Origin of the sequence: Afifella sp. JA880 (assembly GCF_025379905.1) — a bacterium.
In the GTDB taxonomy this organism is placed as follows: Bacteria; Pseudomonadota; Alphaproteobacteria; order Rhizobiales; family Afifellaceae; genus Afifella; species Afifella aestuarii.
This window is the reverse complement of the sequence record NZ_JAOANH010000001.1, coordinates 1-111,076: the sequence shown is the minus strand read 5'-3', so window position 1 is coordinate 111,076 and position 111,076 is coordinate 1. Positions and strand designations below refer to the sequence as shown.

At 62.5% G+C, this 111,076-nt stretch carries 117 protein-coding genes, 5 tRNA genes, 1 pseudogene and 2 riboswitches (1 of these 125 cut by a window edge); of the genes and pseudogenes, 29 read left to right on the top strand and 94 right to left on the bottom strand.

The features are described 5' to 3' along the window. A protein-coding gene (locus NYQ83_RS00610) for a deoxyguanosinetriphosphate triphosphohydrolase (RefSeq protein WP_261211364.1) crosses the window boundary here: on the bottom strand, positions 1–332 show its 5' end (the start). Its footprint begins 868 nt before the window's first position; 332 of the gene's 1,200 nt are visible here — the first part of the coding sequence; it begins with the start codon at positions 330–332; its stop codon lies beyond the left edge, outside the window. A 72-nt stretch (positions 333–404) separates the two neighbouring features. Between NYQ83_RS00610 and erpA the strand changes: the two genes are divergently transcribed. After that, positions 405–782 carry an iron-sulfur cluster insertion protein ErpA gene (gene erpA / locus NYQ83_RS00605; protein ID WP_261213876.1) on the top strand — a complete coding sequence of 126 codons (378 nt, stop codon included), beginning with the start codon at positions 405–407 and terminating at the stop codon, positions 780–782. A 49-nt stretch (positions 783–831) separates the two neighbouring features. After that, positions 832–1,614: an exodeoxyribonuclease III gene (gene xth, locus NYQ83_RS00600; protein ID WP_261211362.1), complete on the top strand. Its 783-nt coding sequence runs from the start codon at positions 832–834 to the stop codon at positions 1,612–1,614. Positions 1,615–1,628: 14 nt separating this feature from the next. On the opposite strand, the gene NYQ83_RS00595 is transcribed toward xth, so the two are convergent. The 10 genes from NYQ83_RS00595 to NYQ83_RS00550 form a co-directional block, all read right to left on the bottom strand. Further along, on the bottom strand, positions 1,629–2,225 hold the full coding sequence (locus NYQ83_RS00595; RefSeq protein ID WP_314733269.1) for an SCO family protein: 597 nt from the start codon (positions 2,223–2,225) through the stop codon (positions 1,629–1,631). A gap of 5 nt (positions 2,226–2,230) precedes the next feature. Next, positions 2,231–2,752 carry a copper chaperone PCu(A)C gene (locus tag NYQ83_RS00590; RefSeq protein ID WP_261211358.1) on the bottom strand — a complete coding sequence of 174 codons (522 nt, stop codon included), beginning with the start codon at positions 2,750–2,752 and terminating at the stop codon, positions 2,231–2,233. A 58-nt stretch (positions 2,753–2,810) separates the two neighbouring features. Further along, positions 2,811–3,185 carry a hypothetical protein gene (locus tag NYQ83_RS00585; protein ID WP_261211356.1) on the bottom strand — a complete coding sequence of 125 codons (375 nt, stop codon included), beginning with the start codon at positions 3,183–3,185 and terminating at the stop codon, positions 2,811–2,813. 239 nt (positions 3,186–3,424) lie between these two features. Then, entirely contained in the window at positions 3,425–4,198 is a 774-nt protein-coding gene (locus NYQ83_RS00580) for a tetratricopeptide repeat protein (RefSeq protein ID WP_128294161.1), read from the bottom strand. Beyond that, positions 4,185–5,909: a dihydroxy-acid dehydratase gene (ilvD, locus tag NYQ83_RS00575; protein WP_234628147.1), complete on the bottom strand. Its 1,725-nt coding sequence runs from the start codon at positions 5,907–5,909 to the stop codon at positions 4,185–4,187. Before ilvD ends, NYQ83_RS00580 begins: the two co-directional genes overlap by 14 nt. 294 nt (positions 5,910–6,203) lie before the next feature. Further along, a complete protein-coding gene (locus tag NYQ83_RS00570) occupies positions 6,204–8,909 on the bottom strand; it encodes a valine--tRNA ligase (protein WP_261211352.1) in 2,706 nt (901 codons plus the stop codon). A gap of 151 nt (positions 8,910–9,060) precedes the next feature. Continuing rightward, positions 9,061–9,810 (bottom strand): PopZ family protein, encoded by a 750-nt coding sequence (locus NYQ83_RS00565; RefSeq protein ID WP_261211343.1) that lies wholly within the window; start codon positions 9,808–9,810, stop codon positions 9,061–9,063. A gap of 327 nt (positions 9,811–10,137) precedes the next feature. Continuing rightward, positions 10,138–11,520, bottom strand: a complete 1,383-nt coding sequence (locus NYQ83_RS00560; protein WP_128294165.1) for a TolC family outer membrane protein — start codon at positions 11,518–11,520, stop codon at positions 10,138–10,140. A 149-nt stretch (positions 11,521–11,669) separates the two neighbouring features. Next, entirely contained in the window at positions 11,670–12,326 is a 657-nt protein-coding gene (locus NYQ83_RS00555) for a protein-L-isoaspartate O-methyltransferase family protein (protein ID WP_128294166.1), read from the bottom strand. A gap of 235 nt (positions 12,327–12,561) precedes the next feature. Continuing rightward, positions 12,562–12,635, bottom strand: a tRNA-Cys gene (locus NYQ83_RS00550). Positions 12,636–12,795: 160 nt separating this feature from the next. On the opposite strand from NYQ83_RS00550, the gene NYQ83_RS00545 reads away from it, so the two are divergent. Then, entirely contained in the window at positions 12,796–13,785 is a 990-nt protein-coding gene (locus NYQ83_RS00545; protein ID WP_261211334.1) for an aminotransferase class I/II-fold pyridoxal phosphate-dependent enzyme, read from the top strand. After that, positions 13,779–14,747 (top strand): adenosylcobinamide-phosphate synthase CbiB, encoded by a 969-nt coding sequence (cbiB, locus tag NYQ83_RS00540; protein WP_409976967.1) that lies wholly within the window; start codon positions 13,779–13,781, stop codon positions 14,745–14,747. Before NYQ83_RS00545 ends, cbiB begins: the two co-directional genes overlap by 7 nt. 72 nt (positions 14,748–14,819) lie before the next feature. Here the strand turns inward: cbiB and NYQ83_RS00535 are convergent, their stop codons facing one another. The 6 genes from NYQ83_RS00535 to NYQ83_RS17810 form a co-directional block, all read right to left on the bottom strand. Continuing rightward, positions 14,820–16,295 carry a cobyric acid synthase gene (locus tag NYQ83_RS00535; RefSeq protein WP_261213874.1) on the bottom strand — a complete coding sequence of 492 codons (1,476 nt, stop codon included), beginning with the start codon at positions 16,293–16,295 and terminating at the stop codon, positions 14,820–14,822. 49 nt (positions 16,296–16,344) lie between these two features. Next, positions 16,345–16,968 carry a cob(I)yrinic acid a,c-diamide adenosyltransferase gene (gene cobO / locus NYQ83_RS00530; protein WP_128294169.1) on the bottom strand — a complete coding sequence of 208 codons (624 nt, stop codon included), beginning with the start codon at positions 16,966–16,968 and terminating at the stop codon, positions 16,345–16,347. Beyond that, entirely contained in the window at positions 16,965–20,849 is a 3,885-nt protein-coding gene (gene cobN / locus NYQ83_RS00525; RefSeq protein ID WP_261211330.1) for a cobaltochelatase subunit CobN, read from the bottom strand. The genes cobO and cobN overlap by 4 nt, the downstream gene beginning before the upstream one ends. A 1-nt stretch (position 20,850) precedes the next feature. Further along, entirely contained in the window at positions 20,851–21,885 is a 1,035-nt protein-coding gene (gene cobW, locus NYQ83_RS00520) for a cobalamin biosynthesis protein CobW (RefSeq protein WP_261211324.1), read from the bottom strand. After that, positions 21,882–22,412, bottom strand: coding sequence for a bifunctional adenosylcobinamide kinase/adenosylcobinamide-phosphate guanylyltransferase (gene cobU / locus NYQ83_RS00515; RefSeq protein WP_261211321.1), 531 nt, complete (start codon positions 22,410–22,412; stop codon positions 21,882–21,884). The genes cobW and cobU overlap by 4 nt, the downstream gene beginning before the upstream one ends. A gap of 336 nt (positions 22,413–22,748) precedes the next feature. Continuing rightward, positions 22,749–22,960: riboswitch (cobalamin riboswitch) on the bottom strand. Continuing rightward, the gene (locus tag NYQ83_RS17810) at positions 22,959–23,378 is read right to left on the bottom strand and encodes a hypothetical protein (RefSeq protein ID WP_409976935.1); all 420 of its coding nucleotides are present in this window, start codon (positions 23,376–23,378) and stop codon (positions 22,959–22,961) included. (Overlaps the previous riboswitch by 2 nt.) Before the next feature lie 90 nt (positions 23,379–23,468). Here NYQ83_RS17810 and NYQ83_RS00505 point away from each other — a divergent pair. The 3 genes from NYQ83_RS00505 (at position 23,469) to NYQ83_RS00495 (ending at position 25,091) form a co-directional block, all read left to right on the top strand. Next, a tRNA-Asn gene (locus NYQ83_RS00505) sits at positions 23,469–23,544 on the top strand. 460 nt (positions 23,545–24,004) lie between these two features. Further along, complete coding sequence (locus tag NYQ83_RS00500) at positions 24,005–24,748, top strand: AzlC family ABC transporter permease (RefSeq protein ID WP_261211320.1); 744 nt, start codon at positions 24,005–24,007, stop codon at positions 24,746–24,748. Continuing rightward, complete coding sequence (locus NYQ83_RS00495; RefSeq protein WP_261211318.1) at positions 24,741–25,091, top strand: AzlD domain-containing protein; 351 nt, start codon at positions 24,741–24,743, stop codon at positions 25,089–25,091. The genes NYQ83_RS00500 and NYQ83_RS00495 overlap by 8 nt, the downstream gene beginning before the upstream one ends. 26 nt (positions 25,092–25,117) lie before the next feature. On the opposite strand, the gene NYQ83_RS00490 is transcribed toward NYQ83_RS00495, so the two are convergent. The 16 genes from NYQ83_RS00490 to NYQ83_RS00415 form a co-directional block, all read right to left on the bottom strand. Then, complete coding sequence (locus NYQ83_RS00490; RefSeq protein ID WP_261211317.1) at positions 25,118–25,621, bottom strand: biotin transporter BioY; 504 nt, start codon at positions 25,619–25,621, stop codon at positions 25,118–25,120. 26 nt (positions 25,622–25,647) lie between these two features. After that, positions 25,648–26,346 carry an energy-coupling factor transporter transmembrane component T family protein gene (locus NYQ83_RS00485; RefSeq protein WP_261211316.1) on the bottom strand — a complete coding sequence of 233 codons (699 nt, stop codon included), beginning with the start codon at positions 26,344–26,346 and terminating at the stop codon, positions 25,648–25,650. After that, a complete protein-coding gene (locus NYQ83_RS00480) occupies positions 26,343–27,023 on the bottom strand; it encodes an energy-coupling factor ABC transporter ATP-binding protein (protein ID WP_128294176.1) in 681 nt (226 codons plus the stop codon). Before NYQ83_RS00480 ends, NYQ83_RS00485 begins: the two co-directional genes overlap by 4 nt. Positions 27,024–27,229: 206 nt before the next feature. Beyond that, positions 27,230–27,991 carry a malonate transporter subunit MadM gene (gene madM / locus NYQ83_RS00475; RefSeq protein WP_409976966.1) on the bottom strand — a complete coding sequence of 254 codons (762 nt, stop codon included), beginning with the start codon at positions 27,989–27,991 and terminating at the stop codon, positions 27,230–27,232. After that, a complete protein-coding gene (gene madL, locus NYQ83_RS00470) occupies positions 27,991–28,431 on the bottom strand; it encodes a malonate transporter subunit MadL (protein ID WP_092816082.1) in 441 nt (146 codons plus the stop codon). The genes madM and madL overlap by 1 nt, the downstream gene beginning before the upstream one ends. A gap of 70 nt (positions 28,432–28,501) precedes the next feature. Beyond that, positions 28,502–28,711, bottom strand: coding sequence for a biotin/lipoyl-containing protein (locus tag NYQ83_RS00465; protein WP_261211306.1), 210 nt, complete (start codon positions 28,709–28,711; stop codon positions 28,502–28,504). Continuing rightward, a complete protein-coding gene (mdcG, locus tag NYQ83_RS00460; protein ID WP_261211304.1) occupies positions 28,711–29,487 on the bottom strand; it encodes a malonate decarboxylase holo-[acyl-carrier-protein] synthase in 777 nt (258 codons plus the stop codon). Before mdcG ends, NYQ83_RS00465 begins: the two co-directional genes overlap by 1 nt. A 2-nt stretch (positions 29,488–29,489) precedes the next feature. Further along, positions 29,490–30,590 (bottom strand): acyl carrier protein, encoded by a 1,101-nt coding sequence (locus tag NYQ83_RS00455; RefSeq protein WP_261211302.1) that lies wholly within the window; start codon positions 30,588–30,590, stop codon positions 29,490–29,492. A 22-nt stretch (positions 30,591–30,612) separates the two neighbouring features. After that, positions 30,613–31,506: a biotin-independent malonate decarboxylase subunit gamma gene (gene mdcE / locus NYQ83_RS00450; protein ID WP_261211300.1), complete on the bottom strand. Its 894-nt coding sequence runs from the start codon at positions 31,504–31,506 to the stop codon at positions 30,613–30,615. Positions 31,507–31,540: 34 nt separating this feature from the next. Further along, positions 31,541–32,497, bottom strand: coding sequence for a biotin-independent malonate decarboxylase subunit beta (locus tag NYQ83_RS00445; protein WP_261211299.1), 957 nt, complete (start codon positions 32,495–32,497; stop codon positions 31,541–31,543). A gap of 11 nt (positions 32,498–32,508) precedes the next feature. After that, positions 32,509–32,826, bottom strand: a complete 318-nt coding sequence (mdcC, locus tag NYQ83_RS00440) for a malonate decarboxylase acyl carrier protein (RefSeq protein WP_128294183.1) — start codon at positions 32,824–32,826, stop codon at positions 32,509–32,511. 17 nt (positions 32,827–32,843) lie between these two features. Further along, positions 32,844–34,517 carry a malonate decarboxylase subunit alpha gene (mdcA, locus tag NYQ83_RS00435; RefSeq protein ID WP_128294184.1) on the bottom strand — a complete coding sequence of 558 codons (1,674 nt, stop codon included), beginning with the start codon at positions 34,515–34,517 and terminating at the stop codon, positions 32,844–32,846. A 23-nt stretch (positions 34,518–34,540) separates the two neighbouring features. Then, positions 34,541–35,380: a biotin--[acetyl-CoA-carboxylase] ligase gene (locus NYQ83_RS00430; RefSeq protein ID WP_261211297.1), complete on the bottom strand. Its 840-nt coding sequence runs from the start codon at positions 35,378–35,380 to the stop codon at positions 34,541–34,543. Positions 35,381–35,469: 89 nt separating this feature from the next. After that, entirely contained in the window at positions 35,470–36,678 is a 1,209-nt protein-coding gene (madB, locus tag NYQ83_RS00425) for a Na+-transporting malonate decarboxylase, carboxybiotin decarboxylase subunit (protein WP_261211295.1), read from the bottom strand. Between the two features lie 122 nt (positions 36,679–36,800). Continuing rightward, on the bottom strand, positions 36,801–37,727 hold the full coding sequence (mdcB, locus tag NYQ83_RS00420; RefSeq protein WP_261211294.1) for a triphosphoribosyl-dephospho-CoA synthase MdcB: 927 nt from the start codon (positions 37,725–37,727) through the stop codon (positions 36,801–36,803). A gap of 1,189 nt (positions 37,728–38,916) precedes the next feature. Continuing rightward, a complete protein-coding gene (locus NYQ83_RS00415) occupies positions 38,917–39,333 on the bottom strand; it encodes a HutP family protein (protein ID WP_092816060.1) in 417 nt (138 codons plus the stop codon). Positions 39,334–39,650: 317 nt separating this feature from the next. Between NYQ83_RS00415 and NYQ83_RS00410 the strand changes: the two genes are divergently transcribed. The 5 genes from NYQ83_RS00410 to NYQ83_RS00390 all read left to right on the top strand — a co-directional run bounded on the left by NYQ83_RS00410 (position 39,651) and on the right by NYQ83_RS00390 (position 44,650). Continuing rightward, entirely contained in the window at positions 39,651–40,700 is a 1,050-nt protein-coding gene (locus NYQ83_RS00410; protein WP_261211290.1) for a cysteine synthase A, read from the top strand. Beyond that, positions 40,697–41,428, top strand: a complete 732-nt coding sequence (locus NYQ83_RS00405; RefSeq protein WP_261211289.1) for an alanyl-tRNA editing protein — start codon at positions 40,697–40,699, stop codon at positions 41,426–41,428. Before NYQ83_RS00410 ends, NYQ83_RS00405 begins: the two co-directional genes overlap by 4 nt. A 2-nt stretch (positions 41,429–41,430) precedes the next feature. Next, positions 41,431–42,279 (top strand): 3-mercaptopyruvate sulfurtransferase, encoded by an 849-nt coding sequence (sseA, locus tag NYQ83_RS00400; protein ID WP_409976934.1) that lies wholly within the window; start codon positions 41,431–41,433, stop codon positions 42,277–42,279. Then, a complete protein-coding gene (locus NYQ83_RS00395; RefSeq protein ID WP_261211285.1) occupies positions 42,276–42,836 on the top strand; it encodes a GNAT family N-acetyltransferase in 561 nt (186 codons plus the stop codon). Before sseA ends, NYQ83_RS00395 begins: the two co-directional genes overlap by 4 nt. Before the next feature lie 680 nt (positions 42,837–43,516). Next, complete coding sequence (locus NYQ83_RS00390) at positions 43,517–44,650, top strand: OmpA family protein (RefSeq protein ID WP_261211283.1); 1,134 nt, start codon at positions 43,517–43,519, stop codon at positions 44,648–44,650. Positions 44,651–44,726: 76 nt separating this feature from the next. Here the strand turns inward: NYQ83_RS00390 and NYQ83_RS00385 are convergent, their stop codons facing one another. Continuing rightward, on the bottom strand, positions 44,727–46,361 hold the full coding sequence (locus NYQ83_RS00385) for an MFS transporter (protein ID WP_261213873.1): 1,635 nt from the start codon (positions 46,359–46,361) through the stop codon (positions 44,727–44,729). A gap of 134 nt (positions 46,362–46,495) precedes the next feature. Here NYQ83_RS00385 and NYQ83_RS00380 point away from each other — a divergent pair, with 134 nt between their 5' ends. Beyond that, positions 46,496–47,041 (top strand): MarR family winged helix-turn-helix transcriptional regulator, encoded by a 546-nt coding sequence (locus NYQ83_RS00380; protein WP_261211281.1) that lies wholly within the window; start codon positions 46,496–46,498, stop codon positions 47,039–47,041. Here the strand turns inward: NYQ83_RS00380 and NYQ83_RS00375 are convergent, their stop codons facing one another. From NYQ83_RS00375 to NYQ83_RS00355, 5 genes are all read right to left on the bottom strand, one after another. After that, a complete protein-coding gene (locus tag NYQ83_RS00375) occupies positions 47,042–48,232 on the bottom strand; it encodes an AI-2E family transporter (protein WP_261211278.1) in 1,191 nt (396 codons plus the stop codon). Between the two features lie 242 nt (positions 48,233–48,474). Then, positions 48,475–49,224 carry an amino acid ABC transporter ATP-binding protein gene (locus tag NYQ83_RS00370; RefSeq protein ID WP_314733292.1) on the bottom strand — a complete coding sequence of 250 codons (750 nt, stop codon included), beginning with the start codon at positions 49,222–49,224 and terminating at the stop codon, positions 48,475–48,477. 69 nt (positions 49,225–49,293) lie between these two features. After that, positions 49,294–50,679 (bottom strand): amino acid ABC transporter permease, encoded by a 1,386-nt coding sequence (locus NYQ83_RS00365; RefSeq protein ID WP_261211272.1) that lies wholly within the window; start codon positions 50,677–50,679, stop codon positions 49,294–49,296. Positions 50,680–50,682: 3 nt separating this feature from the next. Continuing rightward, positions 50,683–51,894, bottom strand: a complete 1,212-nt coding sequence (locus tag NYQ83_RS00360) for an amino acid ABC transporter permease (protein ID WP_261211271.1) — start codon at positions 51,892–51,894, stop codon at positions 50,683–50,685. A gap of 99 nt (positions 51,895–51,993) precedes the next feature. Then, positions 51,994–53,010, bottom strand: a complete 1,017-nt coding sequence (locus tag NYQ83_RS00355; RefSeq protein WP_128294196.1) for an amino acid ABC transporter substrate-binding protein — start codon at positions 53,008–53,010, stop codon at positions 51,994–51,996. 228 nt (positions 53,011–53,238) lie between these two features. Here NYQ83_RS00355 and metC point away from each other — a divergent pair, with 228 nt between their 5' ends. Continuing rightward, positions 53,239–54,426 carry a cystathionine beta-lyase gene (metC, locus tag NYQ83_RS00350; protein ID WP_261211268.1) on the top strand — a complete coding sequence of 396 codons (1,188 nt, stop codon included), beginning with the start codon at positions 53,239–53,241 and terminating at the stop codon, positions 54,424–54,426. A gap of 45 nt (positions 54,427–54,471) precedes the next feature. On the opposite strand, the gene NYQ83_RS00345 is transcribed toward metC, so the two are convergent. The 4 genes from NYQ83_RS00345 to NYQ83_RS00330 are packed head-to-tail and all read right to left on the bottom strand — an operon-like array spanning position 54,472 to position 58,067. After that, positions 54,472–54,792, bottom strand: a complete 321-nt coding sequence (locus NYQ83_RS00345; protein ID WP_128294198.1) for a lipid-A-disaccharide synthase N-terminal domain-containing protein — start codon at positions 54,790–54,792, stop codon at positions 54,472–54,474. Continuing rightward, positions 54,785–55,528: a glycosyltransferase family 2 protein gene (locus NYQ83_RS00340; RefSeq protein WP_261211266.1), complete on the bottom strand. Its 744-nt coding sequence runs from the start codon at positions 55,526–55,528 to the stop codon at positions 54,785–54,787. The genes NYQ83_RS00345 and NYQ83_RS00340 overlap by 8 nt, the downstream gene beginning before the upstream one ends. Continuing rightward, the gene (locus NYQ83_RS00335) at positions 55,525–56,346 is read right to left on the bottom strand and encodes a phosphatase PAP2 family protein (RefSeq protein WP_261211265.1); all 822 of its coding nucleotides are present in this window, start codon (positions 56,344–56,346) and stop codon (positions 55,525–55,527) included. The genes NYQ83_RS00340 and NYQ83_RS00335 overlap by 4 nt, the downstream gene beginning before the upstream one ends. Continuing rightward, a complete protein-coding gene (locus NYQ83_RS00330; protein WP_261211263.1) occupies positions 56,343–58,067 on the bottom strand; it encodes an ArnT family glycosyltransferase in 1,725 nt (574 codons plus the stop codon). The genes NYQ83_RS00335 and NYQ83_RS00330 overlap by 4 nt, the downstream gene beginning before the upstream one ends. A 156-nt stretch (positions 58,068–58,223) precedes the next feature. Here NYQ83_RS00330 and NYQ83_RS00325 point away from each other — a divergent pair, with 156 nt between their 5' ends. Beyond that, positions 58,224–59,453 (top strand): glycerate kinase, encoded by a 1,230-nt coding sequence (locus tag NYQ83_RS00325; RefSeq protein ID WP_261211261.1) that lies wholly within the window; start codon positions 58,224–58,226, stop codon positions 59,451–59,453. A gap of 71 nt (positions 59,454–59,524) precedes the next feature. Here NYQ83_RS00325 and NYQ83_RS00320 read toward each other — a convergent pair. Beyond that, positions 59,525–59,600, bottom strand: a tRNA-Arg gene (locus NYQ83_RS00320). A gap of 19 nt (positions 59,601–59,619) precedes the next feature. Further along, the gene (locus NYQ83_RS00315) at positions 59,620–59,925 is read right to left on the bottom strand and encodes an ETC complex I subunit (protein ID WP_128294203.1); all 306 of its coding nucleotides are present in this window, start codon (positions 59,923–59,925) and stop codon (positions 59,620–59,622) included. Between the two features lie 377 nt (positions 59,926–60,302). Here NYQ83_RS00315 and NYQ83_RS00310 point away from each other — a divergent pair, with 377 nt between their 5' ends. Beyond that, positions 60,303–61,844 carry a gamma-glutamyltransferase family protein gene (locus NYQ83_RS00310; protein WP_261211256.1) on the top strand — a complete coding sequence of 514 codons (1,542 nt, stop codon included), beginning with the start codon at positions 60,303–60,305 and terminating at the stop codon, positions 61,842–61,844. 55 nt (positions 61,845–61,899) lie between these two features. Here the strand turns inward: NYQ83_RS00310 and NYQ83_RS00305 are convergent, their stop codons facing one another. The 6 genes from NYQ83_RS00305 to NYQ83_RS00280 form a co-directional block, all read right to left on the bottom strand. After that, positions 61,900–62,331: an OsmC family protein gene (locus NYQ83_RS00305; RefSeq protein WP_128294205.1), complete on the bottom strand. Its 432-nt coding sequence runs from the start codon at positions 62,329–62,331 to the stop codon at positions 61,900–61,902. Between the two features lie 144 nt (positions 62,332–62,475). Further along, positions 62,476–63,225: a hypothetical protein gene (locus tag NYQ83_RS00300; RefSeq protein WP_261211250.1), complete on the bottom strand. Its 750-nt coding sequence runs from the start codon at positions 63,223–63,225 to the stop codon at positions 62,476–62,478. Between the two features lie 120 nt (positions 63,226–63,345). After that, positions 63,346–63,774 (bottom strand): pseudoazurin, encoded by a 429-nt coding sequence (locus tag NYQ83_RS00295; protein WP_261211248.1) that lies wholly within the window; start codon positions 63,772–63,774, stop codon positions 63,346–63,348. Between the two features lie 2 nt (positions 63,775–63,776). Continuing rightward, positions 63,777–64,562 (bottom strand): ABC transporter ATP-binding protein, encoded by a 786-nt coding sequence (locus NYQ83_RS00290; RefSeq protein ID WP_261211247.1) that lies wholly within the window; start codon positions 64,560–64,562, stop codon positions 63,777–63,779. Beyond that, positions 64,559–65,608, bottom strand: a complete 1,050-nt coding sequence (locus NYQ83_RS00285; protein ID WP_261211246.1) for a FecCD family ABC transporter permease — start codon at positions 65,606–65,608, stop codon at positions 64,559–64,561. The genes NYQ83_RS00290 and NYQ83_RS00285 overlap by 4 nt, the downstream gene beginning before the upstream one ends. Before the next feature lie 12 nt (positions 65,609–65,620). Then, positions 65,621–66,628, bottom strand: a complete 1,008-nt coding sequence (locus tag NYQ83_RS00280) for an ABC transporter substrate-binding protein (RefSeq protein WP_261211245.1) — start codon at positions 66,626–66,628, stop codon at positions 65,621–65,623. Positions 66,629–66,757: 129 nt separating this feature from the next. After that, positions 66,758–66,991, bottom strand: a riboswitch (cobalamin riboswitch). Positions 66,992–67,241: 250 nt separating this feature from the next. On the opposite strand from NYQ83_RS00280, the gene NYQ83_RS00275 reads away from it, so the two are divergent. From NYQ83_RS00275 to NYQ83_RS17805, 3 genes are all read left to right on the top strand, one after another. Beyond that, positions 67,242–68,549, top strand: coding sequence for a glycosyl hydrolase family 28-related protein (locus NYQ83_RS00275; RefSeq protein ID WP_261211242.1), 1,308 nt, complete (start codon positions 67,242–67,244; stop codon positions 68,547–68,549). Between the two features lie 72 nt (positions 68,550–68,621). Next, positions 68,622–69,008 carry a pyridoxal-phosphate dependent enzyme gene (locus tag NYQ83_RS00270; protein WP_261211240.1) on the top strand — a complete coding sequence of 129 codons (387 nt, stop codon included), beginning with the start codon at positions 68,622–68,624 and terminating at the stop codon, positions 69,006–69,008. Further along, positions 68,894–69,148 carry a pyridoxal-phosphate dependent enzyme gene (locus NYQ83_RS17805; protein WP_409976965.1) on the top strand — a complete coding sequence of 85 codons (255 nt, stop codon included), beginning with the start codon at positions 68,894–68,896 and terminating at the stop codon, positions 69,146–69,148. Before NYQ83_RS00270 ends, NYQ83_RS17805 begins: the two co-directional genes overlap by 115 nt. A gap of 147 nt (positions 69,149–69,295) precedes the next feature. Here NYQ83_RS17805 and NYQ83_RS00265 read toward each other — a convergent pair. Continuing rightward, positions 69,296–69,372 (bottom strand) — tRNA-Pro (locus NYQ83_RS00265). Positions 69,373–69,628: 256 nt separating this feature from the next. Here NYQ83_RS00265 and NYQ83_RS00260 point away from each other — a divergent pair. Then, positions 69,629–69,991 (top strand): hypothetical protein, encoded by a 363-nt coding sequence (locus tag NYQ83_RS00260; protein ID WP_261211238.1) that lies wholly within the window; start codon positions 69,629–69,631, stop codon positions 69,989–69,991. A 72-nt stretch (positions 69,992–70,063) separates the two neighbouring features. Here the strand turns inward: NYQ83_RS00260 and NYQ83_RS00255 are convergent, their stop codons facing one another. From NYQ83_RS00255 to NYQ83_RS00245, 3 genes are all read right to left on the bottom strand, one after another. Continuing rightward, positions 70,064–70,513, bottom strand: coding sequence for a DUF192 domain-containing protein (locus NYQ83_RS00255; RefSeq protein WP_261211236.1), 450 nt, complete (start codon positions 70,511–70,513; stop codon positions 70,064–70,066). 112 nt (positions 70,514–70,625) lie between these two features. Next, positions 70,626–71,201 (bottom strand): cold-shock protein, encoded by a 576-nt coding sequence (locus NYQ83_RS00250; protein ID WP_128294349.1) that lies wholly within the window; start codon positions 71,199–71,201, stop codon positions 70,626–70,628. A gap of 137 nt (positions 71,202–71,338) precedes the next feature. Beyond that, complete coding sequence (locus tag NYQ83_RS00245) at positions 71,339–72,130, bottom strand: SIR2 family NAD-dependent protein deacylase (RefSeq protein ID WP_261211235.1); 792 nt, start codon at positions 72,128–72,130, stop codon at positions 71,339–71,341. A gap of 35 nt (positions 72,131–72,165) precedes the next feature. Here NYQ83_RS00245 and gloA point away from each other — a divergent pair, with 35 nt between their 5' ends. Both gloA and NYQ83_RS00235 read left to right on the top strand, forming a co-directional pair. Then, positions 72,166–72,606: a lactoylglutathione lyase gene (gloA, locus tag NYQ83_RS00240; RefSeq protein ID WP_128294239.1), complete on the top strand. Its 441-nt coding sequence runs from the start codon at positions 72,166–72,168 to the stop codon at positions 72,604–72,606. 135 nt (positions 72,607–72,741) lie between these two features. Next, positions 72,742–72,817 (top strand) — tRNA-Glu (locus NYQ83_RS00235). Between the two features lie 192 nt (positions 72,818–73,009). Here the strand turns inward: NYQ83_RS00235 and NYQ83_RS00230 are convergent. Both NYQ83_RS00230 and fabF read right to left on the bottom strand, forming a co-directional pair. Beyond that, the gene (locus tag NYQ83_RS00230) at positions 73,010–74,548 is read right to left on the bottom strand and encodes an acetolactate synthase large subunit (RefSeq protein ID WP_261211232.1); all 1,539 of its coding nucleotides are present in this window, start codon (positions 74,546–74,548) and stop codon (positions 73,010–73,012) included. 324 nt (positions 74,549–74,872) lie between these two features. Then, positions 74,873–76,144 carry a beta-ketoacyl-ACP synthase II gene (gene fabF, locus NYQ83_RS00225; RefSeq protein WP_261211230.1) on the bottom strand — a complete coding sequence of 424 codons (1,272 nt, stop codon included), beginning with the start codon at positions 76,142–76,144 and terminating at the stop codon, positions 74,873–74,875. A 422-nt stretch (positions 76,145–76,566) separates the two neighbouring features. Here fabF and NYQ83_RS00220 point away from each other — a divergent pair, with 422 nt between their 5' ends. From NYQ83_RS00220 to hxlB, 3 genes are read left to right on the top strand one after another with little or no spacing between them, the layout of a single operon-like run. Next, on the top strand, positions 76,567–77,649 hold the full coding sequence (locus NYQ83_RS00220) for an ABC transporter permease (protein WP_261211228.1): 1,083 nt from the start codon (positions 76,567–76,569) through the stop codon (positions 77,647–77,649). A gap of 8 nt (positions 77,650–77,657) precedes the next feature. Then, positions 77,658–78,716: an ABC transporter permease gene (locus NYQ83_RS00215; protein ID WP_261211226.1), complete on the top strand. Its 1,059-nt coding sequence runs from the start codon at positions 77,658–77,660 to the stop codon at positions 78,714–78,716. A gap of 13 nt (positions 78,717–78,729) precedes the next feature. After that, a complete protein-coding gene (gene hxlB / locus NYQ83_RS00210; protein ID WP_261211224.1) occupies positions 78,730–79,290 on the top strand; it encodes a 6-phospho-3-hexuloisomerase in 561 nt (186 codons plus the stop codon). 57 nt (positions 79,291–79,347) lie between these two features. Here the strand turns inward: hxlB and NYQ83_RS00205 are convergent, their stop codons facing one another. From NYQ83_RS00205 to NYQ83_RS00195, 3 genes are all read right to left on the bottom strand, one after another. Further along, complete coding sequence (locus tag NYQ83_RS00205; protein ID WP_261211216.1) at positions 79,348–80,838, bottom strand: sugar ABC transporter ATP-binding protein; 1,491 nt, start codon at positions 80,836–80,838, stop codon at positions 79,348–79,350. Positions 80,839–80,859: 21 nt separating this feature from the next. After that, positions 80,860–81,861 (bottom strand): autoinducer 2 ABC transporter substrate-binding protein, encoded by a 1,002-nt coding sequence (locus NYQ83_RS00200; RefSeq protein WP_261211214.1) that lies wholly within the window; start codon positions 81,859–81,861, stop codon positions 80,860–80,862. Between the two features lie 171 nt (positions 81,862–82,032). After that, a complete protein-coding gene (locus tag NYQ83_RS00195) occupies positions 82,033–83,436 on the bottom strand; it encodes a PLP-dependent aminotransferase family protein (RefSeq protein WP_261211212.1) in 1,404 nt (467 codons plus the stop codon). Positions 83,437–83,514: 78 nt separating this feature from the next. On the opposite strand from NYQ83_RS00195, the gene NYQ83_RS00190 reads away from it, so the two are divergent. Then, complete coding sequence (locus NYQ83_RS00190; RefSeq protein ID WP_261211210.1) at positions 83,515–84,450, top strand: DMT family transporter; 936 nt, start codon at positions 83,515–83,517, stop codon at positions 84,448–84,450. 115 nt (positions 84,451–84,565) lie between these two features. Beyond that, on the top strand, positions 84,566–85,519 hold the full coding sequence (locus NYQ83_RS00185) for a DMT family transporter (RefSeq protein WP_261211207.1): 954 nt from the start codon (positions 84,566–84,568) through the stop codon (positions 85,517–85,519). Positions 85,520–85,557: 38 nt separating this feature from the next. Here NYQ83_RS00185 and NYQ83_RS00180 read toward each other — a convergent pair whose 3' ends face one another. Continuing rightward, positions 85,558–87,090, bottom strand: a complete 1,533-nt coding sequence (locus NYQ83_RS00180; RefSeq protein ID WP_128294249.1) for an acyl-CoA carboxylase subunit beta — start codon at positions 87,088–87,090, stop codon at positions 85,558–85,560. A 208-nt stretch (positions 87,091–87,298) separates the two neighbouring features. Between NYQ83_RS00180 and NYQ83_RS00175 the strand changes: the two genes are divergently transcribed. Further along, on the top strand, positions 87,299–88,129 hold the full coding sequence (locus NYQ83_RS00175; protein WP_261211203.1) for a cytochrome b/b6 domain-containing protein: 831 nt from the start codon (positions 87,299–87,301) through the stop codon (positions 88,127–88,129). Next, positions 88,126–88,886: pseudogene (locus tag NYQ83_RS00170) on the top strand (molybdopterin-binding protein). The gene NYQ83_RS00175 and the pseudogene NYQ83_RS00170 overlap by 4 nt, the downstream one beginning before the upstream one ends. Positions 88,887–88,918: 32 nt before the next feature. Here the strand turns inward: NYQ83_RS00170 and NYQ83_RS00165 are convergent. The 33 genes from NYQ83_RS00165 to rpsJ all read right to left on the bottom strand — a co-directional run bounded on the left by NYQ83_RS00165 (position 88,919) and on the right by rpsJ (position 111,029). Further along, positions 88,919–89,677, bottom strand: a complete 759-nt coding sequence (locus tag NYQ83_RS00165) for an ATP12 family chaperone protein (RefSeq protein ID WP_261211202.1) — start codon at positions 89,675–89,677, stop codon at positions 88,919–88,921. Between the two features lie 63 nt (positions 89,678–89,740). Beyond that, the gene (locus NYQ83_RS00160; RefSeq protein WP_261211190.1) at positions 89,741–90,649 is read right to left on the bottom strand and encodes a DMT family transporter; all 909 of its coding nucleotides are present in this window, start codon (positions 90,647–90,649) and stop codon (positions 89,741–89,743) included. 5 nt (positions 90,650–90,654) lie between these two features. Continuing rightward, positions 90,655–91,650 (bottom strand): RluA family pseudouridine synthase, encoded by a 996-nt coding sequence (locus tag NYQ83_RS00155; protein ID WP_234628235.1) that lies wholly within the window; start codon positions 91,648–91,650, stop codon positions 90,655–90,657. A 242-nt stretch (positions 91,651–91,892) separates the two neighbouring features. Next, entirely contained in the window at positions 91,893–93,527 is a 1,635-nt protein-coding gene (locus NYQ83_RS00150; RefSeq protein WP_128294253.1) for a BCCT family transporter, read from the bottom strand. A 394-nt stretch (positions 93,528–93,921) separates the two neighbouring features. Next, entirely contained in the window at positions 93,922–95,247 is a 1,326-nt protein-coding gene (locus NYQ83_RS00145; protein ID WP_261211179.1) for a replication-associated recombination protein A, read from the bottom strand. Positions 95,248–95,254: 7 nt separating this feature from the next. Then, positions 95,255–96,700 carry a DegQ family serine endoprotease gene (locus tag NYQ83_RS00140; protein ID WP_261211177.1) on the bottom strand — a complete coding sequence of 482 codons (1,446 nt, stop codon included), beginning with the start codon at positions 96,698–96,700 and terminating at the stop codon, positions 95,255–95,257. Positions 96,701–96,903: 203 nt separating this feature from the next. Then, the gene (gene rplQ / locus NYQ83_RS00135; protein WP_092816606.1) at positions 96,904–97,329 is read right to left on the bottom strand and encodes a 50S ribosomal protein L17; all 426 of its coding nucleotides are present in this window, start codon (positions 97,327–97,329) and stop codon (positions 96,904–96,906) included. A 50-nt stretch (positions 97,330–97,379) separates the two neighbouring features. Beyond that, a complete protein-coding gene (locus tag NYQ83_RS00130; RefSeq protein WP_261213869.1) occupies positions 97,380–98,396 on the bottom strand; it encodes a DNA-directed RNA polymerase subunit alpha in 1,017 nt (338 codons plus the stop codon). Between the two features lie 82 nt (positions 98,397–98,478). Continuing rightward, the gene (rpsK, locus tag NYQ83_RS00125; protein WP_092816604.1) at positions 98,479–98,868 is read right to left on the bottom strand and encodes a 30S ribosomal protein S11; all 390 of its coding nucleotides are present in this window, start codon (positions 98,866–98,868) and stop codon (positions 98,479–98,481) included. Positions 98,869–98,890: 22 nt separating this feature from the next. Next, complete coding sequence (gene rpsM, locus NYQ83_RS00120) at positions 98,891–99,259, bottom strand: 30S ribosomal protein S13 (RefSeq protein ID WP_234628239.1); 369 nt, start codon at positions 99,257–99,259, stop codon at positions 98,891–98,893. A 184-nt stretch (positions 99,260–99,443) separates the two neighbouring features. Next, positions 99,444–100,100: an adenylate kinase gene (locus tag NYQ83_RS00115; RefSeq protein ID WP_261211162.1), complete on the bottom strand. Its 657-nt coding sequence runs from the start codon at positions 100,098–100,100 to the stop codon at positions 99,444–99,446. Beyond that, positions 100,097–101,434, bottom strand: coding sequence for a preprotein translocase subunit SecY (gene secY / locus NYQ83_RS00110; RefSeq protein ID WP_234628241.1), 1,338 nt, complete (start codon positions 101,432–101,434; stop codon positions 100,097–100,099). The genes NYQ83_RS00115 and secY overlap by 4 nt, the downstream gene beginning before the upstream one ends. A gap of 40 nt (positions 101,435–101,474) precedes the next feature. Beyond that, positions 101,475–101,981 (bottom strand): 50S ribosomal protein L15, encoded by a 507-nt coding sequence (gene rplO / locus NYQ83_RS00105; protein ID WP_261211159.1) that lies wholly within the window; start codon positions 101,979–101,981, stop codon positions 101,475–101,477. Between the two features lie 31 nt (positions 101,982–102,012). After that, the gene (rpmD, locus tag NYQ83_RS00100; RefSeq protein ID WP_128294257.1) at positions 102,013–102,201 is read right to left on the bottom strand and encodes a 50S ribosomal protein L30; all 189 of its coding nucleotides are present in this window, start codon (positions 102,199–102,201) and stop codon (positions 102,013–102,015) included. 2 nt (positions 102,202–102,203) lie between these two features. Next, positions 102,204–102,788 carry a 30S ribosomal protein S5 gene (rpsE, locus tag NYQ83_RS00095; RefSeq protein ID WP_092816594.1) on the bottom strand — a complete coding sequence of 195 codons (585 nt, stop codon included), beginning with the start codon at positions 102,786–102,788 and terminating at the stop codon, positions 102,204–102,206. A gap of 62 nt (positions 102,789–102,850) precedes the next feature. Next, positions 102,851–103,198: a 50S ribosomal protein L18 gene (gene rplR / locus NYQ83_RS00090; RefSeq protein ID WP_128294258.1), complete on the bottom strand. Its 348-nt coding sequence runs from the start codon at positions 103,196–103,198 to the stop codon at positions 102,851–102,853. Between the two features lie 39 nt (positions 103,199–103,237). Continuing rightward, on the bottom strand, positions 103,238–103,771 hold the full coding sequence (gene rplF, locus NYQ83_RS00085; protein WP_092816590.1) for a 50S ribosomal protein L6: 534 nt from the start codon (positions 103,769–103,771) through the stop codon (positions 103,238–103,240). 27 nt (positions 103,772–103,798) lie between these two features. Next, positions 103,799–104,197 carry a 30S ribosomal protein S8 gene (gene rpsH, locus NYQ83_RS00080; RefSeq protein ID WP_092816588.1) on the bottom strand — a complete coding sequence of 133 codons (399 nt, stop codon included), beginning with the start codon at positions 104,195–104,197 and terminating at the stop codon, positions 103,799–103,801. 10 nt (positions 104,198–104,207) lie between these two features. After that, entirely contained in the window at positions 104,208–104,513 is a 306-nt protein-coding gene (gene rpsN / locus NYQ83_RS00075) for a 30S ribosomal protein S14 (protein ID WP_092816586.1), read from the bottom strand. 44 nt (positions 104,514–104,557) lie between these two features. Then, a complete protein-coding gene (gene rplE / locus NYQ83_RS00070; protein ID WP_128294259.1) occupies positions 104,558–105,130 on the bottom strand; it encodes a 50S ribosomal protein L5 in 573 nt (190 codons plus the stop codon). Then, the gene (gene rplX, locus NYQ83_RS00065) at positions 105,123–105,440 is read right to left on the bottom strand and encodes a 50S ribosomal protein L24 (RefSeq protein WP_092816583.1); all 318 of its coding nucleotides are present in this window, start codon (positions 105,438–105,440) and stop codon (positions 105,123–105,125) included. The genes rplE and rplX overlap by 8 nt, the downstream gene beginning before the upstream one ends. A 13-nt stretch (positions 105,441–105,453) precedes the next feature. Beyond that, the gene (gene rplN / locus NYQ83_RS00060) at positions 105,454–105,822 is read right to left on the bottom strand and encodes a 50S ribosomal protein L14 (protein WP_092816581.1); all 369 of its coding nucleotides are present in this window, start codon (positions 105,820–105,822) and stop codon (positions 105,454–105,456) included. Between the two features lie 60 nt (positions 105,823–105,882). Continuing rightward, on the bottom strand, positions 105,883–106,128 hold the full coding sequence (gene rpsQ / locus NYQ83_RS00055) for a 30S ribosomal protein S17 (RefSeq protein ID WP_092816579.1): 246 nt from the start codon (positions 106,126–106,128) through the stop codon (positions 105,883–105,885). A 10-nt stretch (positions 106,129–106,138) separates the two neighbouring features. Then, complete coding sequence (rpmC, locus tag NYQ83_RS00050) at positions 106,139–106,342, bottom strand: 50S ribosomal protein L29 (RefSeq protein ID WP_092816577.1); 204 nt, start codon at positions 106,340–106,342, stop codon at positions 106,139–106,141. A 10-nt stretch (positions 106,343–106,352) separates the two neighbouring features. Next, positions 106,353–106,766 (bottom strand): 50S ribosomal protein L16, encoded by a 414-nt coding sequence (gene rplP / locus NYQ83_RS00045; protein ID WP_092816575.1) that lies wholly within the window; start codon positions 106,764–106,766, stop codon positions 106,353–106,355. A 40-nt stretch (positions 106,767–106,806) separates the two neighbouring features. Further along, positions 106,807–107,505: a 30S ribosomal protein S3 gene (rpsC, locus tag NYQ83_RS00040; RefSeq protein WP_261211118.1), complete on the bottom strand. Its 699-nt coding sequence runs from the start codon at positions 107,503–107,505 to the stop codon at positions 106,807–106,809. 17 nt (positions 107,506–107,522) lie between these two features. Beyond that, positions 107,523–107,903 carry a 50S ribosomal protein L22 gene (gene rplV / locus NYQ83_RS00035; protein WP_092816571.1) on the bottom strand — a complete coding sequence of 127 codons (381 nt, stop codon included), beginning with the start codon at positions 107,901–107,903 and terminating at the stop codon, positions 107,523–107,525. Positions 107,904–107,905: 2 nt separating this feature from the next. After that, positions 107,906–108,184 carry a 30S ribosomal protein S19 gene (gene rpsS, locus NYQ83_RS00030; protein ID WP_092816569.1) on the bottom strand — a complete coding sequence of 93 codons (279 nt, stop codon included), beginning with the start codon at positions 108,182–108,184 and terminating at the stop codon, positions 107,906–107,908. Positions 108,185–108,220: 36 nt separating this feature from the next. After that, positions 108,221–109,057 carry a 50S ribosomal protein L2 gene (gene rplB / locus NYQ83_RS00025; protein WP_261211113.1) on the bottom strand — a complete coding sequence of 279 codons (837 nt, stop codon included), beginning with the start codon at positions 109,055–109,057 and terminating at the stop codon, positions 108,221–108,223. Positions 109,058–109,060: 3 nt separating this feature from the next. Next, complete coding sequence (locus NYQ83_RS00020; protein ID WP_092816565.1) at positions 109,061–109,354, bottom strand: 50S ribosomal protein L23; 294 nt, start codon at positions 109,352–109,354, stop codon at positions 109,061–109,063. Further along, positions 109,351–109,971, bottom strand: a complete 621-nt coding sequence (gene rplD, locus NYQ83_RS00015; RefSeq protein WP_128294262.1) for a 50S ribosomal protein L4 — start codon at positions 109,969–109,971, stop codon at positions 109,351–109,353. Before rplD ends, NYQ83_RS00020 begins: the two co-directional genes overlap by 4 nt. Then, positions 109,971–110,693: a 50S ribosomal protein L3 gene (gene rplC, locus NYQ83_RS00010; protein ID WP_128294263.1), complete on the bottom strand. Its 723-nt coding sequence runs from the start codon at positions 110,691–110,693 to the stop codon at positions 109,971–109,973. The genes rplD and rplC overlap by 1 nt, the downstream gene beginning before the upstream one ends. Before the next feature lie 27 nt (positions 110,694–110,720). Beyond that, positions 110,721–111,029: a 30S ribosomal protein S10 gene (gene rpsJ, locus NYQ83_RS00005; RefSeq protein WP_092816559.1), complete on the bottom strand. Its 309-nt coding sequence runs from the start codon at positions 111,027–111,029 to the stop codon at positions 110,721–110,723. Positions 111,030–111,076: the final 47 nt, after the last annotated feature.

Here is a 111,076-nt window from a genome sequence, read left to right as displayed (position 1 = left end):
AGATCGTGTGCAAGCGCGATCGCCTCCGTCAAATCTTCGTCGAGACCCAAGGGACGCGCAATCGAGCGCGCAACCTGCGCAACCTCCAGGGAATGCGTCAGCCGCGTTCGGAAATGATCGCCTTCCGGCCGGATGAAGACCTGCGTCTTGTGCTTCAGTCTCCGGAACGCAGTGCAATGCACGATCCGGTCCCGGTCACGCTGGAACGGCGAACGCAGAGGATCCTCCGTCTCCTCATGCACACGGGCACCTCCCTCTTCCGGGCCTGTGGCGTAAGGCGCTTTCCAGCGGGCGCCGTGCTTGAGGAGATGACGAGGAAGGCTCGCACTCATGATCTGGCTACGATTGACTTGCGGGGCGGTGCTTCTTAGCTACGATGGATTGAGATGAGCAAGGTGGCCACCATGACCGAGGCCTCGACGATCAGCGCCCCGACGACCGAACAAGCCTCAGAGACGGCGGTTGTTTTGACGGATCGTGCGGCAAAGCGCATCGCCAAAATTCTCTCCGGCGAGCCTGAGGAGACGGCCCTGCGGATTTCCGTCGAAGGCGGCGGCTGTTCCGGCTTTCAGTACCGTTACGATCTCGTCCAGGATCCGCATGACGACGACGATCTCGTGCTCGCGCGCGACGGGGCGACGGTGCTGATCGATTCCATGTCGCTTCCCTTTATGGAGGGCGCTGTGATCGACTTCGTCGACGATTTGATGGGTCAGTCCTTCCAGATCAAAAACCCGCATGCCACCGCCTCGTGCGGCTGCGGCACCAGCTTCTCAATCTGACACACAGAACGCGCCGACCGACAAAGGCGCGCAGAGATCGGACAGGCCGTTGAAGATTGCCACCTGGAACATCAACGGCGTGAAAGCGCGTCTTGATGGCCTTGTTACCTGGCTCGGAGAAGCGAGCCCCGACGTCGTCTGCCTGCAGGAAATCAAATCGGTCGACGAAGCATTCCCCCGCGGACCGATCGAGGCGCTCGGCTACAATGTCGCCACGCATGGTCAGAAAGGCTTCAACGGCGTCGCGATCCTGTCGAAGCGACCGCTGGAAGACGTGACGCCGCGCCTTTCCGGCGACGAGGACGACGTCCAGGCCCGCTTCCTGGAGGCGATCGTGCCGGACGACAACGGCGGTATCGTCCGTGTCATCTCCGCGTACATGCCGAATGGCAATCCGATCGGGACGGAGAAATTCTCCTACAAGCTCGCCTGGATGGAACGCCTGGAGACTTGGGTGGACGAGCGGCTGGCGCTCGAAGAGCCCTTCGTTCTGGCCGGCGATTTCAACATCATCCCGGAGCCGATCGACGCCCGTCACCCGGAAAGGTGGACGGACGATGCCCTCTTCCAGCCCGAAACGCGCAATGCCTACAGGAAGCTTACCGCACGGGGCCTGACAGACGCCCTGCGCGCGGTGACCGATGCGGGCGACATCTACACTTTCTGGGACTACCAGGCCGGCGCCTGGCAGAAGAACAACGGCATCCGCATCGACCATCTTCTCCTGTCGCCCGAAGCCGCCGACCGTCTGGCAGGCGTGGGCATCGACAAGCATGTGCGTGCCTGGGAAAAGCCCTCAGATCATGTCCCGGTGTGGATCGCACTCAACTGAGGCCGACGTGAAGGTCAGGCGTTTTCGGCAAGCCGCTTCAGCTTTGCGAACATCGAATCGCTGTCCTCACCGTAATTGAGGGCTCCGACGAATTTTCCGTCCTGATCCATCAGATAGACGGACGCAGTGTGGTCGATCGTGTAGTCGCCATCATCGGTCGGAACCTTCTTGTAATAGATCTTATAGGCCTTCGCGATTTCCTCGATCTGCGCTTCGTTGCCGGAGAGCCCGCGGATATGCGGATCGAAGGCGGAGACGTAATCCTTCATCTTCTCCGGCCCATCGCGCTCCCAGTCGACCGAGACGAAGAGGAAATTGAGCTTCTCGGCATCGTCCCCCAGCCGCTTGATCAGACCCGAGAGCTCGTAAAGCGTCGTGGGGCAGACATCGGGGCAGAAGGTGAAACCGAAATAGATCACAGTCGGCTTGCCGCGGAAATCCTCCTCGCTGACGGTCCTGCCGTCCTCATCGACGAGCGTGAAGGGGCCGCCAATGGCGGCCACCCCAACGCTTTGCTGCAACCGTTCAGGAGGCGTCAGCAGACCGGCGAAGACCGCCGAAACTGCGAGAATCGCTACCGCTCCCGCAACGAACAGCCAAATTTTGCGCATCGACATCACTGAGCTTTGCCGTTTTCCGGCCTATCCATCGTGTGCCCGTCCATCTTCATCGCATCGCCGTTCGGGCCAGGAGCCCCCACAGCCGAAGCGGGCATTTCCACGTCGACCGAGCCAGCCTTCTCGAAAGTGAGCGTAACCGTGACGTTCGCCCCTTCTTCGATGGGAGCTGTCAAATCGATGAACATGACATGCAGGCTGCCGGGCTTCAGTTCGACCGTCGCTCCGGCCGGAACCGGGATGCCATCTTCGAGCTGGCGCATCTTCATCACGCCACCCGACATATCCATGGTGTGAAGTTCCACCCGGCGGGAAATCGGCGATGACGCGGAGACGAGACGGTCGTCCTCATCGCCGGTATTCGTGATCTTCAAAAACCCGCCGCCGGCGGTGGCCGAAGGCGGCGTCGCTCGTGTCCAGGGATGCTCGATCTCGAGATTGCCGAGCTTGTATTCGTGAGCGAGAGCGGGTGTGGCGACAAAAACGAGAGCAGCCGCAATGAGGTGTGCAACAAGGCGCATCGATTTCTCCATCTGCGCATAAAGAGAACCATCGGCAGAGGCCGGACGGGAAAAGGCGTCAGCTGGAGAGAACGGGTGGCGCTCGGGCTTCGGCTGCAAGACGCAGCTCGGACGGATGCGAGGCACTGCCCGTAACGTCGCGGCCAACCACAAGAAATGGCCCGTAACCCGCAAGGAGAATAGCGCCATCTTGCGGCACCGCAGGTAGCATGAGGCCTGAGGAATGACAGAGCGCAGAACAACAGGGGCATGACCCGTTGTCGTGGTTCTTGCCTTCCCCCTTGTGGTCAGGCGATGCGAGCGGATTGCACAGGGCGGTCGAGTTGCCCCCGGCCATGAAGCCGATGGCATAAGCGCCTGAAACGCCCTGCAAAAGAAGCATATAGGCGACGACGATGGCGATCAGGCCACCGACGAATCTGTCACCGAGCACGTGCCTCATAAAGCGCATGACGAAGTCATGCCCGATCGCCGGGCGGAAGCCAATGGCAAAAAGCGGAAACTCAGTGGAAGGAATTAGCGTCGCGCAGCAATGCCGGCCCGGATGGCTCGGTCTGAAGAACGCTGGCTACACGAGACGGCTTGGACGACAGCGATCCACCGGATGACGGCAGCCTTCGTCGATAAGCGATTGCGAGGAGATGAAGCCCGCAGGCAGAGGAGAGACGAAAGCTATTTCGTCTTGCTCTTGGCGAGGTAATCCTCCGCCAGAGCCATAGCCGTGCGGCGATCGTTCTCGCTCGCAGCCGCAAAGGCCTCCTCATGGAGCGATTGGATGGCGTCGTCGCCACGGTAGGAATTGCGCGCGATTGAGAGCCACATCAGCCCTTTCACCGCATTGCGCCGGATGCCGATGCCGTCGAACAGGAGCCGCCCAAATTCCGCCTGGGCCTGCGCATGGCCCTTGTCGGCCGCGAGTTTCAGCCAGCGCGCCGCCTGACGATCGTTCTTTTCGCCGCCGCGGCCGTTCAGATACATCATGCCGAGCTGAAACTGGGCCTCCGGATCTGCGAAGTAGGACGCGGCATAGGAATAAAACCGCCGGGCCTTCCCCTCGTCGGCGACGACCGTTCCCGCGATCCCGTCACGAAAATAGCCTGCAAGCGCGACGAAGGCATCGGAGACAAAGCGGGCATCCGAGCCGCGCGGGTTGCCGTCGGCATAGTCGTTGGCGATCTTGGCGAAGATCCGAAAGGCGTGCGCGTCATCCTCGCTGACACCGTCGCCGGTGGCATAGATGCGCCCGAGCTTCCACAACGCGGCAGTGTGACCCTTGTCCGCGGCATAGGACAGCGCTTCCAGAGCCTCGGCCGTGTGGCCCTGTTTGTAGGCGATATATCCTTCACGAAACGCCTCGCGGGCCGACGTATCGGGATCGAAGGCGAAGGCAGGCGTCGCCATCGCCACCGCCAGACACGCGACCGGCAGAACACTACTGATCCGCATAGCACACCGTTTCCGCCGCGCCGCCCGGATGCGTCACGGCACCTTTTCGCGCCGCTCCGACGGTCTGCGCGTATTTCCACAAAGCGCCGGAGCGATAATCCGTCTCGCGCGGCGTCCATCTTTGACGCCGACGATCCAATTCCGTGTCGTCGAGCTCGACCGAGATCGTCCCGGCCTCAGCATCGATCTCGATGATGTCGCCATCCTGAAGGAGAGCGATCGGTCCGCCCACGGCCGCTTCAGGCCCGACATGGCCGATGCAGAACCCGCGCGTCGCGCCGGAGAAGCGTCCATCCGTGATCAACGCCACTTTGCTGCCCATGCCCTGCCCATAGAGAGCGGAAGTCGTGGACAGCATTTCGCGCATGCCAGGCCCACCTTTCGGGCCTTCATAGCGGATCACCAGAACGTCTCCCTCCTGGTACTGGCGGCTCCGCACGGCCTCAAAACATTCCTCTTCCGTATCGAAGCAGCGCGCCGGACCTTTGAAACGCAGATTGGTCATGCCCGCGACTTTCACGATCGCGCCATCAGGGGCGAGATTTCCGGAAAGACCGACCACGCCGCCTGTCGGGCTAATCGGTTTGTTCGCGGGATGAACCACGTCCTGCTCATCGTTCCACTGAACATGTTCCAGATTTTCGGCAATTGTGCGGCCGGTGACTGTCATGCAGTCTCCGTGCAAGAATCCGTTATCGAGAAGCGTTTTCATCAACAACGGGATGCCGCCTGCCTCGAACATATCCTTGGCGATATACTTTCCGCCTGGCTTGAGATCGGCAATGTAGGGCGTACGTTTAAAAATTTTCGCAACTTCGAAGAGATCGAAGTCGATGCCGCATTCATGCGCGATCGCCGGCAGATGCAGCCCAGCATTCGTGGATCCACCCGAGGCTGCAACCACCGTTGCGGCGTTCTCCAACGCCTTGCGCGTCACGATATCTCGCGGACGGATCTGCTGCGCGAGAAGCTCCATGATCTGCTCGCCGGCCGCATAGCAGAAACGGTCACGGAACTCATAGGGCGCCGGCGCGCCGGCCGAATACGGCAGAGCGAGACCGATCGCCTCGGAAACCGTCGCCATGGTGTTGGCCGTGAACTGTGCCCCGCAGGCGCCGGCTGAAGGACAGGCAACCGCTTCCAGCTCGGCAAGATCCTCGTCGGTGAACTCGCCGCTCAGATGCTTCCCGACGCCTTCGAAGACGTCGAGGACGGTGACCTCCTTACCGCGAAAACTGCCGGGAAGGATCGTCCCGCCATAGATGAAGATCGACGGCACGTTGAGGCGCACCATCGCCATCATCATTCCGGGCAGGGATTTGTCGCAGCCGGCAAGACCGATCAGAGCGTCGTAGCAATGGCCCCGCATGGTCAGCTCGACGGAATCGGCGATCACCTCGCGCGACGCGAGCGAGGCCTTCATCCCGGCGTGCCCCATGGCGATCCCATCGGTCACGGTAATGGTGGTGAATTCACGCGGCGTACCTTTGGCCGCTGCAACGCCCTTCTTGACGACCTGCGCCTGTCGCGACAGCGCAATGTTGCACGGCGCGGCCTCGTTCCAGCAGGTCGCCACACCCACGAACGGCTGATGGATTTCCTCAGTCCCGAGACCCATCGCATAGTAATAGGAGCGATGCGGTGCACGCGACGGCCCCTCCGTCACATGGCGGCTTGGCAGACGTGACTTATCAAAACTTTTCGCGTCCATGCCCCTAAGCCCCATGAACTCTTGCCCCAGGTGGAGCCTTCGCCATAAAGCTCCGCCTGCGCTTCGTTTATGACTGAAACGTGGCGCTTGTTAATGGGTCTAAGGGGGTGAGCTTCTCGCGCTAAGCGGCTGTTGCGCAATGGCCACAGCGACTCTCCGCACGGAGCCGTTTCACACGACAAAACGCGACAAATGTGAGGCGACGCTTCTGCAAGGCGACGCTTCGGCCGAAGCACCCTGCGTAGGAATAGACACGCGACGGGGCCGTAGCGATGGCCCCGTCAAATGCTCCGATCAGCGCGTATCGCTCAGCCGTCCGAGCGCGGCGGCCAAACGTTCGCGATCGGCGACGTATTCAGCGCGTTTCTCACGCTCTGCCGCAACGACCTCTTCAGGGGCCCGGGCCACAAATTTCTCGTTGCTGAGCTTTTTGTCGAGGCGTGAGATCTCGCCGTCGACCTTGCCGATCTCTTTCTCAAGGCGCGAGCGTTCGGCATCGAAGTCGATCACGCCTTCAAGCGGCAAGGCACAGGTCGCCTCGCCCACGAGAAACTGTGCCGCGTTCTTCGGCACATCCGGGGCGGTCGAGATGGCGTCCACCCGCGCGAGCCGTTCGATCGCCGCCTGATGGCGGGCAAGCCGCTCCTGCGTCAGCTCGGAGGCCGCGCACACCACGAGCGGCGTACGGGCACCGGCCGGCACGTTCATCTCCGCACGAACCGATCGGATCGACGAGACGAGCAGAACCAGCCAGTTGATGTCGTCCGCTGAAGCCTCGTCGCCAAACGCACTTTCCGGCCAGGACGCGAGTGCCAGAAGCCCGGCCCCCTCTCCGCCGAGTTCATCCCAAAGCGCCTCGGTGATGAACGGGCTGAAGGGATGCAGAAGTTTCAGGATATCGACGAGAGCCCGGCCGGCAACCGCCCGCGTCTCGACCGCGGCCGCTTCATCGTCTCCGTCGAGCACCGGCTTGATGAGCTCCAAATACCAGTCGCAGAACGTGTCCCAGACGAAGTGATAGATGGCATCGGCCGCCTCGTTGAAGCGGTACGCCGTGATGCCTTCGGTGACTGCGGCAACCGTGCGGGCAGCTTCCGTCAGGATCCAGCGATTGACCGGCAGTTTCGCCTCGGCCGGATCGAAAGTCGTATCCAGCCGGCAGCCCTTCATCTGACAGAAGCGCGCGGCATTCCACAGTTTGGTTCCGAAATTGCGATATCCGGCAACACGTTGCGGAGAAAGCTTAATGTCGCGTCCCTGCGCCGCCATGGCGGCCAGCGTGAACCGCAGCGCATCCGCGCCGAACTCCTCGATGAGCTCCAGCGGATCGATGACGTTGCCTTTCGACTTCGACATCTTCGCGCCGTGCTCGTCGCGCACGAGGGCGTGGATGTAGACGTCCGCAAAGGGCTCCTGCTTCATGAAATGCAGTCCGAACATCATCATCCGGGCGACCCAGAAGAAGATGATGTCGAAGCCCGTCACGAGCACGTTCGTCGGATAATAACGGGCGAGCTCCGCCGTCTCGTCGGGCCAGCCGAGCGTGGAAAACGGCCAGAGCGCCGAGGAGAACCAAGTGTCGAGCACATCCTCGTCGCGGTCGAGTTTCACCCGGCTGCCGTAATGGCGGTAAGCGGCGGCTTCCGCCTCTTCCTCGGAGGCCTCGACAAAGACCTCGCCATCCGGCCCGTACCAAGCGGGAATCCGATGTCCCCACCACAGCTGGCGCGAAATGCACCAGGGCTGGATGTTCTCCATCCACTCGAAATAGGTCTTTTCCCAATTCTTCGGGACGAAAGTCGTGCGCCCCTCGCGAACGGAAGCGATCGCAGGCTTCGCCAGGGTGACGGCGTCCACGTACCACTGGTCCGTCAGGAACGGCTCGATCGGCACGCCGCCGCGATCGCCGTGCGGCACGACATGGACGTGCTCTTCGATCTTCTCCAGAAGACCTCGCTCATCCATCATCGCGACGACCTTGTCGCGCGCCGTGAAGCGGTCCTGCCCATGAAGAGCCGCGATAGTTTCGGCGAGTTCTGCACTCTCCGAAACGTCGCGCAGAAAGTCTTCGTTGCCGTCGAGGACGAGATTGGCCTCCACGTCCATGACGTTGACCATGGCGAGATCATTCCGCCGGCCGACCTCGAAGTCGTTGAAGTCGTGAGCCGGGGTGATCTTCACAGCGCCCGAGCCGGCTTCGGGATCGGCATACTCATCCGCAACGATCGGAATACGGCGGCCGACGAGCGGCAGGATCACATGCTTGCCGATGAGATCGCGGTAGCGCTCGTCTTCCGGATGCACGGCCACGCCCGTATCGCCCAGCATGGTCTCGGGCCGGGTGGTGGCGACGGTGATGTATCGGCCTTCCTCTCCCTCGATCGGGTATTTGAAGTGCCACAGATGCCCCTTCATCTCGACCTGTTGCACTTCGAGGTCGGAGATCGCCGTCAGGAGCTTCGGATCCCAATTGACGAGCCGCTTGTCCTTGTAGATCAGCCCTTCCTTGTAGAGCTGAACGAACACCTTGATGACGGCAGCTGACAGCCCCTCATCCATGGTGAAGCGCTCACGCGACCAGTCGCAGGAAGCCCCGAGGCGTTTCAGCTGATTGAGGATCATGCCGCCCGACTCGGCCTTCCAGGTCCAGACCTTCTCCACGAAGGCCTCGCGGCCGATATCGCGGCGGCCCGGCTCCTGACGCTGCATCATCTGCCGCTCGACAACCATCTGCGTGGCGATGCCGGCATGGTCCATGCCCGGCTGCCACAGGACGTCCCTGCCCTGCATGCGGTTGTAGCGCACGAGCACATCTTGCAGCGTGTTGTTGAGTGCGTGCCCCATATGCAAGGAGCCGGTCACGTTCGGCGGCGGGATGACCACTGCGAACGTGTCTGCGCCGGGTTCCGCACCGGAACCGGCACGGAAGGCATCGGCATCAAGCCATTTCTGGGAAATACGGGGTTCGACGTTCTTTGCGTCGAAGGTCTTTTCTAACATGAGGGAAACGCACCATGGGCCCGGAAGCGGGCGCTGAAACCGCCGCGGTTAAACTGGTGCGCCCGCCGCCTGTCAACAAGCGGTCTGGATCAGCAGCCTGAACGGCTGCGAAGAAAGGGGTCGCCGCGACCGAGGGCCGCGACGGGCTTGATCAGCGACGTCCGCGGGAAACGCGCTCGATCTCTTCTCTGACGAGCCGCTCCACGAGCGGGGGCAGATTGTCGTCGAGCCATTCTTTCAGCATCGGCCGCAGCATCTCGGAGACGAGATCCTCCAAGGTGCGGGCATTCTGAGACAGAATGGTATGCGCCAAAGAATTGAAAGCGCCGGATACCGCCTCATCCGCATCATCGGACAAGAGCCGGTCCTCGGAGCGCGCATGCGCTTCATAAGTCGTCATAGAGCTGGGCTCCTTCGCCGCCGACCTCGCCGGCTCGACCGTCTCTGGCCCTGCGCGATGGCCAAAGGAAGGCTGCACGGCCTCCGGTACCGCCGTCTCGGCAGCCTTTGGTTCCTCAACCGGCTCAGGCTCCGGCGACGGAGCCTCAACACCGACGGCAGTCTCAAACGGGGCGGAGAAATCCGGAAAATCATCCTCCCCGTCGTCGGCCATGTCCTCGACGACAGACGGCTCTGCGACGGCGTCCGGCGCCGGGTCAGCAGGCTCATCGCCAGGCTGAGGGGTCACATGTTGAGGGGCAACAGACTGAGGAGCATCAGACTGAACGGCATCAGGCCGGGCGGAAGACACCGTCGGTTCGGCTTCGTCATCCTCGATGGCGACGCGGAGAGACCTCGAAGCACGCGCCTCCGACTTGTCGCCGTCCTCGGAAATGATCTGGCGGATCGACGCCAGGATCTCCTCCATGGTCGGTTCCTGTGCCGCGCTCGGATTAGCCATAAAATGCTCCCTGGGCAGAGGCCTCAGCCTCCACACATCGAATCGCTTTGGTTGTACATGCGCATTTGAAGGTTAAAGAAAGCCCATCACCAGGGGCTTAAACGCATAATCCCCAGGCCGGGCACGCGAGATGCGTGCACCGTCTGAGAGAGCAAACTCTGCGCAATGGCCGCGGCGCGTGGGACGGGACGCCTGTGCGCTGGGCGGCACCGGCATCGATAAAAGGCGCAAGAGCGCGTGGCACTGGCGGAAATGGAGCTATCCGCGGCCCCAGCGATTCTGAAGCCGAGGAGACCAGCCGAAACAAAAGAAACCGTTTCGTTCGCCTCAGCGACCGTCCGGCGTTCTCAGACCGAACCACTTGTCCTTCACGGCCTCGTAATGGGCTTCCGCGTGATAGCGCTCCACCGGGAGGTTCAGAGCATCTGCATTTAGCCGGCCCACCGCAGCGAGCAGCGAGAAAGCCGCCACGATGCGGTCACGCTGGCTCACCACGCGATTGACGTTGGCGTCGAGAAGCGTGCTGCGGGCGTCCAAGACGTCGAGCTGTGTGCGCTGACCGACCCGCTGTTCCTCGATCACGCCCTGCAGGGCGATATCCGAAGCGGCGACCTGCGCCGTGGCAGCGAGAATCGAGGCGTTGGTCGCCTCGAGAGTGCCCCAGGCCGCAACGGTCGAGGCACGCACCTGCTCGCGCGCCACATCCACCTCGATACGCCGCTGGCCAAGAAGCTCCTTCGCCTGCCGCACCCGGGCCGAAACCGAGCCGCCCTGATAGATCGGAATCGAAACACGGCCGATGATCTGCGCCGTCTCGGTGTTGTCAGGCCGCCCGACGCCGATCTCTTTCTGCAGATTGCCGGTGACGCTGACGGTAGGCAAAAGCTCGCCCTCGATCCGCTTCGCATCATAGGCAGCCGCATCCATGGCGTATTGCGCCGCAATGATGGACGGATGCCGGTCGAGACTGAGCGAAAGCGCCTGCTGAAGCGAGCTCGGCAATTTGTTCCGGAACGGGAACGTCAGCTGAAGATTGTTGGCCTCGTGACCGACGACCTGGCGATAGATCGCCTTGCTGGCAACGAGATTGGCTTCAGCCAGGCTGAGGTTCGACTGCGCAAGGCTCAACTCGGCGCGCGTCTGCGCCACGTCTGTGCGGGTATTCTCGCCAACGTCGAAGCGGTCTTGCGCGGCTCGCAATTGCTCATCGAGAAAGTCGATATTCTGGCGTCGCAACCGCAACAGCGCCTCGTCACGAAGCACATCCATATAGGCTTGGGCTGCATCGAGAAGGACGTCCTGAACCGTACTTTCCAGCGCAAAGCGACTGGCATAGACGTTGGAGGTCGCGCCGCTCACCGCATTACGGGTCTGAAACCCGTTGAACAGGTTCTGCTGAACCTGAACACCGACTGCGAGGTCCGAGGTGTTACGGCTGAAATCGGCTCCTACGCGCCCAGAACGTGCATAGCCGCCAGTATGCGTACCGTCGATTTCTCCGTAAGCGGATACCTGAGGCCGGTTTCCGGCCTTGGCGATCGGCACGTTCTCGTCGACAGCGCGCGTTTCGGCACGCTGAGAATTGATCGTCGGGTTGTTCCAATAGGCTGAGGCGAGCGCCTCGGTGATGCTCTCTGCTCCGGCGGGAGAAGCCAGAAGCGTAGCGGCGAGAACAACGCCCAGGGAGTATCTACATGGGGTCAGGAGCACGACGTCTACCGGAAGCTGCGACCGCCGCTCGCGGTCATATGGGTTTTAACATCAGATGCACGAAACTCGCCGCCTTTGCTACGACCTCCGGCATTTCTATTATCGGCTGCGGCCCTTCTGCAACACCCCGCAATCCGGCATCGAAAGCCTCAAAAAACGAACTCGCGCTTGCGCTCAAAGCCCGGAATGACTGGTGCCGTCGCATCGAGAACCGGCCTGCCGCTGGTATGGGTACCGACGCGCGAATAGAGCATCACACGCCCCGCCTCACCGTTCATCTCGATCGTGGCAAGCCGGCCGTATTCGCTCAGCTGCTCGAAAATCGCCGGCGGAATCACCTGGATTCCCCCTGCGATGAGAATCGCATCGTACGGCCCCTCTGAGGGATACCCCTCGGTCAGAGACCCTTCGACGATCGCAACGTTATCGATTTTCAAAGAAACCATATTGGCCTCTGCGGCGTGACGCAGCTCCTCGTCCGGCTCGACAGCGACGACCGCTTCGGCAAGACGCGCCATGAGTGCCGAGGCGTAGCCCCGCCCGCAACCGAGATCGAGCACCACCTCCTTAGGTGTAATCTCCATCGCCTGGATGATCCGGCCGAGAAGTGCGGGACTGAGAAGCACGCGTCCTGGCGATTCGAGCGGCAAGTCCAGGTCGGAATAAGCGAAAGGTTGCTGCACTCCGGACACGAAGCGCTCGCGGGGCACATTCAGAAATGCCTGAATGAGTTCACGATCGGTGACGTCCCGGGTGCGGATCTGGTTGTCGACCATCCGCTGACGCAGGGTTTCATTGTCTGTCATGGCTCGTTCCTGACCGTTGCGTCGTCTTTCCTAGCGGGGGTCGAGCGGTGCGACAAGCAAGGCCGCCGGCAAACATGGAAAAGCCCGCAGAAAGAGCTGCAGATCGTAGCTCAAGACCGTCTAGGACAATCTCAACAGGAGGACGCGAACTCATCTTCGGAGGTGTGAGTCGTCTCTGCGAGGTGTGAGTCGTCTCTGCGAGGTGGGAGTCGTCTCTGCGAGGATGGGAGAGCTCTGGAGGCCTCGCCCGGAATCGAACCGGGGTATACGGATTTGCAGTCCGCTGCGTCACCACTCCGCCACGAGGCCAGAGGCGCTCCCGTAGCAAAGCTTTGCCGGTCCGACAAGCACAAGCAGCCCCCGCGGCAAAAAGATGCTGCGGGGGGCTGCATCCCGCTTTTTGGGAAGCCCAGGCCTCGTCGCAGGGGCTTGAGTTGCGCTATGAGGCCCGCGGGCAAAGGAAAACGAAATGTATCATGGCGGCGACCCGGCGGCGGCGGGGGCTCTCTACGGCATTTTCCGCGACGACTGGCTCGATTTGTCGACGGGAATCAATCCCCATGCATGGCCATGGCGGGAACGCGTCAATCTCGACGACGTCGCCCTGGAGCGACTGCCGTCCCGGGGTGACCTCGACTCAGTGATGGCCGCAGCAAGAGACGCTTACCGGGTTCCGGAAGGCGCCGAGATCCTGCCCGTGGCCGGCATCGAGCCGGTCATACGCCAACTCCCCTCTCTCATGAGGAAGGCGGTTCTTCTCGACACCTCGTATGCGTCCTATCGCACGGCTTTCGATAACCAGATCCCTGTCATCCGGGCGCCGAGCGAGATTCCGGCGCGCACAAGCGTCATTCTGGTCAATCCCAACAATCCCGACGGGAGAGTTCTGTCGCCGGAGACGATTCTGTCGCTCGCAGAGAGCCGGCAGGACGCTGATCTCGTCGTGGTGGACGAAGCTTATGAGGACGCGCTGACTGAACGCACGTCGGTGATCCCGTTCATGAGCCGGATGCAGAATCTCGTCGTCCTACGTTCGTTCGGAAAATTCTACGGCCTGCCCGGACTGCGCCTCGGCTTCATCATCGCGCACCCGCAGCTCCTTGCGCCGCTGCGCGAGCGCCTCGGAGACTGGCCCATCTCGCAGCTGGCGATCACCATCGGCCGTCAGGCGCTCGCCGACAGAGAATGGCGGGAAAAGACGCGCCTCAACCTCGACACGCGGGCACGAGAACTCCGAGCGCTCCTCGTCGCCCATGGCCTGCAGTTCGAAAGCCAGTCCCCACTTCTGACCCTCATTCGCGACGACCGCGTGGGCGAGATGCACCGCGGTCTTGCCGCGCACGGCATTTGGACCCGCATCTTCACCGACCGACCCGACTCGCTCCGCCTCGGGCTTCCGGGCGACGAGAGCGAATTTCGTCGGCTCGAGGTCGCTTTCAACGAGATTTTGCCATCATGAGCCGTCTTGTCGTTCTTGCCCTCGGCCTTCTGATCGACCGCCTCGTCGGAGACCCGGATGAATTGTGGAAGAAGATCGGCCATCCGGTCGCCTGGATCGGACGCTTGATCGAGGGGCTCGATCAAGGCCTCAACGATGAACGAAAAACCGGTGACGAACGCCGCAAGCGTGGCATGCTCGCCGTCGCCGTCCTTATCGGGCTCGCGGTCTTCGCGGGTGTCGTGCTGAACCGGATCGCAGCAGCACTGCCCCTCTCTCTGATCGTTGAAGCGCTGCTCGTCTCAGTCTTCCTCGCTCAGAAGAGCCTTTTGGAGCATGTCCAGGCCGTCGGCGACGCCATGGCAGAGGGCGGCATCGGCCCGGCGCGGAAAGCCCTCTCCTGGATCGTCGGCCGCGACGTCACCCAACTCGACGAAGCCGGCGTCAACCGCGCAGCCCTCGAATCGCTGGCGGAGAACTTTTCTGATGGGCTGGTGGCGCCGGCCTTCTGGTATCTCGTCGGCGGACTCCCCGGTCTCCTCGCCTACAAGGCGCTCAACACGGCCGATTCCATGATCGGACATAAGAACGAGCGCTATCAGGATTTCGGCTACGCCGCGGCGCGTCTCGACGATTTTGCGAATTATGTCCCCGCTCGGCTTTCCGCACCCCTCATCGCGGCTGCCGCGGCGTTCGCCGAAGCCTCCCCGAGACAGGCCCTGAAGGCCGCGCGGCGCGACGCGCCACTGCATCGCTCCCCGAATGCCGGCTGGCCCGAGGCGGCACTCGCCGGGGCGCTTGGCCTCGCTTTCGGAGGACCACGAAGATACGGGAACGACGCCGTCGAAGGCGCCTGGCTGAACGCAGAAGGCCGCCGCGAGGCGACGCTCAAGGATCTCCGCCGCGGATTGAGGCTCGCCGACGCGACATGGCTGCTTGGCCTGGCGCTGGTGGCCATCAGCGCGCTCCTGATCTGGGGATAACAGGCGCGCTTCCTGCACCCTCGGCGAAGCGTCACAGGAGTGAAGTCTTCGCCGCTCTGGGCTGGCGTGATCTCAGGCGCTCTTGCGCTCGTGCGAACCGCGAGAGGCCGCGATCTCAAAAATCCGGTCGAGCGACAGATGCTCTTCGAGATGCTGCGCCAGGGCATCGAGGACCTCTTCGACGCCCTCGTCGTAGCGCGTGCTGCTTGTCGCACCGAGATTGGCGAGGAAAGCCCCTCTGAAAGCGTCGGAGCCGAAGAGGCCGTGCGCATAGGTGCCCATGACGCGCCCATCATACGCGACAGCCCCATCCGGGTGCCCTTCGAGCATTGCGAACGGTTCGGAGCGGCCGGGCCCCACGGTCTCGCCGACATGGATCTCGTAGCCCGAGAACTCCGCGCCCGTGGCCACATGCACGCCCCGCACTGGCACCGTCGTCTTGTCGGCGGTGAGGTTCGTGGTGACGTCGAGAAGCCCGAGACCACGCACATTCTGAGGGGCGCCTTCGATGCCGTCCTTGTCCGCGATCAGGCGGCCAAGCATCTGAAACCCTCCGCAAATCCCGAGAACGTGGCCCCCCCGGCGCACATGCGCGGCGATATCGATATCCCAGCCGGCCTCGCGCAGCGCCGCCAGATCGGCGATCGTCGACTTCGAACCCGGAAGAAGCACGAGATCGGTGTCGCCCGGCAGCGCCTCGCCCGGCTCGAGGATGACGAGTTCGACGGACGGCTCCTGCCGCAACGGGTCGAGGTCGTCGAAATTGGCGATGCGGCCGAGACGCGGCACCACCACCTTCACGATGGCAGCACCTTTTTTCGGTGTCTCCGCGGGTTCTTCGAGCCCGAGCACATCCTCTGCCGGCAGCTTCGCGGCGCCCGGAAAATGCGGCACGACGCCGAGGCCGGCCCATCCGGTGCGCTCTTCGATGATCCGCATACCTTCGTCAAAAAGTGTAACATCGCCACGGAAGCGATTGACGATAAATGCTTTAATTAGAGAGCGATCAGCCTCATCAAGGATCGCATGGGAGCCGACGAGGCTCGCGATCACACCGCCGCGTTCGATATCTCCGGCGAGAATGACCGGCACATCTGCCGCCAACGCAAAGCCCATATTGGCGATATCGCCCTCACGCAGATTGACCTCTGCCGGAGAGCCAGCCCCCTCGACGACAACGATATCGGCAGCCTCGAGCTGCCGGTTGAAGCTGTCCATCACGGCGGACAGGAACTCCGGCTTGCGCACCGTGTAATCACGCGCCTTCAGCGTCGCTACGCGCCGTCCCTGCACGATCACCTGTGCGCCGATATCGCTTTCAGGCTTCAGCAGAACCGGGTTCATATGCACGGACGGCGGGACGCGGGCGGCCAGCGCCTGCGTCATCTGGGCTCGTCCGATCTCGCCACCGTCCGCCGTCACGCCGGCATTGTTCGACATGTTCTGCGGCTTGAAGGGTCTCACCTTGAGACCCCGATTGCTGAAAGCCCGGCAGAGGCCGGCAACCAGAAGCGACTTGCCGACATGCGAGCCGGTGCCCTGGATCATAATGGCGGGGGTACGAGACACGGTAACTCCGAAGGGTTGGCGAAAGAGCCTAGAATTCGATCCCGACCTGCGCCTTCACGCCGGACCGGAACGGGTGCTTTATCTGCGTCATCTCGGTGACGAGGTCGGCGGCCTCGATGAGCTCGTCCTTGGCGTTGCGGCCTGTCACGACGACATGCTTCATCGTCGGACGCGCCTCGATCACCTCGAGCACTTCCTCAAGCGGCAGATAATCGTAGCGCAGGACGATGTTGAGCTCGTCGAGGAGAACGAGATCGTGTTCTCCATCTTCGATCATCGCCTTGGCCTTTTCCCAGACCTCGCGCGCAGCGGCGATGTCATGCTCGCGATCCTGCGTCTCCCACGTGAAGCCCTCGCCGGTCGAGACCACGGTGATCTGATCGGAAAACTTCTCCAAAGCGTGGCGTTCGCCCGTTTCGCGCTTGCCCTTCACGAACTGCGCGATACCGACTTTCATGCCATTGCCGAGGGCGCGAAAAACGAGACCGAAGCCAGCCGTCGTCTTGCCCTTGCCCTTGCCCGTATGAACGACGAGAAGCCCCTTCTCGATCGTCTTTGTGGCAATGATCTTGTCTCGCGCCTCTTTCTTCCGGCGCATCTTTTCGGCGTGCTTCTGGTTGAGCTCGTCCTCGCTCAGCTCTGCCTTGCTCATAAACTTCCTCCGTTCGCGAGCTCGTGAAGTTCGTTGTGGATCGAGTTGCGCCGCGGCGCCCACAGGCCGCGCTCGATCGCTTCGTTGAAACGCGCCGCGATCTCTTTCAACGCCGGCGCATTATTGTCTGCCAGAAAGGCGCGCACATCCTCGTCTTCGAGGTAGGCGGCATAGAGCTGGTCGAAATGGTGGTGTTTGACCGCTGACGTCGTGGCCGCGAAGGCGAAGAGATAATCCACCGTCGCCGCGATTTCGAAGGCGCCCTTGTAACCGTGGCGCATGACGCCCTCGATCCATTTCGGATTGGCGGCACGCCCACGCACGACGCGCGCGAGTTCTTCATCGAGACCACGGATCACCGGCCGCTCCGGACGCGAATGATCGTTGTGATAGGCTCTCGGCGCCGACCCTTTCAGCGTTTCGACGGCAGACGAGAGACCACCCTCGAACTGATAATAATCGTCGGAATCGAGAAGATCGTGCTCGCGGCTGTCCTGGTTCTGCACGATGGCGTCGGTCGTCTTAAGACGCCGCTCAAAGAGCTTTCGTGTGCGCTCGCCACCTTCACCCTCCGAACCGCCGCCATAAGCATAGGACGACCATTCAAGGAACGCTGTGGCGAGATCTCCCCGCTCCTGCCAGATGCCTTCGTCGATCAGCGCCTGAAGGCCGGCACCATAGGCCCCGGGCTTGGAACCGAAGACCCGGAAGGAGGCTGCCCGGCGCGCATCGTCCACCCCCATCCCCGCCTCACCCAAACGGGCGCTGTCCTGGCGGATACGCGCGGCGATCGGATTGGCGTCCTCGGGTTCCTCGCGCTCCGAAACGGCGAGCACCGCCTGATGGAAGAGATCGATCTGATGCGGAAAGGCGTCGCGGAAGAGGCCGGAGATCCGCAGCGTCACATCGATGCGCGGGCGACCGAGCTCCGAGAGCGGCACGACGTCGATGCCCGTCACACGCCCCGAGGCCTGCTCCCATACCGGGCGCGTGCCAAGAAGCGCGAGCGCCTGGGCAATGTCGTCGCCGCCCGTGCGCATGTTCGACGTGCCCCAAACGGTGAGCGCCATCGCGGTCGGCCATTCGCCCTCGTCGGAGAAATAGCGCTCTGCCAGCAGCTGCGCCGAACGCCAGCCGAGATCGAAGGCGGCGCGCGACGGCACGCCCCGAACATCGACGGAATAGAAATTGCGTCCCGTCGGCAGGCAATCGGCGCGTCCGCGCGTCGGCGCGCCGGAAGGCCCGGGCGCCACGAAACGGCCCGACAGCGCAGCAAGCGTCGCGGCGATCTCGGCCCGGCCGGACCCATCGAGCGTCGGCGCGATCGCCTCGCGCAGTCGGGTCAACACCGCCTCGGTTTTTGGGCCCGGTGCATCGCGAGGCAGAGACAGGTTGGCTCCGTCGCCCGAAAGCGGAACATGGAGCGTGTCATCGGACGTCAGCGCGCCGGCCACAGGTGTTACCGCAGGACCTCCGTCGACCACTTCCAGCACCTTTTCAGGTTCCGCTGAAGGCCCGCCCGCCTCAGCTGCGGGAACGAGCGCCTCCACGAGCGCCGCCGCAAAGATCTCCAGCCGCTCCACCGTGTCGCCGTTGGTACGCCAGGCTGCGTCAGTGAGATCCGCCAGGAGCTTTGGCCGTTTTCCTTCCCATCGCTCATGGAGCACGCAATCGAGCGGGTCGAAGCGCAATTCGAAATCATCGGCGAGTGCGCGCAAAAGCGAGGCATCCCCGGCCTCGCCTCCGCCGCGGGGCACACGGGAGAGTGCGGCGAGCGTGTCGGTCCTCAGCCGCCCGGCCGGAGACTGACCCAGAATGTGCAACCCGTCGCGAATCTGCAGCTCTTTCAGATCGCAGATCTGCTCGTCGAGCTTGAGAATGATTTCCTCGCGCGATTCCCTGCCCGACGCGATCCCGAGATCGGCCAGAAAACCTTCGCTTTCCGCTCGCTCCACGATCGCTTCAGCGACCTTTTTCGAGCGCCGCGGATCGACGAGGTCGGCGGCCGCATACTCGTCGATCAGATATTCAAGCTCGGCCGCCGCGCCGTGGCTTTCGGCGCGCGTCATCGGCGGCATCAGATGGTCGATGACGACCGCGGCCGCGCGCCGCTTCGCCTGCGCCCCTTCGCCCGGATCGTTGACGATGAAGGGATAGACGAGCGGCACGGGCCCGAGGGTGGCCTCGGGAAAGCAATCCTGTGACAGCGCAAGCGCCTTGCCCGGCAGCCATTCCTGGTTGCCATGCTTGCCCATATGAACGAGCGCATCGGCCGCGAATGAGCGCCGCAGAAAGGCATAAAAGGCGAAATAGCCATGCGGCGGCACCAGGGCCGGGTCATGATAGCTCGTCTTCGGATCGACGTTGTAGCCGCGCGCAGGCTGCACGCCGATGACGACATGACCGAAGCGATGCAGCGCGAGCGCAAAGGCACCTTCGTCAGCGTCGAAGAAAGGATCGTCTTCAGCCCGCCCCCAGGCGGCCTCGACCTCGCTCTGAACCGTCTCCGGCAGCGCGCGGAAGAATTTTCGATAATCCTCGAGCGAAAGCCGCTCGCCGCCCGTGCGCTCGACCCGTCCGTCGATCGCGTTCGTGGGCCCGGCGAGGATCGTCTGCATCAAGGCCTCGCCCGTCTCGGGCGCGCCCTCGGTGTCATAGCCAGCCTCGGCCATCGCCGTCAGGAGCCGCACCGTCGATTCGGGTGCATCGAGACCGACACCGTTTGCGAGCCGGCCATCCTTGTTCGGATAGTTCGACAGAACGATGCCGATATGTTTCGACGCGTTCGGCTTCGTCGAAAGCTGCGCCCAGGCCGCCGCGAGATCGGCAACGAAGGCGACGCGGTCGGCAAGCGGGCGATGCGCCATCGGCCGGCACTGCGTGCGCGGCTCGAACGCTCCCTCTTCCTTGAACGAAATGGCACGGGTGATGAGACGTCCGTCAACCTCCGGGAGCACCACGTTCATGGTAAGATCGGAGGGTGAGAGACCGCGCGGATGTTCACGCCAGATCGCCTCGGACACACCTGCGAACGTCACCTGAAGAACCGGCCGCCGTCCGCCATCGAGAACGGTCTCGGCAGACGGATCGCCGGTCTTGCCGAGTGCGAAGGCGGTGGCGTTCAGGATGAGCGCAGGATCGTGTTCCTGAAACAGCCCCGTTACGAACTCTTTGTCCGCCGCCGCCTTGAGGCTTGAGACGAAAACCGGAAGCGGCCGCAGCCCCCGTTCGGCAAGAGCCGCAGAAAGCGCTTCCACCGGCGCCGTCTGACCCGATTGCACGAGGGCGCGGTAGAAGACGATTGCCGCAGTCGGCCCCTCGCCCTCAAGCTTCCGTCCGCCCTCGTAGACGCCGAAAGCCGGCACGTTCTTCGGTGGCGAAGGCGCCTCGTCATACCCGAGAAGATGGCCCGAGAACCGCAACGCGTTTTCGAAATTCTCCGCCCCGCCCTCGACCAGATAGGACCAGAGAAGCCGCGTTTCGTCGGCGCCGAGCGTGCCCTCGGCCGCAAGGTCGCCGTCCCATTTGGTATCGCCCGGCATCAGCGCCACTTTGGCGCCTGAGCCGCGCGCGATCCGTAGCGTCTCCTCGACGCCGTAGCGCCAATAGCCGACGCCGCCGAGAAGCCGAACGACGATCAGCTTCGCCTCGGCCAGCACCTTCTCGACATAGAGATCGACCGAATAGGGATGCGCGAGCGACATCCAGTTGGCGAGCCGAATGGCCGGAAAATCATCCGCCAGCCGGTTCGCCGCCGCAGCCAACCCGGCAATCTCGGTGTCGGCTGCGGAAAGGATGACGATGTCGCCCGGGCTCTGATCGAGGTCGACCGCTTCGGAAGCCGCGTCGAGCCCCCGACTCTGGCCCTTGAAGATATGCAATTCAGCCTCCGAGGGCCTCCGTGACGGCCGCTCGATCGACATCGGACAGGCCGATCACCACGAGCTTCGGCTCGCCCGACGATTCACCGTTGCCGCGGTCGAACCAGCTCTCCAGCCTCTGACCCACGGCCTGGACGACCAGCGGCACCTTTTTGCCGTCGATCGCAAGGCGACCCTTGATGCGCAGAACGCCGGGCATGGCGAGCGCCTTGGTGATACGTGCTTCGGCCTCGGCCTTATCCGGCGCGGTCACGGCGATGCTGAAGGAATCGAAATCGTCGTGCTCGTGCTCCTCGCCTTCCATCTCATGGTGCGAAAGCCGGGTCTCGCTGTCGTCCTCCGCCCCGGCCCCAACACCCAGGAGGACCTCCGGCGGCACGATGCCGTGTGTGGCACGGATGAGCGACGCAGCGACGCGCTTGTCCTCTCCGACGCGCTTTTCCACGCGCAGCATGCCCGCTTCATCAACGAGATCGCTCTTTGACAGGATGATGAGATCGGCACAGCGCAGCTGATCCTCGAACAATTCCTCGATCGGATCGTCATGGTCGAGCGACTGGTCGGCTTCGCGTTGCGCGACGAGCTTCGCTTCGTCGCTCGCCATACGACCGGCCGCGACGGCCTCGGCATCGACGACGGTCACCACCCCATCGACGGTCACCCGGTCGCGGACAGCAGGCCAGGCAAAGGCTTTGACGAGCGGCTGCGGCAGAGCGAGGCCCGACGTCTCGATGACGATGTGGTCAGGCGCCTGGCCGCGTGCGAGGAGACCTTCCATCGCAGGCAGGAAATCATCGGCAACCGTGCAACAGATGCAGCCGTTGGACAACTCGACGATATCCTCCTCGCCGCAGGCAGGACTGCCGCAATCGGAAAGAATGCCGCCGTCGAAGCCGGTGTCTCCAAATTCATTGACGATGAGCGCGATCTTTCTGCCGTTCGCGTTATCGAGGATGTGACGGATGATCGTCGTCTTTCCGGCTCCAAGGAAGCCGGTGATGATCGTCGCGGGAATGCGTTCCGAAGCGTTTGTCATAAAGGAAGCTGTCCTTTCAGTGCCAGAGGCAGTCCGGCCGCCATGAAGACGACCAGCTCCGCCGAGCGGGCGATTTCCTGGTTGAGACGGCCCTGCGCATCGCGGAAGCGACGAGCCAGGGCGTTATCGGGTACGATGCCGAGGCCGACCTCGTTGGAGACAAGGACGACGGGGCCTTTCGCCGCGGCAAGGGCTGCGCAGAGGTCGCGCGTACGCACGGCGATGTCCTCTTCGGCGAACAAAATGTTGGAAAGCCAGAGCGTGAGGCAGTCGACGAGCAGGGCCCGATCCGGCGCGGCCTCCCCGGCGAGGACGTCCGCAAGCGCGACCGGCTCCTCGACGGTGCGCCATGCCGGTCCGCGCCGGGCCTGATGTGCGGCGATACGCTCACCCATCTCCGCATCGTCGTCGGCGGGAGGGCACGTCGCGACGTAGACGGGGTTGAGCCCGCTTCCCTCCACGAGGCGTTCCGCATAGGCGCTTTTTCCCGAGCGGGCGCCGCCCAAAACGAGTGCCGTGGTTATCATGCGGATTTCGCGGAGCGTTTCCGCGCCAGGGGCAAGGCAGACGACGCGAGCGGTCGGATGCTTACCGTCCAGCCGGTCGCAACAAAGGCCGCATGACCCTCGGCCATGCCTTGAACGTGAGGAAACATGACTGCCTCAATGGCAGCGCGGCAAAGATGCGTTTTCTGAAAGATCAGGCGGCAGACACCGCCCGCGTATGGAAGCGAAACCGCTTTGCACGGTGCGCAGATCGTTGGCGATCAATGCGGCGCAGCCGGCTCGAACCCTGGATGGAATCGCAGACGGAAATGTTCCGGAACTTTGCATGCTATCCCCTTTGCCGTCCCTCCGACGGCGTTCGAGTTGCCCTGGTCCGGCAGGTCTCCTGGCTTGCGGGTCTCCGCCCTTCTGCGCCTTCCCGTTGCCGGTGGCTTGTGCAGGGGGCTCGCCGCGTACAGTTGCGGGGGCAGCTGCGGATGAGGGATCCCGATCTGGGTCATCCCTGTCGCATTCCCTTTTGATCCCCAGGTGCTGTGCACCATTCGGGAACCGGAACCATTTCAAAGACTAAACGGAATCGGAAGACTGTCGCAAGCGCGATTCCGCCGATCGCTCCGTTTCGCTCATGCGTGTATCGCCCGGCGAAACGAACGGTGTCTGCGAATCGATTTTGCTGGCAACAGCCGCCTTCCCATTGCCATTTCCCGCGGGCGCGGCCACGTCGAATCGCCGCGCCACGCCCGGATAACGCGTGTAGATCCACACAGTGAACCGCCGCCGCCAACGCCGCACCGCGGGAATATCGATCGACAACACGATCAGCCCGAGCGGCAGCATCCACAGGCCGAGCACCGGCAGGAAGGCGAAGAGACCGCCGAGAACCAGCAGAATCCCGATACCAACACGCAGAAGCGGGCTGTGCGGCAGAGGCATCTGCCGGCCAAAAAGATGGAGGCGCGAGCGCCGCTTCCTGTCGTTCTTTACCACTTCAGCTTCCTGCCTGTTTTGCATGCGTCAAAAATGGGCTGCGAAAGGATGCTTGCAATGCCCGATGAGTTTGGTATATCGCGCCTCAATTCCCCGGTAGCTCAGTTGGTAGAGCAAGCGGCTGTTAACCGCTGGGTCGCTGGTTCGAGTCCGGCCCGGGGAGCCACCTTCCTTCTCTTCTCATCCCACGATCCAGTCGAAACCGTGTCTTCACGGTGGGTGCCAAAAACTGTGAGCACCCGGAACGGTCTGGCCGAGGCAACGTCGCCTGGCCATTCACACGCCGCTCCCGCTTCTATCGACAGAATCGAAAACGATCGCCGTTCGACCTCGAAGGCGGGGTTCACGAAGAGATTCGCAGCGCGCCCAGCTCCGCGCTGAATCAGGCGTCTCCAGGCCGCAGCGGATGTGCAGAACGTGATCGAGCGCAGAAATATTCGCGACGACACCTCACGCGCCATCAACGTCGATACGAAAACAACCTCATAGTTATGATATGTGCCGGCACAGGATATCGCGCCGAAATGAAGTATATTCATTTCGATTAGTTTTTCTGGACACAATATATAAGCTGGAATAAAGGGATGGCTGATATTCTACATTGAGATACGCCCTCCCCCGATGCAATGACAGACTCCCCAGACCTCTCCAGCGACGAAGAGGCGTCCGCAGGACACGTTTTCCGTATCGCCGTCGGTGACGCTCTCGTCGTGATTCTCACTTTCCTCGTGATGTTCATGGGCGTCGGCCAGCTCAGCGCTGAAGCTGGCCTTAACGCCGTGCAGACCGCATTGATGACCAGCCTCACGGTCGCCGCGCCCGCTCAGGCTGCCGCCATGCAGATCCTGACGAGCGAGGGCGCAACCGCCGGCGCCTGGGCCGCGGCCGTTGTCGCCGTCATCATCGTCAATCTCCGCTTCATCGTCATGGTCGCCTCGGTCCTGGCGCGCTTGCCGGAGACGACATTCTGGCGCGCTTTGGGCGGCGTCGGGCTGATTTCGGCAAGCTCCTTCGCCGTCATCCTCCCCCGCCTCATGGAAGAGCCGCCTCCACGGCCGATTCTCTATTGCGGCATGGTCGGAGGCATGTGCTCGCTCTCCGCCGTCATCGGCGCCGTGGCCGGCCATCAGCTCGCAGCCTCCGTGCCGGTCATCGTCGGCGCGACTTTGGGCGCCATGATCCCGATCTATTTCGCCACGCTGATCGCCCGCCAGAAGAAGCTGCGCCCTTTGATGGTGAACGCGTTCTTCGGCGCACTTCTCGTGCCGCTCGGCGTGCCCTTCATGGGCGCATCCGCGCTCCTCGTCCTGCCTCTCATCGTGGCAGGCCTCAGCATGCTGGTCGATCAAGGAAAACAAGGAAATGCCTGACGTTCTCTCTCAATGGCAGCTTTGGGCGGTGGCGGCCGGCGCCGGCCTTGGGACGCTTATGTTGCGGCTCGTGCCGCTGTTTGCCCGAGAGGCGATTGGTGGCGAACGCATCCGCGAATTCTTCGACCGGGCAGGCTACGGCATTCTAGGCGGCATCGTCGCGACATCGGCTTTGCGCTCAGGCCAGGGCCTGTTTCACGGCGCGCCCCTCGTCGGATCCGTGGTCGCAATCGTCTGCGTGGTCATCGCCTTCACGATCGCCGTGTGGAAGGGCGGCACGATCGTGCCGACCCTCATCGGCCTTGCGGGTTTCGTGGCGGCCGGCCTCCTCTATCTCGGCTGACCGCCCCATTCGCGCAAACGCGCCGTCTATGCCGTCCGCTGAATGATCGGATAAGACCGCTTCACGGACACCGCGATAATGGCGGCGAGACCGGCTTTGACGAGATCCCCCGGAATGAAGGCCGCCGAGGCGATCGCAGTCTTCGTCAGCGGCAGGCCGACATTGACCGCGGTCCACGGGATACCGATCGCATAAAGAACCACGATGCCGCCGAGCGCGCAAAAGACGAACGACGTGATGACATTGAGTCGGTTCCAGCCCCATTCGTGCAAAGCGCCGACGGCGAAGGCGGCCGCGACCCACCCGAAAAGGTAACCGGCGGTCGGACCGAAGAAGACGCCGAGCCCGCCGCGACCGGCGGCAAGGAGCGGCAATCCGACGGCAACGAGCGCGAGGAAGAGCAGGATCGACAGCGCGCCCCGACGCGCCCCGAGGATGGCACCAGCCAGCATCGGCCCCATCGACTGAGCCGTGACAGGCACGCCGATCAGCGGCAGCATCACCGGCGGGAAAATTCCGAGCGCAGCCATGAAGGCCGCGAAAAGAGCGATATAGACTATGTCTTTAGTTGTGGTTCCGCGTCGTTGCATGACATCCTCGCATTGGACGTATTCGGCTCCAGGACGAAGCGCGGGGGCAACTCGCCTTCGTCGCCGGAGTGATCACTGTAGGGCGAGCGCGCATCGATCGCATCGGCAACATCGCTGGCCATTCGAAGGGTCCGGACGATAAGCGGCAAGGCGAGCGCGAGGGGATTGGCTCCAAGCCCCCTCGCCCGCTGCGCGTCGCGAATATCGTTTGCCTGTTGGGCAATGACCGGGATGAACCGGAGCGCCAGAGAAAACGCGAGCCCGACCTTGGCGGGATTGACGCCGAAACGCCGAAACGGCGTCAGCGCCTTTTCGACAGCCGCGATCAGCGCATCGGTGCGCGTCGTCAGGGTCACGAACGCGGCCAGAAGGATGAGCGTTGAGATCCGCAAGACGACGAGAGCGGCGAGCTCCCATGACTGCCAGACGCCCTGGACGATGAAGAGGAGCACCAGCAGCCACAACAGCGGACGCAATTGCTGGAACGCCTGCCGCTGCGAAATGCCTGCAAGCCAATAAAGCAGGAGCGTCGCGAGAAATGCGCCGGCGAGAACCGGAAGATTGCCGACGAGGACGAGCCCTGTGCCGGCCGCCGCCAGAACCAGGAGCTTGGCAGCCGCCGGCAGCTCATGCAGGAACGAGGATATCTCTCCGCGCGATCTCATTGCATACGCTCCACATAGCGCGCGAGGGCGGAATTCGGCGCGTCGTCGGCAATCACCCTGCCCTGGTCGAAGACGATGACGCGGTCGAATGATTCCAGTAGCGGCAAGTCGTGCGTGACGACGATGACGGTCTCTTCCATCTCGTCGATGACCTTCGCAACTCGCCTGGCGTTGCGCAAATCGAGGAGCGTCGTCGGCTCATCAAAAACGACGCAATCAGGCCGCGTGATGAGGACGCCCGCCAGGGCCAGAAGCTGCTTCTGTCCGCCGGACAGCGTATGCGAGGGATGCGAACGAAAAGGTCCGAGCCCGTAGCGGTCGAGCACCTCTTCGACGAGGGCGCCACGCTGGGCTGCGGGAAGCTTCAGCCCTTTGAGGCCGAAGGCAACATCTTCTTCCACGATCGGGAAGACGATCTGATTGTCTGGATTTTGGAAGACAAAACCCACCTTGCGACGAACCGCCTTGCCCGACTTGGCCGTATCGAGGCCGTCGACGAGAACCTGTCCGGAGGTGGGGATGAGAAGTCCGTTCAAGAGCCGGGCAAACGTGCTCTTGCCCGAACCATTGGAGCCGACGATCCCGATACGCTTCTCGTCCAGCGTCAGGTCGATGCCCTTCAAGGCCTCGAAGGTCTCGAAGCGCTGATGAACCGCGCGGATCTCGATCGTCGTCATAATCTGCCCCTTGGAGCGTTGGCGCCGCCGGCATCTCTCGTAAAAGAGACAGGCCGGCGGCTGCAGGTTCGGAATACGAACGTCATTCACATGTTCGTGCGCCGGAACCCTATTCGTAGCACCATCGCTTGAAACACTGTCTCAGGTGTTTCATTCTCAGGCGTGTTGCGCAGGATGAAACCCTGACTGGTCCTTCGGCAAAAGGTTCAACCAACCAGGGCGACGATCGCCGCGTAACCGAGTGAGGGGACGACCAGGCAGCCAAAGCCTGTGTAGAACGTCGCCGTCATCGCACCATAAGGAACCAGCCGCGGATCGGTAGCAGCCAATCCGGCGGCTGTTCCGCTGGTCGTTCCCATGAGACCACCATACACAGCCGCTGCGGCCGGGTTGTTGAGGCCTGCCATCTTGGCAAGGAACGGGGTCAGGATCATCACGGAGATCGACTTCACCACGCCGGCGGCAACCGACAGGGCGATGACTTCCGAAGATGCGCCGAGAGCCGCACCGGTCACCGGGCCGACGATGAAGGTCGCCGCGCCGCCGCCGATCGTGGCCATGTCGACCGGGTTCGTATAGCCGAACGCGTAAGCCGTCGCCGCACCGATCGCCGTCGACAGGATCATCGAGACGACAAGAGCGACCACACCGGGCACGCCGGCCTTCTTCAGCTCTTCAAGCTTCACGCCAAAGGCCGTGGCAACGATGGCGAAGTCACGGAAGACGCTGCCGCCCATCAGGCCGATACCTGCGAACAGGCCGACATCGGAAATGCCGTGCTTGCCGCCGGTGTATTTGCCTCCGATGAAGGCCAGGATCAGACCAATGACAATGGCGATCGCGGAAGCGTGGATGCGGTTGTTGAAGATTTTGCCGATATAGGTCGACACCCACATGATGAGGCCGACGACGACGAAGGCAGTAACCAGCGGATATTTGGAGACTGCTTGTACCAGGATGTCCATGATTATTTGACCTCCTTCGCGGATTCAGGCACCGCGACGGTGGCGGCAGGAGCAGCATTGTCCGCGTCGAGGGGCGGAAGTGGATCACTCTTCGGGCTGAGAGCCGCGATCGGCCGGATCAGCAGGAAGCCGGCGAACACCGCGCCAAGTCCGGCGACAAAGGCGAGAGCGCCGGCGTCGAAAGCCGCGACGACGTTCTGGCGGGCGCACATCGCGACCACGATCGGGATGTACATTGCACTCCAGAACATGATGCCGTCCTGGGCCAGCTTGGAGAGCTGTTCTTTGTCCATAAGCTGGCGCGAGATGATGACGAGCAACAGCATCGCAATGCCGACGCCGCCCACATTCGCGTCAATGCCAACAAGATGACCGATCAGGTAACCGAGGCCGGTACCTACGATCATGCACCCGCCCATCAGGGCTAGTCCGTAAATCACCATTTCACTTACTCCAGAGTATCGGAGCCTTCGTTTGAGAGGGCGGCGCGACGCGCCGCCCCACGTCACTCAATCACTCGACGACCATCAGAACGGCGCCCGGCTTCAGGCGCTCGCCAACGGAAGCCGAAATCGATTTGACCGTGCCGTCGACCGGCGAAGGCGTGTTGTTTTTCATCTTCATCGCCTCAACCACTGCGAGGCTCTGACCCTTCGTCACCGTGTCTCCGACGGCGACCTCGATCGACACGACGGTCGACGGCATTTTCACTTTGATATCCATCATTCACTCCATTGGTTTTCGATGGTTTCGGTTGCGGGGACCTTGCAATTTTCCCCGGAACGCCCGGCAACAGAGGCGCTAATATTCACCTCATCAGACGAGCAACTCTGCAATTCAATTCGATCTATGAGCTCCACATCATTAATCGTTTTCGCAAGAAGAACTTCTCTTCCTGAAATATATTCGGAAAGCTTGACGCCGACGGAACGATTAAATTCCAATTCGACATCAACTTTGACGCCGATCTCCCGCGAGATTGCCGCAAGCGACGCGTGAAAAGCTTGGAAATCCCCCCCGCGATCAGCATCGATCAGGAGATCGAGATCCGATTGAGGCCGCACATATGGAAGGCCCGTCACCGCAGCGAGCGCTGCCGATCCGATGAGACCGAGCCGGATCTCGAAACGGCGGGCGAGCGACAGCGCGACGCGCAAAGCCGCGTGCGGCGGAGGAAAACGCAGAGCCGCTCGCTCCATCACCTCGTAGGGTGACAGGAAAGACGCGACCTGTTCTGGCTCGACCAGGACCGAGCTTCTCACCCGTTCTTCGCCGATGCGCAGCGGGAAAGAGAAGCCAAGTTGACCCTGCCCGTCCGTGCAAGCCCTGGTCGGACGGCAGACGATGCCGGGAATCCGATCCGTCAGGAACCCATGCAGGACCGCCGCTTCGGTGGTGTGATCGCGCATCGTGTGCGGCAGACCTTCTACAAGGGCGGGCGCGAGCACCTGACGGGCGTCAGGATGGAGGTAAGCGAGGAAATGGCGCCGGTTCAGCATGGTCAGCGCCTCTTGATCCAGGCAGGATCCGCCTTCGCGGTCTTCTGCAAATTGGCCTGGGCCTCAACCAGTACGTCGAAGAGGCGCGTCTTCTCGGATCCGACGATCTCGACGCCGGCCTGTGTGGCAGCATCGCCGAGCGGAAGACCGGGGATGAGTTTGAGACGGGTCGCCGGAGCGCCGACCACGACGTCCGGCGCCACTTTCACGACGCGGCCTTTGATCCGCAAAATCGTGCGCGCCGCCTTCTCGATGGTCTCCGCGGCCATCGCCGTCGTGTGGGTGACGATGACTTCATATTCCGGATAGGTGCGTTCGCGGCGATAGGTGATGATTTCACCCGCGCGGTCGCACACATGCCCGGACTGCGAGACGATGAAGCTGTCGCCCATCGGCAGACCGCCGACGACAAGTTCGCGGTACGAAGGCCCGCGGGGCGATGCGACGAGACTGATGTCATCGCGCAGCGGCACGCCATCGAGGGTCAGCCAGCCGAATTCCTGGCAGCCATAAAGGTCGTGGACGGTGTAACCGAAACGTTCCGCAACCGGCAGCAGGCCTTCGTCGAGCGGCGTGCCGGCCGTGAGGAGGATAGCCCCCTCGGGCAATTCGTCCTTCAGTCCAAGCGGACCGGCCTGTTCCAGGCTTGCCCGCAGGAAAGAAGATTCTCCAAGAATAATCGAAGGCTTTTCCCGGCAGGCAGCAACAAGAAAGGCGTCGCGGCTCGAGCGCTTCAGGAAACTCCATTCCACCCCGCATTGGCGCAGCGCCTCTGCGGAGAAGACATTGACGAGAGGCGGATAGCTGACGAGCATCCGCGCTCCAGGCCCGGACCCAAGTCTTTCGAACAGGGTCCGGGCCACCGCGCAGCGGCCGGAAATCTCGCCATGGACCACGCCGACGATATTCTGGAACGCCGAAGAGCCTGTCGTGAAGGTGAGATACGCCAGATTTAAAGGCGTATGCACCTCCTCGATGACATGGGCGGCGGTAGGACCGTCGATACCCTTGTCCGCCAATGTCCGCCGCGGCATCTCCGCCAAAGTCGGAGCTGTGCCGAAAGCGTCCAGGGCTGCTTCGAGAACCGTCAAATCGTCAGACATGGTCGTCGTCCCTTTTGGGTCGTCAGCGAGATGGAGCGTATTTCTCGGCGACTGCTGCGAACTCTTGGTTCATCAGCTTGATCACTTCAGGCCGGACTTTGCGGCCTTCACGCTCTGCACCGAGCTGTCCCCGGCCCCACGGGCCGAGCTTGTCGGCTTCACCGGCCGCCTTGGCGGCACGGATCGCCTTGATGTGCTCGATGATCGTCGGACGCATGCCGTCGATCGTTCCGACCAGTTCCTCGACGCCACCAAGGGCGTAGAAGAAGCGGGGGCCGGCGGCGAAGACGGGATTGCCCTTCGACAATTCCTGCAGCGTCTCGAGGTCCTTGCGGATGATGCGCGACACCGAGGTGAGCGGCATCACGTGGATCATCGTGCCGAAATTGGCATCGAGCGACACGATGTGGTCCGCCTGCAGCCCGTGGCACAGGAAGGCGCCCGAGATCGCCCGGCCGATGACCATGGCAACGATCGGATGACCCGCGAGCCGAGCCTCGGCGAGCGCCAGCTGATAGGCCCCGGTCGCCTTGTTCATGCCGAAGATCTCTTCGACCTTGCCCGGACCGTTTCCTGGGGTGTCGACGATAAGGACGAGCGGACGCTTCTCGGCGACCGGCCTGGCCTTGTCGGCTTCGAGGGAGGCATAGACGGCCTGCGCCATCTTGTAGCCCTCCTCCATGCCGATGATGCCGGCATAGACGACAGGGAACTTCTCGTTGAAGGCGTTGGCGTCTGAGGCGATGATCGTCACCGCCTCGCCGTTGAGGGCTGCTGTTCCGACAACGGCACCCGGACCGAATTCGGGATCGTCGAAGGTTTTGGCACCGATGGTGCCCTCGTTGAAGCTGTCGGCATCGACGATCATGTCGATCGCGTCCCGACCTCTTCCCATCATGGTCTCAGTGGCTTCCATGATTGTCTCCTGATTAAGGGATTTGTGACCGGGCTCAGACCGACAGCCGCTTCACGTCGGCGAGAAACTCGTCGAGCGGAATGTCGGTGAGAGCGACGGGATCGGGATTGCCGGCTTTCGCCCAGACGTCACGGGCATCCTGCGGCTGCATCTCGGCAGCGAGCGCGACGGCACGCAGCTGGCGTTCGACGGCCTCGGGCGAGCCGATGCGGCGCATCTTCTCAAATTCCGAAACCGGAAGAACGGCGAGCTTGGCAACCGCATCGCGGAAGGCGCCGATCGTGTTCTGCACGAGGACGTTGCAATCGCCCATGATGTATTTGTGGCGACCGCCCGTGGTGCGGAAGACGAGCGCACGATCGGAAGAATCGAATTCTTCCTTGCCCATCTCCTGTTCGATGACCTCAGGACCGGTCAGGCCAAGGCGTCCGAACTCGCTCATTACGATGGCGTCCGTCGCAGCCGCGACAAAGCCCATGCCACCGAAGCAGCCGACCTTCGAGCCGATGAGCGTGATGACCGGCACCTTGTGGCGTGCCTTCTGCAACTGGTCCATCACCTCGGCATGGGCGAGAAGGCCCGCATTCGATTCATGCAGGCGCACGCCGCCGGTTTCGAAAGAGATGACGACGACCGGCTTCTCCTCGTCGGAGATGTTCGGATAGTCCGCCACCAGCTTGTCGTGGAATTCGATGGCAAGACGGATGGTGTTGACCATCTTCGCGCCACCGACCTCGCCGACGGAACCGCCGATGAAGCGGCCTTCCTGCGAGATGACGAAAACCGGGGTCTTGCCGATCTTGCCAACAGCGGTGACGATCCCGTCGTCGAATTCGACGGCTTCGCCCAAGACTTCCAGGTGCGGGCTGTAGAACCTGTCGAACGGACCCGCGAGTTCTGTGTAGGTGCCCTCGTCGACCAGGCCGACGGCCCGGGCGCGCGCATCAGATTCCAGGAAGCTCTGCTCCTGAAGATCATTCCATTTCGGCATCAGATCTCTCCTTACTCGCCGGTCGCTTCCGCAAAGCCCTGGCGCAGGCGCAGCAGGACCACGGCAGGCGTGGCGTTGTTGTCGTTGATCTCGAGGTGGACATCGCCGAGGAGCGTTTCGGAGACGAACTTCTCCACCACGCGCTTCCACAGGTCGTCGAAGCCAGCGACGGGGGTGACGATGCGGACCGAGACGGCGCCCTTCAGATCCTTGGGCTCCATCAGGACTTCCATGTCGCCCGAACCGACGACGCCGAGATGGATCGGCGTGTCGATCGAATGCGTCACCTCATCGAGCTTGAGGTCGAATTCCAAGGTATTCAAAGCCATGATTCAAAGGTCCTTCGTCACCAGTTGCGGAACCGGGCCGGCGGGTTGTAGAGGCCGCCCGACCAGCTCACGAGGTCGCGGATGTTGCGGGCTGCGAGCAGCGAGCGGTTGGCACGGGAGCGATCGACACCCAGGTCTTCCGGCGTCTTGACGATGCCGGCTTCACGCAGCTGCCGGGTTTCGTCCGGATTGGCCTTGAGGCCGATCTCGGTGTAGCCGGCGACCGCGCGGATGGCGGCCATGCGCGCTTCGATGTCCGCGCAGCGGTTGAGGTAGGCGATGCCTTCCTCGGTCACGACATGGGTCAGGTCGTCGCCGTAGATCATCACCGGCGGCAGATCGAGCTTGGCGTTTTCAGCCAGCTTCCAGGCGTCGAGCTCTTCCACGAACACAGGCGCCCTGCCCTCGCCGAACGTTTCGACACCCTGCACCACCAGGCGCTTGCCGCGCGGCATGTTGCCGATCTGGCGATCGAGCGTCGGCATTTCCTTGCCAACCTTCAGCCAGCTGTCGGTCACGTGACGACGGCCCTTGGCATCGCAACCCATGTTCGGTGCGCCACCGAAGCCCGCCACGCGCGACGCGGTCGCAGTGGAGGAATTGCCGTATTTGTCGATCTGCAGCGTGCCGCCGATGAACATGTCGAGGGCGTAGTGGCCGGCGGTCTGTGCGTAAGCGCGGTTGGAGCGCAGCGTGCCGTCCGGACCCGTGAAGAAGACGTCCGGCCGCGCCGCAACGTATTTCTCCATGCCGAGCTCACCGCCGAAGCAGTGGATCGTATCGACCCAGCCCGATTCGATGGCCGGGATCATCGTCGGATGCGGGTTGAGGATCATATGCGTGCAGGCTTTGCCCTTGAGGCCGAGCTCTTCGCCGTAAGTCGGCAGAAGCAGTTCGATGGCCGACGTCAGGAAGCCGATGCCATGGTTGATCCGCTTGACCTCGTATTCGGCGTAGATGCCTTTGAGGCACAGCATCGCGAGGAGGATCTGGCTTTCCGTGACGAGAGCCGGATCACGGGTGAACAACGGTTCGATGAAGAACGGCTTCGGCGACTGCACGACGCCGTCGATCCAGTCGGCCGGGATGTCGACGCGCGGCAGCGTATCGACGATTTCGTTCACCTGGGCGATCACGATGCCCTGACGGAACTTCGTCGCCTCGACGATGGTCGGCGTGTCTTCGGTGTTGAAGCCGGTGTAGAGGTTGCCCTGCCGGTCCGCCTTGTAGGCGCAGATCAGAGACACTTTCGGCGTCAGGTCGAGGAAGTAGCGGCCGAAGAGCTCGAGATACGTATGGATGGCACCAAGCTCGAGCTTGCCTTCGCTGATGAACTTGGCGACGCGGCCGGCCTGCGGTCCACCGAATGCGAAGTCGAGCTTCTTGGCGATGCCGTTCTCGAAGAGGTCGAGATGGACCGGGAGCGGCACGGCCGACTGCACCATGTGCAGATCGTGGATCCTCGATTTGTCCACCTTGTTGAGGCATTCGGCCAGGAAGTCGGCCTGCTTCTGATTGTTGCCTTCGATGTTGACGCGGTCGCCGGCGCGGATCACCGCTTCAAGCAGCGCGACCGTATCCTCCGGCTTGAACTGCTTTCCCGGACCAATGTACCGGGAGGCAGCCTCCAACCTCTCTGCAGTATCTGCAGAGCGGCGGTCCCACTTCTTTTCTGTAGAGTTAGTGGACATGGAACAACCTCTATTTCCTTTTATTAGCGCGCAATCCTCGCGATAGCGGGAGAATGACACGCTTCTCCGTAGTAGAAGCGGTGTAGAGAGCCGCTTCCGTCTCGAATACTTAAGCTGCCGTCAGCGCCGAGGTCGGTAGCGACGCCTCGGCAGCGCGCATCGCCGGCGTCGAAGGAGATCTCCCGCCCGATGGTGCAGGAGCGTGCGATCCAGGCGCGGCGAATGGGGTCGAAGCCTTCGTCTTCCCAGCGTTTCATCCAGCGCTCGACCGAGGCGAGAACCGCCGAGAGCACCGCCTCGGAATCGATCGTCCGACCGGCTTCGATCGCGAGAGATGTGGCGATATTTTCAAGGACCGGCGGGAAGTCGGTGGCCGCGATGTTCACGTTGAGGCCGATACCGGCAATCACGTGAGCCATGTCCCCTTCCGGGGTCAGGACGAGTTCGCACAGGATGCCGCAAAGCTTGCGACCGTCGACGAGGATATCGTTTGGCCATTTGAGCTCGGCCGCGACACCGGTCGCCTGCACGATGGCCTCAGCGACGGCCACACCCAGCACGAGGGTCAGCTGGGAGACTTCTTCAACCGGCCGTGTCGGCCGCAACAGCAGTGACAGAGCGAAACCCTTGCCCGGCTCGGAAAACCAGAAACGCTTGCCCTTCCCCCGGCCCGCCGTCTGATGCGCCGCCACCACCGCGAGACCTGGCGCCACCCCTTCGGCAGCGAGATCCCGGATAAGCCGGTTCGTCGAATCGACGGCAGAGATCCGGTAGACAGGGTCGATCCCGCCGCTCCGACGCTCGACACCGCAATGACTTGCGAGGTCGGCGGGCGTGGCAGCGAGGGCGAAGAACGTGGACATGGTTTCGTCCGGAGCAAGGGTTTCGATGCTTTGAAAGGTGGCGTCCGGTGTCTGCAGGGTTGGGGGGCGCGCAGACACCGGACGCTCCGTCATCCGACCAGGCCGATCGTCGAAGCGAAGACGCCGACGGCGATGGCGGAGACGATGACGCCGCAGATCGAAGCGCCCATGGCCAGAGGCATAATCATGGCGTAGGGGCTTGCTTCGAAGGCGCAGCGTTGGGCGATTTTGGCTGTGGACGGCATGCAGGAGACACCTGCGATACCTGTGGCCGGGTTGTACTTGCCCTTGCTCACGAGCCAGACCAGCCAGCCGCCACCGATGCCGCCGAGGGCGGAGACGGCGAGCGCCGTGATGCCGAGGACGAGCAGGATGGCCACCCGCGGATCAAGCAGGGTCGAAGCCTCGCAAAGCACGCCGAGCACAAGGCCGAGGAACAAGGTCGACCCGTAGGTGATCGTGTTCTCAAGAAGCTTCTGATACGGCTCGATCTCGGCTTCCTTGATCGCAACGCCCATGAAGAAGGACAGGATCAGCGGAGCGGCGACCGGCAGAAGCAGGCAGAGAAGGCCAGCGGCAACCACGGTGAAGACGAACTTCGCCTGCGGAGACACATCCGGGAAGTCGATCTCGACCTCGAGGCCGCGATACTTCTCAGGCACGAGCCAGCGCACGAGGTACGGATAGCCAGCATAGCACAGCGACAGGTAGAGATAGGCGATGATGGAGATCGGGACGAACAGGTCCTTCGCCATGATCAGAGAGGCGAAAAGAACCATCGGGCCATCAGCACCACCGATCGAGCCGACCGCGGCCGCCTGCCCCGGGGTCAAGCCGAAGTAGTAGCCGATCACCAGCGTGACGAACGTGCCGAGCTCGGCGCAGATCGCAACCGTGATCGAAGCCCAGGGCCGCGCCAGGATGAAGGAGATGTCGGCCATTGTGCCGATGCCCATGAAGAGCAGGCAGGCGACAAGCGAGTTCACGAAGGTGAAGTTGTAGATCGGCTGCAGAAAGTTGATCTGCATGATGTCGACCAGCGGTCCCGTATCGGCGACCATCGGCGCGATGATGAGCGTACCGATCTTGCCGGCCTCGAGGAACATCACGCCGGCGTTGACCGCCATCATGCCGATGCCCATCGGAACCATGATGAGTGGCTCGAGCGTGCGCTTGAAACCGAGATAGGCGAGCGTGAAGCCGAGGATGATCAGGCCGATGCGCGAAAACGCGATAACCGGGTCCTGGATAAAGAGCGTCCCGATACCCGGGAAAATGCTAAGAAGTTGATGTAACATGGTTTTGCCGGTTCATTCGGAAGGCTGGGAGAGGAATTTGGAGATGCCGACGATGACGCCGATCACGCCAAAAGCGATGACGGCAGTGAGGAGGTAGGCCATCCCGGCATAGACAATGATGTTCATGAGATCCTCGGGGGTTTGGGGGAATGACCCGCCGTGAGGGGCTGGTCGGTGAAAGCGGCTCCGGGGGCAGGATGGCCGCTCAAGAGCGCATCGACGCCGAAGGTGATGGCGAGAAGATCGGCCGAACCTCCGGGGCTGATATTTCGGGTGATGCATGCCGCATCGAGACGGCGGATCGCGGCCATGCCGGCCTCGCTCAGCGCCCCGCCGAGACGAAGCACCTCGCGGGCCTCCGCACGGACGAAGTCGAGCGCCGCAAAGCCGCCGCGCCACAGAAGCGTCGTGTCTTCGGCGACAGCCATCAAAGAAATGAGCGTGTGAATGAGAGCCGTTTGGACCGACGCTCCCTTTTCGCGCGCCGCCTGGAAAGCCGGCAGCCCGGCCTCGGCGACAGTCGGAAAGCCTGCTTCCACTTCGCCGCGGATGCCTTGGACGCCATAGCGCTGATAAAGCCACTCGCCGGCAGTCGCAGGTTCGCGATCGGCAAGACTGCAGAGTTCGCGGGCGCAAAGCCCGTCGACCATCAAAGCGGCAGTCGCGAAGAGAGCATCGGCGCTCATGGCCGCCGGCTCGCGCGCCAGCAGTCCAGCCGCAGCGCTCAAGATACCAGCGGAGAAGAGAAAACCGCGTTGTGTGTTGATGCCGCCTGTCGCGGCGAGAAGCAGGCCTTCATAATGTGAACCGATGGCGCGCACGACCGGCAGAAGGCTGACCACCTGCCCTTCATGACGTTGGCCTGCATCGGCACATTGGAAGAAGCAGGGAGCGATCGCGGCCGAGGACACCATGAAGGTCGAGATGTCCATGTCCCGGTGCGCGCCGTTGGAGCGGGCCGTTACGAGGCCCGGCTTCGGATGCGTCGCGACTTCGAGCAATGCGCCGGCGAGGAATGCCGAACCGATGCGCCAGGCAACGGCGCTCACTCCGGCTTCGAAAGCGGGCGTCTGCTCCGGATTGTTCGCTGTAACTTGCTGAGGGGCTTGCATAATCTCGTACTCATTTCGCCTCCCCAGGCTGCGCTTCGATGACGGTCGTAGCGTGCGCAAAGCCTGCATCGGCGAGTTCGCCGCGTCCGAACGTCGCTCGTAGCGGGCGGCGCGAGGGCGCAATTCCCCGTTGACCTCAAGCGCCTGTAAGCGCCGAAAGCCGCAAGGAGATTCAGGAGTTCACCGGCACGGAGAACACTGAGTCACTGGTGAGGAATGGGTTTGAGCAAAGGATGGAACGAACTCCCCGAAGGGGCGCCCAAGCTGCTCCAGTCACGAGATCACACGCCCCAGAGGGGCTCTGAAGATAGGTGCTCACCTCCGCAAAGCGGTTGGCGTCACCCCTGATCACTGTATCACTAGCTCTCAAAAGAGCAGTACATCTCCGCCAGGCGGAGCATCACATGGCCCGAGGGCCCGTCGAGTTCCCGTATCGGTACCCCCGACTTAAGTCGTATATCTCACTATGGAGCCGAAGAGTCCAGACCTCTGTCTGGCCAACGGTTGCGGCAAAATGGCATCATTATAAGCGAGACGTACAAAGTCGGATTGTTTTGTCTTTTCAGATAATTAAGTCGCCTCGACAAAAATTCTCGGCGGATTCTCCGCACTTCGGTCAGGTTGCGCAGGCAATGAAATGCGACTTCCAAGACGCATCCTAAGAGTTTGAAAACGCGACGTTTTCGCGGCTCGTCAGCCGCAAATTGAACATGATTGAGATCGTCGTTTATAATTTTGCACGTACAATTACGTGAACAGAAAACGCCGCGCTCCCTCGCGCCCGCATGCCGACGGGCGCCTCGCTTCGACAGAACGAAGCGGCTCAATCTACGCAATGGACCGGGGTGGCGCAGCAAATGGCCCGCACCTTATCGAAGCAGCATCCGCTCCGAGCCGGCGCACGTCCGCCCACAAAAGGTGGGCCGAGAGAATACCTCTTCCCATCGAGATGGACGGAGGCGAGTTCAACCGACGATCAAGTCAGTCACGCGTCGGTACGGGATCTCCAGCGAAACGAGGCCGCTGAAGACGGAGGGATTTCCAAACTGGGACCGTGAAGCGGACTAGCAGAGCGCGGCCTCCCCCGCCCGCGCCACGCGAATCCGGAAACCGTCAGGCTCCGCCTCTAGAGATGCATCACCCCAAAGCCCATGCGCTCATGGTTCGTTTCGGGGTGGAACGCCGATTCGCCGTGCGCGGCGATGGCAAGCCATCTTCCGTCGGAAACGATAGCCACCTTGAGCTTCAGGCTTGATTCTGCCGCGACGTCCGAGCTGACGCCCTTCAGGCATTCGAGACCCGCGTGGATGACGGCGTGGATTTCGTTGTGATGGTGGTGAATGATGTGGCTCTGAAGCGCGCAGGCGACAAGCGACTTCACGAATGTCTTCGTCACATCCGTGCGGATACCGCTGACAAAGGTGATGCCGAGCTTCAAGCGCGTGCTCGCAGCGATATACTGCTTGAAGACCTCTTCCTCCTCGCGCGAGCTGATCGCAGCAATGATCGCGACCTTACCCAGACGGTCAGGATTGATGTCCATTGGGGGAGTTCCTTGTGCGAGAACATGTCCGGCCCGCGATAACCCAAGGTTATCCCGTGAAACCCTTCCGCTATGCTGCCCCCCAAGGCGTGCAGTCGGGCAGGTGCCGGGAGGCATCTCGATAGGGCGTCACTTGGTTCCAGTAAACCCTAAAGATCGCTCCAGGCTTGCAAGCGAGATTGTCCTTTACGACGGGTGCGCGGGGCATAAATGTGAGCACAGACACCCCGGGGGAAGGCGCATTTGCCTGCGCTACCCCCATAACTCTGCGGCGCCGCCCCCTGTTCCGCCGAGAGTGCAAGACGCGAGGAGAATCTATGCCCGCTGCCATCACACCGTCCGTGCTGGAAACGATCGGCAACACACCGCTTTTGCGGCTGCGACACGCATCGGAGATGACCGGCTGCGAAATCCTTGCCAAAGCCGAGTTTCTCAACCCGGGCCAGTCGGTCAAAGACCGCGCCGCCCTTGGCATCATCCGCGATGCGGAAAAGCGTGGATTGTTGCAGCCGGGCGGGACCATTGTCGAAGGGACAGCCGGCAATACGGGCATCGGGCTCGCTCTCGTTGCGAAAGCGCTTGGCTACCGGGCCGTCATTGTCATCCCGCAAACGCAGTCTGAGGAGAAAAAGCAGGCCCTTCGTCTGCATGGCGCGCGCCTGCTCGAGGTCCCTGCCGTGCCTTACCGCAACCCCAACAACTACATTAAAGTGTCGGGGCGACTTGCCGAGAGGCTCGCCGCAGAGGAGCCCAACGGAGCGATCTGGGCCAATCAGTTCGACAACACCGCCAACCGCAACGCCCATATCGAGACGACGGGTCCGGAAATCTGGCGGCAGACGGATGGCAAGCTCGACGGATTCATCTGTGCCGTCGGCACGGGTGGCACACTCGCTGGCTGCGGCATGGCGCTGAAAGAGCGGGACAGTTCGATCAAGATCGGGCTCGCCGATCCCGACGGCGCAGCCTTGTTCAATTACTATGCCCATGGCGAGCTCAAATCCTCCGGCTCATCCATCACGGAGGGCATCGGCCAGGGTCGTATCACAGCCAACCTCGAAGGTGCTGCCGTCGACATGCCGTTCAACATTCCCGATTCGGAAGTGATGAGCGTCCTCTTCGACCTCGTCGAGAAGGAAGGGTTGTGCCTGGGTGGTTCGTCGGGGATCAATGTCGCGGGGGCCATCCGCATGGCCCGCGAGCTGGGTCCGGGCCACCGTATCGTGACCATTCTGTGCGACCATGGCGCACGTTACGCCACGAAATTGTTCAATCCCGACTTCCTGCGCGCTAAGAACCTGCCTGTGCCGACCTGGCTGTCACAGCCGCCGGCGATCGATATTCCATTCGAGGAGGTGCCCGAGTGAGTGGGCCGACTGAACTTCTCTTTCGCAGCGATGCCTATCTGAAGGAATGCGAGGCGGAGGTCGTCGCCATCAACGATCGTGGCGGCGTCATCCTGGATAAGACCGTTTTCTACGCCACCGGTGGTGGCCAACCGGGCGACACCGGACGCCTTCTCTTCGCCGACGGAGAGGTCGCGATCGGCGCCACCGTCTATGGCGAAGACAAATCTGAGATCGTGCATGTGCCGGCTGGCGAGACAAAGCTCCCTTCAGTGGGCGAGCATGTGAAACTCCTCGTCGACTGGGACCGACGTCACGCGCATATGCGCATGCACACCGCCCTGCATCTCCTCTGCTCGCTGATCGCCTTCCCTGTGACCGGAGGATCGATCGGCGCGGCGGAAAGCCGGCTCGATTTCGATATCGCCGAGGCGGATGCCATCGACAAAGACGCGCTGACCGATGCGCTCAACGAACTCGTGAAAGCTGACCACGCCGTGACAACACGCTGGATTACGGATGAAGAACTCGCCGACAACCCGGACCTCGTTCGAACCATGAGCGTGAAGCCGCCGACCGGCTCCGGCAAGGTTCGGCTCGTGGCGATTGGCACCGATGGTTCGGTCGATCTTCAGCCCTGTGGCGGCACTCATGTGCGCTCCACCGGAGAGATCGGCGCGCTCAAGATTGGCAAGATCGAGAAGAAGGGCCGCCAGAACCGCCGAATCCGTTTGCAGCTGGCGAGCTGACGATGGGCACCATGCTGGTCAGTCCCAAGTGGCTCAACGAGCACCTTGCGGACGAAAAGGTGAAAGTAATCGACGCCTCCTGGTACCTCCCCGCCCATGCGCGCGATGCCAAAGCGGAGTACGGGGCCGGACATATACCCGGTGCAGTCTATTTCGACATCGACCGGATCGCCGATCCCGACACGGACCTGCCGCACATGCTGCCGAGCCGCGAAGCTTTCGCAGAAGCGGCAGGAAAGCTCGGATTGTCGGAGAAAGATACGATCATCGTCTACGACGGGATGGGCTGCTTCTCCGCGCCGCGTGTGTGGTGGACGCTCAAAATCTTCGGCGCCGCCGATGTGCGGCTCCTCGAGGGCGGCCTGCCGGCCTGGCGCGCGGCGGGACTGCCGCTGGAGACGGAGACACCCTCGCCTCCCGAAACAACCTTTAACGTCCGGTTCGACCGTGAGGCGGTTGCCGATCTCGAGCGGGTCCGCAATGCGATCGCCAACAAGAATGCACAGGTGGTCGATGCACGCCCCGCGCCGCGCTTCAGCGGCGAAGCGGCCGAACCGCGCCCTGGTCTCAAGAGCGGCCACATGCCAGGCTCTTTCAATCTGCCTTTCGGCGCGCTTTTCGCGGAAGACGGCAAAAGCCTGGCCGAACCAGGCACCATCCGTCGACTTTTCGAGCAAGCCGGCGTCGACTGGCACAGACCCATCATCACATCCTGCGGCTCGGGCGTCACGGCCGCCGTCTTGAGCTTCGCGCTGGCCACTGCGGGCAAGCGGGATGTGGCCCTTTACGATGGTTCGTGGGCGGAATGGGGCGGCAGAACCGATACGCCCATCGAACGGGGAAGCGAATGACGCGTTTGGTGCCGACGACCATCACGGATCTGCGGATGAGTGCGCCTCCGCGACACCTTCCCCCGCCCCCGGCCGGCATTCGCCTTGCGCTGATGCGTGCCGAAAACTGCCCCCTGCATTTCTACCGATATCTCTACGCCACGATTGGTCGGAGCTATCTCTGGGTCGAGCGGCACGGGCTCGACGATGCGACCTTGGCCGAGCGCATCCACGGCGACGGTATCGAAGTCTGGGTTCTTTACGGGAATGGTGCACCGGCCGGCTTTTTCGAGCTCAACTTCGCCGACCCCATGACTGTCGACCTCGTCTATTTCGGTCTCATGCCCGACTGGAAGGGGCGCCGCATCGGGCCCTGGCTCCTCGGCACCGCCGTCAACGAAGCTTTTTCTCGCGGCGCGGAAGCGGTGACTGTGAATACCTGCACGATGGATCACCCGGCAGCCTTGCCGCTTTACCAGCGTCTCGGATTTGAGGCCGTGGGCCGACGGGAGCATCAGCTTCTGGTCCCGGAAGGCTTCACCCTGCCGAGTCACGTCTCTCCCGCGAATTCACCGTAAGAGGGAACAATTCGCCGTCGGCGGATTTAGCCGTGTCCGAGGGGGCTCGGAACACGGATACGTCGATGAGATTTGCAGCCATACTCGCGGCGACGGCGCTCACTCTGCCGTTCGCCCACACCGCTTCCGCCGCTACTGCCGGCGTCGAGCGACCGACCGTTCTTGCTCAGGCGGGCCAGCCCGACTGGCCGCCCAACATCGGTCCGAGACGTGGCAACGGCGAGGGTGAGAAGAAGCGCGAGCAAAACCCCGACCGCCCAAAGCTCGGACAGCCCGGCCCGCCTCCGCAAAAGGCTCCCCAACCGCAGGCGAACAAGCCCCAGAGACCTCCCCAAGGTCCGGGCCCAAAGCAACCCGCAGCGCCTGCACCTCAAGCCGAAAAACCAAAGCAACCTCCAAAACGGGCACCGCAGCGACAGGCTGAGCCGCCTCAGAAATCCGCACCTCAACCGTCACCGAAGCGTGCAGAACCGGCGCGTCCAGAAAGGCCCGAGGCCGCGCCACCAAGGCGCGAAGAGCAGCCTCGTGCCGCAGATCCTCGCCGAGAGAAGGCAGGCCCAGGAGCGGAATTCCTGCGTCGGCAACAAGAGCAGGCGAACGAACGCCGGCAGCGGCCCGCGGAAGCGCCCGCAAAGGCACCAGCCCCGCCAAAGCCGGACGCAGCACAACAAAAGCGCAACGTGCAGCAGCGGCCGGAGGCGGAGCCGAGAGGCGACGCGGCCCCTTCCCCAACGCCCCAGCTCGGCATTGCCGGCGAGCGTGAGGATCCGAGAGTGCGCGAGCTGCGCCACAAACTGCATCAGCAGCGGCGCGAGGCTGTTCGGGAGGCGGATAGGCCAGATCGCGACGAAGTCCGTCGTCGTGGACAGGATGATCGCGACTGGTCGGTCGAGGATGACCGGCGAGATCGGCGTGGCCCTCCCCGCGGCGCTGCCGGCTTCATGCTGCCCTTTGCGACAGGCGACGTGGTTCAGGACTCGGGCGACAGGGTTATCGTCCGCCGCAACGGTCAGCTTCTCATTCGGTCCGACAGCGAAACCGACCGTCTTCTGCGCCGGGCGCGGGATGTCTCAGTCGACGAGCTGGGCGGCGGTCGGACGCGCACCATCGTGACCCGTCCCGATGGAGTCCGCGTCATCACCGAGCGGGATTATGACGGTGAGATCATCCGGCGCGTCCGCCAGTACCCGGACGGCGACCAGGTCGTGCTGATCGACGAACGCGGCTACGATCGTCGTGATCGCGAATATGAGCCGGGTTATTTCGAACGCTCTCTGCCGCCGCTCGACCTGCAGATGCCGCGAGATCGCTACATCGTCGAGATGCAGCGCGCATCGGAACGCGATCTCGAAGATGCCTTGATGGCTCCACCTGTTGAAAGCGTGGAGAGAGTTTATACGCTGGAGGAGGTCCGCGACAGCTCGCGGCTGCGTGACAAGCTTCGTCGCGTAGATCTCGATTCGATCACCTTCGACACGGGCAGTGCCGCGATAACACGCAGCCAGATAGGCCAGCTCTCCGCGATCGGCCAAGCCATCGAAGACGTGCTATCGCGCAACCCCAACGAGATCTTCCTCGTCGAAGGACACACCGACGCCGTCGGCTCGGACGTGTCGAATCTTGCACTGTCAGACCGGCGCGCGGAATCGGTTGCGATCGTCCTGTCGGAGAATTTCGATATTCCGCCGGAGAACCTCGTCACTCAAGGCTATGGCGAACAATATCTGAAAGTTCCGACGGAGGCTGCGGAACGGGCCAACCGGCGTGTCGCCGTTCGCCGCATCACGCCGCTCATTCAAAGCACGAGCCGGTAACTCGCCGCTCTCGGTGAGCGGACGGCAAAAACGAATGGGTCCGCCATCGCGGGCCCATTTTCTTTGCGGCCCATCTTCAGTGGGCGCTCGCACCGGATCCGGTCTCCGACGCAGACACGGTCACGAGGCGCGGCCCCCGTCCGGCCTGACGTTCCATCGCGTCGGCAACGCTTCCATGGACGAGATTTCCGATATCGTCCCGGTGCCGTTCGCCAATCAAAAGGACGGGCGCATCGATCGTCTCTGCTCGCGCAAGGATGGCCTGAGCGACGTGAACGGCGCCCGCCTCCAAGACCTCTCCTTCCGCGCTCACCCCCTGCTCTCGGAGCCAGAGGAGCCCCCGCTGCAAAACAGCCGTAGCTTCGGTCTCGCTCTCGGCATCGACGGCATCTTCGTCCACCACCTCGAAGGGGCGCACATGCAGGACGAAGACGGTTTCGCCCTTCGTTGCGATCTCGGCGGCGCGCTCGAGAACCGCCCGGTCATGGTCCGTCCCGTCGACCGCTGCGAGAACCGCAATCCGTGGCGCGCCGCCGAGAGGCTCACGGACCTCAGGCCGAACGCCGGCATAACGCCCAAGACTGCTTCGCCGGGCAAAGAGCACGACCGGCGAGATGAGAGCCGCGACGCAGGCCACATAGAAGGCCATATTGGCGCCAAAGCTTTCCGCCAGCAGCGGCGCCGCGTAGGGCGCGACGACGCCAGCGAACCACCGCACGAAGTTGTAGGCAGCGGACGCGACGGGTCTCGGAACCGTCGAGACTTCGAGCGCCATCTCCGTAAAGACCGTGTTGCAGACCCCCATCAAGGCGCCCGAAAGCACCACGCAGGCGGCAACGATCTCCACGGAGCTGAAAGCCATGACCATGAGCAGGACTGCGAAGAGAACGAGACACGCAGCAAGCAGGATCGGAGCGCTCAGCCGCGCCTGCAGACGTGGCGCGACGAGAACCGAAAACACCGCAAGCAGGAGCCCCCATCCGAAGAAGATCAGTCCGACCGCATGCGCCGACATCTGCAGGACGAACGGAACGAAGGCGAGGACCGTGAAGAAGGCGTAGTTGTAGAAAGCCGCAGCGACAGCGGTCGTCAGAAGACCAGGCTGGCGAAGCGCCTTGAGAGGCGCAGAGAGCGCAATCTTTTCCTTGGGTTTCGGCAGTTCCGGAAGAAGCACTGCGACCGCGACAAAGCCGATCGCCATCAATGTCGCCGTCCCGAAGAAGGGGTAACGCCAGGAGATACCACCCAGCGCAGCGCCGAGGAGAGGTCCCGCAGAAATGCCGAGACCGAGCGCGGCTTCATACATCAAAATCGCTGCAGCCGTGCCGCCACGCGAGGAGGCGACGATGACGGACAGAGCCGTGACCACGAAAAACGCATTGCCGAGACCCCACCCGGCTCGGAACGCGACCAGTTCGCCAACCGACTGCGAGGTTCCGGCAAGCGCGGAGAACGCGACGATGAGAAGTGCCCCCACCATCAACGTCTTGCGACCACCCAGCCGACTGGAAACGAAACCTGTGACCAGCATCATCACCGAGGTGACGAAAAAGTAGCTGGTAAACAGTAGCGATACCTGACTGGGGGATGCATTGAGCCCCGCTGCGATCGAGGTGAGGATCGGATCGACCAGACCGATCGACATGAAGCCGACGACGCAGGCGAAAGCGGTCGCCCAACCGCTTTTGGCTGATCCAGAAAATGGGGAGATGCGGAAGTGGCGGACATGCGGATCGTGAACGTCAAAAACAGGTGTATGATACAGGCATATGCTGGGCCCGCGCCCAAGAATAAGTTGTATAATACAGGTATTTTGATAAGGCCGCGCACGAGCGGGAGGCCGGCATGACGGACACCACGGCGGTGATCGAAAAGCTGGAACGCGAACTGGCGTTCTTTGCGCGAAGGCTGGAGGCGGTCCACCGCAAACGCGGCTATCCCCTTGAGCGCGCCCATTATCTTCTGCTGCTGCAATTGCGCGAAGGCCCCGCCAGCGTCACCGATCTCGCCCACCACCTCGACCTCGACGATTCAACCGTCACGAGGCAGATCGCCGCCATGCAGCGGCGGCGCCTGATCCGCCGCGTCAAAAATCCGGCCGACGGACGCAGCACCCTGATCGAGCGCACGCGTCTCGGCGCCGAGAGCGCCGAGACGATGCGCCTGGCAAGGCTTGGACGCATCGAGACGCTGTTTGGCGCGTGGAAGCAGGCCGACCGCGAGAAATTCGCGCAGATGCTCGCGCAGGTGAATCTTGCCCTGTCGGACTCGCTCAAGGAGATGACGGAAGAGCTGCCCTCCCCGCCTCCGCAGAAACCCAAGCCGGCACGTCTCAAGCCGGCGAGGCCCAAGCAGGCACGGCAACCAAAGCCGAAGCCTCAGAAAGAGTGACTATCCCCCGCTCGGCGCGCTCGCTTCATCGGCCTCCTCCGGCTCCTCGACGGTTCGCCGGGGATCGCCGGAGAGAAACTCGGCCACGGCCCCGAGACTCGGGATATTCGTAGCGAAGATTTTGATCGCCACGAGAAGCGGCACGGCCATGAACATGCCGACGAAACCCCACAGCCAGCCCCAGAAGGCGATCGACAGGAAGACCGCCACCGGGTTCATTTCAAGCCGTCGGCCGACCACCATCGGAGTGATGAAATTGCCCTCCATGGCGGTGAAGAAGAGATAGATGAGCGGCGGGTAGAACGCTTCGCCGAGTGTCGGAAACGTCACAATGCCGACCACGGCTGAAAGGCCGATGCCCATCATCGACCCGACATAGGGAATGAAATTCAGCAATGTCGCCAGGATGCCCCAAAGCACCGGGTTGGGCATGCCGATGACCCACATGCCCGAACCGATCGCGATCCCGAGCATCGTGTTGATGAAGGTGACGGTGAAGAGGTAGCGCGACAGCTCGCGCTCGATGTCGTGCGCAATCCGCAAGGCCCGCTTCTTGTCACTGAGCGAGGGCATCGAACGAACGAGCTTCACGTAGAAGAGCTCCGAATAGGCCAGCAGGAAGAAGAGCAGGACAAGACAGAGGAGAACGCGCGCCAGGATATCGGGCGTACTGGTCGCGACATCCGACAAGAGCCCCGGCTCCCGCAGCACCACCTCCTGCGCCGCGCCGGGCGCGGCCGCCCCCTTCCCCGTCGTGATCTTGTCGACTTCCTTGGAAGCACGCTCGAGCTGGGCCACCGAACCGCGCAGATGCCCGACCTTGCGCTCCAGCTCGCGCGCAATGCTCGGCGCGCGGTCGACCCACTCGCCGATCGGATCGCTCAGGATATAGGAGCCGCCAACGAGCATGATGAAGGTGGATGACACGAGAAGCGCCCCCGTCACCCACTCAGCGATCCCCCGCCGCGAAAAGAAACGCACCACGGGGCTCAAGACGAGCGCGAATAGGAACGCCAGCACGACCGGCAGGAAGAACCCCTTCGCCAGATAGAGCGAGCCGATAAGAGCGATTAAAAACAGACCCGTAAGGGGCCAGGACGCGCGTTGGCGCTGAGGCTCAAGAGGCGCGTCGGCTTGCTGAGGCGTCGCGTCCGAGGGACGTGCAGTGGCGTCGGAATCGGTTGAAGTCATGGGCCTGGCGGGTGTCTGCTATCCGCTTCAAACGCCCTGCGAAGTCCGCAGTTCCGCCATAATCGCAAGCAGTTTGAATAACTTCCTACCGCTCTCAGCGCCTGACGAAGCAACTCCCCGCCCTCTGCACTTCCAACCCGCACAAGCGGCAGGTGAAGACAGCCGACAGCGGCTCAAGCTCCGAAGGCTTCGATGTGATCAAGCCGCTGCCGGCCTGCCTGAAAGCCCAGTCTGCCCGTCGATCAATGCAGAATCTGCGACAGGAAGAGCTTGGTGCGGTCGTGCTGCGGGTTCGTGAAGAACTGCTCGGGTTCGTTCTGCTCCACGATCTGACCGGCATCCATGAAGATGACCCGGTTCGCCACCTGCCGCGCAAAGCCCATCTCGTGCGTGACGACGAGCATGGTCATGCCAGACTTGGCGAGATCCACCATTACGTCGAGCACCTCCTTGATCATCTCCGGATCGAGCGCGGAGGTCGGCTCGTCGAAGAGCATGATGCGCGGATTCATGCACAAGGCGCGGGCAATCGCCACACGCTGCTGCTGGCCGCCCGAAAGCTGTCCCGGATATTTGTGGGCCTGCTCGGGGATTTTCACCCGCTCCAGGTAATGCATCGCCGCCTCTTCGGCTTCGCGCTTGGGCATCTTGCGCACCCAGATCGGCGCCAGCGTGCAATTTTCCAGGATCGTGAGATGAGGGAAGAGATTGAAGTGCTGGAAGACCATGCCGACCTCGCGACGAATCTCGTCAATCTTCTTCAGGTCGTTGGTGAGCTCGATCCCATCGACGATGATGTCGCCCTTCTGATGCTCTTCGAGCCGATTGATGCAGCGGATCATCGTCGACTTGCCCGAGCCCGACGGCCCGCACACCACGATACGCTCGCCGCGACGCACATTCAGATTGATGTCGCGCAACACATGGAACTCGCCGAACCATTTGTTGACGCCGCGCATCTCCACGGCAGGACCGGCGTTCGTATCCATCATGTCGGCCGCACCGTTCTCTTCCGTGGAGACGGGGGCACTGGTCTCGGTTTCAGTCATCAAAGGGGGCTCCTAACGCGCATGGCCGGTGCGAAGACGGTTTTCGGTGAAGATCGAATACCGCGACATGGAAAAACAGAAAATCCAGTAGACGCAGGCCGCAAAGAAGTAGGCGGTCGTCGCCTGAACCGGCGTCGACCAGCTGGGGTCGGTAAAGCTCGACTGGATCTGGCCGAGAAAATCGAACAGGCCGATGATCAAAACGAGCGTCGTGTCCTTGAACAGGCCGATGAAGGTGTTGACGATGCCCGGGATCACGAGGGTCAGCGCCTGCGGCAGAATGATGAGCCGCATTTTTTGCCAATAAGCAAGGCCAACCGCGTCCGCGCCCTCGTACTGCCCCTTCGGGATCGCCTGCAGCCCGCCCCGGATGACCTCGGCCATATAGGCGGCGGAGAACAGCGCGACGCCGATCAGCGCGCGCAGGAGTTTGTCGAAGGAAACACCTTCCGGCAAAAACAACGGCAGCATCACCGAGGACATGAAAAGGACGGTGATCAAGGGCACGCCGCGCCAGAATTCGATAAAGACGACGCAGACGAAGCGCACGATCGGCATGTCGGAGCGACGCCCGAGAGCGAGCACGACGCCAAGCGGCAAAGACGCGGCAATGCCGGTGATGGCAATGACCAGGGTGACAAGCAGCCCACCCCAGATCGACGTCGGAACGAATTCAAGTCCGAGATCGAGGCTGAGTACGAAGATGATCGCGGCCAGCGCGAGCATCACCGTCAGGACGAGCTTCAGAAGTCCGCCGGCCGGGGCTCCAGTTCCCCTCGCCCACGCATAGGCGATCCCGACCACGACCAGGGTCAAAAGCGCATATTCGATCCAGAAATCGAGGCCGCTGCCGAGCGGTGCAAGCTCCCGCCCGATCCCGATCATGCTCGCGAATTCCATGTGTCCGCCGGTCAAAAGCAGGAGTGCCGCGACTGGAAAGACGATCGCCATATAGATCAGGTTCATGCTCTTGAAGGGCGCCGCCGGGATGAGAAGCGGCACGACGCCGATGATGAAGAGAGCGAAGACGATATTGACGCGCCAACGCTCCTCGACCGGATAGCGCCCATAGATGAACTGGGCAAAATAGTCTTTCACGTAGGGCCAGCACGCCCCGAACCAGCCGTTCGGCTGGATGCCGCCCTGATTGATCGTGGTGCAGACGTCGCGGCTTTCGCCCGACCACACCGCCTGAACCAATGCGAAATCGACAAGCGGCGGCACGACGATCCAGATCACGTAGAGCGCGATCAGCGTCAGAAGCGCGTTCGACCAGCTCGAAAAGAGATTCTTGCGCAGCCAGCCGATGGGTCCGCTTTCGCGGTGCGGCGGCGGAGACTGAGACAGCATCTCGTCGCGGACATAGACGAGATCGGTTTCGGATTGGATATCGGACATGGCTCAGCGCTCCACCAGCGCGACGCTGCGGTTGTACCAGTTCATAAAGAGCGAGGTGACAAGCGAGATCGTCAGATAGGTTGCCATGGTGATGAGGATGAACTCCACCGCGCGTCCGGTCTGGTTGAGCGCGGTCCCCGCGAAAACCGAGACGAGGTCGGGATAGGCGATCGCGACCGCAAGCGAGGAGTTCTTCGTCAGATTGAGATACTGACTGGTGAGCGGCGGCACGATCACACGCATGGCCTGCGGGATCACGACAAGCCGCAAAGTGTGACCGGGCCGCAATCCGAGGGAGTAAGATGCCTCCGTCTGGCCATTCGGCACCGCAAGAATCCCCGCCCGCACGATCTCCGCGATAAAGGAGGCCGTGTAGAAGCTGAGCGCCATCAAAAGCCCGATGAATTCAGGGAAGACACGCAAACCACCGCGCGGGCCGAAATTGCCCGGGGTCGGGTATTCTAAAGAAAATGGTGGATTGGCGAACGCGAAGCCGGCGACGAAATAGGCAACGAGCGGCAGCCCGATGATGAGCGCGAGGGCCACGCGGAAGAGCGGAAAGATCTGACCAGTGGCCATCTGTCGCCGTCTCGCCCAAGCGCGAAGAACAAAAGTTGCGACGATGCCTATTATGAAGGCAGCCGCCACGAGCGCAAAGCCCCGCCCGAGAACCGGGTTGGGTGCGTACCAGCCGGCGATGTTGAGAAGCCCGAACGGCCCGAGATCGATCGCATCGCGCTTGGCCGGTAGGAGCCGCAGAACCGCAAAATACCAGATGAAGATCTGCAAAAGCAGCGGGATGTTCCGCAGAACCTCGATGTAGACATAGGCTGCCTTCGCGACGACCCAGTTCTTAGAAAGCCTGGAGATCCCGACGATAAAACCGATGATCGTGGCGAGGATCACGCCAATGAAAGAGACAAGCAGCGTGTTGAGCAGCCCGACGAAGTAGACGCGGACGTAGGACGAGGTTTCCTGGTAGTCGATCAATGTCTGATTGATCTGGAAACCGGCCGAATCCCGCAGAATGCCGAAGCCGAAACCGATGCCTTGTGCCCGCAAATTGGCGGCGGTGTTGTGAATGATCCACCAGGCGAAACTGACGATGGCGACGATCAGGAGAACCTGAAAGATCACGCCACGTACGCGCTGGTCGTTGAGTGCAGAAAATCCACTCGAGCCTTTTCGGCTCGGCAATACGTCCTGAACAGCCATGTCCCCTCGGCTAGCAGGTTCCATGCCATCCCGGATCGTGAGCGCCCGGTTTGATGGCAAGGGGCCCGGCCGATCGCTCGGCCGGGCCCATGTTTATTCTTAGCGGACCGGCGGCGCGTATTGCAGACCGCCGTCGCTCCACAGCTTGTTCAGCCCTCGCTCAATGCCAAGCTCCGTATCCGGGCCGACATTGCGGTTGAACATCTCGCCGTAATTGCCGACGGCCTTGATCGCGTTCACCGCCCAATCTTTGTCGAGACCAATCGACTCGCCGAACGAGCCTTCCGTCCCGAGAAGGCGCTTGATCGAGGGGTTGTCGGAGTTCTTCATCTCGTCGACATTGTCCTGCGTGACGCCAAGCTCTTCGGCGTTGATGAGCGCAAACAGCGTCCACTTGACGACGTTGAACCACTGATCGTCACCCTGGCGAACAGCCGGGCCGAGCGGCTCCTTGGAGATGATCTCCGGCAGGATGACGTGGTCGTCCGGATTGGTGAGCTTCAGCTTCTGGGCGTAAAGGCCCGACTGATCGGTCGTGTAGACATCGCAGCGGCCGGCATCATAGGCGGCCACGACCTCGTCGGCTTTCTCAAAGGCGACCACTTCGTAATCCATGTCGTGGCTGCGGAAATAATCCGCGACATTGAGCTCGGTCGTGGTGCCGGTGTTCGTGCAAACGCTGGCGCCCGAAAGCTCCAGAGCCGATGAGACGCCGAGATCCTTCGGCACCATGAAGCCCTGGCCGTCGTAATAGTTCACGCCCGTGAAGTTCAGCCCGAGATCGGTGTCGCGCGACATCGTCCAGGTGGTGTTGCGCGTCAGAACGTCGACTTCACCCGACTGCAGGGCGGTAAAGCGCTCCTTCGCCGAAAGAGGTGTGAACTTCGCGGCATCGCCATTGCCGAAAATAGCGGCGGCGATCGCCTTGCACGTGTCCACGTCGAGGCCGGTCCAGTTGCCCTGAGAATCAGGGTTCGAGAATCCGGGCAAGCCCTGGCTCACGCCGCATTGCACGGAGCCCTTGGCCTTCACGTCGTCAAGCGTCGCCGCAGACGCGGAGACGGCCGTCACAGCGAGGGCCGCTCCGGCTACGAGCGGTACGATGGATTTCTTCATATGACGATTCCTGTTCACCGGTTTGGTTCTTAGAACGATGATTTGCAGTCATGCGCCCAAAGCGAAGCAGCCCCGCCTCGCTCTTCCCTGCCAGACGCCGCTTGACGCAACCCCGTCCATGCGGCCATCGAAAGCTATCTACTGGCCCCGGTCAAGCCTGCGGCCCTGAGGTCGTCTGAGGCAAACAGAGGCAATCTCGAGAAGCGATCAAATGACGCGGAGACCCGCATGAGTAAAAACAAGGACGGAACAAGCATGTCCAACACCCGCCGCAAAGCGGCCACTCTCGTCACCCACGGCGGGCGCCACCCGAAGGAATTTCACGGTTTCATCAATCCGCCTCTGGTCCGGGCATCAACCGTTCTCTTCAATGATGTGGACGAGATGAAAGGGCGACGCGAGAGCCGCTACGCCTATGGTCTAATGAACACGCCGACCATCGAGGCCTTCAACGAGGTCTGGACCGAGCTTGAAGAAGCCTCCGGAACGGTTCTCGTCCCTTCGGGCCTTGCCGCGGTCACGGTCGCGATCTTGTCGGCGCTCTCGGCCGGAGAAGAGATTCTCGTGCCCGACAACGTCTATGGGCCAACGCGGCGCTTCTGCAATCAGACATTGAAGCGCTGGGGAATGAGGACGAGCTATTACGATCCGATGGATCTCGAGGCTTTGAAATCAGCCCTCGATGGCGGTGCAAGCGCGGTCTTCGTCGAAGCCCCCGGCTCGCTGACCTTCGAAGTTCCCGATATCGGAGCGACACTCGAACTCGCCAAGGCCGCCGGTGCGGTCACGATGATCGACAACACATGGGCTACACCGCTTCTCTACAAGCCGATCGCCGAAGGTTTCGACCTCTCCATTCAGGCGGGCACCAAATATGTCGGCGGTCATGCCGACGTGCTCATCGGCTCGATCAGCGCCAATGAGAGAATGTGGCCAAAACTCTCCGCAACGCACGCCAATCTCGGCATCCAGGCGGGTCCCGACGAGATCTACCTAGCCATGCGTGGCCTGCGCACCATGAAGCTGCGCATGGATCAGCACGAAGGTCAGGCCCTTGAGGTGGCGAAATGGCTGGCGAACCAGCCGAAAGTCGCAAGGCTTCTCCACCCGGCGATGGAAAGCTGCCCAGGGCATGAGAATTGGAAGCGTTATTTTGGTCGCTCGAGCGGGCTCTTCGCGTTTGAGCTCGCGGGCACCGAAGACGACGGAGCGACCTTCCTGAACGCCCTGCGTCTTTTCGGCCTCGGCTTTTCCTGGGGCGGTTTCGAAAGCCTGGCCACTCTGGCAGAGCTGCGGGAAACGCGAAGCGTCACGACATGGCAGGCAGGTCCGGTGATCCGTCTTCAGATCGGCTTGGAGGCTATCGAAGACCAGATCGCAGACCTTGAGCAGGCTCTTGCGGCGGTCGCAGTCTGATCGACATCAGGCCGCCGAATGAATGGCAGGCCGGCTGAGAGTCTCTCAGCCGGCGCTTTTCATCGGTGATTTTTCTTCGCGAAAAATCAGCCACAAGTTGCGGAAATAAATGAACAGGCCGAGACCCTGGCCGAGGATGAAGACGGGGTCTTGCCGATGCAGCGCATAGATAAAGAGCAGGAACCCGCCAAAGACCGAGAAGAACCAGAAGGCCACAGGAACGACGGACCTCCCTGCCCTTTCGCTCGCCAGCCATTGGATGACGAAGCGCATCATGAACATGAACTGGGCGACGAAGCCGAGTGCAATCCACAGACTGAACTGCTCGACAAAGACCTCGTGGATCCAGTTCCACACGTCACTCATGCAGATTCTCCTCGCTCAGCTGCGGACGCACCTTGCGCCGGCTGGCCAACCACCACACCCCGAAAAGATCGGCAATGCCAACCCAAAGGCGATCGAAGATGCCATACTTCGAGGTGCCGTGCCGCCGTTCCCGGTCCGCCACGTCGACGAGTGCGATCTCGTAGCCTTCCCGCCTCACCAGCGCGGGCAGAAAGCGGTGCCAACCATCAAAATAAGGCAGGCGCAAGAACAACGTGCGGCGGACGGCCTTGAGGCCGCAACCGGTGTCTCGCACCTGGTCATCGAGGAGTGCCCGCCGCACCCGGTTGGCGATACGCGACCCGTAGCGCTTGGCAAAGCTCGCCTTGCGCCCGACCCGCTGCCCGGCTGCCAGGCCGACCTGATCGCCACCAGCGGAGAGTGCATCGAGAAGTGCTGGAATATAGGCCGGGTCGTTCTGCCCGTCTCCGTCGATGGTGACGACGGCATCGCCCTTGGCCGCTTCGAGAGCACTGCGAATCGCAGCGCTTTGGCCGGCGCTCGTCTCATGCCGCAACAGTCGCACCTGCGGGTGCTGGCGCGCGCTGGCGCGGACGGTTTCACCGGTCCCATCACGGGATCCATCATCGACGACGAGGATTTCGAAGGACCGCCCGGAAAGCGCCGTTGCGATTTCGTCGATCAGGAACCCGATATTGCCGGCCTCGTCCTTGCACGGGACGATGACGGAGACTTCCGGCGAGAGGGGCGAAGTCATGACGTGCCTTTCTGGTGCACATGGCGCCTTTCAATGCGGCCAGCCGCGTCCAGGCGGAAGACGAGACGGCGTTCTGCGAATATGCGTGCGGTGAGCCAGGCCACGGCCCCACCGAGGAGAAAACCGGCAACCACGTCGGTCGGATAATGCGAGCGCGTCGCAAGACGGCTGACGGCGATCCAGAAGGCCCCGGTCAGGATGACGATTCGCGCCCGCGGAAACAGCAGCGCCAGTGCCACGCCGAGCGCGGCGACATTCGTCGCATGGCCCGAGGGAAAACTCGCCCAGCTCGGATCGAACGAAAACGGATGGAAGGCGGCCAGACCTTCCGTGTCGAAGAGCTTCGGGCGCGCCCGCCCGATCACGTATTTCAGGACGACGACGATGAGACCGGCCGCCAGCACGGAGACGAACAGGTAGGTCGCCGTCGCTGAGGCCCGCACGACAGCGGCGCGCCGCCTGATGCCGTGCACCGAGATATCCCGAAAAATCTGGTAGATCAGAAAACCGCCGGTGGCGATCAGCATCCAGTCGGACTTGCCGATATCGGTGACGAATTCGAGGAAGTCGCGCACCTCCGGCTGCATCGTGGCCTGAAACAGCGTCAGATAGGGATCCGCCAGAATGAAAAGAACGACGAGCACGCTCCCGATCAACACGACGCCATTGAGAAAGCCGATCGTGGTCGGACGATACGGCGGATGACGACGATCGCGCTGCCTCTCGTTCAAAAGACGCGAAAAAGCGAGCGCCCGTTCGCGTCCCCGCACGAGATGCTGCCGCGCGGTCAGGCTCCAGCGGTCCTTGAAATCACTCATTGGGCAGCCGGACCCGTTTCGTAGATGCCGACCGTTACGGGCCGCCCGCGCGAATAATTGTATCCAGAGACCTCGCCCCGGCGCACGACCGTCAGCCCGTCGGCGGCGACCGATGCGTGGAACTCAGCGTCACGCCGCGCCTCGACCAGACCGACGCGGCATCCGGGCTCTTCCAGGAATTTCGCGACGTCCTCGGAGGATCCGAGTACCACATCCGTGCCCCCGAAGAAGACGAGGCTCGGCTCGGTGTAGCCCGTCGCCGCCAGCTCCGGATTGGAGCACGACGACACCTTCTCAGCTTCAGCGACCGCGCGTTCCGAGACGCGAATCGCATCGAGACCCGGGAAGGCCAGCTGGAAGGCACCGATATAAAGGAGCGCCGCGGAAAGGACCGAGGCGGCGACGGCTCGCTCGTCGCGTCCCCTCATCAACGCTCGGGCGGCGAGGAGTCCCATGACTGCGGCGGCCACCGCCGCCACATCCGCGCCGGCGGGAAGACGCTTCTCCAGATAGAGCGGCAGGACCACGATGCCGATGGCGACGAAGACGGGAACGGCCGCGGCCAAGAGCCCGATGATGATCCGCAGCGAGGCCCGGGTGAGCACCGCCCCGCGGACCATGGCCGCGCCGGCGAGGAGCGAGAAAGCGGGATAAAGCGGCAAGACGTAATGGGGAAGCTTGGTCGGCACAGCCTCGAAGACGAGCCAGGCGGGCACGATCCAGACCAGACAGAAGAAAATGTCAGGATGACGCCATTGCCGGATCATCATCGGCAGAGCGAGGAGCGCGAAGGGGGTGAGCGGCCAGGCCGTCGCGAAGAAAAGTCCAAGATAGGTGCCCGGAGGCGCGCCGTGGCTCTCCTGCCCGCTCGCCACCTTGGCCATCAAATCATGCCCGACCGAATCCCCAAAAAAGGCACCGTCGGAGAGGAGCGTAATCGCCACGAACCAGGGCAGCGTCACGATGAGCATCGCGACGAGCCCGGGCAATGGCCGGAGACGCAAGAGCGGGACGAACGAGCGCGAGCCGATCATCAGAGAAATCAGCGTCAGGCCGCAGACCATGACGATGACTGGGCCCTTAACCAGGATCCCGGCGCCCAGCGCAATCCAAAACGCGAGTGCGAGCGGCCAGGAAAGTGGCTCGCGCGAAGGCGGCGCTGTCAGTCCGGCGCTCTCTTCTGCCTCGCCCCGCCCGCTCATCCAGGCGCGCGCCATGATCGCCTGCGCAAAAACAGTGAGCGCCAGCAGCACCGCATCGGTCTTGGCAAGACGCGCTTCGACCCCGAGAAGAATCGTGGCGGACATGAGCAGCGAGCCGATGAAGGCCGCGCGCCGGCCGAAAAGCGACAGCCCGGCGAGATAGGTGGCAAGGACGGCGAGCACGGCGCCAACCGCCGACGGGATCCTGTAGGCCCAGATCGGAGCTTCTGCTCCACCGAAAGGCGCGGTCGCAGCCGCCTGCAGCCAGTAGATGCCGACGGGCTTCTTGTAGCGCGTTTCGGATTGGAAATGGATGTCGATGAAATCGCCGCTTTCATGCATCTGCTTCGTCGCCTGGACGAAACGCGCCTCGTCGCGATCGATCGGTGGCAGCGCCGTCAGACCGGGCAGAAACAGGATGATCGCGACGAGGATCGTGACCAGTCCCGCAAGGGGCGCAAAGCGGCTTAGCCAGCCGATAAGCCGCGAGCGTCGCGCATCCAACGGAGCCTCAGACATCGAAGTCTCGCCTTTTGAACATTCGCGGCTGGTGCTAAGCCGGCAAGGGCCGGCACGCAAGCGCCGCGCGCGGCAGTGCTAACGACAAGGGCCAGCGACGATGCGATCTCGATGTTGAGCGCTCCCAACCTTTCCCAGCCAAAGGCTTTCCTGCGAATGCTTTTTGCCGCAGCAGTTCGGGCTGCCGACCCGGCGACCTGCCTGCCGCCCCACCTGCCCTCGCCACCCACCGGCCGCACCATCGTCATCGGGGCAGGCAAGGCTTCGGCGGCCATGGCCAAAACCCTGGAAGACAATTGGGAGGGGCCTCTCGAAGGCCTGGTCGTGACACGTTACGGCCACGCGGTGCCGTGCCGATCGATCGAGATCGTGGAAGCCGCCCATCCGGTCCCGGATGTGGCGGGTGAAAACGCGGCGCGGCGCATGCTCGATCTTCTCCACGATCTCACCGAAAACGATCTCGTCATCACGCTGATCTCGGGAGGCGGTTCGGCCCTTTTGAGTGCTCCGGCCGATGGCCTGACCCTCGCCGACAAGCAGGAGATCAATCGGGCACTCCTCGCCTCCGGTGCCCCGATCGGCGCCATGAACTGCGTGCGCAAGCATCTCTCCGCCGTCAAAGGCGGTCGCCTGGCGGCCGCGGCCTGGCCAGCTCCGGTTTTGACGCTCGCCATCTCCGATGTTCCAGGCGACGACCCCGCGGCGATCGCTTCTGGACCTACGGTCGCCGATCCGACATCGCTCGCCGACGCACGCAATGTCCTTGCGCGTTTCCGCATTGAGCTTCCCGCCGCGGCCGAGGCATGGCTTGCGAGCCCTGAGGCCGAAACGCCGAAGCCTGGGGACTTGCGCCTGTCCCGCAGCACCTTCCGCCTCATCGCAGCCCCGCACCGTTCTTTGGAAGAGGCGGCCAAGATCGCCCGCGATTGTGGCGTTGCTCCTCTCATTCTCGGTGACGACCTCGAAGGCGAAGCCCGGCAGCTGGGGGCAGAGCATGGCCGTCTGGCCCGCACCAAGCTTGCCCGGGGCGAGCTGGCGCGGCCCTTCGTGCTTCTGTCCGGCGGAGAAACCACCGTCACCTTGCGCGGTAACGGGCGCGGCGGCCGCAACGCGGAGTATCTTCTGGCACTCGCGATCGCGCTCGATTCCGCAGAGGGGATTTATGCGCTCTCCTGCGACACGGATGGGATCGACGGCTCCGAAGACAATGCCGGCGCGCTTTGTGCACCCGACACGCTCGCACGTGCCAAAAACCTCGGTCTCGAGGCGCACGACGCTCTGGCGCGCAACGATACCTACAGCTTCTTCGAAGCTCTCGGCGATCTCGTCATCAGCGGTCCGACGCTGACGAACGTCAACGACTTTCGCGCGATCCTGGCTCTTTGAGGGGCGCACTGACGCGCCCAAAACCGTTCCAGATCAGGAAGTTAGAGACATTTTTCGCTTCAAAAGATCAATGGCGACCCCGGCAGGATTCGAACCTGCGACCATCGGCTTAGAAGGCCGGTGCTCTATCCACTGAGCTACGGGGCCGGAAGGCGCAAAGGTGCGCCTAATGGGTCCACGGCACCTGCCGATTGAACTTGAAATTGTCGGAGTAAGAAATCGTCGCCCGCTTCTTTTCCTTCGGCTCATAGACGCGATAGGCGATCTTGTTACGCTGCGCGTAGGCGACGGCCTCCTCCTTCGAGGGGAAGCGCAGACGCACCTGCGAGCGCATGTCGCTTGAAGCCGTATAGCCCATCAAGGGCTCGATCGAGCGCGGTGTTTCAGGCTCGAATTCCAATACCCATTCATGCGTCTTGGCCTGGCCCGAGCTCATCGCCGTGCGAGCCGGTTTGTAGATGCGCGCCTGCATACGTCTCTGCCGTCCTTTGCCTTGCCGAAACCTTTCGCAGCGATTCCAGCATTGCTTCAACAGAAGACTAGCAGGAATGCCGACAAATTCCATGCCATCGCGGCCGGCTCGGTCGTCATCTCTATAGGATCTGGTCGGGGCCACGGAAAGTCCCGTCGGCGAGTAAACGCTTTATGCGCGCGCGGAGTGTCGTCTCCGCCATCTCAGACATCGACAGGGAAGTGAGGATCGCATGGGCCGGCTTGCCGATGCGTGGCCGCTGTAACAAGCTGACGAGACTGCCGGTCCCGCAAGCGCCCGCCGCTTCCCCGCCATGGAGAACGACCATCTCGGCCCTTTCCTACGACAATCCATATGCCAGCGTGCGCACCCCGATCATGGCACGCAACATGGTCTCCACCTCGCAGCCGCTGGCGGCGCAAGCGGGCCTCCGCATGCTGCTTGCCGGCGGAAACGCGATCGATGCAGCACTTGCGGCGGCAATCACTTTGACGGTGGTCGAACCGACCGGCAACGGGCTTGGCTCCGACGCTTTTGCCATCGTCTGGGACGGGAACGAGCTCCACGGCCTCAATGCCTCCGGGCGTTCACCACGCGCCTGGTCGCCCGAGCGCTTCCGCGGTCTTTCCGAAATGCCGCAACAGGGTTGGGAGAGCGTCACCGTTCCAGGCGCGGTCTCCGGCTGGGTCGCCCTGTCGGAGCGCTTCGGCGCCCTGCCCTTCGCAACCTTGTTCGGGCCCGCGATCGCCTATGCCGAAGAAGGGTTTGCGGTTTCGCCTTCGATTGCGCTGCTATGGTCGCGAGGCGCCGACAAATTGCGGCACGAACCCGGCTTCGGGCCCCACTTCCTCATCGAAGACCGCGTTCCCCGGCCCGGCGAGACCTTTCGCAATCCGCACCTCGCGCGATCCCTCAGAAAGATCGCCGGTAGCCGCGGTGAGGATTTCTATCGCGGCGAACTCGCCCGCAAGATCGCGGATTTCGCCCGGCAACATGATGCTGTTCTCGACGAAGAGGATCTCGCGGCCCATGCCTGCGATTGGTGCGGAACGATCAGCCAGCCGTTCCGCGGCACCGAACTCCATGAGATCCCTCCAAACGGGCAAGGCATCGCGGCGCTGATCGCGCTCGGGATTCTGGACAGGCTCGAGCTTGAAAGCCTCGACCCCGACGGCGCCGAGGCCCTTCATCTTGAAATCGAGGCGATGAAGCTGGCGCTCGCCGACGCGCATCGTTTCGTCGCCGACCCGGCCAACATGGAGATCTCACCCGACACGCTTCTCGACGACGATTACCTTGCTTCACGCGCCGCGCTGGTCGATCACGACCGGGCATCCGACGCGACCGCCGGCGCACCGAGGCGGGGCGGAACGGTCTATGTGTCGGCCGCAGATGCCGCCGGCCGCATGGTTTCCTTCATTCAGTCAAATTATGCGGGCTTCGGGTCCGGCGTGGTGGTGCCCGAAACCGGCATCCACCTGCAGAATCGGGGCTCCGGTTTCGTGCTCGCGCCAGGCCACCCAAACGAGGTCGCAGGCGGCAAGCGCCCCTTCCACACGATCATTCCGGGCTTTCTCATGGGGGACGGCACGCCTCTCATGAGCTTCGGCGTCATGGGCGGCGCGATGCAGGCGCAGGGTCACGTGCAGATGGTTTTGCGCACTCAACTTTGGCGGCAGAACCCGCAGGCGGCGAGTGACGCGCCGCGCTGGCGCTTTATCGCCGGGCGCCGGGTTGCCCTCGAAACGGGCGTCTCGGCTGATGTCGCGACAGAGCTGGAAAGGATGGGCCATCAGATCGAGCGCGTCGCACCGGACACGGATTTCAGCTTCGGCGGCGCGCAGCTCATTCATCGGCTCGCCGACGGCTATATTGCCGGCAGCGACCACCGCAAGGACGGTCAGGCGGTGGGCTTTTAGGCCGGCGCCGCAGCCATCGCCTCGGGGAGAAGGCTGCGGCGCCAGGTCTGCCGGGTCAGCCCACGAGGCTTGCCTCGAGTGTCACCTCGGCATTCAACAGCTTGGAGACCGGGCAGCCCTCTTTGGCCTTTCCGGCGATCTCCTGGAATTTCGCTTCGTCGATGCCGGGCACTTTGGCCTTCAGCGTCAGGCGGCTGGAGGTGATGGTGAACCCCTCGCCCTGCTGCTCGATGGTCACGGCAGCGGAGGTATCGAGCTCTTCCGGCGCCATCCCTTCCTGGGTCAACATCAGCGAAAGTGCCATGGAAAAGCAGGCGGCATGTGCGGCTGCGATAAGCTCCTCGGGGTTGCTGCCCTTGCCGCTCTCAAAGCGGCTCGCAAAGCCATAAGGATGCGCGTCGAGCGCTCCGGTCTCCGTTGAGATCGTGCCGCTTCCGTCCTTGATCCCGCCCTTCCAGACAGCTGATCCGTGTTTCGTGGTTGCCATTGTCAATTGCTCCTTTGCCTGGGCTCCGCCGTCTTATCGAGCACTGCGAAGCCGTTTGCTTCGACACGATAGATGGGCCAGCGCGACCACTTGCAAAGGCGTGGATGGCGGCATGGCCTGCGCGACGCCTGTCGGAGGCGATGCCTAGGACGCGATAGAGAGAGATTGCGGCTGTCGGAGACGATCTGAAGCGACAAGGGCAGCGAGCCCCGGATATCGATCGACATCGCCCTCGATCGCCTCGATCTCGAAGCGCGCGAAAAGCGATTCCGGCAGCCAGTCTTCGCCGCGCGCTTTCCGGATCGCCGTCGGATGCTGACCTTCGCGATAGGCAAAGGCACGCATCGCATCCATGTTTTGCCAGATGCTGAAAGTCGCAAGCTGCAACAAGGGATGGGAGCCGAAACCGACATGCCAGAGGCACCCCTCCGCCTCGCTGAGCGAGCGGTCGACCTCCGGCACCTGTCGCCAGAAGGACCGGACTCGCTTCGCAGCGACGCTCGCCAGGGTCAGCACCGCAAAAGGATGCCCGCCGACGTCGTGTCCCGAATAATCGAAGAGCGGCTCGCCGTCCCAGCTGCCATGGCCGCGCGCCGGACGGACGGTGAAATGAAGCTGCTCGATGCTTGGCCCCGCAACGCTGCGGTAAAGTCTGGTCTGGCGCAGCCCCGCCAAATCCTCCTGCCGCTCCGGAACACCCATGAGACAGTAGCGCGTGAAGTCCGGGAGAATGGAAAAGCCGCTGCCACTTCCACAGCCCAGCAGGCGCAATTGACCGGAACGCTGCGTCGGGCGGTCGATCACCCCCGGAAATCCCATGCGCAGAAAAGCGCTCCACGCCTGCCTGCGCGGGTAGCGGAAGAAGCTGAGAGTGACGAGTTTCGCAGGCACCATGGACGATCTCAGGTCGCAGCAATTGAAGAAAACGTTCAAGGATTGAGGAATGATCCCCACGCTCAGATCAACGATGCTTTGCCGCGACAGCTTGGCGCGCAGCCGGAATCGGGGAGGCCCTCACTTGCGATTTTCGGTGAGGATCTCTTCCAGCCTTTGCCGCGCCCGCCTGGGCAGGCCGTCTGGAAGAACGACCGTCGCCGGATCCGCCTCTTCTCCAACGGCGATCATCATCACCATGCCCATGGCATAATGGGGGCTGCATTTGAGGCCATAGATGCCCGGCGTCTCGGCCACCACATCCGCCGTTTCGCCGAGAGGCGTCTTGATTTCCTCCGCACCTTCGGGCGCCAGCCCGGCGATGGTCCGGGCGTTATGACCCGGCGTCGTCGCAAGGAAACGGATCGTGTCGCCCGGCGCCACGCGCAGGAAATCCGGCTCATAGATCATCGCGCCCTTCTCTCCCCGGTTCAGCATCTTCACCTCGAAGGTCTCGGCATGCGCGAAACTGCTCACAAGCACGAGCGCCAGAACCACAAACCCCTTCATGATCAAACTCCTACAAGATTATTCTCTTGTGATAGTGCAAAGCGCAGGATGGGCTCGCCGTTCGCCGGGTCGCCGATTGAGCGCGAGCAGACGTCGAAAACCCGTTCGATCCGAGTGGCGGTCAGAATGTCTTTGGGGGTGCCGACCGCCTCCAATTGGCCTTTCGCCATTAACCCCAGCCGGTCGCACACCATCGCCTGATTGAGGTCGTGCAGAGCGACGACCACCGTGATCGGAAGGCGCCGGACCAGCGCGAGAATTGAAAGCTGGTGGTGGATATCGAGATGGTTCGTGGGTTCATCCAGGATCAGGATGTCGGCCTTTTGGGCCAGAGCGCGGGCAATATGGGCGCGCTGACGTTCGCCGCCTGAAAGCGTCTGCCATCGACGCTCGGCGAGATGCGCAACGCCGGTTTCGGCGAGCGCCTTCTCCACGATTTCATCGTCGTCCGCGCTGAAGGGAGTAAGAGGTCCCAGCCATGGCGTGCGCCCGAGCTCGACCGTCTCGCGAACGGTAAGCCGGTCGGAGGTATCGAGCTGCTGGGCGACGATAGCGATCCGCCGCGCGACCTCGCACCGCGTGATTTTTCGGATATCGATATCGCCGACCATCACCCGGCCGCGGGATGGTTTCCGCAATCCCGAGAGTAGCAGCAACAATGTCGACTTGCCGGAGCCGTTCGGTCCGACGAGACCGAAAAGTTCGCCAGGCTCGATCTTCAGATCGATGTCCGACACGATCGGAGTGCGGCCGGCGGACCAGCCGAGAGCATGCGCCGTCAGCGTCATCGCGCGTCTCCGCGACCGCGCACCAGGATCAGCGCGAAGGCCGGCGCACCGACGAGCGCCGTCACCACACCGATCGGCAGAACCTGGCCTGGAATGATGATTCTCGACACGATGTCGGCGAAGATGAGAAAAACGGCGCCGGTGATCGCAGTCATCGGGATGAGCCGGCCATGGCGCGGACCGACCAGAAGCCTTGCCGCATGCGGGACAACCAGTCCAACGAAGCCGATTGCACCGACGATGCTGACCATAACGGCCGTCACCAGAGCCGCCGCCCCGATCAAGATCGCCTGCGTCTTCAGCACGTTGATGCCCAGGGAGGCAGCAGCATCCGATCCGAAGGCGAACGCGTCGAGCGCCCGCGCATGGACCGTGATGATGACAAACACCAGGATCGCGACGGGTGCGGCGAGCCACACATCAGGCCAGCGCACACCGGACAGATTGCCGAGCAGCCAGAAGATGATGCCGCGCGCCTGTTCGGCATTGGCCGAGTGCGCGATGATCAGCGACGTGAGCGCATTGAAAAGCTGGGCCCCGGCCACGCCGGCAAGGATCACCTGACCGGTCGATGTCCCCGCAAAGCCACCGGCGGCCCGCGCCAGAGCGATGACGAGCGCAAACGCCACGAGGGCGCCGACGAAAGCGCCGGCCGAGAGCGACACGAGACCGCCGCCGATGCCGGCGATGGTAACAGCCACAGCTCCGGTCGATGCGCCGGCAGAGATCCCCAAAATGTAAGGGTCAGCAAGCACATTGCGCAGCAGGGTCTGAAGCACCAGCCCCGAGACGGCCAGGCCTGCGCCACAGGAGGCCGCGACGATTGCCCGGCTGAAGCGGTAATTCCAGACGATGCCCTGGTCGATCGGATCGACAGGATAGCTTCCCCCGAACACCTTCATGGCAAGCACCTGCCCGACCGTTTCCAACGGGATGCGTGTCTCTCCGATCGCAGCCCCGAGGATCAGAGCGGCCCCCAGAATTGCGAGTTTCGACGACAACGATGTCAGAAGACCCGGCCAGCGGCCGGGTCGTTGAGTGGCCATGATCGGGCTCTGCTATTTCAGCTTGGGAAGTTCATCGGCGAGCATCTCGAGTGCCGAGATGTTGCGGATGGAGGGATCCATGGAATGGGCGTCCATGACGAGAATCCGCCCCGCCTTGACGGCTTCCATTTCCTTGGCGACCGGATCCGTCTTCACGAATTCGAGCTTCTTTTCGACGTCGTCGGCAGGAAAGCGGCGGCGGGTCATCTTGGCGACGACGATGATGTCGGGGTTGGCCTTGGCGATCGTCTCCCAGCCAACGGTCGGCCATTCCTCGTCGCTTTCTACGACGTTGCGAACGCCGAGCTTCTCCATCATCCAGCCCGGAACGCCCTTGCGCCCGGCGACGTAGGGATCGACGTCCATTTCGGCAGACGAAAACCAGAAGACCGCGGAAACGTCGTCCGCCTTCGCTTCTTTCGCTTTCTCCACCGCAGCGGCTTCGCGCTGCGAAAGATCGCTGATGAGCGCCTCGCCCTCCGCCGTGACGTCGTGGATCTCCGCAAGTTCGCGGATCGCACGATAGAGGGCGTCGGTGTTGTACATCTCGAGCCTGGTGCCATCGACGCCGGCGGAATTGTCTTTCACGCAATCGGTCGGAAGGATGTAGGTCGGGATGCCGACGTCATGGAACTGCTCGCGGGTCCCGACGATGCCCTGCGGCCCGATATGCCACTCATAGGAAACCGCCACGAGGCCCGGCTTCTTGGCAACGACGCTTTCGAAACTTGGATCGTTGTCGGCGAGCCGCTCGATGCCGCTGTTGAGTTCGGCAAACTCCGGCAGCACATCGCTGAACCAGACTGAGGTCCCGACGACCTTGTCGCCAAGGCCGAGCGAGTAGAGAATCTCAGTCGCAGACTGGCCGACCGTGACATCGCGCTCAGGCGCAGCCTCGAACGTGATGGTTTGTCCGCAATTGTCGATGCTCAGCGGGTAGCTGGTTTCGTTCGCATGCGCGGCGTCGATGAGCGAAAGACTGGCCAGTGCTGCAAGGCCGATCGCGACGTTTCGGTGCATTGTGTCCGCTATCCTGGTTCCAAGAGAGAACCGCGGGGGCAGGCGGAATGGATTGCCCGAAAAGAGACTCGCGCATTGTCGTCGACGACAAGATTGTCATCTCGATCCTTCCCCCGACATCCCCGCCGGGTCTGGTTGCATGATGATGGCAGGTCTCTTGACTTGCGGGTCTCTGCTTCCCCGAGCCTTCCCAGGCGCCAGACGGTCTCCGTCGCACGCCCAGTGGCATCGTTCGGGGTCGCTCTCCGCTCACAATTGCGGGGGCAGTCACGGATTTGGCGCCTACTGGCTACACCGCACCGTATTCCCTTTTCATCCAGCGAAGTCTTCGTTTCGCTGGAAACCATCGACAGAGATAAAGGCTGGATGGTGTCGGAGTGTCAAGCCGGATGCGCGCCACATTCCGTCCCGGTTGCGCAAGCTCAAACAAGGCGGCGCGCCACGCCCGCGATCTTTCAGGCACGCATACGTCGGACTTCGGTCACGTGGAGCCGAAGCGGCCGGAGCCTCCCACGAGCGCCCCGCAAAGCCCTGACCCGTGCTTTTCTCCCGCGGCTCCCGTAAACGTCCGCGGAACATCGCAACACCGCCCCAGAGATATGGACGGATCAAAATGCACAACACCCGCAGATATCTCGGTGCAATTCTCCTTGTTTGCACAGGCTTTATGTCCGCCGCGAGAGCCGCCGACGTCATTCCTTTCGACACGTCCTCACCCGCACAGATCGGAACGGGAGCGCCGGCCGGCCGGGCACAGGCAGCAAAAGCCGGTCAGTTTGTGACCCTGACGGACTTCGGCGCATCGACCAGTGGCACCCAGGCGCAGAACACGTCCGCGGCGCAGAATGCTATCGAGGCCCTGTCGTCACAGGGCGGCGGCACACTTTACATACCGCCCGGCACCTACCCGGTTTGCGGCCTGATCCTCAGATCGAAAATCCACATAACCGGCGCAGGTCGAAACGTCACAATATTGGACGGAAGCGCGTGCAATTCGGCCGACGCCATCGTTTACGGCCCGTCGAATGCTTATTCACTCTTCAAGACAAAGGCCTCAGCCGGGATCTTTGATTGGGCGTTGAAAGACATCACGATCAAAGGAAGTCTGTCGCACAGGCATGTCGATTGCCTCGGCACCTACGGATATCGGTTTACAGTTGATCAAGTCGAATTGACTGAGTGCGGAGGCAATGGATGGCACACAGAAGGAGGTAATGCCACGCGCGGCCCGATGGAATCTTACGTGAACAACCTTCTCGTCTATACCGTGAACGCTACCGGCATATTCAATAACGGCCCGCACGATTCCAACTTCGACAATGTCATCATCGTCGATGCCGGACAGGGAGCCCACGACACCTATGCGGGAATGTATCTCGGCAGGCATACCAACGTCCGCGCCAAGGGATTTCACGCCTGGCACAGGTCGACGGCAACAAACCGGATGCGCAACGCCCTGGATGTCGAAGGATGGGGGTCGACGTTCACCTCATCCAATTTCGAAGGAAGTTTCGGCCCACCCGTCCTGTTGAACACGGGCGCGTCCATGAACCAGTTTGCTTGCGACAATGCCTATTACAACAGGTTTTCACCCGGCCCTCTCATTCTGATCAGGGGCCCGTCGAACTACATATGCGGATCCGCGATGAACAACGATCCGGGAACGTTGCCCACCAGCGTCGGCATTCAGCTCGGCGACCATACGCGTGGGGAGAATGTCAGCAACAATATGATTTCTCTCCAGCAGGAGAGCAACAATGGCGGCTCCATCGACTTCTCGAATGACGCCGGCGGCAACATGATCAGAATCGTGGGATACCAATCGTCAGGATCTAAATATCTGGGGAGACCACACCCCTCGGACGACATCGACCTCATCATCACTGGCGTCGAAGGATCGAACCTCCACCAACATCCCTGACGTAGAGTCTCGCGCCCCCGCGCCTTACGTCGACCCGCGCTCGATCAGACGCAGCGGGATGTTCCGGATCGCATGTCGCGCCTGCGTTTCCTCCGGCTGCGTTTCCTGCGGCCGGTCGAGAAGCATCTGCGCGGCCACCCAGCCGAGCTTGCGACAACCTTCGGCGACGAGGTGCGCGGGGCCGCTCTCTCCTCCGATCCAAAGGATGTCGCGCGCGGCCTTGTGGCGGCTTCGGGCGGCAATCACGGCCTCTCCGTCGCCCGCACTGCAAGCCTTAAGAGCGTCCCGGCCACCATCTTCCTGCCGGAAGACGTTCAGGCCGAGAAAGTCGACAAGATGCGCCGCTGGGGTGCCGAGACGGTGATTGGCGGCCCAAATTTCGACGAGGCCGATGCCGGCGCACACGCTTATGCCGAGAAGACCGCGCGCTTTACTTCCACTCCTTCGCTGACCCCCTGATCACTGCCGGCCAGAGAACCGCCGGCCTGGAGATTTTCGACAATCTTCCGGATATCGAGACTTTGGTCATTGCCGTCGTCGGCGGCGGGTTCATCACCGGGATCGCCGTGGCGCTCAAGGCGCTGAAACCCGCGATTTAGAGCGGTGCGGCCGCGATGGCGGCGCTTGCGACCGGCTTCATTCCGACGCGGGACGACGAGATTGTCTGCGCGCCGGCCTGCGGCATGTGTAACGGGAGCGGTCCCGCAACAGCAGCCGCACGATCCGTCTCGTGGCCGTCGCTTAAATGGTCGGGGCAGCAGGATTCGAACCTGCGACCCCCTGCTCCCAAAGCAGGTGCGCTACCAGACTGCGCTATGCCCCGACGCCGTAATTTGGCGGAAACTAGGAGGCTGAGGCCGCCGGCGCAAGCGGGAAAGTGAGGGTAAAGGCGAAAGCCGAAAACTCCGGAAACCGGCACCATCAACCCCTTCTCTCGACCCCTACCCCGCGCCCTCGACACCTTCAAACTCAGCTTGCGTTGCGCTCAGGCCGCTTCCGGCGCCTCCGGCCTTCCTTCCGGACATTGTCCAGAGCGCTGGCACTCTGCTAAGCCCCTCGTAATACTGGAGAAGAGAACGATGAACGACGCGCCCGCAACCGAAACACCGATGTCTGCATCATCGCCTGCGGCGAACTCCCCCTCCCCCGCAATCGCCCCGGAAGACGGGATCCTGTGGAGAGGGCGCCAATGGGCGGTGACCGATTTTGGGCTGGAACGGCTGGGCGGCGGACAATCCGTCCCGGCCGACCGCCTGTTTGAAGACATCTCTGTCTATTCCTGGATCCGCCGCATGGGCGACAGGCCCGATGTCGATCTCGACGATTTCACCACCGCGTTCATGGTGGCGCTCGTCCTCCACGGCTTCGTCACCAATCTGCCCGGCGCCAAGGTTTTGGAGGATTACCAGAAGGCTGAACGAAAGCGGGCCCGATCAGCCTGAAGGCCTGCGCGAAACAGCCGATCGAACGCGGCCCACATGCTTCGCATCTTGCGACGGCGAACCGACGGCGGATCAGTTTCGCTCGATCGCTTTGCCGGAAACCTGGTCGCCCGGCCGGATATGAAGCCGGTCCGCCGTTCCCCCGGCGACCTCGAGCACGAAACGCACCGGCCGCTCAGAGGCGATCGTCGTCTCAGACAAGGGCGTGGTCTCCTTGGCGATGCTCTGCACTTTGTGGTCGGAGCCGATGAACACCATGTCGAGCGGCACATAGGTGTTTTTCATCCACATGGTGATCGGGCGATCGGAGCCGAAATCGAAGAGCATGCCGGTCCCGCGTGGCACCTCCCGGCGATACATGAGACCGCGAGATCGCTCCTGTTGGGTGAGAGCGAGCTCTACCTCGAAGGTGTGCGTACCCTTGGCGCTCTTGATGGTGAGCTGCTCTGTCGCGCCTTGCGCGACGGCGCCTGCCGCAAACAAAACGAGACTGACGAAGAAAGAGACCAGCCGGACGGCCATCACACCAAGCCTTCAGTTCAAGATGAGAAATATGGTCCCGATCGCCTGAGACATCGTGGACCCCAAGATATTGTCTCCCCCGAGACCTTGGGCCCTCGAGACCTCGTGGCCCTCAGTGGGACACGGGAATATGGCCGCCCGAATGTGGCCGGATCTCGGCGGCCATGAGGCCCTTTTCGCCTTCGCCGTAGCGCACGAGAACGAGCTGCCCTGGGCGAAGCTCGGCCATTCCGAAGCGCCGTAAGGTTTCCATGTGGACGAAAATATCCGGAGCGTCTTCGCCTTCCGTGACGAAGCCGTAGCCCTTCAATCGGTTGAACCATTTGACCGTCGCCGTGACGAGCGGGCTCGTCGGCGTGACCGTGCTGCGCTGGCTCGTCGGCGGCAATGTGGATGGATGCGGCGCCTCGCTTTCGTCCATGGCAAGGACGCGCATCGCCTGCAGCCCTTTCGCGCCCGGCAGCACTTCGCACACCACGCGGGCACCCTCATAGGCAGCCTGGAACCCGTCACGTCTGAGACAGGTGACATGCAACAGCACGTCCGGCATGCCGTTGTCGGGCACGATGAAGCCATACCCTTTGGCGACATCGAACCATTTGATATGGCCCGAAACTTCGATCACCTCAGACGCGGCCTCGTCGCGAACAGCGTCTTCGCGGACATCCGCTTGCGGCTTGAAGCCCATACGAGACCACTCCATCGAGGACCCTCAAGCCTGCCAACGGCAGGGCTTCCAAAATCGGTCCATTGATTCGTGCAAAAAAGCATAACATCGGTGCGGCCAGAGGCCACAAGACCTTTAAGAAGTTTTCACGGCTTTCCTTACCCACCACCGCTCAGCTCGGGAAATAAAGCGCTAAGAAGCGCACCGATCTCGCCCGAAAAACAGCTGTCGGCGACGTCATCGAGGGGCGTCTCCTCCCGGTTCAAGATCACGAGCCTCGCCCCGGATTGCTTGGCAACGAGCGGTATTGTGGCCGCCGGATGGACCACCAGCGACGAGCCCAGGACGATCATCAGATCGCATTCGTTGGCAAGCTCGAAGGCCCGCCGCATCTCATGCTCGGGCATCGCCTCACCGAAGGAAATGATCGCGCTCTTGATGAAACCGCCGCAATCCGGACAGCGCGGGCTTTCACCTTTCGCCTCGATCATTTTATGGACTTCGCCGAGCGTGAATGGCTCGCGGCAGTCGAGACAATGCGCATAGGTGGCGTTGCCGTGAAGCTCGACGAGATATTCGGGCGGGAGACCGGCCCGCTGGTGCAATCCGTCGACATTCTGGGTGACCACGCCCGGCGAGCGCCCTTCCGCCACCAGATGCGCAAGGACCCGGTGCGCGATGTTCGGCTCGGCCTTCGAATAGATTTCATCGAGCATGAAACGCCGCCGCCAGTCCTCGAGCCGAACCTCCTCGCTCGCCATGAACTCCTGGTAGGTGATCGGCTCCATTTTCGACCAGATGCCGCCCGGCGAGCGAAAATCGGGAATCCCCGATTCGGTCGAGATGCCGGCCCCGCAGAAGGCGACGATCGCCTTCGCGTCGTCGACCAGCCGGTGGAGATGCGCCGCCTCACCCACGAGCGTGTCATTGTCAGTTTGGATCTGTGCCATAAGCTTTCCCGCCAACCCACTCACGGAGGCATGCAATGAAATATCTGCACACTATGGTGCGCATCAAAGACGTCGACCAGTCGCTCGACTTCTACTGCAACAAGCTCGGGATGGAAGAGGTCCGCCGCAGCGAGAGCGAGAAAGGCCGCTTCACCCTGATCTTCCTCGCAGCGCCGGATGACAAGGCCCGCGCGGAGACCGAACGCGCGCCTCTCCTGGAACTCACCTACAATTGGGATCCGGAAGAGTACGACGGCGGCCGGAATTTCGGCCATCTCGCCTTCGCCACCGACAACATCTACGACACTTGCCAGAAGCTGATGGATGGCGGTGTGACGATCAACCGCCCCCCACGCGACGGCCATATGGCGTTCGTGCGGTCGCCGGACGGGATATCGATCGAGCTTCTGCAAAAGGGTGACGCTCTTCCGCCGGCAGAGCCCTGGGCCTCGATGCAGAACACCGGCTCCTGGTAAGAGCGCTTTTGTGCAGGCGCGCGCCCCGCGCCGACCGCCTGCGCGAGAGGGCAGACAAGGGCAATCAAATTTCCTTCATGATTTTCCTTGCATGACTTGTTTGCGGCGCCGCACCCGACTATAAGGCGCCGCGACGCGCCCATCGTCTAGCGGTCTAGGACGCCGCCCTTTCACGGCGGAAACAGGGGTTCGATTCCCCTTGGGCGTACCATTCTCCCGGCGTCGCACATACGATGCGCCAGGAGAATCCGGCGCACGGCGCCTTTCTTCTCTCACATCGCCATCAAATCGGCCCCACCGCGGCCGCTAACGCCTTTCGAGATTCGCGGCCGGGCCGCATCCCGTGCGCAGCAGCGAGGCGACCCGGCACGCCGAACGAATCAGGCGCGCCGGAAACGTTGAATCAGATCATCAGTTCGATCAGGAAGGGCCCGTCGCGTTCGAAGCTCGCCTGCATCAGGTCTGCGAGCTCATCGAGTGTCTCGGCGCGTGCGGCTTCCACGCCCATGCCTTTGGCGAGATTGATCCAGCCAAGATCGGGATTTCCGAGATCAAGCATCTGCATCGCCGTCTCTCCCGGCGTCGCACCGACATTGGCGTACTCGCCGAGCAAGATCGCATATTGGCGGTTGTTCAAGATGACGGTCGTGACCGGCAGTCGCTCACGCGCCTGCGTCCATAGCGACTGGATCGTGTACATCGCCGAACCATCGGCCTGGAGATTGATCACCCGGCGCCCCTCGCCTGCAACGGCCGCTCCCGTCGCGACGGGCATGCCGTCGCCGATCGCTCCGCCGGCGAGGTGCAGCATGTCGTGCGCCGGCGCGGCATAGGTCTCATCGTACAAGCCACGGCTATAGGAGATAGCCTCCTCGCAGAGGATGGCATTCTCCGGCATCAGGGCCGCGACGGTGCGGGCCAGACCTTCAGACGTCGGCGCGCCGTATGCCACCTCCGGCCGCGGTCCCGGATCCGGCATTGCCGCAGGAGGAGCTCCAAGCTCATCGACGAGCGCCTGGAGCGCGACCACAACATCCTGGTCGCCGCGCGCCAATGTCTGCAGCTCTGCCTCCGCACGATATTCAATCGACGGCTGACCGGGATACGCGAAGAAGGAGACCGGCGGCTTTGCGGCTACAAGAATAATCTGTTCGAATCGTTCAAGCGCGGCCCGCGCGGCTTCGGCGACATAGGGGACCCTGGCGAGCGGCACACGCCCCCGCCCCCGCGCCACCTGCCCGCAGACGAAATCCGCCATGAGCGTGGCACCCGTCGCCTTGGCCACGCGCCAGGCGAGTTCCTGGGCCGGCTGGAGAAGCCCGGCGCCTCCGAGAAGAATGAGCGTCTCCCGGCCGTTCCGCAGCATCCGCGCGGCCGTCTCGACGGCATGGGGATCGAGCGGCGCCGCGGGCAGCGCCGGCAGCGCATCGGCCACGATCCCACCCTCGCTCCAGCAGGTGTCGGACGGCAGGATCAGCGTCGCCACCTGCCCCGGCAACACACGCGCGGCCTGCGCCGCGGCCGCAGCATCCCGACCGACATCGGCAGCGCAAGTCGATGCGCGCACGAAGCCGGAAACTGTATGGGCAAGGCTGCTCGTATCCATCGTCAGTGGCGCGTCGTGCGGGCGATGATACGTCGCCTGGTCACCGACGATGTTGACGATCGCGGCTCTTGCCCGGCGCGCATTATGGAGATTGGCAAGGCCGTTCGCGAGGCCCGGCCCGCAATGCAGGAGCGTGCAGGCGGGCTTGCCCGCGATCCGCGCGTAACCATCGGCCATCCCCGTGACGACGTTCTCCTGCAGCCCGAGGACACAGCGCATGCCGTCGATCTGGTCGAGCGCCGCGACGAAGTGCATCTCGCTCGTGCCGGGATTGGCAAAACAGGTATCGACGCCTTGATTGAGGAGAGTTCTGACGAGGCTATGTGCGCCATTCATCGCATTGTCCTTCTTGGAGGGTCCTTTTCGGAGACTTCTCTTCTGTGCCCCCAACCCAGAAACGAGGTTCCGGTTGAAGTGCAAAATGGGGCCGTGCTTCGCCCTGGTCGGTCACTTCCAGCGGCGACGGACGCCTCCCACCCGCCCCGTCCTATGGGACGGCACGTGTGGCGACAATGAGTTTTACGAGATGAAAAAGCCGCGGCGGAAAAAGCAACCAGCCGCGCCGGCCGGGTTGCTGATCCGCCACGCCGCGAGGACGCGGATACGAAAAAAGGCGGCTCACCACATGAGCCGCCCTTCCTAAAAAATTGATCTGCGACCTCAGTTCCAGCGCTTCAGAACGACGCTGGCGTTCACACCGCCAAAGCCGAAGCCGTTCGACATGGCGACATCGATCTTCTGCTCACGGGCTTCCGGCCCGATGAGATTGAGCCCTTCCGCACCCTCCATCGGATTTTCCAGGTTGAGGGTCGGCGGCAAAATGCCATCGCGCAGCGCGAGAATGGTGAAGACCGCTTCCAATCCGCCGGCCGCACCGAGAAGGTGGCCTGTCGCCGATTTGGTCGACGAAATCGCCACTTTGTGGTCGCCGAAGACGGACCTGACACCGGCAAGCTCACCGGCATCGCCGACGGGCGTCGACGTCGCATGCGCGTTGAGATAGCCGACGGCAGAAGGTTCAAGGCCAGCCTGCCGAAGCGCGATGGCCATGGCGCGGCGGTTGCCCGCCCCATCTTCCGGACCCGCCGTCAGATGATAGGCATCCGCAGTGGTCCCATATCCGAGGACTTCCGCGATCGGCGTCGCGCCGCGTGCCTCGGCATGTTCAAGGGTCTCCAGCACCAGCATGGCGGCCCCCTCGCCCATCACGAAGCCGTCGTGATCGCGATCGAACGGCCGCGAGGCCTTTTCGGGCGTCTCGTTGAAATGCGTGGAGAGGGCGCGGGCCGCCGCAAAGCCGCCAAGGCTGACGCGGTCGATGCAGGCCTCCGCGCCACCTGCCAGAATCACATCCGCTTCGCCGTCCCGGATCAGCCGCGCGGCATCGCCGATCGCCTGCACGCTGGCCGCGCAGGCCGTGACCGGCGCGCCGATCGGCCCGCGAAAGTGATGACGGATCGAAACCTGCCCGGCCGCGAGATTGACCAGGAACGACGGCACGAGAAACGGCGACAGACGCCGTGCACCGCGGGCGGTGGTCAGGTCGGCGGCGGCACGCATCGCCGGAAATCCACCGACGCCAGAGCCGATCACCGTGCCGGTGCGCTCGCGCTCGCCTTCATCCTCGGGATGCCAGTCGGCCTGCCCGAGCGCCTCTTCGGCCGCCACCATCGCCATCTGGATGAAACGGTCCATCTTCTTGAGGTCTTTTTCGGGCACCACGCGCGTGGGCTCGAAGCCGCCGTCCGCATCATCTGAAACGGAGGGAACGACACCGCCGATCTTGGACGGGATATCCGGGACGACGTCGTCGGGGAGTGCGCGGATACCGGAGCGGGCTTCGATCAACCGGCTCCAGACGAGGTCCACACCGCAGCCGAGCGGCGAGACGACGCCGAGCCCTGTCACGACCACACGCTTGTTCGGGTTCATGGAAACATCCTGACGTTCACATTCTCAGAAAGACGATTCGGCGCAACCTGCACTCCGGAGCCGCATGTGCAAGGCGGCATGACGCGCATTGCGCCATTGCACGGATCGACTCAAGCCTCCCGGAAATCAGCCGGTCGCCGATGCCGACCTCGGTCACGTACCGTCTTGCGCAGATCGAATAGCCTGACCTGGCGCCGCCGACCGCCCTAATCTGATGTCATTCACAAGAGCCTACAAGCGCCACGCAGAGATCGGGCTCTCCCCCCGGGACGCGGCGCATCGCCAGTGCATGGGCAACGAGCCACATGGTTCTTCTGTCACATAGTCGTACAAACTTGACCGCAATCAGCGGGCCATGCAATCGGACGCTGAGTGTCGGCTCTGCCTGACGCCAACGATGAGAACGAGTTCTGGGGGAGTGGATGACGACAACGCCCGCCTTTGAGCCAAATGCGCCGACGCCCGGCGCAAGCACATCCTGGCGCGAGCGGCTATGGCCGCGCGGCGGCAGCGGATCTGGCGAGAACCTGCGGCTCCTCGCCCTGATCATCCTCGCTTACATCGTCATCGTGACGTTCCAGTCGCCGGATTTCCTGTCGCTTGCATCTCTGTTCGACCTGATCCGCACGGGCTCCGCCCTCACCATCGTCGCCCTCGGGGTTCTCGTCGTCATGGTCACGGGCGGGATCGACGTGTCCTTCCTTGCGAACGCGATTCTGTCGGCCTGGATCGCCACCGCTTTGTCCAACGCTCTCGGGATCGACAGTCTCGCGTTCGCGCTCACCGTCGCGATCGGCATCGGCACCTTCGTCGGCCTCGTCAACGGCCTGATCATCTATCTGTTTTCGCTCCCGACCTTGATCACGACCCTTGCGATGCAGGGGGTTCTGCAAGGCGTGCTCATGGTCTTTCTCGGCGCACGGCCGATCACCGCGGGCTTCATGCCCTCCTCGCTGCGCGATTTCGGCACCTCAGTCCTGTTTGAGATCCCGGCCGGCCCCGGCTTCACCGGGCTTTCGGTCTTCGCAATTCCCCTCGTGATCGTGATCGCACTGACCTGGTATCTTCTCAACCGAACGCCGATCGGACGGGCGAGCTATGCCCTCGGCTCCAATCCCCTCGGCGCCGTACGCTCCGGCGTCGAAGTCTTGAAGATCAACCTCGTCGTCTACGGCTATGCCGGCGCGCTTGCGGGCCTCACCGGCCTCATGATGGTGTCGGAAATCCGCCTCGTGAATCCGGTCTCGCTCGTCGGCAACGAGCTCATCGTGCTCGCGGCCGTCGTCATCGGAGGCGCGAAGCTGACAGGCGGCACAGGCTCTGTCGGCGGCGTCGTTCTCGGCATGGCGCTGATCACGCTCTTGAGCAACACGCTGGTGACCCTTGGACTGTCCGCCTCGTGGAATCGCTTCTTCATTGGCGCAGCCATGGTGGCCATCGCTGCCATCTCTCATTACCGGGCGAAGCAGCGCAATCTGAAGCTCCTCAACTTCCAGGATGTGTGAGCACGGCAATGGCTGATACAACGCCTTCTCACCCCGCACCCACGAGCAAGCGGCCAGGATTGCAGGCCCGCCTCAACGAAGAATTCCTGGCCGAAGTCGTTCTCTACGGCATCGCGGCGATCGTACTCGCCCTGATCGCCCTGCGTCTTGGCGGTGCGTTCTTCAATGCCACCAACCTCGTCTCGGTTCTCGAGCAGGTGCCGGAATTCGCCCTCTTCTCGCTCGCCATGGCGATTGCCATGATCACCGGCGGCATCGATCTTTCCGTGATTGCGGTCGCCGACCTGTCGGCGATCTTCGCGGCCTACATCATGACCAATCCGAGCATCGTCGACGCGCTCGGGCCCGGCGGCGCGATCGCGCTTGCCACCGTCGTTGCGCTCGGAGCGTCCGTGCTGATGGGGCTTTTCAACGGCATCATCATCGCCCGTTTCGGCGTCCCGGCTCTGGTGACGACGCTTGGCACGATGCTGCTCTATTTCGGCCTCGCCTCAGGCCTGACGGGCGGCGTCGGCATCACCGGCATGCCTTCGGCGTTTACCGACATTTTGATGCTGAAGCTCGGGCCGATCCCGGTTTCGTTCTGCGGATTGGCGGTGCTGTTCGTCCTCGCATCCTTCTACATCCGCAATTCGCTCTTCGGAAAAACCCTGTACCTCTACGGCGACAACAAGGTCGCGGCCCTCTTCACCGGCCTGCCGATCAACCGCGCCATCATCATTTCTTATGCGCTTTCCGGCCTCCTTGCCGGGGCTGCCGGCCTCATCATGCTGGCGCGCTTCAATTCCATGAAGGTCGGCTTCGGCGACACGTTTTTGCTGCAGGCGATCCTCGTCGCGGTCTTGGCCGGCATGGATCCCTATGGCGGCCGCGGGCGGCTTCTCAACGTGCTCGCCGCCGTTCTGCTTTTGCAATGCGTGGAGAACGCCTTCACCATCGAAGGGCTCTCGCCTTACGCCAAGAAGATGATTTGGGGCGGTCTTCTCCTCATCTTCATGGCGCTGAACTTCTTCGTGCGCAGGATCGTGAGGCGCTCGCTGACGCGCGCCGCGCTCCGTGCTGGCTGATCAGGAGATGACAATGGGAACGATCACAAGCGGCTTTGAACGGGCCGTCGACGAGCTGAGCCAGGTGGCAAAGCGCCTGGATGAAGCCGAGATCAGCGCCTTCATGGACGCGATCATCAAGGCGAAGCGGGTCTTTCTGATCGGTGTCGGGCGCGAAGGCCTGTCGACCCGGGCCTTCACCATGCGCCTCATGCATCTCGGCAAGGAAGCGCATTGGATCTGGGACGACACGACGCCCTCGATCGGGCCGGGTGATCTGCTGATCGCCACCTCGGGCAGCGGCTCGATCGGCCATATCGATTATGTGCACGAGCAGGCCGTCGCGGCCGGCGCCGCCACCATCGTGGTCACCGGCGATCCGAGCGGCACGACGGCGCAGAAGGCGAAACAACGCCTGTTCCTGCCGGCCGCCGTCTTCAAGGGCAAGGCCGACGTGGTGCCATCCACGCAGCCGATGGGCAATCTCTTCGAGCAGGCCCTGCTCATTCTCTTCGACCAGATCGTGATCGCGCTTGCCGAGCGCATGCAGGTCGACCGCGAAACCATGGTCGGGCGTCACCGCAACGTCGAGTGACGTCGCGGCTTTTCCAGACGCTTAAGCTCTCGATCGAAATCGAAACCGACAGGACGCTCAGTCGTCCTGCCGGATCGTTGCGGCGATGCGAGCCGATGTAATCTCCGGACCCGAAAATTCCTCGACGATCCGTCCCGTGCGGAAAACGAGGACGCGGTTGCAGCTCATGGCGAGCTCGTCGAGATCGTCCGAAATCATGATGACGCCGCAGCCTTCGCGTGCCAGCGTCTGCACGATTTCATGGATCTCGGCCTTTGAGCCGACATCGATGCCGGCCGTCGGATTGTCGAGAATCAGGATCTTCGGCTCGGTCGCCAGCCATTTGGCGAGCACGACCTTCTGCTGATTGCCGCCGGAGAGGCTCTGCACGGGTTCTGCGGCCGATGGGGTTTTCACCCGCACCTTCGTCACCCATTCGTCGCCGATCGTCGCTTCCTTGTCGCTCGAAATGAGCGACAGCGCGCCCTTGATGCGCTCATAGATCGACGAGGCGATGTTCATGCGGATCGGCTTGCGGCCGAAGAGCCCCTGGCTCGCCCGATCTTCCGAGACGAGCACGATCCCGGCGCGCACGGCATCCTGCGGCGAGGTGATGCGCAATTCCGCACCGTCGACGAGCACACGGCCGGACTTCGCCGGATTGAGACCGAAGAGCGAGAGCGCGGTCTCCGTGCGCCCCGAACCAGTCAGGCCGGCAAAGCCCAAAACCTCGCCCGCGCGCAGCGCAAAAGACAAATCGCGGTACTGGCCATCGCGCTGAAGATCCTGGACTTCGAGGAGGACAGGCGCATCCGCCCTCACCTCGTCGCTCTTTCCAGCAACGACGCGCACACCCGTCATCAGGAAACCAAGCTCGCTGACGTTGATATCGGCGGGCGCATATTCACCCACTTCCTTCCCGTCGCGGAGCACGTAGATACGGTCTGCGATCTCGAACACCTCGTCGAGCTTGTGGCTGACGAAGATGACCGAAATTCCGCGTTCCTTGAGACGCCGCACCATGGTCAGCAATTGCTCGACATCGCGCGCCGGTAGCGCGCTCGTCGGCTCATCCATGATCAGCAGACGGCATTCCTGTGTCAGGGCGCGCGCGATGGCCGTCGTCTGCTTCGCGCCGAAGGACAGATCACCGAGCCTGGCATCGAGCGGCAGCTTCGCCCCGAGGGAGGCAAGCGCGTCTTCCGCCGTCTTTCGGCACGCCTTCCAGTCGACCCACAAGCCCTTGCGATGCTGGATCTCGTGGAACGCGATATTTTCGGCAACCGTGAGGTCCGGGAAGATCGCCAGATCCTGATAAATGATCTGGATGCCAAGGCGCATCGCCTGCGACGGGCTCAAGCGCTTATAGGCGTGGCCATCGAAAACGATGTTGCCGGAATCCGGCTCCTCGGCACCGCAGATGCACTTCATGAGCGTCGACTTGCCGGAGCCGTTCGTGCCGGCGATGCACAACACCTCGCCGGCAGCAATCGACAGGTCGACATGATCGAGGGCCTGGGTGGCGATATATCGCTTGCTCAGGCCCTCCAAGCGGATCAGTTCAGCCATGATCGCTGAGCATCCCCTGGGTCAGAACTTGTAGTCCTTCCAGTTCTCGGCGGTCAGGATCAGCGTCGCATCGCCATAGACGACACCGTCCTCGATGGTGACTTTGTCGTAGCCCGGCCGCTTCAGGTCCATGCCCGCCTCGACGGTTTCGCCATTCAGAAGCTTGTAGGCGACAAAGGCGGACGCGTAGCCGGCATCGGCAGGACGCCAGCAGAGCGCCACATTCTGATAGCCGTCCTCGAGATACGGGCCATTGATGCTCGGAAGGCCGAGACCGACCACGGCGATGTCCTTGCGGCGCAGCTTCTCGACCGCAAGGGCCGCCATCGATGTGCCCGACACCGAGCAGCCGACGATACCCTTGAGGTCCGGGTAGCGCTTCAGCACCTCGTTGACCTTGTCGAGCGCGGTCTTCTCGTCGTTGTTGTCCTCGATCGGCTCGGACAGGACGAATTCCATGCCCGGGTAATCGGCCTTGATGTGCTCCATGCCGGCATTGAACCACTGCATGTGCGTTTCCATCGTCAGCGCACCGACGATCGCGACGAACTTGCCTTCGCCATTCATGGCCTTGGCGAGCTTATCGAACATGAGGGCGCCGAAATCCTCGTTCTTGAAGGCTTCGACATCGTAATCGGCCGTGCCCGCAAGGCTCTTCGCCTCATGGCTGACGATGACGATACCCGCGTCCTTGGCCTTCTGCAGCACCGGCTCCATGGACTTCGGATCGTTCGGGACGACGAGGATGGCGTCGACATTCTTGGCGATCAGGCTTTCGACCATCTGCGCCTGCTTGGCGGGGTCTCCGGTCTCGGGCGCGATCTGATAGGCGTTGACGCCGAAATCCTTGGCGAAATCCTCCACGCCCGTGCGCATGTCGTCGAACCAGGAGATACCCTCCTGCTTGGCGCACATGACGATCTCGAACTTCTTGGGCTGAGCCCAGACTTTCGACGCTCCCGGAAGCGCGGCACCAGCCGTCAGAAGGGCGGCGGAACCGAGCAATGTTCTTCTTGTAATCACTGTTGGTCTCCTTTGTCTCCGAGGAGGAGAGCACGCTGCGCCCGCCCTTTTAATTGCACCTTGATTTGCATCAAGGACAATTTTGAGCCCGATCGTCGCGCAAAAGCGTCAGCCTGGCGGTAAGGGGTGGCCTAAGAACGCCACCCGCACGAGCGCACCAGAGCCCGCTGCTCAGACGATGAAAGCAGCCTCTCCCGGTCTTTCGTCGAGAAGCCGTTTGAGGCGCAAGAGCCCGTCTTCCACCCGCGAGTGACACGCCTCATGGCTGAGGCAGAGGCGAACCGCGGCAGGCGCGATGGCGGGATCAACGCAAAAGGACCGTGCGGAGCGCAGGGCGACACCCTCACGCTGCGCCGCCGCTTCGAACGCATCCGGCCGCCATCCATCCGGCAGATGCAGCCAGATATGAAAGCCCGCCGGATCGGCAGCCAAGCGGCTCCCTTTCAACGTCGCACGCGCCAAGGCTTGCCGCGCCTCGGCAGCCTGACGCTTCTCTTCGTTGAGGCGCTCCGCCGTCCCATCCTCGATCCAGCGTGTCGCGATCTCCGCCATCAGCGGCGGCGGCATCCACGAGGAGAGTGCGACACCCGCCCGCAAAGCTCTCTCATGGCGCATGGGCGCGCTCAGATAGCCCACGCGCAGACCCGGCGCGAGGCTCTTTGAGGTGCTCGCCACATAGATTGTCTGATCGGGCAGACAGGCACCGAGAGGCGCGGGCCGCGAGCACGGCAGAAAGCCGAAAACGTCGTCCTCCAGAATGTCGATGCCGTGACGCTCGGCGACTTCGGCGACGGCCTGTCGGCGCGCCTCGGACATCGTCGCCGTCGTCGGCGTGTGCAGCGTCGGCATGGTGTAGAGAAGCCGAGCGGCCGTGGCCTTGCATTGTTCGTCGAGAGATTGAGGCAAGAGCCCCTCCCCGTCCATGGCGACAGGAAAAACCCTGAGACCGAGACGCTCGGCCGCTGCCAGGACGGGTGCATAAGAGAGCGCCTCGGCGAGGATCGCATCGCCAGGCCGCGCCAGCGCCAGGAGCGCCACGAAGAGCCCCTGCTGCGAGCCGTTGGTAAGCACGATCGACCGCCCCTGGTGGGGAAGCCCGATCGTTTCGATCCATGCGCCCGCGGCCTCTGCGTGCCGCTCTGCCGTTCGCCCCGGCCAGTGATCGAGAAAAACCCCGAGCCCCGGCTCGCCCGAGATCGCGCCCAGCGTTTCTGCAAGTTGCCTTTCTGCCCCGCCGAGCGGCGGCAGATTGTTGGCGAAATCGATTGCATCGCCCGCGGGCCGCGCGAGCCCCGCATTCCATGCACCACTTGCCGCGGCGGTGACCGCTTTCGCATCGCGCACATAGGTGCCGCGCCCGACGCTGCCTTCCAGAAAGCCCCGACGCACCGCCTCGCCATAGCCGCGCGTCACCGTCGAGAGCGACAAGCCCAGCCGCCAGGCGAGATCGCGCTGCGGCGGCAGCCGCTCGCCGGCACTTAAACTCCCATCGGAGATCGCCGTGCCGATCGCCTCGGCGAGTGCTGTGTAGGCCGGGCCGGAAAAGCGGGAAAGATCAGGGATCCACATTGCCATCAATACAATAATCCGATTGCATTCAATACCGCACGAGACATACCAATACAATCACACACATCTTCTCATGGAACGGTGATGTCCACGTCGCATCGTACCGGCATTCTCTACGCCCTTTGTTGCCTCGCCATCCTATCGGCGATGCCGCTCATCGCCGATGCGCGTCCCGAAGGATCGAGCGGCCTCTCCTTCGCCATCTGGCTCACCTTCTGGCAGCTTATCGCGGGTCTTCCCCTCTTTATCGTCGAGCTCCGACGCGGGGTGCCCGCAAGCACGGCAGCGCAAAGACCTTCCACCCGAACGCTCGCAATCGCGCTCTTGACCGGCGCGATGTTCGCGGTGGCGACCTACATGTATGTGGTGGCGGCCAAGAAGGCCGGGCCCGTCAGCATGGTGATCGCGCTGCAGGCCTATCCGCTCTTCGCCATCCTTCTGGAGGCGGTTCTTCTCGGCAAACGCAAGAGCACCACCGAGCTCGGTTTCACCGCACTCCTCCTCGCAGCCCTGGTCTATCTCACCACCGGCGGCACGTTTCGCGTGGCGGACATCTCATGGTGGTCGGCCTATGCCCTCGGCATCCCGGCATTATGGGCCATCGCACATGTGCTGCTGCGCCAGGTTCTGACGACGACGTCGATCACGCCAAACCAGGTGACCGTCACCCGCCTCGTTATCTCCGGCATCGTGCTTCTCGCCCTTCAGGCGGTCATTGGCGAACCGGGCGCTCTCTTGCAGGGTTTCACCGATCCGACCTTCCAAAAGGCCGCGATCCTCCTCGGCGTCGCTTACTATCTGGAGCTCGTCCTGTGGTTCAACGCCATCCGCCATATCGATGTCTCCGTGGCGAGCTCGATCACCGTGCCGACCCCAGCGGTCACCATGCTCATCACGGTGGTCGTGCTCGGCGGGCGCGTGGAGACGTTTCAGATCCTGGCGATGGCCGTCATCTGCGTGGCGCTTTATGGGCTCCTCTTTGCCGGCCGTCAGGCACGCCGCGCACCCTCGCCCGGTTGACCGTCCCCGATAGCAGCAGCACCACCGTGCGAACCGGTGCCTGATCTCACCGTGACGCCGGCCATGCCATCAGGCGTTGGTGGCTCGCCTTGCGGCTTTGTGGCAAGGACGGCGAATGGCATCGCTCCCCTCCTCTCTGACCAACACGCCCGCCGAGATGGTGCGCGGCATCATGATCTTTGTCGCCGGCGGCATAATCATCCCGACGATGGATGCCTTGAGCAAGCTCCTCATCACGCAGCACGGCCTTTCGGCCGGCGAAGTCGGAGCCGTTCGTCTCTTTCTCCAGGGCGTGCTGATCTTGCCCCTGCTCCTTCATTGGGAAGGGACCGCCGCTCTGCGCATTCCGCATCTCGGGCTCAACCTCCTGCGGGGTGCCTGTCTCGGTTTCGGCAGTCTCGCCTTCTTCGCCGCGCTGCGTTTCCTGCCGCTCGCCGACGCGATTGCGATCTTCATGATCGAACCGATGATCGTGACCCTTTTGTCCGGCCTATTCCTCGGCGAAAAGGTAGGATGGCGGAGGATCGTCGCGGTTCTGGTCGGATTTGCCGGAGCGCTCATCATCATCCAGCCGAGCTACGCGGTCTTCGGGCTGCCCGCTCTCCTGCCGGCTCTGACAGCATTCCTTGTCGGAGTCTATTTCATCTTGAGCCGCCACGTGGCGCGCGGTGCGAGCGCCTTCGCGATGCAGTTTTATGCAGCGCTCGGCGGCTTTGCGGTCATCGTCGCCGCGATGATCGTCTGCCGTCCATTCGGCATCGAAGATCTTGCCTTCTCGTGGCCGGCAAGCACTCTTGCCTGGACCTTGTTGCTGGCGACAGGCGTCATCGGAACGTTCGCCCATCTTCTCTTCAACCGGGCCTACCAGCTCGCCCCGGCTTCGGTCCTCGCCCCTTTTGGCTATACCGAGATCGTCTCCGCGGTGGCCCTCGGCCTCCTGGTCTTCGGCGACCTCCCGAATGCTCCGAAATGGGCCGGGATGGCGATCGTCGTCGGCTCCGGCATTTTCATCTATCTGCGCGAGCATCGCATCGCCCGCACCACGGCAAAGCCGCCGGTCACGCACTGAGGCGACCGGCGGCTCGAGAGGCTCAAGCGTTCAAGCGCTCAGAGCGGGATGTTGTCGTGCTTCTTCCAGGGATTGGCGAGTTCCTTGCGGCGCAGAAGCCGGAAGGCGCGGGCAACCCGCCGTCTGGTCGATTGCGGCATGATCACGTCGTCGATATAGCCCCGCTCCGCCGCCACGAACGGATTGAGGAAATGATCCTCATAGGTCTTGGCGTGCTCGGCGATCTTTTCCGGATTGTCGATATCCTTACGGAAGATGATCTCCACCGCACCCTTGGCGCCCATGACGGCGATCTGCGCCGTCGGCCAGGCATAGTTGATATCGCCGCGCAGATGCTTTGACGCCATCACGTCATACGCGCCGCCGAAGGCCTTGCGCGTGATCACCGTCACCTTCGGTACCGTCGCTTCGGCATAAGCAAAAAGGAGCTTGGCGCCGTGTTTGATGAGGCCGCCATATTCCTGCGACGTGCCGGGCAGGAAACCCGGAACGTCGACGAAGGTGAGGATCGGGATGCCGAAGCAATCGCAAAAGCGCACAAAGCGTGCCGCCTTCCGTGAGGCATCCGAATCGAGGACGCCGGCCAGAACCATCGGCTGGTTTGCCACGACACCGACCGTACGTCCCTCGATACGGCCGAAGCCGGTGAGGATGTTCTTCGCATGGTCGGGCTGAATCTCGAAGAAGGCCGCTTCGTCGAGCGTCTTCAGGATGGCTTCTTTGATATCATAAGGCGTGGTCGCCGAATCCGGGACCAGCGTATCGAGAGATTTCTCCTGCCGATCCCAAGGATCGTGGACCGGAATTTCCGGTAGTTCGGCCTTGTTGTTGAGGGGCAGGTAATCGTAGAGGCGACGGATCTCCAAAAGTGCCTCAACGTCATTTTCAAAGCCGCCATCCGCCACGGACGACTTCACGCAATGCACGGATGCGCCGCCGAGCTCTTCGGCTGTCACCGTCTCGTTGGTGACGGTCTTAACGACATCCGGGCCGGTCACGAACATGTAGGACGTGCCGCGCACCATGAAGATGAAATCGGTCATTGCCGGCGAATAGACATCGCCGCCCGCGCACGGGCCCATGATCACCGAGATCTGCGGAATGACGCCGGAGGCAAGAACGTTGCGCTGGAAAATCTCAGCATAGCCGCCAAGTGCCGCGACACCCTCCTGGATGCGCGCGCCGCCGGCATCGAAAAGCCCGATGATCGGCGTGCCGTTCCTAAGCGCCATGTCCTGGACTTTGCAGATCTTCTCCGCATGCGCCTCGGAAAGCGAGCCGCCGAAGACGGTGAAGTCCTTGGCGAAAACGTAGACGGGGCGGCCGTTGATCGTCCCCCACCCGGTGACGACGCCGTCGCCCGCGATCTTCTGCTCCTCCATGCCGAAGGCCGAAGAACGGTGCTCGACGAACATGTCGAACTCTTCAAACGAGCTGTCATCGAGAAGCACCACCAGGCGCTCGCGCGCCGTCAGCTTGCCCTTGTCATGCTGGCCCGCAATACGCTTCTCGCCGCCGCCCGCGCGCGCATTGGCGCGCCGCTTTTCCAACTCCACTAGAACGTCACGCATTCTACCCCCCAATCAGATTGATCTTGTTCCCATGGCCATTAGCCGGTTTAGAATCTCGTCTTCATATAACGGCCTACGCCAATCGGCGGCATTTGTTGAGAGAGATCGGATGCGAATCTGGCGTTGATGTGAAGAGGCATGACCGCTTCGTGACATTGCGCGCCGTGGCGCACGCTATATTCATGGGGATCACGAAGGGAATGCACCAATGCCAGAGCCGGCCGAGCCGCGAACGGAAATCGTCTACCGGCACATATGGACAACGCGCATATGGCACTGGCTGAACGCGTTCTGCCTCTTCTTCCTTCTCACAAGCGGTCTGCAGATCTTCAACGCGCATCCCGCACTCTATCTCGGCACCCAGTCGAACTTCTCCGACTCCCTCGTCTCCATGACCGCCATGCGTACGGGTGACGGCAGCCTGCGAGGAATTACAGAAATCGGCAGCATGGACTTCGACACGACCGGCTTTCTGGGCGCCTCGCGCGACAGCAGCGGGGCACTTGTCGCCCGCGGTTTTCCCGCCTGGGCGACCATCCCGAGCTACCGAGACCTTGCCACCGGTCGGATCGTGCATTTCTTCTTCGCCTGGGTGCTGGTGGCGGGTGGCCTCGCCTATGTCTGCGTCAGCCTTTTCAACGGCCATTTCCGCCGCGATCTCATTCCCCGCCGCGGCGAGCTACGCGCCATGCCGCGCGCGATCGGCGATCACCTCCGCTTCCGGTTCGGACGAGTGGCGCATTACAACATTCTGCAAAAGCTCTCCTACCTCATCGTCATCCTCGGCCTCATTCCAACGATGGTCGCCACCGGCCTCGCCATGTCGCCGGGGATGGATGCTGCACTGCCCTGGCTTCTCGATCTGTTCGGTGGACGCCAGTCGGCACGCACGCTGCATTTCATGACGATGAGCCTGCTCGTCCTCTTCTTTGTCGTTCACATCGCCATGGTCCTGGCGGCGGGCCCGGTCAACGAAATGCGTGCCATCCTCACCGGGCGGTACCGCATGCGGCCCGAGGCGAAGGGAGAAACCTCATGACCGTCTCCCTAACCCGTCGCGGCCTCATCCGGGCCGCCGCCATTGGCGGTGGAGCCGCGCTCATGTCTGGTTGCGACCGCATCGTCCAGAATCCGATGGCACGCGCTTTCTTGCAGCGGGCCGAAGATCTGACGATGGCCGCGCAGCGCAGCCTCCTCGATCGCGAGGCCCTGGCGCGCGAGTATTCCGAAAGCGAGATCATCCAACCGCAGCGTCCGAACGGCTCGATCAGTCCGCGCGATCCGGAATATCGGGAGATGGCCGCGAATGGCTTCGCCGATTGGCGTCTTTCCGTCACCGGCCTCGTCGAGCGACCGCAATCCCTGTCGCTCGACGAATTACGCGCCATGCCGGCGCGCACGCAAATCACGCGGCATGACTGCGTCGAGGGATGGAGCTGCATCGCGAAATGGACGGGCGTACCCCTCGCCGCGGTTCTCGACGAAGCCGGTGTCAAACCCGGCGGCAGCTACGTGGTCTTCCGCTGCGCGATACGCTCGGTCGCGAAAAATACTACGAATCGATCGATATGATCGACGCACGTCACCCGCAGACGATCCTCGCCTACGGCCTCAACGATGAAACCCTGCCGGTCGCAAACGGTGCGCCGTTGCGCGTGCGCATCGAACGCCAGCTCGGCTACAAGATGGCGAAGTACGTCATGGGCATCGAGGTCGTGGGGAGCTTCGCCTCAATCCGCGGCGGCAAGGGCGGCTATTGGGAAGACCGCGGCTACGAATGGTATGCCGGCATCTGAGCCATAACCGCCAGCGGAAACGGAAGGACAGTTCAGGCGCGCAGCACCATCGCGGCCACCGAGAACTCAGAGCCGCGACGGTCACGCCGCTCCTTCGCCTCGAAATCCTCACCCCATTGCGAGATGTTGAAATCCTCGTCGACATGCGCAGCGGCCCAGGCAGCCTCGGCATCGATCACACCTTCCGCCAGGGCGAGCGCGATGAGTGCCGATCCGGTCAGCGTGGTTGCCGTGTGGAGAGCCGCGAGCGACAGCGGCTCGTCAAATCCCTCGAGAGCCTCGCGCACGGCCTGAAGCCCCTCTTCCGGTTGATCGACCGGCATGACCCCTTCGACCAGACGGAAGCGAACCGAAAAGCGGCTTTCCGCCCAGGCAAGCAGCGGGTCCCAGATCTCGCGCTGCCGGGCGACGAGAGCTTCCGGCTCGCCGGCACGGTAAAAGAGAAGGTCCGTGCCCGCATAAGCCGCCACCTCTTCGCGCACCGCAGGCATTTCGTCGGCCACCCCATCGATCGCGACATTGGCGAGACGTGTGAGCGGCATCGTCAGAGGATCGATGCGTTCTCCCTGAGCGTCCCATTCCTCGGCAAGGCTTCGACCGAGATCTGCGCGCGCGACGGCAAGCGGCTTCTTACCCGGCGTGCGGGCTGGACGCTCGTCGAGGTGAAGCTCGAAACCGGATTCCGTTTCAACGGCTTCGGCCCGTTTATAGAATCTCTTTGGCAGCTCCCTTGCCGCGTGCTCGCGCGCCTTCGACATCGCATCGTCGGGCTTTGCAGGAAAATCGGGCAACAGGCTCTCCTTGCTCAATAGATCTGGGCTCACTGGGTCTGGGCGTAGTCAGGGTCCAACATCTCACGCACCCGGCGGAACGACACGGCGGACCGGCGCAGGCCTGTTGACCAGATAGATACCGCCGGCGACGAGCAAAAGGGCAAGGCCGTGACGCCAGCCGACAGGATCGCCAAGGAGCACCGCCCCGAAGAAGACGCCGGAGACCGGAACGATAAAAGTAAAGGCGTGGAGCAGCGGCGCGGAATGGGTTCTCACCAGCCAGAACCAGGCGAGATAGCTCGCCCCGGCGACGACGACACCTTGATACAGGAAGGCGAGGAGTTCGATCGAGGTCACAGGCCCGATCCCCGCCTCCCCGACAAGGAACGACAAGGCAAAGCCGAGCGGTGCCGAGACCAGCAACTGGTAGAGAAGGATTTCTTCGGCGGGCGCTTCGCGCAAGGTCGTGCCCTTCACGACCAGGGTCGTCCCGCCCCAGAAGACGGCGGCCAGAATGCACAGCACGTCACCAGCCGCCGTATTGAGCGTTCCCGGGCTCAGCCCGTCGAGGAAGGCGACCACGATCCCCACGAACGCGAGCGTGAGCCCAGCGGCTTTTGCCGCAGAAATCCTGTCTCCCAGCCAAAAGTGGGCTCCGATGGCGACAAAGAAGGGAGCGGTATTGAGGAAGACGACGCTGCGTGAAGCCGTCGTCATCGTCAGACCGAAGAAAACGAGAGCGAACTCCATCCCGAACAATATTCCGGTCAGGACACCCGGGCCGAAATGCCGACCCGACCGAAAAACCGGCACGCCGCGCGCAAAGCACCAGAGAAGCACCAGACCGCCAGCGACGGCAGAGCGCAGCCCCATCTGCAGCATCGGCGGGAAGCCACCGAGTGCCACTTTGATGGCGACCTGGTTGAACCCCCACATCACAGTCAGGAGCACGAGCAGAGAGGCAGGCTTCGCCCCAAGCGCTTGCGACATCGCGGTCAAACGGCCTCGGCCGCAGCCTCCCCGCCGGTCTCGTCAAAACCGAGCACGGCCCAGCTCTGCGCCATATGCGGCGGCAGCGGCGCCGTCACATCGAGAACTCCGCCGGTGGGATGAGGCAAAATGATTCTCCGAGCAAGGAGATGCAGCCGGTTTTGAATGCCGCCTGGCAACTCCCAGTTCTCTACGTCGAAATATTTGGAATCGCCGATGATCGGATTGCCGATATGGGCTGCATGGGCTCGAAGCTGATGCGTGCGCCCCGTCACCGGCCGCATGATGAGCCACGAGAGCCGCGAGCCAGCCTGATCAGCCACCGCGTAGTGCGACAGAGCATGATCCGCCCCCCGCTCGCCATGGCGGGCCACCCGCATACGCTCCGCATCATCGCCCTCGCCGCGCACCAGAAACGTCGAGATCTTGCCCTGCGGCGGCTTCGGAACGCCCTTCACCAGCGCCCAATAGAGCTTGCGGCTCTCCCGCTCCTTGAAGGCCTTGCCGAAAAACGCCGCGGCGCTTCGCGTGCGGGCCACGACAAGCACGCCGGCCGTGTCGCGATCGAGACGATGAACCAGCCGCGGCTTGCGGCCGTGGCGATCGCGAAACGCCTCCAGCATCCCGTCGACGTGACGATTGACGCCCGATCCGCCCTGGACCGCGAGACCGGCAGGCTTGTTGAAGACGTAGACTTGGCTGTCCTCGTAAAGAAGTGCATCGTTCAGCACATCGACATCGCGCCGGTCGCGGATGGTCGCTTTCGTCTGCGGCCGCACATCGCCTGTCGCAAGCGGCGGCACGCGCACCTCCTGACCGGCGACGAGACGGGTCGAGGTTTTCACGCGCCCCCCGTCCACACGCACCTGGCCGGAGCGAAGAAGCTTCTGCAGATGGCCGAAACCGAGGCCCGGATAATGCTCCTTGAACCAACGATCGACGCGCATGCCGGATTCGTCCCGGTCGACGCGCCGCATCACGACGGAGGCCGGGGCACTCATGCCAGGCTCCCGGAGACTGGCTCGCGGTGTGACCGCGACACGAGGGTCACGGGGCTGACACGAGAGCCGGAATATCGGTCGCGGACGATAAGGAGAACTTGCTTCATAACCTGAGCGCTTAGAGCGTTTTGTCGGCCGAATGAAGCCCGCCTCGCGACGACCGCGCGTTTTTGCATCCTGAACGTCAACAAAAAAGGGCGCGGGGTAACCGCGCCCTTCTTCAGAACCGAGGTTTTGACGGATCAGGCCGTCGCCTCTGCCTCCTTCGCTTCGACCAGCGCCCGCTGCTCGCCCTTCAAGCCCTGATAAATGCACCAGATCATCAGGAGCAGGATGAGCGCAAAGGGAAAGCCCGTAGCGACAGCGGCCGATTGCAGAGCTTTGAGCCCGCCTCCGAGAAGGAGCGCGATTGCCACCAGCCCCTCGAAGGTCGCCCAGAAGACCCGCTGTGCGACCGGTGCATCGACCTTGCCACCGGCCGTGATCGTATCGATCACCAGCGAGCCGGAATCCGACGAGGTGACGAAGAAGACAATCACCAGGACGATGCCGATGAACGACGTGATCGAAGCAAGCGGCAGATGCTCCAACATCAGGAAGAGCTTCACAGGCAGCTCGGCACTGACGGCCCCGTCATAACCATTCATCAGCTGCGAGATCGCGGTCCCGCCAAAGGCCGTCATCCAGAAGATGCTGACGACAGTCGGGATGATGAGGACGCAGATCATGAACTCACGCACCGTCCGCCCGTACGAAACACGCGCAATGAACATGCCGACGAAAGGCGACCACGAAATCCACCAGGCCCAGTAGAAAGTCGTCCAGCCATTGCGGAAACCGTCATCGCTCCGGCCGATCGGGTTCGACAGCGGAATGATATCGCGCGCATAGGCGACGATGTTCTCAAAAAAGCCGGAGACGATCGCAAGGGTCGGCCCCACAGCCACGACAAAGACGAGCAGCAGGAAGGCCAAAGCCATATTGATCTCGCTCAGCCGCTTCACGCCAGCGTCGAGGCCGGCCAGAACCGAGGTCAGTGCGCAGCCGGTGATGGCGACGATCAGCCCTACCTTCCATGGGTCGGTCGCGGGGATGCCGAAGATGTGGTTGAGACCGGCCAGTGCCTGTTCCGCACCGAAGCCGAGCGAGGTCGCCAAGCCGAAAAGTGTCGCAAACACCGCGAGCGTATCGATGACATGGCCGAGCCAGCCCCAGACAGCCTCACCGAAGATCGGGTAAAAGGCAGACCGGATCGTCAGCGGCAGGCCCTTATTGTAGCTGAAAAGGGCAAGGGCGAGCGCGACGACGGCGTAGATCGCCCAGGGGTGCAGACCCCAGTGGAAGATCGTGGCCGCCATGGCGAGCCGCCTTGCACCTTCCGGATTGTCGGGCGCACCCATCAAGGGCGCATCGCTACCTGCCTGCGCGGCATCTGATGCAACGGACGCGTTGTAATGCGTCAAAGGCTCCGACACGCCGTAGAACATCAGCCCGATACCCATGCCCGCGGCAAAGAGCATGGCGAACCACCCAGAGTAATTGTACTCCGGTCTTGCATCAGGACCGCCCAGTCGGATTTTCCCGAGAGGCGAGACGATCAGAAACAGGGAAAACAGGACGAAGACGTTTCCGGCAATCAGGAAGAGCCAATCGAGGTTCGATGTCAGGAACGGTCGCAGCCAGGTGAAGAAGCTCTCCGCGCCCTGTTGAAAAAGGAGGGTGAAGACGACGAACAGAATAATCGTCAGCCCTGACACGATGAATACGGGGTTGTGAAAATCGAGACCAAGGACCTGGATATTGTCCTGACCGACTTCATAGTCGGTCGGAATATCCTCGGTCGCGTCGCCTGTTTGATCCACCGTCTGTTCGCTCATATAGCTCCTCGTTTGTCTGTTGGACGAACGAAAGCACCGCTCCGAGGCGGGATCCGTCGCACATCTTTTTGAAGCCCAAAAGGAGGTAGAAGGCGGCAACGCAGGGTCAAGGAAGAGCACGCCAGATTTTTGCCACCTCAAGACCCTTTTGTGGTGACAATCGTCTCCAAGGGGCTCTTATGCCACTCGGGTCGAGTGCCGTAGCCGAGGCGGATATCTCCGGATTGTCAGGCACTTGCCCCGCAATGCCACGTTCGCGGTTGAGGCTCTCACCGCCGCTCGGAGCCTCCTTGAATAAATCCGTCGATTCTTTCGAGGCAAATGGCCGCCCGAGCGAGAGAAAGCCATTTGCTCGCCAGAACGCGATGCCAATTGGCATCAGGCGCACGATCGATCAGGTCTCGTCTTCGCCTTTGGCACGTTCGCGCCGCACCCGGTCCCAATGATCGAGCCGTCGTTTGAGCTCCGCTTCGAACCCACGTCCGGTCGGCACGTAAAAGTCCTGACGCTCCAGCTCTTCGGGGAAATAATTCTGCCCCGAGAACGCCTCTTCCTGAGCATGGTCATAGGCGTAGCCGGCCCCATAGCCTTCCGACTGCATGAGCTTGGTCGGAGCATTGAGAATGTGCTTCGGCGGTTGGAGCGAGCCGGCCTCCTTAGCCGTCCGGCGCGCGGCGCCATATGCCTTGTAGAGAGCGTTCGATTTGGGCGCCGTTGCGAGATAGACCACGGCCTGGGCAATGGCGAGTTCGCCTTCGGGCGAGCCCAGCATGTGGTACGCCTCTTTCGCAGCATTCGCCTGCACGAGCCCCTGCGGATCGGCGAGGCCGATATCCTCCACAGCCATGCGGATCACTCGCCGCGCCAGATACATCGGGTCTTCGCCTGCATCGAGCATGCGCCCGAGATAGTAGAGAGCCGCCTGCGGGTCGGAACCGCGCACCGATTTGTGCAGGGCCGAAATCAGGTTGTAATGACCATCCCGGCTCTTGTCGTAGATCGGCGCCCGCCGCTGCAGAACCTTCTGCAGACGCTTCGCATCGAAGGTTTCGTCTTTTCCCGCCGCGCGCCAGACCTCTTCGGCGAGCGCGAGAACGGCCCGTCCGTCGCCATCGGCCATACGCAGAAGAACGCCGCGCGCTTCCTCGTCGAGCGGCAGCTTTCGCCCTTCCTCATTCTCGGCACGTTCGACGAGCTTGCCGAGTGCGTCAGAATCGAGCGGGCGAAACACCAGAACGGCTGCACGCGACAGAAGCGCCGCGTTGAGCTCGAAAGACGGGTTTTCGGTGGTCGCCCCCACGAGCGTCACCGTCCCGTCCTCCATGACGGGAAGAAAACTGTCCTGCTGTGCGCGATTGAAACGATGGATTTCGTCGACGAAGAGAAGCGTCCCCTGCCCCGTTTGCCGCCGCCCGCGCGCCGCCTCGAAATGCTTCTTGAGATCGGCGACGCCGGAAAAGATCGCCGACAGCTGCTGGAAATAAAGGTCCGTTTCGCGGGCCAGAAGCCGCGCGACCGTGGTCTTGCCCGTCCCGGGCGGCCCCCAGAAGACCAGAGAGCCGAGAGAGCGCGTCCGAAGCATCCGGGTGAGCGTGCCGTCCTCACCCGTCAGATGCGGCTGGCCGACGACATCGGCGAGCTTTTTTGGCCGCAGCCGGTCAGGCAAGGGCTGCGGCGCGCTCTTTTCCAATCCGGCTGCTGTGAAGAGATTGTCCGACAAATGCCCCTCATCCACCGATGACAAGCCGCGAGAGCCGGCCACCACGGTTGACCGTGATCCGCCACAATCGCTGCTTTTGGCTCGTCATACGTTTCAGCTCGCTCGACGATTCAACACCGTGCCCCTGCAAGGCAACGACAATATCACCCGGCTGCAGGCCGAGCTGCGCGGCGGGTGAACGCGGCTCTACCTTGGTGACCGCGACGCCCTCTTGATCGCTTGGCAGCCGCAGTCTCTCCGCAAGCCTCGGCGAGAGATTCGCGACCGTCGCCCCGGTCAGCGGCGAATAGCCGTCAAGAAGCTGCTCGTCGGCCCGCACCGTCTCCGGCGCCGATTCCAACGAGACAGTCAGCGTCTTCTCTGCCCCATCGCGGAGCACGACGAGCTTCTCCGTCTCGCCAATTCCCTTGATCGTCAGCCGGTATTCGAGCGAACGCGGATTGGCCACCTCGTAATCATCGGCCGACAGAACGAGATCGCCGACCGCAAGACCGGCCTTTTCGGCAGGAGAGCCCTCGAAGACCTTGACGACGAGCGCCCCCTGGGGCCGCGGCAGATCGAGTGAGCGGGCAATATCCGGCGTCACCTTCTGGAAGGTCGCCCCGATCCAGGGGCGCACAACTTCCGTCCCGCCGGCGAGCGCCTGGGCGGCCACCGCCTGCGCCATGTTGGAAGGAATCGCGAACCCGATTCCGTTCGAACCGCCAGACCGCGAGAAGATCGCTGAATTGATACCGACAAGCCGGCCCTTCACATCGATCAATGCGCCGCCCGAATTGCCCGGATTGATCGCCGCGTCCGTCTGGATGAAAAACGACATGTCGGAGATACCGACCTCCGTTCGCGCCACCGCAGAGACGATGCCGCTGGTCACCGTCTGCCCGACCCCGAACGGGTTGCCGATCGCGAGCACGAGATCGCCGACCTCGAGATCGTCCGAATCGGCAAACGAAAGCGTCGGGAAGTCCGTATCCCCGTCGGAGATCTTCAGGATCGCAAGATCGCTCTGTTCGTCTCGCAACAGGATTTCGGCTTCAAATTCGCGCCCGTCCGACAAGGCCACCTTCACTTCATCGGCACCGCGGATGACGTGGTAATTCGTGACGACGAGACCGGATGCATCGACGATGACGCCGGAGCCGAGCGAATTGCGCGCACGCTCACGCGGCACGCCGAAAGGCGACCCGAAACCCCCATCACCGAAGAAATGCCGGAAGAAAGGATCGTCCGCGAAGGGCGACGGCGCTGTGCGCACGATCTGCTTCGCGTAGACATTGACGACCGCAGGAGCGGCCTTCTTCACGATCGGGGCAAAGGAAAGAGAAATCTCTTCACGGCTTTGCGGCACGTCCTCAGCATGCGCGAGCGGCACACCGACAACGACACCGCTCGAAACACCGGCAGAGGCGACCAGGACACAGCAGGCAAGGCGAAACTGACGAAACGACGTCACGAGAGCCTCCAATTTAGCAGCGGGAATGCGGGAGCGACCTTGACGCGCGCCACGGTCGTCCGCGCTTGAAAAGAGTGAGCCAGGAACCGGTCAAATCCGGAAATTCTATGTCGTGCGGGCAATGATCCGGCCACATGCCGCCCGCGCCAACAAAAAAGGGGCCACGCGGGCCCCTTTTCGCAATCCAGGAAGAGCGACAAGCCTTACGCTGCGGCTTCCGCAACCTCGGCCGCTTCCATGCGAGCACGATCTTCGGCGCCGCGCGCATCCTCGTCGCGATCGACGAATTCGATCACGCCGACCGGCGCACTGTCACCATAGCGGAAGCCGGCTTTGAGCACGCGGGTGTAACCACCGTTCCGCTCACCGTAGCGTGGGCCGATCGTCTCGAAGAGCTTCTTGACCATCTCTTCATCGCGCAGCCGCGACATTGCGATCCGGCGCGCATGCAGGTCGCCCCGCTTTCCGAGCGTGACGAGCTTCTCCACGAACGGCCTGAGCTCTTTTGCCTTCGGCAGGGTTGTCACGATCTGCTCGTGGCGAATGAGCGCCGCCGCCATATTGGCAAACATCGCCTGACGATGGCTCGACGTCCGATTCAGCTTACGGCCGGTCTTTCTGTGGCGCATGGCCCTGTCTCCTCATTCGAACGACGGCTCCCGCCGCTGTTCATCAAAGCTTAGTATTGGTCTTCGAAGCGTTTGGCGAGATCGTCGATATTGTCGGGCGGCCAATTGGCCACTTCCATACCGAGATGCAGGCCCATGGAGGCGAGAACCTCCTTGATCTCGTTCAGCGACTTGCGGCCGAAGTTCGGCGTGCGCAGCATCTCCGCCTCGGTCTTCTGAATGAGATCGCCGATATAGACGATGTTGTCGTTCTTCAAGCAGTTGGCCGAGCGAACCGAAAGCTCCAGCTCGTCCACCTTCTTCAGAAGCGCCGGGTTGAAGGCGAGCTCCGGGGTCGCCTCGTGGACTTCTTCCTTCTTCGGCTCGTCGAAGTTGACGAAGATCGAAAGCTGGTCCTGCAGGATCCGGGCCGCATAGGCGACGGCATCGTCCGGCGATACCGACCCATCGGTCTCGAGCGACAAGGTCAGCTTGTCATAGTCGAGGACCTGGCCTTCACGCGTATTCTCGACGCGATAGGAAACCTTCTTGACCGGCGAATAGAGGCTGTCGACCGGAATGAGGCCGATCGGCGCGTCTTCCGGGCGGTTGCGGTCCGCCGGGACATAGCCCTTGCCGGTATCGACCGTCAGCTCCATGCGAATGTCCGCTCCCTCGTCGAGCGTGCACAGAACGTGTTCGGGGTTGAGCACCTCGATATCGCTGACCGTCTGGATGTCGCCCGCCAGGACCACGCCCGGGCCGGACTTCCTCAGCGTCAGCCGCTTCGGGCCTTCGCTCTCCATCTTGATGGCGATTTCCTTCACGTTGAGGACGATGTCGGTGACATCTTCCCGAACGCCAGCGATGGAGGAGAATTCGTGCAGAACGCCATCGATCTGCAGGCTGGTCACAGCCGCACCCTGCAGCGAGGACAACAGCACGCGGCGCAGCGCATTGCCGAGCGTCAGGCCGAAGCCGCGCTCAAGCGGTTCTGCGACGACGGTAGCGATGCGGCTCGCATCGGACCCGTGCTTCACATCAAGCTTGTTCGGCTTAATGAGATCCTGCCAGTTCTTTTGTATCACCACGGGGACGAACCTTTCGTTTTGTGCTCTCGCATGCAGACGCGACTCGCATCCGCGAGCCGCGTACACCTCAAATGCGAGATCAGACGCGGCGCCGCTTCGGGGGACGGCAGCCGTTGTGGGGGATCGGCGTCACGTCACGGATCGAAGTAATGGTGAAGCCCGCAGCCTGCAGCGCGCGCAGAGCCGATTCACGGCCCGACCCAGGTCCGGAAACCTCGACCTCGAGCGTCCGCATGCCGTGCTCCTGCGCCTTCTGCGCAGCGGTCTCGGCCGCGATCTGAGCGGCATAGGGCGTCGACTTCCGTGACCCTTTGAAGCCCATCGCGCCGGCAGAGGACCACGAAATCGCGTTGCCCTGCACGTCGGTGATGGTGATCATCGTGTTGTTGAACGTCGAATTCACGTGGGCAATGCCCGACGTAATGTTCTTGCGCTCGCGCCGACGCACCCTGGTGGTATCTTTCGCCATCTAAGTCAGGCCTTCCTTGGCGTTATTTCTTCTTGCCGGCGATTGCCTTGGCCGGTCCCTTACGGGTCCGGGCATTGGTATGGGTGCGCTGTCCGCGCACCGGCAGCCCGCGCCGATGGCGCAGCCCGCGATAGCAGCCGAGATCCATCAGCCGCTTGATGTTCATGGCCGTCTCACGACGGAGATCGCCCTCGACGATATAGTCGCGATCGATCGCTTCGCGGATCTGCAAGATCTCTGCGTCCGACAGCTCGTTGACGCGACGCGACAGGTCGATGTTCGCTTTCTCAGCGATTTCACGCGCCATGGCCGGTCCAATTCCATGGATGGCCTGCAGCGCGATCACGACGCGCTTGTTGGTCGGAATGTTGACGCCAGCAATACGTGCCACGTCTTTCTCCTCTTTGTCTGGCGCAGTCCGCATCCGCGGCGCGCCCCGGCTTCACCTATTCGGGACGAAACGCCAAAAAACGACGCCCCAAGCTTCATCCGAGCTTCGGCGCCGTTATCCGCACTTCAGGATTGCGCCGGAGATAGTCCTTACGCGGCCGCCCGTCAACCGCATCGACCGAAGATCAGCCCTTCAAATCGCCCATAACGTCTTCGATTGCGGCTGCGACGTCTTTCGCTGGCATCATTCCGTCGACGTGACGGAGTTTTCCCTTCGCCCAGTAGTACCCGACGAGGGGCGCCGTATCGCGATAATACGCAGCAAGCCGCTTGCGAATCGTTTCCTCGTTGTCATCGTCGCGCCGCCGGAACTCGGTCGAGCCGCAGACGTCGCAGACACCTTCTTTGGCCGGCTTCTTCATCGTGTCGTGGTAGATCTCGCCGCAATTGGCGCAAGAGTACCGACCCGCAACCCGATCGACCAGTGCCTCGTCCTCGACCGTCAAGAGCACGACGCCGTCGAGCGGCATGCCCTTTTCCGAAAGCAGGACTTCGAGCGCGTCCGCCTGCGGCAAAGTCCGCGGGAAGCCGTCGAGCACGAAGCCCCTCAGGACGTCGGCCTCGTCGAGCCGCTCCGACATGATGTTGATGACCACCTCGTCCGGAACGAGATTGCCGCTGTCCATGATGGCCTTCGCCTTGAGACCGACGTCGGTGCCCGCGGCGGCAGCGCCGCGAAGCATGTCACCCGTCGATAGCTGCACGAGGCCGTGCTTCTCTACAAGTCGCTGGGCCTGGGTGCCCTTCCCGGCTCCGGGAGGTCCCAGAATGATCAGTCTCATCGACGCCGGCTCCCGCGCAGCTTCGATTTCTTGACCAGCCCTTCGTACTGGTGCGCGAGCAAATGGCCCTGCACCTGTGAAACAGTATCCATAGTCACACTGACAACGATGAGGAGCGAGGTGCCGCCGAAATAGAACGGCACGGAGAGCTCTGCGATCAGAAATTCAGGAAGAAGACACACAATGACGAGGTAGGCGGCACCTGCGACGGTGATCCGCGTCAACACGTAGTCGATATATTCCGCGGTGCGCTCCCCCGGGCGGATACCCGGAATGAAGCCGCCATGCTTCTTCAGCTGGTCGGCCGTGTCCTTCGGATTGAACACGATCGCCGTGTAGAAGAACGCGAAGAAGATGATCAACGCCGCGTAGATCGCCATATGCAGCGGCTGCCCACGACCGAGCATCGCCGTCACCTGAGCAAGCCAGGCGGGTCCCTGACCAGCCGAGAAATTCGCCACCGTGATCGGCAGCAGCAGAAGCGACGACGCGAAGATCGGCGGGATGACGCCCGACGTATTGAGCTTCAGCGGCAGATGCGACGTGTCGCCCTGGAACATCCGGTTGCCCATCTGACGCTTGGGATACTGGATGATGAGCCGCCGCTGGGCCCGCTCGACGAAGACGATGAAGGCGATCACGGTGACGACCAGAACCATCACGGTCAAGATCACCGGCGTCGACAAGGCGCCCTGACGTCCGAGCTCGAGCGTACCCGCCAAAGCGTTCGGCAGATTGGCGACGATGCCGGAGAAGATGATGAGCGAAATGCCGTTGCCGATGCCGCGCGAAGTGATCTGCTCACCGAGCCACATCAGGAACATCGTGCCGCCGGTCAGCGTCACGACGGCGGTAAACCGGAAGAACCAACCCGGATCTGCGACGATGCCGCTTGAGGAGCCCTCGAGGCCTACGGCGATGCCATAGGACTGGAACGCGGCCAGCACCACGGTCAGATACCGCGTGTACTGGTTGATGACCTTGCGGCCCTGCTCGCCTTCCTTCTTCAGCTGCTCGAGCGTCGGGATCACCGTCGTCATCAGCTGAATGATGATCGAAGCCGAGATATAGGGCATGATCCCGAGCGCAAAGATCGCCATGCGGCCGACGGCACCGCCGGCAAACATGTTGAAGACGCCCAGGATACCCTGCGACTGCTGCTCGAACGCCTGCTGCAGGGCTTCGATGTTGATGCCCGGCAGCGGGATATACGTGCCGAGCCGATACACGAGCAGCGCACCGAGAGTGAACCAGATCCGCTTTTTGAGCTCCGTCGCCTTCGAAAAGGCGCCGAAGTTCAAATTGGCGGCAAGCTGTTCGGCTGCAGAAGCCATTGGAACTCCGAATGCGGTTTAGGCAGGGAGCCGTCTTCGCTTAGGCGGAGGCGTCTTCGCTCTTGCCGGATTGGGATTTGGCCGGGACCGGTTCGATGATCGTGACCGAGCCGCCAGCCTTCTCCACAGCCTCGACGGCCGCGCGCGAGGCGCCGGCGACCTTGAGGGTCAACTTCGCGGTAAGCTCGCCATCTCCGAGGATACGCACACCGTCCTTCGTCCGACGGATGACACCGGCGGCCTTGAGAGCAGCCGCATCCACATCGGCCTTGGCGTCGAGCTTGCCGGCATCAACCGCCTGCTGCAGACGCCCGACATTCACTTCCGTGAAGTCTTTGGCGAAGATGTTGGTGAAGCCCCGCTTCGGCAGACGACGATGCAGCGGCATCTGACCGCCCTCGAAGCCCTTGATTGCGACGCCCGAACGCGAGGTCTGACCCTTCACGCCGCGGCCGCCGGTCTTGCCGAGGCCCGACCCGATGCCGCGTCCAACGCGCTTGCGCCCTTTGACGGCTCCCGGATTATCGGAAAGTTCGTTGAGTTTCATTGGGTTTAAGCCCCGATTCAAAATCGTTGTGTCAGTTCTCGTCGACGACGCGAACGAGATGCTGAACCTTGGCAATCATGCCGCGGGTTGCCGGAGTGTCAGGCAGAACGGAACGACGGCGCTGTTTGTTCAGGCCGAGCCCGATCAGCGTCTGCCGCTGCACGCCAGGACGGCGCAGCGGGCTGCCGGTCTGCTCCACAGTGATGGTTTTCTCAGCCATGATCAGGCTCCCTGCGCCTCACTACCGACTTCGTGCTGGCGACGAGCCTGCAGCGTCGACACTTTGATGCCCCGACGTGCCGCGACCGAGCGCGGGCTGTCCTGCTTCTTCAGAGCCTCGAACGTCGCCCGCACCATGTTGTACGGGTTGGATGTGCCGAGCGACTTCGCGACGACATCATGCACGCCGAGAGTCTCGAAAACCGCACGCATCGGACCGCCGGCGATGATGCCGGTACCGGCCGGAGCCGCACGCATCAGAACACGCCCGGCGCCGTGGCGGCCGTGAATGTCGTGATGCAGCGTGCGGCCTTCGCGAAGCGGAACCCGGATCATCGACCGCTTGGCCGCTTCCGTGGCCTTGCGGATCGCTTCCGGAACTTCGCGCGCCTTACCGTGACCGAAGCCAACCCGACCGCGCTGATCGCCGACCACGACGAGCGCGGCGAAACCGAAGCGGCGACCGCCCTTCACGACCTTGGCGACGCGGTTGATATGCACGAGCTTGTCGACGAATTCGCTGTCGACCTTCTCCTCGCGCTCCCGGCGTCCGCCGCCACCGCGCTGTGAACGTTCTCTTTGCGCCATTTTAACCTTCGTCCGTCTGTTTGCTCGACTGCCGGGTCGGCCCGACGACCTGTCTCATATTCCTAAAAGTCCAGCCCGGCTTCGCGGGCGGCATCTGCCAGGGCTTTGATTCGCCCATGATAGATATAGCCTCCGCGGTCAAACTGCACCTTTTCGATACCGGCTGCCTTCGCACGCTCTGCCAAGAGCTTGCCAACGGCAGACGCGGCCTGGACATTCGCGCCGCTCTTCAGCGTCTCACGCAGATCCTTTTCCACGGTCGAAGCGGAAACCAAGGTCCGCCCCTGCGTGTCGTCGATGATCTGAACATAGATATGCTGCGAAGAACGGAACACGGAAAGCCGCGGCCGCCCGTAAGCAACCCGCTTCAGCGCCGCCCGCACCCGGCCCTTGCGGCGCTCGGTACGCATCCGTTGACGCGTCGTTGAGGTTCCCATCGTTGCGCTCCGTTACTTCTTCTTACCTTCCTTACGGAAGATACGTTCCTCTGCGTATTTGACACCCTTGCCCTTGTAGGGCTCCGGCGGGCGCCAATCGCGGATCTCTGCGGCCACCTGGCCGACCTGCTGCTTGTCGATACCGCTGATGACGATTTCCGTCGGGCGCGGTGTCTGAATCTGGATACCTTCCGGCACCGGATAGGTGACGTCGTGGCTATAGCCAAGCGAAAGGCTCAGCGCCTGGCCCTGGGCCTGCGCACGATAGCCAACGCCGTTGATCTCCAGACGCTTCTCAAAGCCCTGGCTCACACCGGTGACGATGTTCTGCACCAAGGTGCGGGACATTCCCCAGGCTGAGCGGGCCTTCTTCGACTTGTTGACCGGATCGACCTTGATGCCGTCATCGTCCATGGCGACGTCGACGTCGTCGACGAGGACCACAGAAAGCTCGCCCTTCGGGCCCTTCGCCTTGACCGTGTGGCCGTCAACCGACGCCGTCACACCGGACGGGATCGAAACGGGCTTCTTGCCAATTCGCGACATGATCTCTTACTCGCTTCTTCAGCCCGCCTAGAAGACGCGGCACAGAACCTCGCCGCCCACATTCTGCTCGCGAGCGTCATAATCCGCCATGACGCCCTTCGGCGTGGAGAGGATCGAAACGCCCAAGCCCTTATGAACGGTCGGGATCGATTTCACAGACGCGTAGACCCGCCGCCCCGGCGTGGAGACGCGCTGAATCTCGCGGATGACCGGCTCGCCCTCGTTGTACTTCAGCTCGATCTCGAGCTCCGAAATACCGTTGGCGTGATCGACTTCCGAATAGCCGCGGATGTAACCTTCCGCCTGCAGGACGTCGAGAACGCGCATCCTGAGCTTGGAGGACGGAGAGCTGACCGAGGTCCGCCGGCGCCCCTGCGCGTTGCGGATACGGGTCAGCATATCGCCGAGAGGATCATTGATAAGCATGATATCTCTCCTACCAGCTCGACTTGACGAGGCCGGGGATCTTGCCCTCGTTGCCCAGCTCGCGAAGGGCAATACGGCTCATCTGAAGCTTGCGATAGAACGCACGCGGACGGCCCGTCACCTCGCAACGGTTCCGCACCCGGCTCGGAGCCGAGTTCCGCGGCAGCTTCGCAAGCTTAAGCCGGGCAGCAAAACGCTCCTGGTCCGACAGCGATTCGTCCGCCGCCAGCGCCTTCAGCGCCTCCCGCTTCGCCGCATACTGCTTCACGAGCTTCATGCGGTGCCGGTTCTTCTCGATTGCGCTCTTCTTCGCCATACTTACCTCTTCACGCCCTAACCGCGTCTAGCAGGCTGTGCCTGCTACTGCCGGAAGGGAAAGTTGAATTCCCTGAGGAGCGCCCGCCCCTCATCGTCCGTCTGCGCAGTCGTGCAGACGATGATGTCCATGCCCCAGATCTGATCGACCTTGTCGTAGTTCACTTCCGGGAAGACGATGTGCTCTTTGATGCCAAGCGCGTAGTTCCCGCGCCCGTCGAAGCTCTTCGGATTGAGGCCACGAAAGTCACGCACACGCGGCAGAGCCACGTTGACGAGACGATCGAGAAACTCGAACATCCGCTCGCGGCGCAGCGTCACCTTGACGCCGACCGGCATGCCTTCGCGCAGCTTGAACGTCGCGATCGACTTGCGAGCCCGCGTGATGACCGGCTTCTGGCCGGCGATCAGAGCGAGATCCTCGGCAGCCGACTGAACCTTCTTGGAATCAGAGACCGCTTCGCCGACGCCCATATTGAGGACGACCTTGTCGAGCCGCGGTACCACCATCGGGTTCGCGTAGCCGAACTCTTCCTTCAGCTTCGGCACGATCACATCGCGGTAATGTGCCTGCAGCCGCGGCGAGTAGCTGTCGATATCGAAAGCAGCCTCAGCCATCGATCGTTTCTCCTGAGCGCTTGGCGTAGCGGACCTTGCGGCCGTCTTCCAGAACCCGGAAGCCAACCCGCGTCGGGCCGCCCGTCTCTTTGTCTTCGAGCGCGAGATTGGACAGATGCACAGGCGCTTCCTTGCGCACGATGCCGCCTTCTTCGCTCGCGGTCTGACGCTGATGACGGGTGATCATATTCACCCCGCGCACCAGCGCCCGGTTCTCTTTCGGGATCACCCGGATCACTTCGCCCTTGCGGCCCTTATCCTTGCCGGCAAGAACGATGACCCGATCACCCTTTTTGATCTTCGCGGCCATCAACAAACCCTTTTCACAGCACTTCCGGTGCCAGCGAGATGATCTTCATGTGGTTCTTCGCGCGGAGCTCGCGCGGAACCGGGCCGAAGATACGCGTGCCGACCGGCTCTTTCTGGTTGTTCACCAGCACAGCCGCATTCTTGTCGAAGCGGATGACGCTGCCGTCCGCACGACGAATGTCCTTCGCGGTGCGCACCACGACCGCCTTCATCACGTCGCCCTTCTTCACGCGTCCACGCGGAATGGCTTCCTTGACGGAGACGACGATGATGTCGCCGACATGGGCGTACTTTCTCTTCGAGCCGCCGAGCACCTTGATGCACTGCACGCGGCGCGCGCCGGAATTGTCCGCCACATCGAGGTTGGTCTGCATCTGGATCATGGCCCGACGTCCTTCTTGTTCTTCATCCGGAACCGCGGTTCCGACAGTTGTTTCTGTGCGCTATTCGGTCGGTGCTTCGCGGCCGATCGCCAGCCAGCACTTGTTCTTCGAAATCGGACGGGTCTCCTGGATGAAGATCACGTCGCCGACCTTGAACTCGTTGTTCGGGTCATGCGCCTGATACTTCTTCGTCCGACGGACCGTCTTCTTCAGGAGCGGATGTGTAAAGCGCCGCTCGACGTCGACGGTAACCGTCTTGTCGGAGATGTCGCTTACCACCGTGCCTTGCAACACGCGTTTCGGCATTCTTCGCTCCTCAAGCCTTCGCCGCGGCGGCATGCTTCTGCGCCGCAATGGTTTTGATACGCGCAATCGTGCGGCGGACCTCGCGGATGCGGGCGGTCTTCTCCAGCTGGCCGGACGCCTGCTGGAAGCGCAGATTGAGCTGCTCCTTCTTCAAGCGGCCGAGCTCGTCGTTAAGCTCGTCCACCGATTTGGTATGAAGTTCGGTCGCCTTCATGGCCTCTTCCTCACTCGCCGATCCGGGTGACGACACGCGTCTTCACCGGCAGCTTCGCAGCTCCAAGACGCAGCGCCTCACGCGCGGTCGCCTCGCCGACGCCGTCGATCTCAAACATTACGCGGCCCGGATGAACGCGGCACGCCCAGTATTCCGGCGAGCCTTTGCCCTTACCCATACGCACTTCGGTCGGCTTCGACGACACCGGCACGTCCGGGAAAATACGGATCCACACACGGCCGGCACGCTTCATATGACGCGTGATCGCCCGACGAGCCGCTTCGATTTGCCTGGCGGTAATCCGCTCCGGTTCCATCGCTTTGAGGCCGAAGGAGCCGAAATTCAGATCCGTCCCGCCCTTCGCCGCTCCGTGGATGCGGCCCTTATGCGCCTTGCGGAACTTGGTGCGTTTGGGTTGCAGCATGTTCTTCTCTCAATTCCCTTATCCGATCAGCCGCAGCGTCTTAGGCCGACGCGCCACGGCGCGAGGCTTCAGGCCCGTCGAGCTGCCGCTTCTCGGATGCAAACGGGTCGTGCTCCAGGATTTCGCCCTTGAACACCCACACCTTGATGCCGATCGTGCCATAGGCGGTATGCGCCGTGGCCGTCCCGAAATCGATGTCCGCGCGCAGCGTGTGCAGCGGAACGCGACCTTCGCGATACCATTCAGCCCGCGCGATTTCCGCGCCGCCGAGCCGGCCGCCGCATGCGATCCGAATGCCCTGGGCGCCAAGACGCATCGCCGACTGCACCGAGCGCTTCATCGCCCGGCGGAACGCCACGCGGCGCTCCAGCTGCTGCGCGATCGACTGAGCGATCAGGGCAGCGTCGGTCTCGGGCTTGCGCACCTCAACGATGTTGATGTGCACTTCCGAGTCGGTCATCCGCGCCACCTTGCGGCGCAGCTTCTCGATGTCGGCGCCCTTCTTGCCGATCACGATGCCCGGCCGAGCCGTCTGGATCGTCACGCGGCACTTCTTGTGCGGGCGTTCGATCACGATGCGCGACACCGCGGCCTGCTTGAGATCTTCCATCAGAGCGCGGCGGATCCTGAGATCCTCGTGCAACAAGGGCCCGTATTCCGCGTCACTGGCGAACCAGCGGGAATCCCAGGTCTTGTTGATGCCGAGCCTGAGGCCGATCGGATTGACTTTCTGTCCCATACCTTACTCCTCGGCGCTTAGGCCGCGTCCTCGACTTCGCGCACGACGATGGTGAGATTGGAAAACGGCTTGGTGATCCGTCCGACCCGGCCGCGCGCTCTCGGAGAAAAGCGCTTCATCACGAGCGCCTTGCCGACGTGAGCTTCCGCGACGACCAGATTGTCGACGTCCAAGTCGTGATTGTTCTCCGCATTCGCAACCGCGCTCTCCAGGGTTTTCTTCACCTGAATGGCGATACGTTTGCGCGAGAAGGTGAGATCGGCAATCGCCGTCGACACCTTCTTGCCACGGATGAGGCCGGCAACCAGGTTCAGCTTTTGCGGCGAAATGCGCATCATGCGCGCAACCGCCTTGGCCTCGTTGTCGCCGAGCGCCCGCTCACGCTTGGGCTTACCCATGGTTACTTCCTCTTCGCCTTCTTGTCCGCCGCATGACCGTAATAGGTGCGGGTCGGAGCGAATTCGCCGAACTTGTGCCCGATCATGTCTTCCGTCACGAGCACAGGGATATGCTTGTGCCCGTTATGGACGCCGAAAGTGAGCCCGACGAACTGCGGGAGAATGGTGGAGCGACGGCTCCAGATCTTGATCACTTCCTTGCGGCCGGACTCGCGGGCCTTCTCCGCCTTCTTGAGGAGGAAGCCGTCAAAGAACGGACCTTTCCAGACTGAACGTGCCACTTCGATTGAACTCCTGATCCTGCCTGTGCCGGCCCGTTACTTCTTGCGGGCGTGGCGAGAGCGGACGATGTATTTCTGCGATTCCTTGTTGGACCGCGTGCGCTTGCCCTTTGTCGGCTTGCCCCAGGGGGTCACCGGGTGACGGCCGCCCGAAGTGCGTCCTTCACCACCGCCGTGCGGATGGTCGATCGGGTTCATCGCCACACCGCGAACACTCGGCCGACGTCCAAGCCAACGCGACCGACCTGCCTTGCCGAGGCTCACATTGGAATGATCCGGGTTGGAGACGGCGCCAACTGTCGCCATGCACACACCCTGAACCAGACGCTGCTCGCCAGATCCGAGACGCAGAACCGTATAGCCCTGGTCACGTCCGACGATCTGCGCGTAGGCGCCCGCTGAGCGCGCCATCTGGCCGCCACGGCCCGGCTTCAACTCAACATTATGCACGATCGTGCCGACCGGCATCGCCCGCAGAGGCATGGCGTTGCCCGGCTTCACGTCGATATTCGACTGGCCGGAAACGATGGTGTCGCCCTCGGCGACGCGCTGCGGCGCCAGGATGTACGAAAGCTCGCCATCCTCGTAGCGCACCAGAGCAATGAATGCCGACCTGTTCGGATCGTATTCGAGGCGCTCCACCGTTGCCGGCACGTCGAACTTGCGACGCTTGAAATCGATGATGCGATAGCTGCGCTTGTGACCACCGCCACGCCGACGCGCCGTCGCCCGACCGAGATTGTTGCGCCCGCCCGACTTTGTCAGACCTTCCGTCAAGCTCTTCTCGGGCTTGCCATTCCAGAGGCCCGAGCGGTCGACGATGACCAGCTGACGCTGGCCCGGCGTACGCGGATTGAAGGTTTTCAAAGCCATCGCTTAAAGACCCGTCGTCACGTCGATCGAGTGCCCTTCCTGAAGGGTCACGATCGCTTTTTTGAAATCGCCCTGCCGGCCTTTGATGCCGCGGAAGCGCTTGGTTTTACCCTTCCGCAGGAGCGTGTTCACCGCCGTCACTTTGACCTTGAAGAGCTCTTCCACGGCAGCGCGGATTTCAGGCTTCGTGGCATCCTTCTTCACCTTGAAGACGACCTGATTGTTCTCAGACGCAAAGGTCGACTTTTCGGTGATCACCGGCGACAGGATTGTGTCGTAGTGTTTGAGGCTGGTCATTTGAACCGCTCCTCCAGCGCCTCGATCGCCGACTTCGTCAAAACCAGCTTCTCGCGACGCAGAATGTCGTAGACGTTGATGCCCTGCACAGGCAGCACATCGACATTGCGCAGATTGCGCGCCGCCTTGGCGAAGTTGTCGTCGAGCTGCGCACCGTCCACGATGAGGACGCTGTTGAGCCCGAGCCCGGCGAACTGAGCGGCAAGACCCTTGGTCTTCGCTTCGCCCGCCTTGGCATCATCGATGATGATCAACGTCTCAGTCTTCGCCCGCACAGAAAGAGCGTGCTTCAGAGCAAGAGCGCGAACCTTTTTCGGCAGCTCGATCGCATGGCTGCGAGCAACCGGACCGTGAGACTTGCCGCCGCCGCGAAACACGCCAGGCTTCTTCGAACCGTGACGGGCGCGACCGGTGCCCTTCTGACGATACATCTTGGCGGTCGTCATCGAGACTTCGCCCCGATCCTTCGCCTTATGCGTTCCCGCCTGACGCTTCAGGAGCTGGTAGCGGATCATGCGCTGCAGGAGATCCTGCCGCGGCTCGAGGCCGAAAACCTCGTCCGATACCGACACCTGCCCGGCAGATTCACCGGCGAGCGTGGTGACTTGAAGTTCCATTATTCTGCGCCCCCTTCGGCGGTCTCGGGCGTTGCAGCAGCGCCAGCATCCCCACGCAACGCGGCCGGAGTCGGAACACCCTCAGGCGCCGCCTTCTTGATCGCGTCGCGAACCAAGAGCCAACCGCCCTTGGCACCCGGAACGGCGCCGCGCACGAGAAGAAGACCCTTCTCGGCGTCGGTGCGGACGATCTGCAGATTCTGCGTCGTCACCCGCGTGTCGCCCATATGACCGGCCATCTTCTTGTTCTTGAAGACCTTGCCCGGATCCTGGCGGTTACCCGTCGAACCATGGGAGCGGTGCGACACGGACACGCCGTGGGTCGCACGCAGACCACCAAAATTGTGCCGCTTCATGGCACCGGCGAACCCCTTACCGATCGAGGTGCCGGTGACGTCGACATACTGACCGGGCAGAAAATGCTCGGCCGTAATCTCGGCGCCGACTTCGATCATGTTTTCCGGGCTCACGCGAAATTCCGCGACCTTACGCTTGGGCTCGACTTCGGCCTTCGCGAAATGCCCGCGCATGGCCTTCACGGTATTCTTCGGCTTGGCGCGCCCGACACCGAGCTGCACGGCCGTGTAGCCGTCCTTCTCCGCTGTGCGCTGAGCGACGACCTGGCAATTGTCGAGCCTCAAAACGGTGACCGGCACCTGCTCGCCGGCTTCCGTGTAGACCCGGGTCATGCCGAGTTTTTTTGCGATGACGCCAGAACGCATCCTGGTCTTCCCTTCGTCAGGTATCCGCTAGAGCTTGATCTCGACGTCGACGCCCGCCGCGAGGTCGAGCTTCATCAAAGCATCGACCGTCTGCGGTGTGGGATCGAGGATGTCGAGCAGGCGCTTATGCGTGCGGATTTCAAACTGCTCGCGGCTTTTCTTGTCGACATGCGGCGACCGGTTCACCGTGAACTTCTCAATCCGGGTCGGCAGCGGGATCGGCCCGCGGACCTGCGCCCCGGTCCTCTTCGCCGTCGAGACGATTTCCGCCGTCGACGTATCGAGAACGCGGTGATCGAAGGCCTTAAGCCGGATCCGGATGTTCTGTCCGTTCATTTCATTGCCTCACAGACGGGGCGTGGTGTCCGCGGGTGCGAACAAGC

Bases quoted from the DNA above. Each gene is read 5' to 3' on its own strand.
- rpsH (WP_092816588.1), bottom strand. From the start codon at position 104,197: ATGCTTATCAATGATCCTCTCGGCGATATGCTGACCCGTATCCGCAAC.
- NYQ83_RS00275 (WP_261211242.1), top strand. From the start codon at position 67,242: ATGCACAACACCCGCAGATATCTCGGTGCAATTCTCCTTGTTTGCACA.
- mdcG (WP_261211304.1), bottom strand. From the start codon at position 29,487: ATGCTGAACCGGCGCCATTTCCTCGCTTACCTCCATCCTGACGCCCGT.
- NYQ83_RS00160 (WP_261211190.1), bottom strand. From the start codon at position 90,649: ATGTCGCAAGCGCTTGGGGCGAAGCCTGCCTCTCTGCTCGTGCTCCTG.
- NYQ83_RS00535 (WP_261213874.1), bottom strand. From the start codon at position 16,295: ATGATCCAGGGCACCGGCTCGCATGTCGGCAAGTCGCTTCTGGTTGCC.
- rplE (WP_128294259.1), bottom strand. From the start codon at position 105,130: ATGGCTGAGGCTGCTTTCGATATCGACAGCTACTCGCCGCGGCTGCAG.
- rpsN (WP_092816586.1), bottom strand. From the start codon at position 104,513: ATGGCGAAGAAGAGCGCAATCGAGAAGAACCGGCACCGCATGAAGCTC.
- rpmD (WP_128294257.1), bottom strand. From the start codon at position 102,201: ATGGCTGAGAAAACCATCACTGTGGAGCAGACCGGCAGCCCGCTGCGC.
- NYQ83_RS00280 (WP_261211245.1), bottom strand. From the start codon at position 66,628: ATGCACCGAAACGTCGCGATCGGCCTTGCAGCACTGGCCAGTCTTTCG.
- NYQ83_RS00465 (WP_261211306.1), bottom strand. From the start codon at position 28,711: ATGGATATCAAAGTGAAAATGCCGTCGACCGTCGTGTCGATCGAGGTC.
- NYQ83_RS00290 (WP_261211247.1), bottom strand. From the start codon at position 64,562: ATGACGCTGACGGCGCATGCTCTCGGCTGGTCCGCCGGCCGCACTCCG.
- NYQ83_RS00495 (WP_261211318.1), top strand. From the start codon at position 24,741: ATGCCTGACGTTCTCTCTCAATGGCAGCTTTGGGCGGTGGCGGCCGGC.
- NYQ83_RS00570 (WP_261211352.1), bottom strand. From the start codon at position 8,909: ATGTTAGAAAAGACCTTCGACGCAAAGAACGTCGAACCCCGTATTTCC.
- NYQ83_RS00020 (WP_092816565.1), bottom strand. From the start codon at position 109,354: ATGACCAGCCTCAAACACTACGACACAATCCTGTCGCCGGTGATCACC.
- NYQ83_RS00415 (WP_092816060.1), bottom strand. From the start codon at position 39,333: ATGGACATCAATCCTGACCGTCTGGGTAAGGTCGCGATCATTGCTGCG.
- NYQ83_RS00410 (WP_261211290.1), top strand. From the start codon at position 39,651: ATGCCCGCTGCCATCACACCGTCCGTGCTGGAAACGATCGGCAACACA.
- NYQ83_RS00295 (WP_261211248.1), bottom strand. From the start codon at position 63,774: ATGAAGGGGTTTGTGGTTCTGGCGCTCGTGCTTGTGAGCAGTTTCGCG.
- NYQ83_RS00230 (WP_261211232.1), bottom strand. From the start codon at position 74,548: ATGAATGGCGCACATAGCCTCGTCAGAACTCTCCTCAATCAAGGCGTC.
- NYQ83_RS00580 (WP_128294161.1), bottom strand. From the start codon at position 4,198: ATGCGGATCAGTAGTGTTCTGCCGGTCGCGTGTCTGGCGGTGGCGATG.
- NYQ83_RS00395 (WP_261211285.1), top strand. From the start codon at position 42,276: ATGACGCGTTTGGTGCCGACGACCATCACGGATCTGCGGATGAGTGCG.
- gloA (WP_128294239.1), top strand. From the start codon at position 72,166: ATGAAATATCTGCACACTATGGTGCGCATCAAAGACGTCGACCAGTCG.
- hxlB (WP_261211224.1), top strand. From the start codon at position 78,730: ATGGGAACGATCACAAGCGGCTTTGAACGGGCCGTCGACGAGCTGAGC.
- NYQ83_RS00305 (WP_128294205.1), bottom strand. From the start codon at position 62,331: ATGGCAACCACGAAACACGGATCAGCTGTCTGGAAGGGCGGGATCAAG.
- cobO (WP_128294169.1), bottom strand. From the start codon at position 16,968: ATGAGCAAGGCAGAGCTGAGCGAGGACGAGCTCAACCAGAAGCACGCC.
- NYQ83_RS00180 (WP_128294249.1), bottom strand. From the start codon at position 87,090: ATGCGTGACGTTCTAGTGGAGTTGGAAAAGCGGCGCGCCAATGCGCGC.
- rplB (WP_261211113.1), bottom strand. From the start codon at position 109,057: ATGGCTTTGAAAACCTTCAATCCGCGTACGCCGGGCCAGCGTCAGCTG.
- madL (WP_092816082.1), bottom strand. From the start codon at position 28,431: ATGGTGATTTACGGACTAGCCCTGATGGGCGGGTGCATGATCGTAGGT.
- NYQ83_RS00335 (WP_261211265.1), bottom strand. From the start codon at position 56,346: ATGAGTGATTTCAAGGACCGCTGGAGCCTGACCGCGCGGCAGCATCTC.
- secY (WP_234628241.1), bottom strand. From the start codon at position 101,434: ATGGCTTCTGCAGCCGAACAGCTTGCCGCCAATTTGAACTTCGGCGCC.
- NYQ83_RS00220 (WP_261211228.1), top strand. From the start codon at position 76,567: ATGACGACAACGCCCGCCTTTGAGCCAAATGCGCCGACGCCCGGCGCA.
- rplN (WP_092816581.1), bottom strand. From the start codon at position 105,822: ATGATCCAGATGCAGACCAACCTCGATGTGGCGGACAATTCCGGCGCG.
- rplF (WP_092816590.1), bottom strand. From the start codon at position 103,771: ATGTCGCGAATTGGCAAGAAGCCCGTTTCGATCCCGTCCGGTGTGACG.
- ilvD (WP_234628147.1), bottom strand. From the start codon at position 5,909: ATGGACGCGAAAAGTTTTGATAAGTCACGTCTGCCAAGCCGCCATGTG.
- madB (WP_261211295.1), bottom strand. From the start codon at position 36,678: ATGTTACATCAACTTCTTAGCATTTTCCCGGGTATCGGGACGCTCTTT.
- NYQ83_RS00360 (WP_261211271.1), bottom strand. From the start codon at position 51,894: ATGGCTGTTCAGGACGTATTGCCGAGCCGAAAAGGCTCGAGTGGATTT.
- NYQ83_RS00195 (WP_261211212.1), bottom strand. From the start codon at position 83,436: ATGGCAATGTGGATCCCTGATCTTTCCCGCTTTTCCGGCCCGGCCTAC.
- rplP (WP_092816575.1), bottom strand. From the start codon at position 106,766: ATGCTGCAACCCAAACGCACCAAGTTCCGCAAGGCGCATAAGGGCCGC.
- rplX (WP_092816583.1), bottom strand. From the start codon at position 105,440: ATGGCCGCGAAGATCAAAAAGGGTGATCGGGTCATCGTTCTTGCCGGC.
- rplR (WP_128294258.1), bottom strand. From the start codon at position 103,198: ATGCGTACCGAGCGCCGCAAGGGCCGGGTGCGGGCGGCGCTGAAGCGG.
- NYQ83_RS00365 (WP_261211272.1), bottom strand. From the start codon at position 50,679: ATGTCCGATATCCAATCCGAAACCGATCTCGTCTATGTCCGCGACGAG.
- mdcE (WP_261211300.1), bottom strand. From the start codon at position 31,506: ATGGAAGCCACTGAGACCATGATGGGAAGAGGTCGGGACGCGATCGAC.
- mdcA (WP_128294184.1), bottom strand. From the start codon at position 34,517: ATGTCCACTAACTCTACAGAAAAGAAGTGGGACCGCCGCTCTGCAGAT.
- metC (WP_261211268.1), top strand. From the start codon at position 53,239: ATGAGTAAAAACAAGGACGGAACAAGCATGTCCAACACCCGCCGCAAA.
- NYQ83_RS00485 (WP_261211316.1), bottom strand. From the start codon at position 26,346: ATGAGATCGCGCGGAGAGATATCCTCGTTCCTGCATGAGCTGCCGGCG.
- NYQ83_RS00310 (WP_261211256.1), top strand. From the start codon at position 60,303: ATGGCACGCAACATGGTCTCCACCTCGCAGCCGCTGGCGGCGCAAGCG.
- NYQ83_RS00455 (WP_261211302.1), bottom strand. From the start codon at position 30,590: ATGTCTGACGATTTGACGGTTCTCGAAGCAGCCCTGGACGCTTTCGGC.
- NYQ83_RS00430 (WP_261211297.1), bottom strand. From the start codon at position 35,380: ATGTCCACGTTCTTCGCCCTCGCTGCCACGCCCGCCGACCTCGCAAGT.
- NYQ83_RS00205 (WP_261211216.1), bottom strand. From the start codon at position 80,838: ATGGCTGAACTGATCCGCTTGGAGGGCCTGAGCAAGCGATATATCGCC.
- erpA (WP_261213876.1), top strand. From the start codon at position 405: ATGACCGAGGCCTCGACGATCAGCGCCCCGACGACCGAACAAGCCTCA.
- NYQ83_RS00190 (WP_261211210.1), top strand. From the start codon at position 83,515: ATGTCCACGTCGCATCGTACCGGCATTCTCTACGCCCTTTGTTGCCTC.
- NYQ83_RS00255 (WP_261211236.1), bottom strand. From the start codon at position 70,513: ATGGCCGTCCGGCTGGTCTCTTTCTTCGTCAGTCTCGTTTTGTTTGCG.
- rpsJ (WP_092816559.1), bottom strand. From the start codon at position 111,029: ATGAACGGACAGAACATCCGGATCCGGCTTAAGGCCTTCGATCACCGC.
- fabF (WP_261211230.1), bottom strand. From the start codon at position 76,144: ATGAACCCGAACAAGCGTGTGGTCGTGACAGGGCTCGGCGTCGTCTCG.
- NYQ83_RS00185 (WP_261211207.1), top strand. From the start codon at position 84,566: ATGGCATCGCTCCCCTCCTCTCTGACCAACACGCCCGCCGAGATGGTG.
- rpmC (WP_092816577.1), bottom strand. From the start codon at position 106,342: ATGAAGGCGACCGAACTTCATACCAAATCGGTGGACGAGCTTAACGAC.
- mdcC (WP_128294183.1), bottom strand. From the start codon at position 32,826: ATGGCTTTGAATACCTTGGAATTCGACCTCAAGCTCGATGAGGTGACG.
- NYQ83_RS00590 (WP_261211358.1), bottom strand. From the start codon at position 2,752: ATGCGCCTTGTTGCACACCTCATTGCGGCTGCTCTCGTTTTTGTCGCC.
- NYQ83_RS00155 (WP_234628235.1), bottom strand. From the start codon at position 91,650: ATGAGTGCCCCGGCCTCCGTCGTGATGCGGCGCGTCGACCGGGACGAA.
- NYQ83_RS00150 (WP_128294253.1), bottom strand. From the start codon at position 93,527: ATGAGCGAACAGACGGTGGATCAAACAGGCGACGCGACCGAGGATATT.
- NYQ83_RS00370 (WP_314733292.1), bottom strand. From the start codon at position 49,224: ATGATGGATACGAACGCCGGTCCTGCCGTGGAGATGCGCGGCGTCAAC.
- NYQ83_RS00245 (WP_261211235.1), bottom strand. From the start codon at position 72,130: ATGGCACAGATCCAAACTGACAATGACACGCTCGTGGGTGAGGCGGCG.
- cobU (WP_261211321.1), bottom strand. From the start codon at position 22,412: ATGATAACCACGGCACTCGTTTTGGGCGGCGCCCGCTCGGGAAAAAGC.
- NYQ83_RS00285 (WP_261211246.1), bottom strand. From the start codon at position 65,608: ATGGCCACTCAACGACCCGGCCGCTGGCCGGGTCTTCTGACATCGTTG.
- rplV (WP_092816571.1), bottom strand. From the start codon at position 107,903: ATGGGTAAGCCCAAGCGTGAGCGGGCGCTCGGCGACAACGAGGCCAAG.
- NYQ83_RS00490 (WP_261211317.1), bottom strand. From the start codon at position 25,621: ATGGCTGCGCTCGGAATTTTCCCGCCGGTGATGCTGCCGCTGATCGGC.
- rpsK (WP_092816604.1), bottom strand. From the start codon at position 98,868: ATGGCGAAAGATACCACCAGGGTGCGTCGGCGCGAGCGCAAGAACATT.
- rplD (WP_128294262.1), bottom strand. From the start codon at position 109,971: ATGGAACTTCAAGTCACCACGCTCGCCGGTGAATCTGCCGGGCAGGTG.
- cobW (WP_261211324.1), bottom strand. From the start codon at position 21,885: ATGACAAACGCTTCGGAACGCATTCCCGCGACGATCATCACCGGCTTC.
- NYQ83_RS00325 (WP_261211261.1), top strand. From the start codon at position 58,224: ATGCTTTTTGCCGCAGCAGTTCGGGCTGCCGACCCGGCGACCTGCCTG.
- NYQ83_RS00355 (WP_128294196.1), bottom strand. From the start codon at position 53,010: ATGAAGAAATCCATCGTACCGCTCGTAGCCGGAGCGGCCCTCGCTGTG.
- rpsQ (WP_092816579.1), bottom strand. From the start codon at position 106,128: ATGCCGAAACGCGTGTTGCAAGGCACGGTGGTAAGCGACATCTCCGAC.
- NYQ83_RS00345 (WP_128294198.1), bottom strand. From the start codon at position 54,792: ATGAGTGACGTGTGGAACTGGATCCACGAGGTCTTTGTCGAGCAGTTC.
- NYQ83_RS00300 (WP_261211250.1), bottom strand. From the start codon at position 63,225: ATGGTGCCTGCGAAACTCGTCACTCTCAGCTTCTTCCGCTACCCGCGC.
- NYQ83_RS00375 (WP_261211278.1), bottom strand. From the start codon at position 48,232: ATGACTTCAACCGATTCCGACGCCACTGCACGTCCCTCGGACGCGACG.
- NYQ83_RS00445 (WP_261211299.1), bottom strand. From the start codon at position 32,497: ATGCCGAAATGGAATGATCTTCAGGAGCAGAGCTTCCTGGAATCTGAT.
- NYQ83_RS00380 (WP_261211281.1), top strand. From the start codon at position 46,496: ATGACGGACACCACGGCGGTGATCGAAAAGCTGGAACGCGAACTGGCG.
- rplO (WP_261211159.1), bottom strand. From the start codon at position 101,981: ATGAAACTCAACGAACTTTCCGATAATCCGGGAGCCGTCAAAGGGCGC.
- NYQ83_RS00315 (WP_128294203.1), bottom strand. From the start codon at position 59,925: ATGCAGGCGCGCATCTACAAACCGGCTCGCACGGCGATGAGCTCGGGC.
- NYQ83_RS00215 (WP_261211226.1), top strand. From the start codon at position 77,658: ATGGCTGATACAACGCCTTCTCACCCCGCACCCACGAGCAAGCGGCCA.
- NYQ83_RS00340 (WP_261211266.1), bottom strand. From the start codon at position 55,528: ATGACTTCGCCCCTCTCGCCGGAAGTCTCCGTCATCGTCCCGTGCAAG.
- NYQ83_RS00545 (WP_261211334.1), top strand. From the start codon at position 12,796: ATGTATCATGGCGGCGACCCGGCGGCGGCGGGGGCTCTCTACGGCATT.
- NYQ83_RS00565 (WP_261211343.1), bottom strand. From the start codon at position 9,810: ATGGCTAATCCGAGCGCGGCACAGGAACCGACCATGGAGGAGATCCTG.
- NYQ83_RS00270 (WP_261211240.1), top strand. From the start codon at position 68,622: ATGTCGCGCCTGCGTTTCCTCCGGCTGCGTTTCCTGCGGCCGGTCGAG.
- sseA (WP_409976934.1), top strand. From the start codon at position 41,431: ATGGGCACCATGCTGGTCAGTCCCAAGTGGCTCAACGAGCACCTTGCG.
- NYQ83_RS00595 (WP_314733269.1), bottom strand. From the start codon at position 2,225: ATGCGCAAAATTTGGCTGTTCGTTGCGGGAGCGGTAGCGATTCTCGCA.
- NYQ83_RS00260 (WP_261211238.1), top strand. From the start codon at position 69,629: ATGAACGACGCGCCCGCAACCGAAACACCGATGTCTGCATCATCGCCT.
- NYQ83_RS00480 (WP_128294176.1), bottom strand. From the start codon at position 27,023: ATGACGACGATCGAGATCCGCGCGGTTCATCAGCGCTTCGAGACCTTC.
- NYQ83_RS00115 (WP_261211162.1), bottom strand. From the start codon at position 100,100: ATGAGACTGATCATTCTGGGACCTCCCGGAGCCGGGAAGGGCACCCAG.
- NYQ83_RS00175 (WP_261211203.1), top strand. From the start codon at position 87,299: ATGCCAGAGCCGGCCGAGCCGCGAACGGAAATCGTCTACCGGCACATA.
- rpsC (WP_261211118.1), bottom strand. From the start codon at position 107,505: ATGGGACAGAAAGTCAATCCGATCGGCCTCAGGCTCGGCATCAACAAG.
- NYQ83_RS00555 (WP_128294166.1), bottom strand. From the start codon at position 12,326: ATGACAGACAATGAAACCCTGCGTCAGCGGATGGTCGACAACCAGATC.
- NYQ83_RS00250 (WP_128294349.1), bottom strand. From the start codon at position 71,201: ATGGGCTTCAAGCCGCAAGCGGATGTCCGCGAAGACGCTGTTCGCGAC.
- NYQ83_RS00500 (WP_261211320.1), top strand. From the start codon at position 24,005: ATGACAGACTCCCCAGACCTCTCCAGCGACGAAGAGGCGTCCGCAGGA.
- NYQ83_RS00330 (WP_261211263.1), bottom strand. From the start codon at position 58,067: ATGTCTGAGGCTCCGTTGGATGCGCGACGCTCGCGGCTTATCGGCTGG.
- rpsE (WP_092816594.1), bottom strand. From the start codon at position 102,788: ATGGCGCAAAGAGAACGTTCACAGCGCGGTGGCGGCGGACGCCGGGAG.
- rplC (WP_128294263.1), bottom strand. From the start codon at position 110,693: ATGCGTTCTGGCGTCATCGCAAAAAAACTCGGCATGACCCGGGTCTAC.
- rplQ (WP_092816606.1), bottom strand. From the start codon at position 97,329: ATGCGCCACAGAAAGACCGGCCGTAAGCTGAATCGGACGTCGAGCCAT.